Below are 115,343 nucleotides of genomic sequence, written 5' to 3'. Positions count from 1 at the left end.
CCCAGATAGGACGCGATGATATGCTGCGGGAACCGTTCGATCAAATTGGGATAGCACACGGCGAAATCCGCATATTTCTTCTCTGCTGTGGCGCTGATGGAGGAGGTCACTCTCCGCTGGTTGGCGATGTTATTGCGCTCATCCAGCTGCAGCATCATTTTTGCAATGATCGAGGTCTTGTTCAGCAGTTCGTCAATATTTCTTTTAGTTACCAAAAGCACCTCCGTATTCTCCCAGGCGTCGATGTTATAAACACTGGGCTTTCCCATGACCCAGCTTTCACGGTCGCCCATCCACCAATCCTCAACACCCAGTCGCACCATGTGCTCTGCTCCTTTTTCATCAACATAATATTGTCGCATTGCACCTTTAACCACAAAGGCGAAATGCCGGCAATGGTCGCCTGCCTGCAGCAGGTATTGTTTTTTTCGCAGTTTCAAAGGGATGAAAGCCTGTCTGATCAACGTCTTTTCCTCCTCTTTCAGCGGTTCAGAATTGAATTTTTTAAAGTACTCGAATAAAGCCTCGTGCATTAATAAAACAGCGCCCACCCAGCGGTTTTTAGTGAAAATAATATGTATTAAAGATCCCGGGATCTATGGTCAAAGATAGTACAATTCGCGCACCATCTCTGATTATAGAACCTATAAAGATCGTATAGATCTTTCGGTAAATTGTAGACATATATCTACTTTTTTTTTTGGACATATGTCATCTTTCTCTATTTTCCGGTTGACGATCTTCGGTTGGCAAGACAGAGCAAGTTTGAATAATAGCGACTCATGAAATACATACTGGGGTCGCTGGTGACCGGCACTGACCATGTGGAGCTTTCCATTTGAAAAATAAAGAAAGGGGAACAAAATACATGAGCGAAATCAAGACCTTTAATTTTACACCGATAAGTAATGAGCGGCAACAGTTACATACCATTTCGTTTTCCGAACGCTTAAGGAAAGGAAAAGACGGTGTATTGAAACCGCACCGTACACGTTTCTATATTCTGCTGTTCGTAACACGGGGCAGTTCCAGGCATTTAATTGATTTTAAGGTACACGATATCAGGAAAGGAGACTTCTTTATCATAAGACCGGGCCAGGTCCATGCCTTTTTTCCATGCAACGATTCTGACGGCACCATCCTTGCATTTACGGAAGATTTCTTTTTGCATAAGTCCCGTAATAACTTTTTATCAGAAAATTCAAGGTCTTTAAGTGAGCTTTCTTTTGGTTGCCTTTTTCACCTGGCTGATGAAAAACAGGATAAAGCAGGTGGGCTGATCCGGATGATCCAGGATGAGTTGCTGAACCCCTATGATGAATTACAAGAAAGCATTTTGCAAAACCACCTTTCCTCTTTACTCTCATATTTGCTGCGGATAAAGCGGGAGGACAGGCATTTCTCTCCTGAAACGAGTAAAGAGTTGCTTTATGCATTGCAATTTAAAAGCCTGGTAGAGAAATCCTGCGGGAAGCAATCCACCGTTTTACAATATGCCACAGCATTAGGCATAAGTACCCGTAGTCTACAAAAAATATCAGAGGTACATTTTGGGAAATGCCCAAAATCTATAATCCAGGAATGCATATTACTGGAGAGTAAGCGAATGCTCATTGACCCGACCCTTCAAATAAAGGAGATCGCTTACAATTTAGGGTTTAACGAACCAACAAATTTTACCAAGTTCTTCAAAAAGTTCACCAATCTTTCGCCTGAACAGTTCCGTAGATCTGTCTTAAATAGCCTGACCTGTTGGTGAGCAGGTTGTTTTCTTCGCGTTTTTACCACTCATAGACCTTTTTACACCTTTACCAACCTGTTCTATCTATCTACTTTTACTAAGAATTAACGCTTATAAGACCTTTTCCGGATTATTCATGGCTGTACACAGGGAATGAAAATCATCAAGATCTGGTCTTTTAAGCTTCATCATTGGTTCAACGGGTCTAACTTTTTACAAAATCTAAATACTGAAATGAAAACATCAAAAGAAACTATCGAACTTTTTTTAGCGAACACTACTGATCCTGATGTGATCAGGTCGGTCGTTGACCCGAACGCTACTTATATCTCGCTAAATTTCAGTAACCCGGAATTACAGAAAATTATGCCCTGGGCAGGAACCCATCACGAAGGGGCAAAAGGTTTCATCGATACTTTTGCCGGCGTTAATGAGTTTTGGACAATTCAGGCATTTGAAGTACATGATATATTTTCAGAGGATGAAAAAGTAGCCGTATTTGGTAGTTTTACTTACACTTCAAAAACGCTTAACAAACAGGTTACTTCTCCTTTCTCCGTACTTGCCAAGGTAAAAGATGAAAAGATCTATCATTTCATTTTCATGGAAGACACTTTTGCAACAGCCGGCAGTTTTAGAGTTACCCCGGCAGGTACGTTCCATAGTGATCCGAAAGCAACTGCATTCGGATTATAAGCTATAGCGTTAAGATCATGTGATCAGCATCAGATATAATACCTATCCTGCTGCTCACCGTACTGCGGAAAAACAGGTGTTCGAATAAGTTTTACTTATAGAATTCATGCATTTCGTGTGTAATATCTACAAAAGATCGTAGACATATATCTACTTTTTTTTTCGACCTATGTCATCTTTCCTGGCTATACAGTTCCTGAGATTTGGCATGTGGCAACAGCCGCACATTAACCATCTAACTTACATAACCATGTCAAACAATTTAAAAACCGGCCTTGATGCCCTCTTGCGTCCCGAAGACAGTATAGTTGTACTGATCGATCACCAACCATTTCAGTTCGCTAATCTGAACAGCCACGAACCGGCCATGATCATTAACGCGGTGACGGGCTTGTCCAAAGCGGCAAAAGTTTTCAATGTACCGACCATCCTGACCACCGTGATCGAAGAACGTGGCGGGCTGATCATCAAACAGATCCAGGATGTATTTCCGGAACAAAAACCGATCAACCGTACGTTCATCAATACCTGGCAGGACCCGGCCGTTACCGATGTAGTCGCTAAAAGTGGCCGTAAACAACTGATCATCGCTGGTCTTTGGACAGAAGTTTGTGTGGCCATGCCATCGATCCAGGCAGTGGCCGAGGGTTATGATGTGTTCGTTGTGACAGATGCCTGCGGGGCAGTATCTGTGGAAGCACATGATATGGCCGTCCGTCGCATGGTACAACATGGTATCACGCCGATCACTTGGTTAGCTGTGGCTTCAGAATGGCAGCGTGACTGGGCCCGTATCGACACCGCCGGCAAACTGGCTGGGCTGATGGTCGAACATGCGGGTGCTACCGGGGTCGCGTTCAACTGGGAACTACAGTTACTGAACACACCTGTGCCTGCACAATAGTCAGCTTATATGCTGATGACATCCCGGAACCTACCGGGATGTCATGTTCAAAATGCTAACACGAAGAATAACCCTAACTTATAGATCATGAGCAACGAAGTATCCCGGATTATGGAGAGCAACCTTGAACAGGTTTGGAACGAGCGGGATCCGGCCTCCCGGCTGAAAGCCATCGAAAGAATTTACAGCCCCACAGCTACCCTGAATCATGTTGGTGATCAGGTTACAGGTGCCGATGCGATCAATGAAAGCGTATCGACTACACAAAAGATCCTGCCATCCAATTTTATATTCACCAAACTGAAACCGGTGATCATCAATAATGATATCGGCAGGCTGATCTGGGGGGCCGGACCAGCGGGGCAAGCCCCGGTAAGTACCGGTATGGATGTCGCCCGGTTCGAGAACGGTGTGATCACCTCACTTTATGTCTTTCTTGATAGCTAAGGAGGCTTTGTAGTGTCGTAAACATCAAATCATCATCACATTATCTATTTAATACATATTCATATCGACATGTCTAATAAAGAGATCGTTGTCAAAGCAATGAAAGAATTCTTCGTTGACCGTGACCCTCATGCCATTGAAAAATACTGGCAGGAGCATTATATCCAGCATAATCCTGGAATGATAGACGGACACCAGGGATTGAGGGATATACTGAAGAACAGTATAGACCCGGAATTCAAGTGGGAACCTGGGATCTTCGTGGAATCGGGCGACCTGGTGATCGCGCATAGTGAGGTGCACGGCTGGGGGCCGAACCCGCTGATCGTTGTAGATATTTTTCGTTTCGAGGACGGTAAGATCGCCGAACATTGGGATGTTGTTCAGGAAGAAGTGCCTGCATCGAAAACCGCGAGCGGGAATCCAATGACATCGTTCGGAAAAAACAAGGCAGACAATGGACAATAAGCTGACCGGCAAAATGTTCCTGGCAGATCTGGGAGCATTCAAGTCTGAACTGTTTTTCGGTTCGGATGATTCACTGACCTTCAAGATCGTGGAAGGCGGCGGACCGGGCGAACCCGGGCATACTGAAAAGGTACAGGTCACCATTGCCGAGATCAGACCGATGGTGTTTATGGTGTGCTGGAAGGAAGCTACCGGTGCGACGGTCACTCACGTTGAAGACCATAAAAATGGTATCTTGTACAGCAATGCGACCTTGGCTGACGGGAGCTTTTATCCGATGAAGGGCACGATCACACCGATCAGGAACAACAGGTCTTAAGGCTGGCCGGCGGTTTGAGCTTCTTTCTTTGAATGTAAGAAAGAGGCTGTAGATCGGTATCCGGTCCTTTCGGCCCAGGCAAAAGAGTTAATATTGTAAAAGCCGGACCCTTGTTGGTCAGGCGGATCAAAAGACGATAATAAAACAAAAGGATAACGTGGAAATAGGTATAGATAGTTTTGCATCGGCCATGTATGGCAGCAAAGAGCTCGGCAGCCAGGATGCCATGGAGCAGTTGCTTGACAGGATAGTAGCGGCCGATAAGGCCGGGCTGGATGTTTTCGGTATCGGCGAACATCATAAAAAGGAGTTTCTCGACTCCGTACCGTCGATGATATTGGCGGCCGCGGCTGCCCTTACCAATAACATCAGGCTGACAAGCGCGGTAACGGTGTTAAGCACTTCGGACCCGGTACGGGTATTTCAGAGTTTCGCGACCCTGGATATCATTTCCAAAGGTCGTGCGGAGGTCGTGGTCGGCCGGGGATCCGCCGTTGAGGCTTATCCTTTGTTCGGGTTCGACCTGAACGATTATGATGCGCTATTTAAGGAGAAACTGAAACTGCTGCTGCAGATACGCGACGAAGAATTCGTGACCTGGTCGGGCAAATTTCGTCCGGCCATGAAGGAACAACCGGTGTATCCCCGGCCTGTACAGGAAAAACTTCCTGTTTGGGTAGGCGTTGGTGGTACGGCGCAGTCTTTCGTCCGGGCCGGCATGCACGGGCTTCCCCTGATGGTAGCCGTGATCGGCGGCGAGACCGAGCAGTTCCGTCCGCTGGTTGATCTGTACAGAAGATCAGGAGAAGAAGCCGGATTCCGACCTGACCAACTGAAGGTCGGTCTGCATTCGCCCGGGTATGTTGGAGCAGATGATAAAAGCGCTATCGAAGAATATTACCCTGGCTATAAGGAATTATGGACCAAAGCGGGACGTGAGCGCGGATGGCCGCCGGTAACCAGGAGTCAGTTCGACAGCCAGGTCGGGCCAAAAGGCGTACTGGTCGTGGGCGGACCCGATACGGTCGCGGAAAAACTGATACAGCACAGCGAAGCGCTTGGCGGCGTGGATAGGTTCACCTTTCAGATGGATAATGCGGGGCTTACACATGAACAACTGCTCAGTTCCATCGCGCTGATCGGCTCGAAACTCATCCCGCAGATCAGGAAGAAGGGCTAACGTCACCGGCTCGCTAAAAAAGAAACATCTCCAAAATACATCTACCTATGAAAAAGAAAAGCAGTTTTTCTACCCAGGGACAACGGGCAGATATAGGCGACCTTGTCATTTACAGGATACTGGCGAACCGGTATGCTGATGCCGTTGGACCTTTCGTGTTCTTAGACCATATTGTACCGAAGATCCAAACAGCGATTAGCAAAGAAGGCACAGGTGCACACCCGCACCGCGGCATCGCTACTTTAAGTTATATCCTGAACGGCGAGGACGAACATTTCGACAGCGCCGGGAATTATGCCATGGTGCATTCCGGAGGCGTTCAGTGGATGAACGCCGGTAACGGGATCATCCACGATGAAACCCTAAATTATGATTCGAGAACCGATTCCAAGCTGATCCATGCCTTACAGTTCTGGATCAACCTGCCCCCTGAGATCAAGGCGGAGAAACCCGGCTATCTTTCGATCGAAGGTGACGAAGTCCCGGTTAAGCAATTGTCCGGGGGAAAAGGATGGATCAAGGTCATCGCCGGATCCTATGAAGAACTTAGTTCGGTCATACCAAACTATACCGGGCAGTTTCTTTATCATATCCATCTGGAACCAGGGGCTGGTTTTACTGTCGAATTTCCTGAAAAGACCGAGGTCGCAGCTTATCTGCCGACCCATTCCGGGGTTATTAATGACGAGCCGTTCAATTCCGGTGACTTTATCGAGTACGATAGAAGCGCAGGTACGATCGAATTGCATAATGAGAACCAGGAAGCCTGCGACATTATCCTGTTCGGCGGAGAGAGCTATCAGGAGCCCATCTTTGCCGAAGGGCCGTTCGTGATGAATTCCAAACTGGATATTGCCAATGCCTACCGTGACTATTATAACGGGGATTACGGAAAGATAGACTATGACAAACAAAGAGAGGCAGCTCAATAAATGCTCCCGTACGATCGGATGACGCATCGGTTAGGGAGCATGGAAAGAAACATTTATCGCTCAGGACAGATATATAAAAATGCACATTAACATTACGGTAATAAGATCTGATCTTAAATGAACATATTACTTAAGGTTGCCGGTATCATATTATTTATCAGTGGTGTCGTGTTGACATTCAAACCGGATTTGCTGTGGCCTTCGGCAACACAGCCGGTGGGTTACGCGATGATCGAAAAAAGGGTAAAATGGGGAATACTTATCGGCTTGGGAACTTTCCTGATGGTCTTTCAGCAATGGGGCCAATGGAGCCTGACGATCTGGGCGCTGCTGGCACTACTGAACTGCGGGATCATTATTTCCCGCTTACTTGGTTTTCTGCTGGACGGGTTCTTTGCGAAGCAGGTCCTCTGGCTGCTGATCGAGGTGGTGCTGGCAATCGCTTTCAGCTTGCTGTATTGGAGAATAAATAATTAATCTATCAAAACCAGAACGACCGGCAGTTTATATCGGCCTGAAGGCCTTTTAAGACTTTAAAAAGATCAATATGGAAAAGGAATTGAAATTCAATATTGGTGACGGCGTGTCCGCAAGTGAGGGACCAATGAAGGCCATCTACGGAACGGTGGTTTTCTTTGACGAAGGAACAAGTGAGTACCTCGTACGTTTCGGAGAACAGCAGCAGCTATATTTTCCGGAAGAAAAGCTCAGTTTCTGGGAAACTAAGGTTTGATCACAAATGACCTGCCGCAACGAAATATTGCAATGAAAAGACTGATCTACGAAAAACATGGCGATCCGCTCGAAGTGCTGAGGGTAGAAGAGGTAACCATGCCGGTGCCGACGGAAGGCAAGCTATTGGTGCGTCTGGTCAAAAGACCCATCAATCCTTATGAACTGGCGCTCATCACCGGAAGTGGCCAGGGAATGACCAAAGCCCCGGAGATACCCGGCTTTGAGGGCGTTGGTATCGTTGAAGACGCTGGTAGCGGCCTATCAGGTTTCCGGATCGGCCAGCGTGTGATCCCGACACCGGTTGATCTGCCGGGTACGTGGCAGGAGTTCGTGACCGGCAGACCGGACCAGTTCATCGCCGTCCCGGACGATATCTCTGATACCCAGGCCGCATTGATCCTTAATCCACTGACGTGCCTGGTGATCCTCAAAGAGATATTGAACGTGCAGGAAGGGCAATGGATCCTGAATACCGCCGCGTCGACTAATGTTGGCCAATTGCTGATCCGGTTCTCCGGTATCCTTAATTTCAGATCGATCAACATCGTTCGGGACAGTGCCGCCGGCGAACATATCAGGTCTTTGGGCGCCGAACATATCATTAATGCGGACACGGACGACCTGGTGAAAGTTACAGATCACCTCACTAAAGGACGTGGCGTAAATGGCGTTATCGACCCTGTAGGCGGTAAGATCGGTTCCCTCGCTGCCACCACCCTCTGTTTCGGCGGAAAAATGCTATTGTTCTCGGATATGTCGGGCGAACCCCTGCGTGTGCAGCCGATGGAATTCATCAGTAAAAAGCTGACCATCGCCGGATATACCAGTTTGCATTGGTTAAATGAGAACAGTTACGAACGCAAAAATGCCTTTATCCAAGAGATATTCGACCTGATCAGAAAAGGTTCACTTAAACTGTATCCTGATAAAGAGTTCAAACTTGAGGATTTCGCCGCCGCCATACGCAGGTCTAAAGCGTCAGGACGCAACGGCAAAATCATGCTCGTTTAACTATCGGGTACCAGGGGAAAAAGTTATTTAGTGTTACCATTTAAACAGGATTTAACAGGGTGTCAATGATCATGTTTATCCTAAATCTGATCCTATCTTTTACACAGCTCAATTAAAAATATGTCAAAATTCAAATTGCCTTTTTTGCTGACCAGTCTGTTTCTATGCTGTTCAGCATCCGTCCTGAAAGCCCAGGTATTTGAGAAAACACCTGAACTGCATGGTGACACTGTCGTTTTTCCGCTCACCCTCATCGATGTCTATCCTTTCATCTCGGGAACGGTCAACGGTACTGTCGGGAAATTCATGTTCGATACTGGATATCGGACATCTGTTTCACTTAATGACAACTTTATAGAGCTGCCCGGTAAAAAAGCGAAAAGTAGCGGAGTTACAGGTAGCGGCCAGTCTTTCAAAACAAATGTCAATGACACCATTCACGAGATCAAGTTCGGCAACGGCCTCATTTATAGCAAACTGTTGAATATCCCAAGTGCGAATTATGATTTTTTACAGAAGAACATTACGCCGGATTTCATCGGCTTTATCGGTCACGATCTATTTCAGGGTTATCTTTTTAAGCTTGATTATCTCCATAGAAAGGTCACTTTTTACAGATCCACTGCTGAACGTACCCGGGCACGGGATTTTCTAAAGAATGAAAAGGTGCTGGCTGTTATCGATTTTGAGATCAGGAAACTGGCAAACCACCCAATCATCAGGTTAAAAATAGACGGTATCAATGTTTTGGGAGTGTTCGATACAGGTCAGAATGGCCTGTTGCAATTGGATGCCTCTTCTGCTAAACTTCTTAAAAGCCGGGGTTCGGTGATCAGGTCCGGTACGGACAGTTACGGTGACACTTTGCTGAACGTTAAGAATATCTTGATAGACGGCAAGTTAAAGATCAACCTGAACGGACTGGTGCTGACCGAACTGAAGGATACCCAAATTGAACGGGAAAAGTCGGGAATTACCGAGTCTAACCTGATGAACATCGGTTACCGGTTCCTCGCACAGTACAAAACGGTTTGGGACTACGCTCAGAAAAAGATCTACGTTTTGGAATATTGACCGATAGATCCGTTTTGAACAGTAATGGGCACTAATTAGCTTCTCAATACGCCATCCATTTCCAGCCGGAAATCATAACGCAGTCTGTAGGCGTGGTGATTTTGCACGACGAATATCCGTTGGTCTTTATCCTTAATTTTGCCGGCTTTAGGCGACTACTGGCGATTAATTACATCACATGCTTTGCACCATCGGGCGCATTATTGTCAATTTTAAAATATGAGTTTATAGCCAGCTCCGCGAATACTCATTAACTGAATTTCCGGATCATCTTTAAGCATCTTCCTCAAATGCGACATAAATACATCCATACTACGGGCATTATAGAAACTATCGTCATTCCAGATCTTCAGTAAGGGTACCTGCCTTGGCAACAGTTTGTTCCTATATTCCAGTAGTAGTTCCAGCAACGCGGTTTCTTTAAATGATAGGGAGTAATTTCCGCGCGGGGTAACGAGTTGCTGGGTCACGGTGTCCAACTCGCAATTAGCAAATTTCTGTTTTCCTGCAACCGGGATTTCGTTGATGCGGGCATTGCCTGGCCTGGCAAGCAATGCCTCCATTCTGATCAGCAATTCACCCATATTAAATGGTTTCCTAACGTAATCGTTTCCTCCGCTTTTAAAACCTTTGATCACATCCTCGGCCAGTGATTTTGCACTTAAAAAAATGATCGGTATGCCACTATCAAGTTTTCGTATATCTTCAGCCAGGGTGTAGCCATCCTTTAGGGGCATCATGATGTCCAGTAAACAAATGTCCGGTGGTGTGGAAACAAAATAATTCAGGGCCTCTTTTCCATCATTAGCGAGAATCACATCATACCCGCTACTGGTTAAACCGTCACTGATGATCTGCGCAAGGGTGGGTTCGTCTTCCGCGTAAAGTACTTTATATTTCATGATAAGCAGGTAAAGTAATGATAAAATTTGCGCCTTCTCCGGGCTCACTCTGAACGGTCACATCGCCACCATGTTGCCGGATGATCGTTTTAACATAGTGCAGTCCAAGTCCGGAACCTTTAACATTGTGCACGTCCGGATTATCGGTTACCCGGAAAAACCTTTCAAAAATCCGCTTCCGGTAGATCGCGGGTATTCCCGGACCATTATCTTTAAATGATATCACCACCATGTTGTTTTTGATTTCACAACGAATAGTAATAATAGCCTCATACCCCGAATACTTAAGGGCGTTGTCAATCAAGTTATAGAATACATTGGTCAGATGAACCGGATCACCGTCCACAAAACACGGTTCTTGTGAAGGAATATAGTTGATAACCGTTCCTTTGGTGGAATCCCGCATTTGCATCGCATTCACCGTGTTTTCAAGCCCTTGCTGCACATCATATAATTCCGGCCGCAATACGATCTCCCCGTTATCCAACTTATCGAGGTTTAGCACCTTATCGATCATTGCTGTAAGACGCTGTAATTCGGATTGACTGATACTCAAATATTTTTCAAGTTTAACCGGGTCGTTGATTAACTGATAACGCGAAATTGAATCAAGAGCTGCTTCGATGATCGATACTGGCGTTTTAAGTTCATGGGTCATGTTACCTGTGAATGCCAGTCTTGCCTGTGTATATAACCGCTGACTTTTTAAAACACCGAAGAGAAACATGAAAGCAAGGATGGTTAAAAACAGCATAAGCAAAGAGGACAATAGATAATAACGCATACGATAAATGACAAGTCCGTTGATCGACTGCACTATCACTTGGTATTTATGAAAAAAACCATTTAAATTGTAAACATATAACTGGCTGCGATAATCAGCGTCTTTCGCTTTGTTAAAGATGCCTGTATCTTCGGGCTTGCCTGTATCATGATTGAATAGATTGTGGTACATGCGGACATTCAGCTGGTTTTTGGCAAACTCCTGCCTAACCAGGCTGTCCATACGCTTAAGGTCTCGTTTATCTGCTGCCATTACCGTTTCCAGTGTTTCCCCGTCATCAAAGGTCCGGTAAACTTGCCTTCGTGGTGTTCTCACCAGGTCATTGGCGATCTTTAACGTGATTTCAATGATCGTACTGTCTTTCTTTATTTCCGAATTGAAACGCGTACTGACATGTCTCTCCCGCATTCCTGTATAAGCTTGTTTAAACTGTAACCACTCATGTGACAAGAAGAAATTCCGGAAATTCTCACTCTTTTCATGTCCATGAACCACACTCAGGTAATCAGTCATCCTTGCCGCGTCACTCACAGCCTGCTCAAGATCCCTTTTTACCTGGACCTGCTGTGCACGAAACAATTGATGTAACCACGCGGCCTGCAACCCTGCGCTGGCCAGGATTGCAAGGGTGACCATATAGTATGTATACCGTTTTGAAAGCCATTTCATATTGCTAAGGTCAATATTATTAACCATTTAGCAGGCGATTACTATACGATTTAACCTTGTTTAACATTGATTAACCGGCCTTAACCCAGGCTTGGAGTAGGTTTGCGGTATGAAAAAGATCGCACTAATTTTAATTATATTGTTTCCGTCACTTGTTCATGCGCAATTGCGCATGAAAGGAAAAGTTACCGACGCAGAGGGGCACCCACTTGATGCCGCAACAATAACCCTGACCAAGGAGCAAAAACAGGTGGCCTCAGCTTTTGCCGACCTGGGGATTTTTAACCTTTCGGTTGCCCAACCCGGAACGTACACCCTGCATGCAAGCCTGGTTGGCTATTTGCCCGCGCAACTGGATGTCCGCTTACCCACGGATAGCGTAGTTATCAAGTTGCAGGCTGATAGTAAGCAGCTTAAAGAAGTGACAGTTTCTTACCGGCGGCCTTTAATTGAAAGGAAAATTGACAGGGTCAGCTTTAATGTAGAGAATAGTATTTTGGCTTCAGGCGGCAATGCCTGGGAAGCGCTTACCAAAGCGCCGGGAGTACAGGTAAATGCCGGCAACGATATTACAGCTAACCGCAAAAATGTTCAGGTCTACCTCGATGGGAAGCCTTTACAGCTTTCAGGGGATGACCTTTCATCCTACCTGCAAGGCCTGCCTTCAGACCAGGTCGCTCAAATCGAGATCTATTCAAATCCGCCCGCCCGTTTCGACGCGGAGGGCGCATCGGTAATTAATATCATCACCAAAAAGGCTAAAAAGCAAGGGTTCAACATGACCTTGAACAGCGGTATAACGCAAGGGACATATACTGGTTACAATAGCGGTGCTTCATTCAATTACAGGAATGACAAATTGAATTTATTCGGATCCTACGGCTTCACCCGCCGCCACAATTTTCAGGATCATGACGTGGATATTGATTACGGCGATTCTTACTGGAGCAGCCCGAACCGCAATATTTACAATTCCAAGAATCATAACTTTCGTGCCGGGCTTGACTACCAGCTTTCACCAAACCAGATACTCGGTTTCCTGGTGACCGGGAATAAACGAAATGGCACAACAGACGGTAGTTCACTGACGAGTATCACCAACAGGCAAAACCGGTTGGATTCAACCCTGCAGACGAGCAACTTCTCCAAATCAAACGGAAGCCAGTATGCCTACAACCTTAATTATAACCTGAAATTAGATTCTGGAAAACAGAGCTTAAATGTCGACGCTGATTTTTCACCTTATCGAAGTGTTGTGAATACTCTGGCTGACAACATTTCCAGCCTGCCTGATGGAAGTCCGACAGGTACCCCGTTCCATATATACACCCCCAGTCAGCAGAAAATTGACATCTATTCCGGTAAAATCGACTACAACTATAAGTTGGGTAACCGCTGGGAACTAACTTCCGGCTTAAAATACAGCGTCACCAAAAGTCAGAACAATTATGATTATTATGATCGCAGCGGTAATGATTTAATTGCCGTGCCTGGAAATAACAATCATTTCATTTACCGTGAAAACAACGCGGCCGCCTACACAAGCATTTCGGGAACTGTTGGGAAATGGACTTTACAAGCCGGTCTGCGGGGTGAGTGGACGAAAACCAACGGGTATTCCATTACCCTGGATTCTGTAAACACGCGTAACTACTTTAAATTGTTCCCTACTTTATTTGCGCGATATAAAGCGGATGACGATAATGAATGGCAAATTAACTACGCCTACCGAATCCAGCGACCGGAATATAACAGGCTGAATCCGGCTAAACGCTTTACATCTCCATACAATATTTACGTAGGGAACCCGGCTCTGCAACCTGCATTCACGCATAATGTGGAACTAAGTTATACTTATAAGCAACAATATAATATCACCACTTATTATACGGCTACTCATGATGTTTTCACGAATGTCAACGTTCAGGATAACCAAACGAAGATCTATTATGGTACGCATGCGAATCTTGGATTAAGCGTGATTACAGGGCTTCGCGTAACCGTACCGGTTCACCCGGCAAATTGGTGGGAAATGAACGTCATCGCTGATGTATTCCGGCAACAGGAAAAATCAGCCTACTTATCAGGAACCTTCAATTACCACCTGGTTTCTTATTCTACAACGCTGAATCAATCATTTACCATTAAATCGGGTTCAGGTCTGAAAGCCGAGATCAATGGAGTTTTAAACGGTCCGGGTATTCAGGGGATTTATAGCGCGAACCATAACTCGCAGATAGATGCCGGTATAAAAACCAATTTATGGAATGGGATGGGCACCTTGCGATTGGCGGTAAATGATATCTTTAATACGAATAACAATACGATCAGGATAAATTACCAGGATCAGCGCAGTTCATTCTTCCATCACGTAGAAAGCCGTAATGTGACATTAGGCATTTCTTATCGTTTTGGGAAAAACGTAGCGGCTTCCCGCAGCCGCAGCACGGCCAGCGAGGAAGAACGTAAACGTGCACAATAGGTGATGACTGCCAAAATTATCCACTAAAATGGAACGAAAAAGATACATCAAAGTCGTGAATTGTAATTTAAGAATTACTGATCTTTGTTAATGAGTTGAGTAGGTAACGCCATTACGTTTCGCAAAACCGAGGTTTAGCGACTACAAGAGTTTAATTAAAGATTGGAAGGATAATGCAGGATAGGGATAGCCTGTCTATCAACCTCTGCGATGCCTCGATCAGCCGTTCGAACAACTGGAGACTGTAGTACAGCCATTGCGAAATTCGGCTTTTAGTTCAGGTGAATGCGTAGGAATCACGTCAATAACCAGGACTATAAATAAAATTAAGAGCCTTCCATTGCGGAATATTTACGAGGATCTTATTTTGTTGTGAACGGCTGCCGTGGAAAATATGTAAACACGCTGTCCAAAGCCTTTAACGAACTGGGGAGATTCAATTGCTTTTACCCAGATTGTTTGCATAAAATAAGAAAGTCCGGCTTTTAGGGCCGGACTTTCAGATTTTGAATGATCAACTTCAATTTATTTGATAGGTTAAGGACAATCGTAAGGTATTATCAATAGCACTTCTGCTTTTGGTTGATATTAAATACGACAGATCAAACTGTAGTAATTTATATTTCAAACCAAATCCGGTTGTTAAATATTGGGTTTCATATTTACCCGGTGCTGCAAAATACCCGGTTCTGAGTGCTAAAAGTTGGTCATACCAAAACTCAAAACCCGTACCTACCGAAAGATTTAGCGGTGAAAAAGATTTTCCTATAGCCGATGGCAAACTGATTCCCAGATCACTATTTTCCGGGATCAACAGCTTATTAACATCTACCGACCATGAAAACACGCTTTTTTCATTCAGGTTAATGTCGGCGGTAGCGCCAATTTTGAGGTTGGCCGGTAAGAAACTTTTTTGTGCACCATATTGGATTTTTGTGCCCAGGTTAGATATATTGGCACCTATGGCCAACTTACCTTCTTTATTAAAAAGTTGCGCAGCTTTTTTGGCATACAAACCAACATCTACCGATAGTGCATTGCCTGGTTTAACATCAACGCCATTATAGTTTCCGTTGCCTATAGATGAATGCGTATAACGTGCAGTTAACGACATCGCAAAATTTGTTCCCATGTTCCGGATATATGAAAAATCGAATGCAAAGTCACTGGCCCTGTATTGCTGGATCAACTCGCCCTGTTCATTGGTAAAGGGAATGTTTCCTAATGAGAAATATTTAAGCGAGGCTCCTATGGTTTGCCTTTCATCAATTTTTTTATAGCCTGCTAAATATCCTAAGTTAGCATCTTTAACGCCAATATTGCGTAACCAGGGGGTATAGTTGAGGCTAATGGCTGTATTGCTTTCCGCAAAAGCCAGTTTTGAAGGATTATGGAATAATGCATTAGGATCTGTATTTGCTGTGGTGGCCGCACCAACGTCGCCCATAGCAGATGACCTGGAATCAGGGACAATGTTGAGAAATGGTACTGCTGTTCCGCTATTTTGGGCAAACAATTTACTGCCTGCGCATAAAAACAATACGATGATATAAAAGGTGCGTAAAAATGTTTTTTTCATTTTTTATAATTTTAGGGAACACCGTAATACGGTGCTCCCTGTGTTGTGAATTTTATAGCTTAATGATCTTTTTGGTTATGCCTGTTTTTTCATCGATAGACAGGTTATAGAAATATATGCCCGAACTCATGCCCGACATGTCAAACGTGATGGAGTGCTTGCCAATATCCTGCTTACTGTCAACTAAGTTTTTGATCAGTTTACCAGATGCATCAAATACACGCAGTAAAACATGGCCGTTAACCGGTAACAAATAATCAATAGTGGTAAGGGTTTGTACCGGGTTAGGATAGCAGCGCAGGCTTTCGTCATTGTCGGTAACCACCTTCAATACGATCGACGAGCTGACCTTGCCACCTAATTTATCGTCGGCAGTTACACTGATACTGGCATCGCCAACTTTAAAAGGAGTGATCAACAATTGATTTTGCTCGGTATTTACAGTTGCAATAGAACTGTTATCTACAATAGATACATAGGTCAGCGTATCCTTATCAGGGTCGGTAAAGTAATCGTTCAGGTTAAGTGTGCGCACTCCTCCCGATATATTTACCACAATGGTACCGGGCGAGGCTGCCAGCACCGGTGCCGAATTGTTTTTGATGGTTACATTCAGCGTTAGCGTGTCCTTGCCGCCATGCTTGTCATCGGCAATAATGTTTACCGTAACCGGCCCGGTTTTTAAAGGGTTCAGCAGAAACTCATCGCCGGCTGCTGTTACCTGTATGGCGCCCGCATCTGATGTAATAAAACTGTAAGTAAGCGCGTCGCCGTCTGCATCAGTAAAATAATCGGCTTGCTTAGCATGAAAAATATTGCCATTTATAAGTGTGAGCGTTTGTGTTGTTACTGCTAACGGGGGCCTGTTTGTGTTTTGCACATCTACCTTAAATTCGTAAGTGCTTGCGTGTTTATAAGCATCAACCGCTTTAATATTAACAGTATAGTTGCCAGCATCATTATAACCGGGTTTTAAGTTAAGATGAAGCACCGTATCAGCTTTGCTGATCACCCATTGCGGTGCATTTTCAACACTGTAGGTAATGGCATCTTTTTCGGCATCTGTAGCCTTTATAATTACTGTGGTATCAGTGTTTTCCCTAATGGAGATTTGATTACCGGCAGGTATTTTAACGAATACAGGACCTTGATTAAGGTGTAGTGACAAAGCAACTGAATCAGTCCTATGGTCAGGATCGTTACTGTTAATCATTACCTGCGCGTTGTTATCAGGTTTGGGCGCGTAGGCGGCCGTGAATTTTACCGCGATATCGGTTTTTGAACCGGCTGCTATTTTTCCTGTTGCAGCACCCGGCAAGCTCACCCACGAAAGGCTGTTATGCACATCTTTCACCGCTTTTACCATAAAAGAAACACTTTTAAAATCATCAATAGTGCTGAGGTCGATCCAGGAAGCACTGTACTCATCAAAGAAGAAGAAGGTTTGCGGTAAACCGGCAGGAATAGTTGCCACGCCCTGCGGGTATCCTAAACCGATAGGATAATTGACCACTACAAAGAACTTCTCGTTAGGGTAGATCTGTTTAACCGTAGAAAGCTTGAATGTTTCGTAAGCACCTGCGGTATCAGGCGTATTACGCATCACGTAAAAGCGCTCGGAGTGCAGTTTTTTGGCATGCAATGGATCGTTACCCACTAAAATATCTATGGTAACCGGTGCCGAAGCCATCTCACCGGTCGCCATATACACCTTTACTTCCGAAAGATTAAACCCGTCGCTTCCGGCAGTGAACGCCGTAGCAGCTGAAAATGCCGAGCCTTCGCCCGTACCAATTAAATTAGTGGCACTGGTTGCGTTATCATGTTCCAATACGCTTGAGTTAATAGTAGTACCATTAGCCACAGTCTGCGGAAGCGCTCTTACAGCAGCCAATTTTTTGCCGCTAATTTTAGCTTTGGACGTAGTTTTGGTTTTTTTAGATGCTGATACGGCAAAAACATTGCCGGTTAATTTATCCTCGCTGCGCTGGTATTGAATGTTAAGGCCATAGTTCAATGTTGACCGGCCTTTGGTATTATCAATAGTGAATGATTTGGTAATAACAGCTGTTGAATCATTTGCCTGCGCGTGTATAGCCTTTTCATAAACTGACATCAGCGGTGGGTAAACCACGGTGCCAATTACTTTAACAGATGTGGTAGGGGCGACATTGCCGGTTATTTTTAATTCGGTATTATAGGTTGCCGGTGCGGTAACATCTTCAATTATCCTGAACATACCGTTGCCAAAAGGCGGCACATCAATGGAGTTTGCCGGGAATATTTTATTAACTGCCGTCCATACGGTGTCCATCCCGAAGAAAGTAGAATTGATTTTGCCATACTCTAATGAGAGTCCTTTCGTATTGGTGAAAACCATATTTTTGATACTCAGCGTTGCCGAACCGTTATTGCTGATATTAAAATAATTAATACTGGTTGTATTATTGCCGGTAATAATCACGGCACCCATATCAATTGTATCGGCAACGGTTATTTGAGGCGTACCTTTAACTGAGAGTGAAACAGGTATTGACACGCTTTTTGCCGATGGCGTATTGTTTTGCAATACCAGGTTAGTATGAAAGTCGCCGCCGCTCAGCGTAGTAGCATCAAACTTAAGGGCATACGTTTTTGCCTGGCCCTGCGGGATGCTGAACTTGTACGATGGCGTAAATACGATAGCCAACTTATCCTCTATGTACGACTGGAATTTCGAGATCTGGATTCCTTCTGTACCTGTTTCGTTTTCAATACCTACGCCGGGGCGTTTAATCCAGGCCTGGGTAGCAAAATCAGTCCCTACATGGTTATATTGAAATTTTACCGTGCCATTTTTGAAAAGGATGATCTGGAAGGAGATATCGCCACCCGCAAATGCAAAAAGAGAGGTGTAATTTTCGTAGGCGATCACTACACGATCATTAAAAAACTGATAAAATATACCCGACACAGCCGGGTCATTGCGTTGAATGTCTACATAGCCCGACTCAAAGAACGGAGTGAGCAGCGCGTTGGGAGCCCTGGTATTAGGAATTTCCGGCGTAAACACCATATTCGGAATGCTATTGGTGAATGATACCGCGCCTATTGATTTCCCTATATTCAGCTTATTGTATTTTTTGCCATAATACGTAAATTCAAAGGGCAGCTCAATCTCTTTTGATGTTTCGGAAGCAGCGTATGCTACCCTCACACCTGATTTAATAATGTCTATCCATTCAAATTGCGGTCCGTCGGCTTTTTTACTGTCAGACCAGCTATAGGCTATTTTACTGTTGGTATCGTTCTTATCATACAGGCTTAGCCAATGTGCCGATGATGGTACTACATCAAGGGCTGCTTTACCTGCTGTATTATCAATCACAAAATCACGCTCCTTCACTGCACCCGCGGCAATACTTTCTTTTATGGCAGTACGGTCAACTAATATGGCCGGGGCAGGGGTGATGGTAGCTTTTAACACTACAGTTAAAGCTTCGCCGGTGGCGGGAGTAAAAGTCAGCGTATCTGCATAATCACCTGGTTTTTGGGATGAGTCGATATCGATATCAAAAAAAGCGGTGCTTTTTGGCTTCAGTGTAAAGCTTTTTTGTCCTGTGAATTTAAAACTTGTTTTGTTAAGCGACACTGAATTTATTACAATAGCGCTTGATCCATTATTAACCAGCGCTACTGTTTGTGTAGCTGTATCTCCCTGTAAAACGCTGCCAAAATCAACGTCACTTCTGTCAATACTGAGTTTGGCCAAACCGCCGCCTTTTATATTCACATTAATTGTTAAATGTGCAACCGGCGTAAACGGATCATTGGTGAGTATAGATAAATTTTGGGTGTGTTTACCTTCGGTTAAACTGTCTGTTTTAAGTGTCAATTGCAACTCTTTGCTATCGTTGAACAATACCAGGCCATCGGCATTGGTCATGGAGGTAAAGATCTCATCACCGGGACTGGTTATATTAATGGCCGTTTTATCCGTAAGGTTAAGCTGGTTACTGTTATCCTGAATGGCCAATGCATCGGTACGGTCAAAACCTTCGGCCGCAATGAACATCAGATCTTTAAGGCCCGATGCTTCAATGTCATTATATAAATATTGTACATCACCATTATCCCTGATCACGATCTGATAGGTCATCACCTGCGATGCATCTGAGGCGTAAATAGATACAACGTTCTTATATTCTACAATAAACCTGTCTGCTTCTCTTTTAAAGTAAATATGACCGCCTTTTTGCAAATTAGGCAGCAAATAGGTGGCAGCAAAATAGCCGTTCGGCATCCAGTCCTCTTTCACGCCGGGCGTACTGGTATTGCCCAAATTAGCCTGGTCATCGAACGTTATTGCACCGGCAGGGGTAATGTACACCTTGCTTAATTTATGCCCAAAAACGTTGATGGAAAAGCCAAGATCAGCGGGGTAAAAATAAGCGTTAATCGGTTTGAAAACGTCTGTTATATCCTTGCCGCTCGCGCTTATTTCTGTCCAATTATAATCAGTGCCGGTAGTTATTTTATAACTGTAACCGTAAGTGCTAATCTTGCTGAAATCAACCCCTTCCAACTGCTTGTTAGAAAACTTGGGCGCCACATATTTTAGCGGGAAGCTGCCGGCGTTCTTAATTGTGAACGATGCTGAAGCGGTATCGCCTATATTCAATTCAAAATTTCTTTCCGTTGGGTCAATCTTCACGATTGCCGGTTGCGCTGCAACGGCAAATAAATTGATAAGGTGTCTGGTTCCCTGGTTATCTGTAAGCGTAATTACGCTGCTGGCCTCGCCTTTTTTAGTAGGTTTATAGATAATGTTTAACAATGCCTCGCCTCGTGCCGGGATTTGGCCGGGATTGTCTGCTGAAAAATCGGGGTTTGATGAACTCACGTTGGCCACAATGAAATTGCCATAGCCCGAGTTTTCAATGTTGATGGCCGCAATTTCTTCTTTGCCTAAAAACACTGTGCCCAGGTCAATTATATCTGCCGAGTTTAAAACCGCTTTGCGATTACTCACGTTTAAAGTTACCGGTATGCGTAGCTCTTTATGGGCGGCATCGTTACTGCTGGTGATGATCACATTAGAATAACTGCCGTTTGCTAAGGTAGCCGCATTAACATTTACGTTTACACTGGTGCTGGTGCCGGCTTCGTTTTCGCCCGATGCCGGTTCAAGCGTGATAAAATCGCCGGTAGATGCTTCAAAACTTTGCGCGATCACATTCCACCCGAAGCCGTGCGAATTGATATTGCTGGCAAGCGTTGTCCAGGTGTTCCCTAAATCAAAACTCATCAGCAGGTAGTTTTCGGGAGTGGCATTATCATTCAGGTAGCCCATGCCCAAAGGGTATTTGTTACCCGCAGGGGTATGAATTACCACCCAAAATGATTCGCCCGACGCAAACGGTAATTGTTCATCTAACTTGATGGAATAATAGTCCATTTTGGTAGACCACACATGAAATTCCTGTGCGTAAAGCAGATTTTCGCTCACCGGCTTATCGCCTCCTTTGTATACTTCAACAATTACAGGGCCGTGACTGTCATTCACATTTAAGAATGCGGTTACATTGGTTAAATTAAAGCCATCCGGACTGTTAACCAAAAATTTGGTAGCCGAAGAGTTGGTCAATTTTAAATCGTCCTCGCCGATTACATTGGTAGGGAAATCCGAATAAAAAAGTTCCTGGCTCACAAATGCCGAAGCTTTTGGCTGGATAATATTGCGAACCGCTTTAACGCTCGTTTTAATTGTTTTATGCTGATGGGCACCTACACTGTTGATCACAGGATATTTAAGCTTAGCCCTGAAATACTCCAGAGTAGCTCCTTTTTGCCGCTGGAAAGCATTCCAGGTAAGCAAGCCTTTGCCGGTGTTGGTAATGTTAAAATTATCGGTCGTGGTTAATGTTTTATTGGTATTAGCGTCTATTGCAAAATTAAACGAAGCTTTATTCTGCGTGATGACAGGGCCGTCGCTTGTACTTGCCGATACTGCGTTCGACAGATCAGAAAAATTGTTCCACCTATCGGCAGAACGCGTTATGAAGTAATATTTGGTTAGTGGTTTTAATTTAGGTACTATAGCTTCTACATCGGCACCTGCTGCCTCCCAGTTGCGTAGTTCAATAACTGTTGCTTTTGCTATGTTATCAATTGTAATAGGTTCGTTTGAATAGTACAGGTATAATTTAGTCGGGAAGAGGTCATCTGCATCGGCAGGGACTTTCCAGCCCAGTTTAATATTATCCTGAGCGGCACTCAATACCTTCAAATCTTTAACCTGTGCCGGTTTGGCAAATTTGTTGGTTTGCAGGGCCAGCCAGCTATCGGCATAACCTGCACCCAGTTTACCTGCATAATCGGGATTGAGGGCATCAATATTATGAATACCTGTCAATAACTGCGTTTTTAACTTATCGGCCGTAAAACCCTGTCCTCCGAATTTGGATGCGATCAATGCTGCTATACCTGATACATGCGGACAAGCCATTGAAGTGCCCTGCAAATAACCGTAACGGTTGTTGGGCAGGGTACTCAAAGTGCCATCTTCGGCAGCGATTGACTGATCGCCACCCGGCGCGGCAATATCAACCCATGAACCATAGTTTGAATAGTAAGCGCGTGTGTTTTGATTGCTCAGGGACGATACGGCTACAACTTCGTCATAATAACCGGGATACCAATCACCATCGGCATCGGCATTGCCTGCGGCAAAGAGTACAATACCGCCGCGCATCGGGCTGCCCGGTAAACGCCCTGCCTCAGCCACAAAATATTTAATAGCCTCATGAATAATTTGCTCGTCAACACCCGGCGAAGTAAAACCCCAGCTGTTTTGAGAAATTACAGCGCCATTGTTAGCGGCGTAAATGTAGGATAAGGCCACATCTTCTTCTGATGCACCTTCCAGTATTTTAAGCGACATGATCTTTACGCCATCGCCTTTGCCTGTTCCGCCTGCAATACCGGCTATACCTATACCATTGTTGTTGATAGCGGCTATAGTACCTGCAACATGGGTAGCGTGTTCATCCGGATCAATTTTTCCGCTGTTTTTTGAAAAGTTATATCCGTTTATATCATCAATGTAGCCATTCTGGTCATCGTCGACACCCGGTTTACCATTGGCTTCAGCCTCGTTTATCCAGATATTGGCTTTAAGATCTTCATGCTTTATATCCATGCCCACATCATGCACCGACACGATGACATTCGGATTCCCTTTTTCTATTTCCCAGGCTTTAAGCATATTGATGTCGGCACCTGCGAGGCCGCCATGCTGCCCGGTATTGTTAAGGTCCCATTGCTGGTTGAAATACGGGTCGTTAGGAAATGCGGCGGCTTTTAAAGCGCCCGGAAAACTTGCCGGATTAACTACTTTAACCGCGGCGCTTCTGTAACCGTCATTCATGGTTTTTTTATAAATGGGTTGCGCAACAATTACTTCAGTAAGCTTGCTTAAAGCGGCGGCAACCTGCTTTACATCGGCATTGGGATTCACCGTAATTTTATACCATAAGTGCAGGCCGTGCCGTTCCAGTTGCTCTTCATGTTTGGCGTCGTAAGGGAATACGCGTTGCATGGTAATGGCATTAAACGGTTGCACCGCGGCATCTAATGAAGATATGCCTGTACGGAGCACGCCGCTTTTGGCGGTCATTGTCTTTAATTTTGAGGAAAGTTTGTTTACGGATTGGGGAGCGATCTTTACGTTCACCACGCCGGAAAGCACGCCATTTTTGAAAATCGCCTGCTGGGCCATCAGTTGGCTGCCGATGCCCATGAGCAGCAGGATAAAAAAATACTGTTTGATTAAGAGAAGTAAAGTTTTCTTCACAGGAGCTTGATTTAGTCAGTTGATTAGAAATAGTTCGTTTCCGCTAATCTACCTTGCTTAATTGTTTTACCTGCAATCAGCCAGCCCATACTTTAATACTTCAATGCATCTGTTTTGCAGAAAAAGAATACATCAATACTACTTCAAAAGATCATAAAATATTTATTATCAGTGTTTTAAAAATAAAAAATGATATTTAAAACAATTGCAGAAAAATTAACGGTAATTAAATGTTCATCATAAACTCAATTAGGTTCTGATCGCTGCTGAGTTTTAATCTTTTGCGCAGGCGATACCGTTTTACCTCAACACCACGCAGTGTAATGTTTAAAAGAGGAGCAATTTCTTTGGTGGTCAGGTTCATTTTTAGGTAAGCGGCAAGCTTTAAATCGGGTGGGGCAAGGTCGGGATATTCTTTTAACAGCTTTTTAAAAAACTCGTCATGGATCTGGTCGAAACTCTCTTCAAATAACTTGAGGTCATTATCATTGCCTGTATGGTTATTGATCATTTTAATGAGCCTGTTATATTTATTCACGGGGAAACCCGGACCCGCTTCATCCTTGATATCGGCTAAGGCTTTCTTTATTTTATTTAATACCGCTTTTTTTTCAATCAGGTTGATTGATGAATTGGCAAGGTGTTCACTTTTTAGCAATACTTCCTGTGTAAGTTTTTGCTGCTGGGCAATCATCAATTCATGCTGGTTATCTTTTCGCTGCTGCTGTACAAGCTGTTCTGTATGCGCCTCGAGTCTTAGTCGCTGTTGCACTAATCGCCTTCGATGTGTCCTGTATAGTAAGTACAGCAAGCCCGCCAAAAAAATTATGTAAATTATTTTGGCCCACAGGGTAAAATACCATGGCGATAAAATAACAAAGCTTAATGAGGTGATTTTGTCGCTGATGTCTGACCGTATCTGGAAAATATATCTGCCTGCAGGCATGTTATCGAATTGCTTTTGGTAAGCAGCCGACCATCGACTCCATTCTTCATAGCCCGGCATGCCGTTTACACGGTAGCTGTACATTTTACGCGAGTCATATTCGGGCATGCCCCATGATATGCTCAGGTTATTGAGCCGGTAAGGTAATTGAATAATTCCACCTGGTGCTTTAACCTGGGCTATCGGCACAGGATTTCCGCCATTGAGCACATTTACCTCGTTAATGATAGGCGGGCTTACATCGGTAAAAGAAACAGGTTGCTGCGAATTATACATGCTGAAGCCGTCCTCTGTACAAAATAAATATAACGACCGCAGTTTACGGATATGTTCAAAATCATTTAACAGGTAAAAATTTCTTTGGCCAAAACGTTTAATATCGGGTTTCCCATCAGGCATCCATTTGAGGTGCGATATCGAGTTGTCATCATTAATGATCCACCATTCGGGGTCGTAATCGGCAATGATACGTTTGGCGAAAAAGTAGTTACCCAGCTTTTGTTTAAGCTGAATATCAGGTTTGAAATGGCCGGGTGTATCTTCATAAAAAATACCCTTGCTGCATGTTATGCGAATGGTGTTTTTATATCTGAACAGATTAAGTTTGCCTGAAGCAGGCAAGCCTGAATGCTTTCCCAAAACTTGAACACTAACAGTACTTTTAAGGTCATTGCTCAATTTGATTTTAAAGATGCCATAGTACAAATGTTTTACCCATACTGTACCTTGATCGTCTACTACGACGTCCTTGGAAGGAAGCCATTGACGAAGCGGTAGGGTAGCATGCAATTGCCATTTGCCGTTAGCTGCTTTATGATAAATTGTTAAGCCGTTATAGGAACCTTCAATGACATAATCCGGCTTACCCGGGATTTGTCTTATACACCATCCGATGATGACATTGGAGATTTTGCTCACTTCATCATTGTACATTGTGTAGGTTCCAGTTGTGGTACTTAAAAATAAATGGTCATCAATAGTTTCAACGCTCTGTACCGGCCCAGCGAATTGCTTCATTTTTTCATAAACGTTGCTTTCGGGCGAATTAAGCCGGAAGAGGCCATTTGCAGTGGCCAGGTAAAGTTTTTCCCGGTAAAATGCAGCGCTATTTACCACACCGAATTTTCCTTCGCCATCTTTATGGTGTAAAAACGGCGATTGCAGCAGTATCTGACTGATGCCTCCATCAAGGCCAACCCATAAATTACCTTTTTTATCGGTAAGCAGGGCCAGTGCGCTATTGCTTGCCAAGCCCGTACTTTTGCCGAAGTGATATAGGATTTTTCCAAGACCGTCGGTAACAATTACTCCGTTTTGCAGCGTGCTGAACGCAAACCTGTTTTCTGCTATTCGTAAAACGTTAAGCACCGGGTTTCCGGCTAGGAATGATTGGGCCTCAGATGCAAATGGTTTGAAAGTTTTATTGTCATAAATAAATAATTTGCTTGTTGATGAGCATAGCAGTAGCTGGTTAAGTGCATACGGCACCATATCGTCAATACCCTCTTTGCTTATTGATGTACTGCCGGGTACAAGAGACAATTTGTTATTACGAATCTCGAACAGCCCGTCCGTTGACATCGCATAAACGATACCGTTGACTAATTTTATATTTTCAAACGGGTGTTGTGAACTTACCACCTCAACCGTGTTATTCTTAAGATGGTAAATGGTACTGAGCGATTGAAAATAGATTTCGCCATTACCAACCGTAATCACATGCCAGATTTCTTCCTGCTTAAAAGCGCGGTTATGTATACTGTCCGCATAGGAATGATATTTCAGTTTACCGTAGAGCGATTTTTCCCAATAACCAATTTCGGCATAGCCACCTGTATAAATGCGCCCCTGCGGGTCAATAGCCACGGTACGAACTACCTGTCCAAGGGGGAGTTCACTGATTTGCCACTGATTGCCGTTATATGATAATAGCCCCTTTGAATTAGCAAAATACATTATACCCTGCTCATCCTGTGCAATAGCCCAGTTTTGATTATAGGCATTATAATCGGCACGGTCATAATGAATAATTTTGGGCGCACCCAATTGCTCCTGCAATTGAGCAGATGCGGAAACAGGTAATAAAAATAATAAGCACAGTAGCGTGTTGTAAGCGGCGGTGCTTATTGCGTAATTAAAAAAATAATATGTTTTTTTTTTCAACTGTTTAAAAAAAATCAAAAGGGGGGTAAATCTGTTCGACTGTGGTTGTAGTTAAGTTTTCTTTAACTAAACATAGTATTAATTGTTGAGATTTTCGCGAAACCTTTCAATTAATTTATGCCAAAAGGAATAAGAATTTGTTATTGAAAACAACCCATATAGCGATATAATACAATTGGAAATAAGGCATGTTGTACTCGGCATAATAAATTAATATTGAATAAACTTCAATTAATAATTAAGCCAATCTAATGAATTCCGATTTAGAAATGTTTATGACGGTTTCTTCTGTAATTATTAAAATAACGATTTATTTTGCGATCTTTGGATAGATAATAAATGACATAGGTCATCTCCGATTTTATATCTATCTGTTTGGTAAAAAGGCGATTAAGTGTATTTTTGATTTTGTTACCTATTTGTTACTGGTCTTATGTAACTATTTGATTGTCAGTGATATGTTAAGTTTTGTATCGGTAAATGATTGATTTTCAATAGCTTGAATTTGTTGTCGTAAAGGCAGATTATTTCTCATTTGTTCTCATTTTCTGACATCAATCTTCAGTTTAAATGTAACTGTGTTGTAACTCGCGATGTTAAGTTACAATTTTAATTACAAATTCATCTGTCTATAACCTATGGATTTTATAGAAATAATCGTTGTCTCGCATTTGATTGTTTTCGACTTTTACCACAGCTTTGCTTAACTTTTAAACAATGTTTTCTTGTGTGTTCAATAGAAAAGGAGAATACCAATAAAATTGATACTTCCCCTTTTTTATGTCACGCATCGTAACTAACAATTACAATCTTAGCTCTTTTGTTATTTAAATATTATTCCTTTGGAGATAATATAATTACCCTAACGGATTTATCATCGTTGATTTGAAATTTATCAATGCCGACAATCTCATTTTGCGATCTACCATCTTCGAATCGCGTCATTGCATAGCTAACGCTAACAATGTTGTCTGATTGTGATAATTCAAGTCTATTAAGTATGTATTGATCGTCAAAAGCTCTTACGGACAAAATTCATGAGCAAATTAGAGTTTGGTATTAAAGCAGGTGGCAACTATAGCAATTTTACAAGTGCCAATTTCACCACCGACCCTCTTCCGGGTTTTAACGCGGGCTTTATAGTCGCTTATAAATTTACCGATAATTTTTTGGTACAGTAAGAGTTCCTTTATTCGCTTCAGGGTGCTAAAGTTAAAAGCGGAGAACTCGGCACGCAGGATATTAAACTTTCTTATGCTTCGGTACCCATCCTTTTTAAATATCGCACGAACTCCGGGTTTTACTTGGCTGCCGGTGGCCAGGCAGGTTTCAAGATAAAAGAAGACGTTGGAGGTATAACTGATTCGAAATTCGCCAAAAAAGTTGATTTCGGTGCGGTGGGCGGTATTGGCTATCAATCTAAAATAGGATTAGGAATAGATGCGCGGTACTATTATGGTGTACAAAAAGTATCTGAAACACCATCCGCAAGCCTTGGCGAATTTAAAAACAATACTATACAGGCCAGTAGCTTTTACATTTTCTAATTTAGATGGTTTTTGCTTCTGTAAATCCCGGTTCGTTCAACCGGGATTTGTTTTATTGGTATAATTAAAATATTAAAGAATCATAAAAATTATAAGCCTGTACTTCATGACGATTGCGCAAACATCAGATGCGCATAAATGACATCTTAGATTCAAGTCGTTTTAAATTATGGAGAATTTTACCGGTAAGGAATGTTAAACTTGATCGTCGTACCTACACCTAAATCACTGTTCAAATTAATCTCACCACCCTGCTGATGGATCAGTTCACGGCATAGATACAAGCCAAGACCCGTACCGGGCTGCTGACCCCCAGCCTGGTAATAAGGAGAAAATAACTTTAACTGCATGTTTTTTGCGATTCCGGCACCTGTATCGTTTACCTCCACATCAAGCAGTTGTCCTTCGTTTTGAGGCAATAGTTTGGCATGAATATCTACACCACCCTTGTCTGTGTACTTGATTGCGTTACTCAGCAAGTTAAGTAAAACTTGTTTGAGGCGAAAACTATCGCCGTTGACGGTTGTGTCTGTGTTCGCACCTAATTGCAGTGTAATGTTCAGCCCTTTGTTTTCTGCCATAAAACGCATGGCTTCTACCGCTTCTGTGATAGCCTCCGCTGGGTTGAAAGGTCCGCTTTTTCGGGTTTCGGCATAGCCCTGCTCAAGTTTGCTGGCATCCAGTACATTATTTACGGTTTCCAATACCAATCCGGAAGCAAGATTGATAGCGCTAACTTTTTGTTCCTGTTGTGGCGAGAGCGGAGACTTTTTCAGGGTAAATACCGCGCCGTTGATCGCCATTAACTTGTTACGGATCTCATGGCTCATGATAGCCAGGATCTCTGATTTTTGTACCGCCAGTTTAATAGCACGGCTGCTTTCTACACGTAAGCGTCGCTCTGCCCAGCCCGCTCTTCGTACATAAAGCAATAATAAAATGATAAAGATGAGCACTGCCACCAATGCAACACCGGTGAACGTATTGAGGTCACGTGTAGCAGAAGCATAGGCTTTCAAGGTGGCTTCCCTGCTGCGCTCATAGGCAATGTGATCAATGTCTTGTAACTGCCGGGTAATTTGGCGGAGTTCTGTCAACAGATTCAGGTTGGCCAAAACCAAAGCCTGGCCCGATACGGCCATACGACCGTACTCGGAACTAAGCCGGGCAAGCAGCCGTTTGGCATCATCACCGGTGAGGCCGGGTTTAATACTGTTCTGCTGGCGAACGGTGACAACTTTGACTGACTGCGTGGCGCGAAGTGCCTCTCTCAGCCTGTGCAGTATACCGGACTTATTGGTTTCTTTACGCGTAGATACGATCGTATCTACCCTGAATTTAGGCATCTCCCGTAGATCTTTCTGATCAACAGGCCGGTGGATACTTTCAAACGTAGTTACACGCAGAAGGGAATCAAAGTTTTTGCGAAGGCTGAACAGTTGTTGCGACAATTTCAGCTTCTCCTGTAATCCTTTCTCAAGTTGACCGCGACTCTCCGGCAATAACGTATCTCCGCCTTTTTGATAATGAACAAGGATAGCTGTCATCCCCCGAAAGATCGTGTCCAAACGATGCTGATAAGCAGTCAGGTCGGTTGGTTTGCCATCAGCACTGGCTTTTTGAAAACTGTTCTCTGCCAGATCAAGCTCTACCAGCAAGGCGCTGATATCTTGCTGATAAGAAGGGGCCTCCAATTGTTCACTTAGTTTATCCAGCTTAACGCTGATGCTATTACGCAATATGAAAGATCCTGCCGTCACTATTAAAGTGAACGACAGGAATATGATAAACATCCGGTTTAGAATGCCGGTAAAATTGCCTGATTTTGTTGTCATGGATCGCTCGACCTAAAACGCAGGTACAGGTTAAAAGTTTTAAGCGTCCTGCTGTTGCAGTTTTTCTATTTTTTTCCGGGTTTTGTCAATGTCCTTGTTCAGGTCTTTGATCTTTTCCTGGTCTTTCTCCACCTTTTCGGTTGCATCCTCCGCGTCATTGGTTTCATTGGCTGCCTTCTTAGCTGCTTTGGCAGCTTTGCGGGTATCTCCACCATCGCCGCCTACTGCAGATGCAGCTTGTTTACGACTTTTCTCCTGTGCTTTGTTAGAGTCATCCGCGGCTTCCTCTGCTGCCTTTTGTTCATCAGGTAAACGGTTCTGAACTTTGGTTAGTTCCGCTTGCAAGTCATTCAACTTTTCATTCAGCTTACGTACTTGTTTATTGATTTTGGCAGTATCCCTTTTGGTTGAATCGTTCTGATCTGCAGCCGAGCATACGGTATGTAAACCGAACATCAGGGCAATAAATAATATCTTTTTCATAGTTGTTCATTTTAATTTTGATCAAATGAACACTTTGAGAAGGAAGTTGACAAAGCCGTTCGACTGAAACTGTACGCGAACCGACGAAAAGCCGTTACGATCCGTTAAAGCCAATCGCGAAATGCTGCGCGGAATGCGTCCCTGTACTGCTCGGTTACGGGGATAATGGTATTGCCGAAGCGGACAGTGAGGTGCTGAATGGTTTCTATTTTGTCGAGATTGACAATAAAAGACCGGTGAATTCTCATGAACCGATGACCTGCCAGGCGCTCCTCCATCGCTTTGAGTGTAGACAGGGCCGTGATCACCTTATCACCTGTAAATACTTTTACATAGTCTTTAAAACTTTCGAGGTAACTGATATCGCTGATATTTACGCGTACCAGGTCATGTTCCACTTTTAGAAATAAGTAATGTGCAGCGGGTTCTGTTTTAGGTGTAACCATCAGGCCGCGTGCTTTCGCGGCTGCACGGTAAAAGTCTTCGTAAGCAAATGGCTTAACGAGATAGTCTACCGCATCTACCTTATAACCGTCAACCGCGTATTCTCTGGAACCACTGATCAGGATTACACGGGGAGCCGGTAGTCCGGGGGCAGCCTTTAAAGTACCGGCAAAAGTTACGCCATCTATACCGGGTAAATTAATATCAAGTACCAGCAAGTCAATAGCTTCGTGCTCCAGTTTGTAGAGCGCAGCCGGAGCATTATTATAGCTGCCAGCCAGCCGTAGGAAGGGTGTTTGATCAACCATCTCGCAGACATAGGCGTTCACTTCAGGATCGTCGTCTATCACCAGGCAATTAAGCACTTGTTCCATATCAGCTAATGTAAATAATCCCCCTAAGTTTTTCGAAACTTAAGGGGATTAATTTGAATCGCCAGGATGCTATTACAAAATAGTAACGTTAAATGTAAAGGTGGCCTGCGCGCTTTTATTGTTTGCCGTAGTATATACGAACGCCTGTTTGAGTGTGTATTTATCACCGGCCTTCACGTGACCTGGATATTGGCCCAAAGTAAAATTAAAGTTCTTCTCATCGTATTCAGACCAAACCGTTGCACCCGTTCCCCAATTTATCACGTTACCGGAGGCATCAAACCAATGACCAAATCCGTTAGCTGTGGTGGTGGCATTCAATTTTCCGTTGCTTTCAATAGCATAAAATTTAATGCCCGAACCCATCAGGCTGGTCAGTTGATCTGGCTGCAGTAAAAACGCGCTGATCAGTTTTGAAACATCAACACTCACCTGCGCCGAGGCATAATTAATATTATCGTGCGTTATAGATACATCATAAGAGAATGATACATCTTTAGGCGATGCAGCCGTTCCCGGATTTACGTAGCCTAAAAGATTGGTATTGGCAAACTTTACCTTGTATGGCCATTGTTCATCGTTGCTGTTATTATCGTCCCAGGCATGTCGCGAATAGGTTTTAGGTGCTCCCGTGACCACAAACCACAAACGGTCGGAGTTAGCCGGTACGGCAAAAGTTGCTTTACCCTCTTTTGCACTGAACATGTTGCTGTAAACCCGGGTTCCGTCTTTCATCAATGCCACAAAACCATACCGCCAACCAGCGTTGGAAGCATTGGTGACCTGATTAAACCCTGTAGCATTCACCATACCCGCAAAATCGGCACTTACTGTCGCACTTCCGTCGGGTACATTGAGTGGGAGGACGTTAAACCCGGTTGTTTGCGGGCAAAAACTGTAATCGGGCTGAAACCATCCGTCGTTCAGCGCGGTCATCTTATAATCCATTTTCCCGATATAAGATTTGCCATAGCTTCTCAAAACATCCAGATCCCAGGTAACCACTTTGCTGGCCTGATCGTAAACTTCATCATTGAATTTCTCGTTATCAATTCCGGTTAACCTTTGGTAGGCCTGGATTGGATCTTCGGGCTTAACCGATTGCCGCCATATTTTGGCGACGATGTCTATACCGTGTTTCTGCGCCCAAAAGGTATTGAGGATATAACTGGCATAACGATAATCTTCATGGATAACATGTTTATTATAGTTCTTGAAATATCCTGCGAACTGCCAGTTGGTAAATATTTCTGCCGGATAAGCCTGGTAGGCCTGCCATTGCGCGGTTTGTTCCCAGTACCCGTTGCCGCCGGAAGCATCCGGGCCGTATCCATATCTGAAGCCATGTGTCAGGCCCAGGTCGCATGATACCTGATACTGAAAGCTATGGCCTATCTCATGAGCGATTACCGAGCTCACGGGCTGGCAGGTTGAGGGGCTTACCCATAACGCGCCAATGGTATCATCGTATCCCGCGCCTGTTGCCAGCCAGGTATCCTGATGGTAGAGAAATATCATCATTTTGTATTTACCCAAGTTGGAAGTTCCGCTGCTGATGTCGGCGAATTTGAGCTTATTCACGTTCAGGTCGTAAAAGATTTCCGCTTTACTTAAAAGGTCTTCAATGTCTACCCTGTAGGCATCGGGTACTGTACTTGCAGAGGGGAGGTCCTTTCCGTATTCTTTAGACCAAAAGAGAATAAAATGATCTGATTGTTTTGAACGAGCATAGCAGAACTTGCTGGTGTCCGAATCCCAGTTCATATTTTGCATCTCTTTCGGTTTATATATTTTAAGTGCCTCAGGTTCGGGCTTTACAACGGGCGTTTCGGGATCATTTGGTTTGGTTGCTTGTTTTTTGCAGCCGCTAACGGACACTAATACTGTTAGAAACAATATACAGAAAAGTGCTTTTACAGTTGCAGTGATGGAGAGTTTGTACATATTTATTTGGTTTATAATTGTTCAGGAATTTGATAGAGCAGATTAAAAGCGTACTCCAAAGCCATGCTATCTTCGGTAATTGCTTTTTTTAACGCTGCTTTAATACCAAAGCAATTTTCTTAAATAATTGGTTATTACTTTTTACGGAAATTATCTGCTATGCATTAGTTATTACCCTTTTATAGGTTTGGGTACTAATTGGGTAATTAAAAATGGTATCTGCTGCATACGGAATTGTATGCGCAAAAAAGTGGTTAAACAGGGGCGTAATTGCCATTTGTGTGTTTTATCATTTACAATGCTGTACGCAAATATGCAAATGGTACAAAGCTAAATCCCGCCAACCGGCATACATACCGCTACCGAAGATCGTTTACGATAACTTAGTTTTTTTAAAGGGATGATATTGACTGCATTACTGCCTTCTGTTATGTGCAAAAATTGATTCGGTGTGATGTTCTTAAAACGTTGCAGCGTTTGGCTACCGGCCCATTTTATCTCTATTTCAGTTATCATGGATGCTTTACCAATGCCGATTTCCTGCCGCAATGGTGATGACCCGAAACTGCCACCCGAATTAACATCTTTATAAACTGTTCTGTTTATTCCGTTTTCGGTAAATGATATTTTTATATGACTGCCAATGGCCGCTTTGTTTGCTTTTACACCTTCGAGCTTCATACTTATCCAATTATTACCGTATCCGGGGTTTTCATATAATGAACTGGTGTACGAATCGCCTCTGAACGCGCCGCCCATTTCAATAAAAATATCCTGTACGCCGATGTTCCTGAAATCGGCAAATGCCACACCATGGCCTTTTTGCAGGTTACCTGTTCGCGAGGAAAGGGTAACGTCGGCAAATCTTTTTCCGTCGATATTTTTAAATAATTTATTGGGCACTAGCGAGCCGAAGTCTGGGTTCCCCGTACCAAAATACATGTCAGGAAAACCGTCATTGTCAATGTCGCCAAAATTTGATCCCATGCTGTACACAACCTTATCAAGACCTGTCTCTTTCGTTACATCGGTGAAAGTACCATTGTGTTCGTTTCTATATAAAAAAATATTTCCGGCTCCCGCAACAGTTTTGCCCAATGCTTCGGCTGCTGCGTAATAGCCCAATGCTTTATCAAATTGATAATCGCCAATGAGCAGATCGGGCCAGCCATCATTATTATAATCGTAAAACCAGGTTATAAAAGTCCGGTTGGTGTTTTTGTCAATACCTGATGCAACAGTTACATCCTCAAAAACAGGGACGTTACCTACTTTACCGCTGTTTTTTAACAGGTATTTTTTACCGTTGAGGGTAGATATAAAGAGATCATTCCACCCATCATTATTATAATCGGCAGATGTAACCCCTTTTACAAAAGCGGTGACATCACAATGGGCTTCTTTAGCCACATTTGTAAAAGTGCCGTCGTGGTTATTGATGTATAACATCGATACATGCGTACCACCTGCATCCATTCTGCCCGAATTTTCTGTGCCAATGAATACGTCGAGCCAACCATCATTATTCAGGTCGGCCCACACGGCAGCTTGTGTGGGATGAAAAAATAACAGACCGCTGGGTATTGTAACATCGGTAAAAGATCCGTCGCCATTGTTACGTAATAATGAAGCCGGCTGATTACCAAATCCCTGAACACTCCAGGCACCCCGCAAAACAAAAATATCCGCGTTGCCATCATTATTATAGTCTGTTTGTTGGATGTTTAACCCACCGGTCAGTCCTGTTAATCCGCTTTTCTTGGTTTGGTCGCTAAATGTGCCATTTTTGTTGTTTTCATAATAATGCATGGGATCATCAATTCCCAACCCCGATGTAACAATATCCAGGTAGCCGTCATTATTAAAATCATCGGTAATTGTACCACCTGCACGTCCGTTAATATTAATTCCAACGTCGGCAGCCACATCAGCAAAGGGTTTTATTTTAAAACCGGTATCTGTAGCTAACCCGGGGATCAAGTATTCGGCGGGTACATTCGGATACCGGCCAAGCGACATGTAAGCGATATTAAGCAACCAGCGCGATTCAAGATCATCCGGGTGTTTGCGGAGTATGCCTTCGTAAATTGCTATTGCTTTTGACGAACCTGTTTGGAGTTGATGTATTCCGCCATCTTTAATGGGGAATATGCAGGATGAGCCGTTGTGCACACGCCTGCAATTACCACGTTCGCCCAAACGCATGTAAGCTAAGGCCATCGACGGCATGAATTTATTATAATATAAGCTTTGTTGGTCTTTGATCAGATCTTCGTAGATGGCTACGGATTGTTCTTCATTACCCGTTTTAAGTAAAAGTGAAGCTTTTTCTGCAAGCAGTTCAAAATTATGCTCATTCCCCGGTGTTTCAATCATGCTGTTGCATTGGCTTAACTTAGTTTCGGGGCTAAATATGTTCGATACGTTATAATTCTTTTTGGTAAGATCATGCAGTATGCTGATCATCTGTTGATGCGATGATTGCTGACATGAAAACACTACAGAAATAATGAATAATAAAATACCGGTATATAAAAATCTTTTTTCAGGCATGGTTTATTAACAAATGTTCAGGCAGGTTACAGCCTTCGTTCACAATTGAGTATTCAAATTTATATTTCTGAAAATCAGCATTTTAATAATTTTTATCAATAGGTGATATTATTTATGCAGATCAGCGATTTTTCAGGATAGGGGAGTAAATAAGGATTGATTAATTACCTATGTTTAAGGGGGATTTTTGGATTATTCAAGAGCAGCAGATTTAGATCCGCCTAATCGTCTGAGCTGCTCAAAAAGGAAGGGTTTTACTACAACACTGCCAGCCGGTACACAAACTGTAGTAGTTAGCGAAACAGTTAACAATGATTACTATGCCGGCACATTTTATGAAAAAGCATCAAATGGATACACAGTGGTTGCACCCACGGCAGGCACACGATTGTAGAAATTTGCCTGAGAGCGGCGTTGAAACCAAAGTGGGAGATATAACCTACGTTAAATTGGTGAAACATATTATCAGCCTATACAGCAAAATGGTAATAAGAGATATGAAATAGTAAAAGTGGAAACAGGAAACTGAGTGCGATGATAATAATTGTTACCAAGTTCACTACCTGTAAATTCATAATGACAAAAAATGCCTTATACAATTTGTATAAGGCATTTTTTGTTTATTAAGTGATAGAAGCGCGGGTAACGATAATTAACCCTGATTTTCATTTTGAATTTTAGCAGGATAAAAATCTTTATTACAAACCATCAAAAAGTTTATTGGAAAAATAAACTTTAAAGTTTTTAATCCTTCCGGTTTCCATATCCTGCCTGGGCATCATTTTAATACCGGTAATTGTTGTTTTTTGCCCAAGGTCGATAACAACCTGGTGCGGGTGTTTGGTGGCGGCATCCTTCCACTGGCTATGCCAGATACTGGTATATTGTAAGTCAAACAGGTTTTCCGACTTCCCATCTCCCCCTTTTAACTCTTCACTATCAGCATAAACAACCTTCCATAAATCACGCGAAAGGTCTTGGCCCTTTTCATCCAATAATTCAAGTTCTGCCAGTGCAGCAAAAGGATCACCCGCAAAATTATCTATTGCTTCAATTGCAAAGTAACGCCCCGTTTTTGCAGGAAAAGTGAATGATTGCCATATACCGGAATTTTGCATGGTGCCGGAATACAACAGGCTATTCAAATTTTCTCCAAAATGCTGCCCGGCTTTTCGATGGTTACTGCTGATAACTTCTTTTGCAGTAAGGCTATCGAGTATTGGTTTGTTCAATCCCTGCAGGCGTGGAGCAAGCGGTTTATGTAAATCGAGTACAACCACCTCATTTTTCCCCTTCTTTAACCATACTCCCGGTACATACATAGTTTGGGTTGGCCCTATATTCCAGTATCTGCCAAGGCAGTGGCCATTTATCCAGGTAACACCTTTTTTAAAATAACGCATATCCAGGTAAAAATCGCTGGTGTTATTCAGGTTAAAATTGCCTTTGTAAAACGCGGGACCATTCAGATGACGAAGCGATGTGACAGGCCTGTACTTATAAAGCGGGTTACCCTCACCCAAAGGAATTGAATAATGTTTCCATCCTTTTAACAGAGTTTTCTTTGTGCCTTCAAAACTGTAAACCTCACCCTGTAAACCCTTACGGTCGTGTAGATAGTGCCCGAAATTAACCCTACCCATGGCTTCTACTAAAACCCTTAATCTTGTGTTTTTTGATAACGCCGGTATCTCAATTACGTGGTCATTCTTCATACGGTTTAATACACCCACTAACTTATCGTCTATAAACACTTCCGCGTAATCATGTACTTCGGTAAAATCTAATTTCCTTTTTTTACCTGCCGTTAAAGTAGTTTCGTAAACCATCATCCCGTAACCTTGATCAAGATCTTCCATAAATAGTGTGGTATCACTAAATACAGGTTTACCTAATTGTGGCATTATTGGCGCTACAGAAGTAAGCGTAAACGGTGCAACTTTTTGCACGGGGTTGCCTGGTGGTACATCAGGCAGTGTTTCACCGGGTTGCAGGTATTTTTTTAAGGTGTTGCGCAATTCATAATATTTAGCTGTTGCGTCGCCATTTTCGCTTATAGGCGCATCATAATCATAGCTTGAGGTTTCCGGGGCATACGGCTGACAGTTGGCACCTGCCCACATACCAAATGATGTACCTCCATGTATCATATATATACTAAAAGAAGCCTTATTGCTAAGCATCCAATCAATTTCCTTTATCAGGTGTTCGCTTGCACCGGTGTGATGTGGCGCTCCCCAACTGTCAAACCATCCCGGATAATATTCACCGCACATTAACGGGCCATTCGGTTGAACTTCTCGCAACGCTTTAAAACCGGCCTCCGGATTATTACCAAAATTCACCACCGCGAAAAGATCCGGCTGCACGTCATTTTTTAGCTGAACGGTACCATCGCAGGTAAAGAAGGGCACTTCAAAACCTGCACCAATCAAATAATCTTTTATTTTTGAAATGTATCCTTTATCGTTACCATAACTACCGTATTCATTTTCAACCTGCACCATTAGTATAGGGCCACCCTTTGTTATTTGTAAGGGTGCTAAAACACGCCCTACTTCGTTTAAATACTTACGGCATCTGTCTAAATAGTAAGGGTCTTGTGTACGAAGTTTGATATCTTTCTTTTTTAGCAACCACCACGGAAACCCGCCAAACTCCCATTCGGCACACGAATATGGCCCGGGGCGCAATATCACGTATAACCCTTCTTCTTGTGCAATTTTGCAAAATTCGGCAGCGTCTGCCTGCCCGGTCCAGGTAAACTTACCGGGGGCTGTTTCATGATAGTTCCAAAACAAATAAGCACACACTGCATTTAAACCAACGGCCTTAGCCATCTTTAATCTATGCCGCCAATATTCTTTCGGAATGCGGGCAAAATGTAGTTCCCCGCAGCGGATTACATAGGGCTTTCCGTTCAGGATAAATGACTCCTCTCCAATTTTAAAGGGAGCATTTTGCTGGGGCTGACCGATGGCCGGCAAAAAAAACAAGGATGCCAAAAGTAAACAGACAATAATTTTTTTCATGAATTTTTTATGATACGGTAGTACGCCATTATGGAGAAATCGCCAAAAAATGGGCTGTTTTTATTGAAAAACCTGCTCAGATCACAATGGTAGCAAATTAAAAAATAAAAAAAATCCTGAAATTTCACGCAACCGATTGTCTATAAGGGAACAATCGGTTGCGTAATTTCAGGAGTTATCAACCTCTCGCAAACCAGTTGCTTTCTTCTTTAATTCGGGGTAGTTTCGGGCATATAAACTTTGAAACTAACACATTTTATGCGAAAACTACTTTGCCTGCTTATTATATTATTACCCGCCCAGCTCCTGGCCCAACAGTTTAGCGCAGTAGAAGCATTGGTAAAAAGACGCGCCCCATGGTTGAGTAAATATATAGTTTTTGAACCCTTGAAAAATGGTGGACTCGAAACATTTGAGCTTCAAACTTTAAATAATAAACTGGTGATTAGGGCCTCTGGGCCCAATGCGGCAGCTGTGGGTGTGAATTGGTATCTGAAATATTACTGCCATCGCTCCATGTCACATATGGGTGATAATCTTTCGCCGGTATTTCCAATCCCTGTAGTGAAAGAGAAGGTAGCCATAAACGCTGAAGCGAAGTACCGGTATGCCTTAAATTACTGTACCTACAACTATACTATGAGCTTTTACAGCTGGCACGATTGGGAACGCGAGCTTGATTGGATGGCGTTAAATGGTGTGAACATGATGCTGGCGGTTGAAGGAATGGAAGCCGTTTGGCAAAACACGCTAAGGCGAATGGGATATACCGACAGTGAAATTAATAATTTTATTGTTGGCCCTGCTTATACCGCATGGTGGCTAATGGGGAATATTGAAGGTTGGGGAGGGCCTATGCCGCAAACCCAAATAGTAAGCCGGAAAGTGATTCAACAAAAAATGATGAAGAGAATGGCCGAATTGGGTATAGAGCCTGTGTTGCAAGGATTTTACGGTATGGTACCAAGTTCTTTGAAAACAAAACGCAAAGCCCATATCATTGATCAACTTACCTGGGGCGCTTTTAAAAGACCTGATATATTAGACCCCAATGATCCGGAATTTGAACGTATTGCGGCCATATATTACAGCGAAATGAAAAAGGCATACGGAAAAAATATTCATTTTTTTGCAGGTGACCCTTTTCATGAAGGGGGCATTATTGAAGGGGTAGATTTAAAAAAGGCAGGTGCGGCTATTCAGGGTTCAATGAAGAGCCACTTTCCGGGGTCAACCTGGGTGTTGCAAGGCTGGCAGGACAATCCTAAACAACTGATGCTTGATGGGCTGGATAAATCAAACGTATTAGTGCAAGAACTTTTTGGTGAGTTTACTAATAACTGGGAAAAACGTAACGCGTACGATAGCACCTCATTTATATGGTGTACCGTTAACAACTTTGGTGAACGCCCGGGAGTTTATGGTAAATTGCAGCGCTTTGCCGACGAGATTTACAGGATTAGAAACGGTAGTTACAGAAAATATTTTAAAGGCGTAGGTATAATGCCCGAAGGTATCAACAACAATCCGGTGGATTATGATCTGATGCTCGAACTGGGCTGGCGCAGCGAACATTTGGACAGTAAAAGCTGGATCAATGAATATTCGCAATATCGTTACGGTGTAAATAATAGCCATGCGAACGAAGCCTGGCAGATATTTTTACAAACAATTTATCAAAGCCTTCCCGGTTACCAGGAAGGTGCCAGCGAATCTGTTTTTTGTGCAAGGCCCGCCCTTAAAATAAAGTCGGTTTCCAGCTGGGGTACGCTCACCCGAAACTACGATACAGCCCGTTTTGAAACAGGCGTGAAAGAATTTGTCAAGGCTGCACCGGCGCTAATCAATTCAGCTACCTACAAAATTGACCTGATTAACATGGTAAGGCAGGTATTATCAAATAAAGGAACAATTGTTTATAACGACTTAGTGACCGCATTTAACAATAATGATAAGGTCGGGTTTGATAAATCATGCAAAAAGTTTCTTTATATGATTAAGCTAACAGACGAGCTTTTGAACACGGACAGCTATTTTCAACTCAATACTTACATAAAACAAGCTGTAGGCAGTGGTAATACCAGTGAGGAGAAATCAAATAATTTAAAAAATCTATTAATGCAATTGACTTATTGGGGCGAAAACGTGCATAGTGAAGATAATTTGCACGAGTATGCTTATAAGGAATGGGCCGGCCTCATCAATGGCTTTTACCTGCCCAGGTGGGAGCTCTATTTTGACCATTTGCGGGGAAAACTTGAAGGTAAAGATTTACCCGCTCCTGATTTTTTTTACTGGGAACGTAAGTGGGTAGATGAAAATCAAAAGCTAACTCCTGAAAGTAAAACCAGGCCATTACAGGAAATAGTTACCGAGGCTTTGTCTATATAAAACTGACCTCAGCTAATGGTTAAATCTAAAAATGTTTAAGCAAATGCTCGACGTATGGTGATATATTGCCGGTGTTTGTTTTCAGGTTTTATCTATTGGGATAACTCAGCTCATTTATCATATTGAACACGTTGCACTTTTTTAATTTTTATACTCAATGAACCACAAATGAATATAAAATGCACGCTGCTGTTTTTGTTTTACAGTACAATCGTAATAGGTCAGTCTAAAAATGACAAGGCATATGTAGAATTTGCCGATCCAAAGCCGGTTAACGAGCATGAATGGAGTGCCTTTAACGGCGGTGTTGGGGTAAGTTTTGCCTCGGTTGACACCCGTTACGAAAAAAACAATCCACCCTCAGTTTCCACCCTGCAACACTATTGGCGGGCTAAAGCATGGAAGGGTGAAAAGGTGCATACGCAGATTGTTGTTTGGGCCAACCGCAATATTAAAAACTTGAGCCTTAGCTGCAGCAAGCTTACTGATTGTAAAGGGAATAGTATTGCTGCAAAAAATGTAACCGGAAGCTTTATAAGGTATGTTATGGCAGATGGCTTGAATGAAAATGGCGGCGGATGCGGTATTCAGCCCGGGCATGACTCATCTTTAGTTGCAGATGTTATAGATAATATAAGATCACTCCCGTTAAATAAAAATTCAACGCGCCCTGTTTGGTTAAGCATAACAGTGCCACCAAATACTCTGGAAGGTAATTATAAGGGTACCGTAAGTGTTTGGGAAGGAAAAAGCAAGCGGCTTTTAACTTTACATTACAGCATTCAGGTACTTAACCATTCATTGCCTGCCCCCCAAAAGTGGAAGTTTCATTTAGATCTGTGGCAAAGTCCATACGCTATAGCCCGGGTACATAACGTTAAGCCCTGGTCCAAACAACATTATAATGCCATAAGGCCATATATGAGTATGCTGGCTCATGCAGGGCAAAAAGCAATTACCACTACGCTAATCTACGACCCATGGAACAGCCAAACCTATGATGTGTACCATTCAATGGTTAAATGGACTAAGCAGAAAAATGGAACATGGACCTATGACTACACCGTTTTTGATCAATGGGTATCTTTTATGATGTCGTTAGGTATTAATAAGATAATTAACTGCTACAGCATGATTCCGTGGAATAACAAATTCTGTTACCATGACGAAGCTTCGGGTAAAGATACCGCGATCATAGCCAAGCCGGGTTCGTTGGCATATGAAGCCCACTGGAAGCCAATGCTTGTTGATTTTGCCCGCCATCTTAAAAAGAAGGGCTGGTTTAACATAACGGCTATTGCAATGGACGAAAGGCCACTGGAAGATATGCAAAAAGCTATAGCGATCATTAAACATGCTGATGAAGGTTTTAAAGTTTCATTAGCCGGCAATTTTCATCCTGAAATAGAAAAAAGCATATTTGATTATAGCGTGGCTTCCAATCAGGTAGTAGATGAAGCAACGGTAACTTCGCGTAGAAACACCGGATTAAATACCACCTACTATACCTGTTGTACTGAAGGGTACCCTAATACGTTTAGTTTTTCAAATCCGGCAGAAGCGGTGTGGCTGGGATGGCATGCGGCTTATAAAGGCTATGATGGATATTTGAGATGGGCTTACAATAACTGGGCGAAGAATTCATTACAGGATACGCGTTTCGGGCAATGGTCATCCGGCGATGCGTTCATTATTTATCCGGGGTTTCGTTCATCCATCCGTTTTGAACGATTGATAGAAGGGATTCAGGATTTTGAAAAAATTGCTGTTTTAAAAGACGTTTTTACTAAAAATAACCAATATGATAAACTACGTCAATTGGAAAATATATTAAACGGGTTTAACCTTGAAAAACTAAAAATCACTCCCGCTGCCGAACTTATAGGCATATCACAGCGTAAATTGAATAGCTTTTAGTTCGTAGCTCATATTGTCAGCATTGTACTTAAGCGTATTCTAAATTGAATATATGCAGTATCACGGATTTACATGATTTGTAGAATTGCCGGCAGGTTGTTATATTGTTAGCAAAATTGCCGTTGCCGATTAACATTTCCACATCACAAAATGAGTAGCGAAGAGGTGCATCTATTTTCAGACGAAAAGCTTGTCGCTTTAATTCAGGAAAATGACCTCGCCGCGTTTGAATATCTTTACAAAAGATATTGGTCTAAACTATACCTGCAAGCCTACAATATTATCCGTAACCGGCAAATTGCTGAAGATATTACACAAGAAGTGTTGGTAAACCTATGGGTGAAACGGGACAGTCTCAAGGTAATTTCGTTAAACGCGTATTTGTATACCGCTGTCAGGTACCAGGTATTTAACACCATACGTTCCGGCAAATTAAGGGATAGTCGTGTTAAGGAAATAGAAAAGCTTTTTAATAATTGCGATAGCGAAGACGTCCTGTTTGAAAAAGATATCAACCGGTTATTGGAAAAAGGAATAGCCGAATTGCCCGAAAAATGCCGTCAGATCTTTATTCTAAGCCGAAAAGAGCATTTGTCTACCAAAGAAATTGCCGAAAAAATGGGCATTGCGCCCAAAACTGTCGAAAATCAATTAACAATAGCCTTAAACCGCTTGCGCATTGTACTGGGCGACTTTGTATCAATAGCTATTATTGTTCTATGTAAACGGTTTTTGTAAATTTCTGTCTCTAAAAGCCCATTTTTTCGCTCCATTGCTCGTTTTTGTTAGGGTATCTCCTCAAATTTTAAGTTTTTTTCAAAATATTTCAATTTCCCTTTGGGGGTAGTGCCTGTTCCGGGTTACTTACATCTGATTATCAGCCAATGGAAAAGGATACACTACAAAATTTAGTCAATAAATATCTTTCAAATACAGCCACTCCGCAGGAGGAAAAGCGTTTGTTGGATTTTTATGATAAGCTTCAGGCCGACGGACTGGAATGGGATGAGCTTTCAATGGGCGCAGAAGACTCAGTAAGAAGCGACCTTTATCGTAAAATATTAACAGAAATTAAAGAACGCGAAACGGCACCAAAAAGAGTTATTTCTATCAGGCGTTGGTATGTAGCCGCTTCAATCGCTTTGTTATTAATAGTATTATCTGCTCTGCTTGTTCGCTACAATACAACATCTTTTACTGAAAATTATAACTACGCTGCAAATAAAAAGAAGATAACACCGGGAGGCTTCAAAGCGCTTTTAACTTTGGCCGATGGTTCAAAAATTACTTTGGATGACGCCGAAGCGGGCGAATTAGCCAAACAAAAGGGTGTAGTGGTATCTAAAACCGCTAACGGCGAATTGATATATTCGGCCGCGCAAGCATCTTCAGGTTCTGCTGTCACAGGTCAATCAGCCTATAACACCATTCAAACACCAAAAGGCGGGCAATACCAGGTTGTTTTACCCGATGGCTCGAAGGTATGGCTGAATGCAGAATCGTCACTCACTTATCCAACCACTTTTAATGGTGAGGTTCGCAGTGTTAATTTAACCGGAGAAGCCTACTTTGAAGTGGCAAAAAATAAACATATGCCTTTTAAAGTGGTTAGCAACAACCAGGTTGTGGAGGTTTTAGGCACGCATTTTAATATCAGTGCATACCCCGATGAGCCCTCTGCCCGAACAACTTTATTAGAGGGATCTGTAAAGGTACTTTCAAGCAAATCCAATCAATCTAAGCTTCTTAAACCGAGTGAGCAATCCGACATTAATTACGCAAGCAGTGATATATCGATAACACAGGTTAACGCCGAAGATGTAATTGCCTGGAAAAATGGCTATTTCACTTTTAGTGACGAGGATTTGAAAAGTATCATGAACAAGTATGCCCGGTGGTATGATGTTGAGGTGGAATACAGGGGCAACGTGGATAATTTAAAGTTTGATGGCAAGGTGTCGCGTTCCAAAGGTTTGGAGCAGGCATTAAAAGTGATAGACCAAACAGAGAGTGTAAAAATTAAAATAGAAGGAAGGAGGGTTATCGTTATGTATAAATAATTACCAAACATACGGCAACCTAAATAAATAAGCCGGGAGTGGTGGAACACTTCCGGCCAAAAGTTGGGTCCGCCATGCATCAAATTCGTAGTCCGATTACACCTTAAACCCAAACAAGTTCAAATGTATGAAATGTTATGAGATAAATTTATATACAATACCCAGTATAAAAAATAAAGCATTGTTGATCATGAAATTATCGGTCATCTTTTTAATGGCAACAATAATACAGGTAAGTGCAAAGAGTTATGCCCAAAAAATCACTTTATCGGAAAAAGATGTTCCGTTAAAAAAAATCCTGAAAGAGATAGGTAAGCAAAGTGGTTATGATTTTTTTTATAATTCGAAGCTTATTAAAGACGCCAATCCTGTTAGCATAAGTGTTGTTGATACCGAAATAGAGGAAGTATTAAAGTTGGCTTTTTTAGGGCAACCATTAATTTATACTATTGACGATAAAACAATAATCATTAAGTCGAAACCGATTCCTATAAAAGCAGCCGCAACAGCGCCTGTCATTATAAAGCTGTCAGGAGTTGTCACTGATTCAAAAGGGATCTCGTTGCCGGGCGCCAGTGTAAGGATAAAGGGTACAACCCGGGGAGTTGCAACTGACAAAGATGGCAAATTCACTATAGACGCGGAGGTAAACAGCGTTCTGGTAATTTCATTCAGCGGCTTTGTCACTAAGGAAGTTATAGTCAACGAAAATACGCGCTCGTTAACTATCCAGTTGGAAGATGACATCATCGGGATGAATGAGGTTGTAGTGGTAGGTTATGGCAAACAGAAAAAACTGACAATAACAGGCGCTGTTACAACGGTTAATGTGGCTGATGTGATGACACCCAGCCGTTCGTTGTCAAATGCCTTAGCCGGCAAGGTTGCCGGGGTAATATCTATGCAGCGCAGCGGCGAGCCGGGGTACGACAATGCCTCATTTACAATAAGGGGTATTGGTACCTTTACCGGTAATGCGAGCCCCCTGATCATAATCGACGGGGTACAGCGGGATGATGTGAACAGTACTTACGGGGGCGCTTATAATAATATAGACCCCGAGGATATTCAAAGTATTTCATTGTTAAAAGACGCGTCGGCAACTGCGGTTTATGGAGCCAGAGGAGCAAACGGCGTTTTAATAATAACCACCAAAAAAGGTACGGTAGGTAAACCTAAAATTTCGTTTAAAGCTGAAACTTCTATATCGGGCCTAACCAAGACACCCAAAATGCTTGACGCGGTATCATGGATGAGGCTGCATAACGAAGCGACGAGTAATGACGGCACCGCTAATGCTTATTCAGAAGAGGTTATACAAAAAACCGCAAGCGGCCTCGATCCATATCTTTACCCGAACGTTAATTGGCTAAAAGCTGTTTATAAAGACTGGGCCCCGGGTTACAACACCAATTTAAACGTTAGCGGAGGCGCGTCAACGGTAAGGTACTACGTTTCTGCATCTTATTACGAGCAGGATGGTAGTTATAAAGTAACCAAGCAAAACGGTTATAATCCCAACCTTAACTTTAAACGATACGATTTTAGAACCAACCTGGACATTGATGTAACCAAAACCACCTTATTAACCATGAACCTTGATGCCATGCTGGTGAGCAGCCGTTATCCCGGGCTTTCAGCAGGTAGCATCTGGTATAATGCCTATTTAACACCACCTAATGCCTTCCCGATACAATACCCTGATGGCAAATGGGCCGGCCCATATAATAACGGAGGATCAAACCCGGTAAATGATATTCAAAACACCGGGTACAATAAGGAGTTCAGGCCAACTATACAGTCGGTTTTTTCACTCAATCAAAAATTGGATGTTATTACCAGCGGTTTAAGCGCTATGGCAAGGTTTTCATTCGACTCGTACAGTGAAAATGATAACCGCAGGTTCGGCACAAACGACCTTTATTTAGCAACGTCAAGGGATCCAAATGGCAACTTGGTATTTGGCCAGTCGAGGTTTGGTACTCAGTTTTTAGGTTATTCTCAATCTGCATCGGCCGAGAAAACCATGTACCTGGAAACAACTATTAATTACGACAGATCTTTTGGTAAGCATCGTTTTGGCGGTCTGTTCTTACTCAATACACGGTCGAGGGTGCAGAGTTCGGCCGGTGACGTGATCGGTTCTATTTCGTACAACAACCAAAGCTTAGCCGCCAGGTCAACTTACTCGTATGCCGATAAGTATCTGTTTGATTTTAATATTGGTTACACCGGTTCTGAAAACTTTGAGCCGGGTAAAAAATTCGGCTTATTTCCTGCAATATCTGCCGGCTGGGTAATCTCGAAGGAGCCGTTCTTTAAAAACCTTTCTAAAACAATTAACCTGCTTAAAATAAGAGGCTCGCACGGGCTTGTAGGTAACGATCAGATAGGCTATAGCGATAACATAACCCGCTTTCCATATATCAACCAGTACGGTGGCGGTGGTTCGGTGAGTTTCGGCCTTAACGGAACGGTGTTTCCGGGCACCACCGAGACTGTTATTGGTGTAGAAAATCTTACCTGGGAAAAAGCTACCAAAGCTAACCTGGGGCTGGAGATAGGCCTGTTCAATAAGTTGAATATTATAGTTGACGTTTACAAAGAAAGGCGGAAGGATATTTTAGTACGCCGTAGTTCACTATCAGGAATATTAGGAGTAAGCGGAGTTGTGTTTGCCAATTTAGGAGAGATGGACAACCACGGTGTTGATGCCAACGTAGAGTATAACGACAATTTTGGAAAAGTAGCTTTGCGCCTCTATGGTAATTTCACTTATAATAATAACAAGATTGTACAGCGCGACGAACCTAAGCGCTTATATGCCTACCAACAGGCAACCGGGCGCAAGTTTGGCGATAATTTAATGTACATAGCCGAGGGCTTATTTACATCTCAGGAAGATGTTGACAATAGTCCGGGGCAGTTTGGCGCTGTTTTAAAGCCGGGCGATATTAAATATAAAGATGTTAACTCAGATGGTGTAATTAACAGTTATGATCAGGTATATACCGGAAAATCTGATATTCCTACCATTTTATACGGCACAGGTTTTACGGTTGGATATAGCAACTTCGATCTTTCACTTTTCTTCCAGGGTGCATCCAACGTTGTTATAATGGCAAATGGCTCATCCATTACCGGCGCGGGCGCGGGGGGAGCCGGTGTAGTACCCTTTACCGGCATGGGAACCTACCAATCAGGCATGCTTGCCAACCTCGAAAACAGGTGGACGGTTGATAATCCAAGCCAAAATGTAGATTACCCGCGTTTAGGTATCTCCAACCAGAACAGCAATAATTATCAGCCGAGTACGTGGTGGTCAAAAAATGGCAGCTTTGTGCGGTTAAAACAAGCAACACTGGGTTATACCTATAAACCGGCATTTTTTGCCAACGCGGGTATCAACTCGCTATACCTTTATCTCACAGGCCAAAATCTTTTAACCTTCTCCAAATTTAAACTTTGGGATCCTGAGCTTGGATCAAACGGAGCCGGTTACCCGCCTGTCAGACTCGTAGCTTTAGGCTTAAGGCTTTCTTTATAGGTTTAATTGATCAATCAATTTTAAAAGCATTCTGAATGAAAAGTAATAAATTAATTATAGCAGTTGGGATATGGCTCCTGATTGCAGTTTTATCTTCTTGTAAGCCTTTAAATCAAAAGCCCGATAACCTGTTAACATCTGAGTTGATTTGGAGTACCAGGGCCAATGCAGAATCGTACCTGTACAACATATATGGTTATGTGCTGCAAACCGACGGAGGAAATTATAGCGGCATGGGCGCCAGTGATGAATCATCAGTATCTATTCCGGGTACCAATGTAAGGCAAATGGTTGTAGGTAACTGGAGCCCGGTAAACGCATATTTTGACTATTGGGACAATTATTATAAAGGCATCCGGTCATCCTTCATTTTTGAGGAAAATATTGACAAAGTACCTGCCAGCCAGTTGAGTACTATATTAAAAGTGCAATACAAAGCTGAAGCACGTTTTTTACGGGGTTGGTTTTACTGGCAATTGATGAAACAGTATGGGCCGGTAGTAAAATTAACCGGCGCGTTAAGTTTAAATGAGGATTTCAACAAATATCCCCGCGCTACTTTTGATGATTGTAAAGAGTTAGTAAACGAGCTAATGGATGAGGCCGCGGCGAATTTGCCAATACAATGGCCGTCAACCAGTAATTATGGCCGCCCTACAAAAGGGACATGCCTTGCTGTAAAAGCGCAACTCGCGTTATTGGCAGCAAGCCCCTTATGGAATGGCAATCCATCATTTACCTCTTTTAAAAATCAAGATGGTACAGCGCTCGCGCCGGGTAATTATGATGCCAGCAAATGGAAAATAGCGGCAGATGCAGCAAAAGCTGTAATTGATCTTAACGCGTATAAATTATTCACCAATTTGGATAACGGAGGTAGCCAGTTTGACCCATACCTCTCGGTAAGGGATCTTTTCTTAACAAACTGGAACAATGAAATTATATTTTCAAGAAACAGCTGGAGTTATTGGGGATACACCAAATGCGTGTCGCCAGGCCCGGGTGGTTACAATATGTATAATGCCACGCAAAATGTAGTAGATGCATTTTACATGAACAGCGGCAGAACTATTGATGACCCGCTTGCTACTTACCAAAGCACCGGTTTCGCGCAAACTGATGGCAGTAACTATTGGGAACATCATAAAGGACAGTGGAATGCTTACGCAAACCGCGAGCCCCGGTTTTATGCCTACATACAGTATAACGGGCGGCCTGTATTACCAGCGCCTACGGTTGATGACAAAAACTATTTTTCGTCAGATGCTAATATTGACGGAACAGGGCGTGTGGAGTTTTATTACAGCGGCAAATCAGGTGCTAAGGCAAGTGGAGCAAGCAATAACCTTACAGGATACAATGTGCTGAAAAATGTGAGCCCGGCAGATAATATCAGGCAGGATGCGGCTAACTACAGGCCATTTATACTAATGCGTTATGCCGAAATATTGCTGGATTATGTAGAGGCTTTAAATGAATATGACCCATCTAATCCGGACATTGTTACCTACCTCAACCAGGTTAGGGCCAGGGCCGGTTTACCCGGAATAGCAACACTATATCCGCAAGCTGTTGGAAACAAAGAAGCCATGCGTAAATATATATTACAGGAACGGCAGGTGGAGCTGTGTTTTGAGGGCGACAGGTACTTTACTTTGGTAAGGCGACTGTTGTTAGGAGCCAAGGATAACCAAACAATCTATGGCTTGAATGTAAACACCGATGACCAGGGCCAGGGATTTGGGTTCGCCGGTTTTTACAATAAAACCCTGTTTCAAACAAGGGTTTGGAGTGATAAGATGTACCTGTTTCCCATATCTCAATATCAATTAGACCGGGATAACGCGTTGGTTCAAAACCCTGGTTGGTAATGTGCATTTATCAGGCGTAAAAAATGCCTCATTATCTCTATTAACAAATAAGTATTATTACAATGAAGATATTTAAAAACATATTGGCAAGAATGGTACAGCGATACCTGATTGCCAGCCTTCTATTTGCGGTTGCTTTTACCGGTTGCAAAAAGGAAAAAGTCCCGGCACATGATTCTTCCGCACCCATTGGCATCACCGCTTTTATACCGGAAACGGGTAGCGGCGGTACGGAAGTGCTAATTACGGGAGCTAATTTTTCATCTGATACTTCAGAAATTTCAGTTACCCTTAATGGTGCGAAACTTAAAATTATTGGCGCCAATACTACCCAAATAATGGTGGTTATACCGAAAAAAGCAGGCTCCGGGCCAATTAATGTAACCATTGGCAAATCAGAGGCAAGTACGGGGGTATTCACCTATCAGTATACCAGAACGGTTACTACGCTGGCCGGATCGGGCAAAGCCGGTTTTGCTAACGGGCAGGGAACTGATGCCATGTTTGATTTTGGAGGTCAATCCTGGTACAGAAGCGGCGGTATTGTTGTTGACGATAACCTGAATGTTTATGTTGCCGATCCTGGTAATCATTGTATCCGGAAAATTGATACTGCCGGTGTTGTAACTACCTTGGCCGGTAACCCCCAGGTTTCCGGTTATGCAGATGGCAAAGGGACCGATGCGAAATTTGCATTACCCTATGATTTGGGTATAGATAGCCAGGGCAATATTTATTCAGTTGACCCCACAAACTGGGATATACGGAAAATTAGTCCTGATGGTACTGCTACAACATGGGCTTGGGGAAGCCAGTCTCCATGGAGTGTGGCTGTCGATAAACAAAGTGGTTATGTTTATTATTCCGGCTGTACCAGCCCGGGCACCATTTATCAGGTATCGGCACAATGGACTACAAATCAGGTGATAACAGGCCTTAACTACCCGGCCGGAATGGAATTTGACAAGGAGGGCAATTTATATGTATCAGGCCATGGCGACCAGGTGATCAAAAAATTTGCTTCTGGAAGTTGGACTGAGAGCATTATTGCCGGGCAGCAGGGCGTAGTAGGGTATGCCAATGGAGCGCCAACAGAGGCTAAGTTTGCCTATCCGTGGGGGCTTGCTATTGATAATAACAACAACATTTACGTTGCGGGTAACGGTACCGGTGACGGTGGAAGCGGTAACCCCGACCAAAGTATCAGGTATATTGAAGCCAATACATTTAAGGTAAGCACTTTCGCGGGAAGCGGCACAGCAGGATATGCAGATGCTATAGGCGGCTCGGCACTTTTTAGCGCCCCCACAGGTGTTGCCGTTGACAAAAATGGAACCGTTTATGTTTTAGATAAAATGAATAACCGTGTAAGAAAGATAGTTTCAGAATAATGGTTATCAGCATTAGCGCGGCATCCCGTTTTGTGGCCTAACAGCCAAATTAAATAAGTCTATATAGTTAAGTTCGTGATAGGTACTCCGTAGCAGGCATACGTTCTGCTACGGGCAAGTACCGCTGTTTTTAATTCAATTTTTTAATGAAACCGTATATCATTCTTCTTCTGTTTTTTGTTCTCTGTAATTACTCAATGGCCTCGGCCAAAAAAACAAATAATAAAGCAATTCAGCTGGTTGCTAAAGCCCATCATTATTATGTATCAGCTAAAGGAGACGATCGTAATTCGGGCAAGATAAATTCGCCTTTTAAAACGATCAGTTCGGCCTTAAGCAATGCAGGCCCCGGAGACGAAGTAATTGTAAGAGGCGGCACGTACTATGAAAAGGTAGCATTCCCAAGGTCGGGCTTAAAAGATAAAAGGATAACTTTAAGAGCATATCCCGGCGAAAAACCGGTGATAGATGGAAGTAAAACGGTGGTATCAGGCTGGATGGCGCTTGTTACTATCAGTAATGTAAAGTACATTACCATTGTTGGTTTTGATATATGTAATTTAATAAGTACTGAGGTTAGCGATCCTGAAGGAATTTCCATCAACGGCAATTCGCACCATATCACCATTAAAAACTGCAACATCTATAATATAAAAAACAATTTGCCTTTAGATAAATGGCGAAGCGCGCATGCCATACTCGCCGTAGGCAATGGTACAGAAGCCATTACCGACCTTGTTATTACAGGCTGCACCGTTCATGATACGCACACCGGCACAAGCGAAAATGTAACCTTGGCCGGTAATATTGATGGTTTTGTTTTTAACCATAACAAAGTTTACGATACAGAAAACATAGGGGTAATTGTTGCGGGCGGCGATGGTCTGAACCCGAAGGGAGATGTTGTTACCAACTATGCCCGTAACGGAGTGATCAGTGACAATATATTTCACAATAACTCCATGACCAAAACTCCGGAAATATGGGGACCCGACAGGTATGGAGCCATCTCTATTTATGTTTGCGGAGGTGCCGGCACTATCATTGAAAGAAATATTGTGTACGATAGCGACCGGGGTATAGGCTTGGTAAGCGAAAGTAATATATACCCTACGCAAACCTGCATTGTACGAAATAATTTCGTTTACAATTGCTACCGAACAGGAATTTACCTGGGCGATTACCTGGATTATACCAAAGGCGGAACCAGAAATTGTTACGTGGTTAACAATACCCTATACCAAAATAACCGTGTAGCAGGCGCCTTTGGTGAAATAGAAGGCGAGATAAGGCTTACGGAGAATTGCGACAATAACGTTATTAAAAATAATATCATTTACGCCCGCCCTGTAGATGTATTTATTCATAAGTACACCTCAACCGGAAGCAACAACATTATCGACAATAATTTATATTATACCCCGGGCACACCACAATGGATATGGAACAGCGTCAATGATACTCCGGTTACCGATTTCGTTACCTGGCAATCAGTGAGTAACAGCGATTTAAAATCAATTAACGGACGCGATCCTCTTTTTATTGATATAAAGCGCTACAATTTTCATATTAAAAATACCTCTCCGGCAAAAAATTCCGGGCATTTCGATTCCGGCAATATTAATGGCACAACAGACATTGATGGTAAAAGGCGTTTTGCTGGAAAGAAAATAAGTATAGGCGCGCAGCAGTAATTAAGCTTTGTTAGTAGCCATCAGTGGATTTTAAATAATTAAATGAATTAATTTAATCTTATTTATCGTGGAAAAGATACCTACAATGAAAGAAATAGCTAAGCGCTTAAAAATAAGTACTTCTACCGTATCGAGAGCACTAAAGGGGCACCCAAGTATTGGCCTTGTTACTACTATGCGGGTAAACAAAGTTGCGAGCGAATTAAACTATGTATGTGATCAAACGGCTGTTTTTTTTAAACAACGCAAAACTTTTACTATTGGTGTGATCCTTCCTGACCTGTCTGATCCTTTTTATTCTACTGCGTTAAGTGGAATAGAAAAATATGCCAGTGAAAAGAATTATAACATTTTTGTCGGTCAGTCATTTGGCGATCCTGAAAAGGAAAAGCGGATATTGGAGACCATGAGAAATCATCGGTTGGATGGTATCATCGCATCTAAAAGTGGAGCGGCATTGAATTATGATGAGTTTAAACAACTGAAAAATTATAACATTCCTGTGGTGTTTTTCGATCGTTTACCCGCTATTGAAGAATTATGTTATTCAACAGGGAGCTTAGAAGCCGAAATGTTGCAGGCTATTGATTGTTTGGTAGAAGAAGGACACCGCAACATTGCGTTTATTAACGGACCGGCCGGACTGCTATCAAGTAAAGAGCGTTTGGAGGCATACAAAAAAGGCATTAACAAACACAATATAAATATCAGTACAGAGCTTATTGTTTCTTCAGATTTATTCACGGCTCAAAATCATCAAGCTATGCTTCAACTTTTATCGCTGGAGTGTAATAAGCCAACAGCTATAATTGCGTTTGATGATAAAATTGTGCGGGATGCAAGGGCATTCAGAAAAAAATATAATTTGAATACATACCCACAAATAAGATTAATCAGTTTTGAAAACTACCCGGAATGTACATGGGCTAATAATTACATACGTCAATCTGATGAACGGTTTTATTGCAGGCAGGGAACAAAAGCCGTAGAAATGCTATTTCACCTTATTGATAGTTGTAAGTTGGAAATGCCCGTACCCCCAATTTCAATCACGGTGTTTAATTAGAAGCAGAGATGACTAAGATTGAAACGAATGGTGATCGACTAATATATACCGTTCATGGATAAACTACCGGTTAGCAACAAAAGGTTAGCACTGGAAAATTGGGAAGAGCTGACAGGGTATTTATCTTATCCGTTCCTGGATTATTTGCAAGCTACTGAACGTAAACTTCAGATGTTGCTTATGCAAATTTAACATTTTTACTAGGCTAAGCTCCTGATCAATGTGGATAATAAAAACAGGATCATCGGGACGGTTTGCTGAGCGCCGTTGATGAATCGTGCAATTGGAAATTCAAGGGCCGCAGGTTAACCACCTTCAGTGACGAGGAAGAAATGGAATGCGGAGATGCTGAAAATGCACCATGCCTGCTGGCTTCAGCGCTAAGAGCATACGGGGCGATCAATGAATGCGGTAAAAATAACCCGGGATCTTTTATAGTCCACTACGGCAACATGATCAGCGGACAGGATACGGCATCAAGTGCATCTATGGTGGACGCCGTTGTCGAAGCGCTGCAAAAAGAGCTTTTATAGCTTCATAAATATTGACCTGAATTATCATAAGTCTTTCAGAAATCTCATGCAATCCTTATGTGCGATCATGATTATAACGGTCAAAGACTTTTAAATAATCATTTAGGGGATAATTTCTTTAGAGAGCCGACAAATGTTGAATACGCAGAAGCTGTTGCAGGAAAATTGGCAGATTTACTTAATTCGAGTCAGAAATAATTATTGTCGGTCTTTGCTAATATTGCTGAAACCCGATCTTTAGTCACTAATTTGCCGCTGAAATATCATAACTAAATGTTAATAAGAAACTGTTTGGTTTCTGGATGCAAAAATAGATTTTGGACGACCAAATTAACGTATATCCTGCAAATTCAGAATATACGTTTTAAGTGAAACATTTTTTAATAGCAGATCCTATCGACAGTTATGCTTCATTGATAGCTTCGCGTAAAGCTTTGGCTGCTGCTGCAGGATCTTCAGCTCCGTAAATAGCTGCACCTGCAACCGCTACCTGAGCGCCGGCTTTAATAACTGCCGCGATGTTTTTCAGGTTCACACCACCTGCGATCGAAACGGGTACACCAGCTCTCGCTGCTTCGTCGATGAGCACCTGAATAGAATAACCTGCTGTCCACTGCTCGTCTAATCCAGCGTGCAGTTCAACAAACTCAACACCTAATTCAGTTACCTCCCGGGCACGTTTAACACGGTCGGGGTAACCGATAGTGTCAACTACCACACCTTTACCATGCGCTTTGGCCGCTTTAACGGCACCAATGATGGTGGCATTTCCGGCAGCACCCATAACGGTTACCAGGTCAGCGCCCGCTTTAAATGCAATGTCAGCTTCCAGTTCACCTGCATCAGCCGTTTTTAGATCAGCGAAAACTAATTTATCAGGATGTGCCTGCTTCATTGCGGTGATCACGGTAGAACCCATGTTTTTGATCAGTGGGGTACCCAGTTCAATAATGTCTACATACGGTGCAACTTTTGCGGCAAGCGCTAGTGCTTCCTCAGTTGTTAATAAGTCTATTGCTACTTGTAATTTTGCCATTGTATTATTTATTAGTTTAAAAATGATATGATTGATTATTAATTATTCCATGTTCGCGTGACGCTTCCAAAGCTCTTCCGCAGGTGTTCCGTCCAATTTCCATAACTCCGTAAATACCGCATCGCCCAGTAAGAGCACAGCCTGTTCAAAAAGACTCCCGGCATATTGTATTGATTTAGTACCGTTATGATCTTCTTTTTCTGCCGCTGGTATCAGGATGTGTACATCTGCTAACCCGGCCAGTGTAGAGGATGCTTTAGTGGTCATTGCCATGACACGCGCACCAACCTGTTTTGCTTTTTCGGCGGCTTTAACGATCGTTCCCGTTGTTCCTGATCCTGAGGCCGCCCATAACAGATCCCCTTTTTGAATAGCCGGGGTGGTTGTTTCGCCGACAAAGAAAACGCGCAACCCCAGGTGCATCAGGCGCATCGCAACCGAACGCATGGCAAAGCCGGAACGGCCCGAAGCGATCAGGAAGATGGCCGACGCCTCATTGATATTCCTGATCAGGTCTCCGAAATTATGGTAGTCGATCGCCTCTGCCAGCAGCGTATTCTCCTGTATGATCTTTAACAAATGTGCTTTTACAGCAGCACCGGTGTCTTTATTAGATTGGTTTGTTGATTCCATTTCAATCATTTAATTCTTCGGCAAAAGTATCATCTGTGCTAACGGAAATCGTTACACAAACAGCCAGATTGGGTGGATTATCTGGAAATTAGATCAAGTTAAAGTCATTAATTTTGAGTCCTATAGACATCATTTCCGAATAGTCCACCTTAATTATCTGATTGTCCACCAGCTTTATTTTGTAGTACTTACCTTTACATAATGACGAATGATATGAAGGAAAGCCGCCTGGAGAGTGCGATGATCTACATCAGGAATTTACATAATTGCCCACCAAGCTATTTGAATGATCCGGGAAGAAAAGACTTCTTTGAGATTGTATGGTTGAAAAATGAAGACCCGTTGCATGCTTTAAAAACCAATGATTTTGAGGTTAAAGGTGACTGGATCTACCTGATCCCGCCTTACCGTGTACATCAGCTGAATAAAGCGGGTAAAAACGGGGAATTAATATCTTTTAAAAGAGAGATACTGGAGGAAGAAGATAAGGAGTTTTTACTGGACATTTTCAAGATCTTTAATGTGCAGGGTGAGTTTTCCTGCCTCAGATTGGATAAAGCTGCGGCAGATGACCTGGGTGGCATTTATAATTTATTGATCGGCGAATACCAAAAATCATCGGGGGACCTGATGATACTGAAAACTTTGCTGAAAGTGTTTTTGTTGAAACTGATAAAGGTTAAAGAAGAGGAGTTCACTACGCATGATATCCACCAGAAAAGGGTTTATGAGTTTCTGATGTTGCTGGAAGGGAATTATTTGCAGGTTAGAAATATCGACTTTTATGCAGGCAAACTGGACATTAGCTCCAAGCGGTTAAACCAGATCCTTAAAGAAAAATTGAATAAAACCGGTACACAGATCATTCATGACCGTATCATACTGGAGGCCAAAAGACTGATCATACACAGCGAGCACACGATCAAAGAAATAGCCTTTGAGCTTGGCTTTTCTGACCGTCCTTATTTTAGCCGTTTTTTTAAGAAGCAAACAGGTCAAACACCGGATGAATTTCAGAAACAGGCTCAAAATCATTTGAAGCTGAAATCGAATACCTTAATTTAACAGTAAAATAAAAAATCGTGGATAATCAAAACTTGCCGGAGACTTCCCTATTAAAGTTTTTTGAATGATACTTTCCGCTTAACATGGCGGAACGCAAGGAGGTCGTATCGCGGTTTACAGAACACATTGTCAAGCGACGTGGTTTTATCTTACAGCAAGCGGATATTGCCAAGTATTTCACTTTTGTAGTTTCAGGTTGTTTTAGACATTATGTGATCGATGATTCAGGGAAAAGGCAATTATTTGGACAACCCAATCAGCTTGAGAGAACCCATTTAATAATGCTATCTTGGTAACAAGATACTTATATATATATGTACTTAGAACACACTGTCCCGAAAACTAATGGTAAGCTTATTTTTATTCACAAGGAATTGACTTTGGGGCAGGTGTTTAAAGACAAAACCGCGAAAGAACAATTGCTGACCATAGCACTCAATACGGGCGAAAGTCAGAAAGTCACCATCAACGAGTTGAGTTATGACTTTCCATCCGGGTGCATTGTGCCTCTCGTATCCTTGCAAACCTTCAAATTTGAAAAGCCGGAACATATCACCGCCTGGCAATATAACCGGGACTTTTATTGTTTGGTGGATGCATACTACGAGATCAGTTGTATCGGTTTATTATTCTTTGGGTTCAGCGGAAATATCTTCCTTAGGTTGGATGAGACGCACCGCAATAAACTGGATCACCTGAAAAGGATGTTCATTGAGGAATTTGAAACCAAAGACACTATCCAGAGTGATATGCTCCAAATGCTGTTAAAACAATTGGTGATTATTACGACAAGGCTCGCCAAAGAGCAGTACATTAACGAAAAGATCTACCAGGATGATAAGTTCGATCTCATCAGACAGTATAATGTACTGGTCGATAAACATTACAAAAAAGAGCACCAGGTGCAGTATTATGCGGAGCTGTTAAACAAATCGCCTAAAACACTGACCAATTTATTTGCACAGTATAATTACAGGTCGCCATCCTTGATAATTCATGACAGGATCACCAGTGAGGCAAAGCGGTTGTTTTATTACACCGACAAGTCGGCTAAGGAAATTGCCTACGAGCTGGGTTTTGCTGAAGCTGCGCACTTTAGCAGGTTCTTTAAAAACGCCACCAATCAAAGCACTACTGATTTCAGGAAGAACCAGGTGATTACAGGAGAATCACCGTCATGAATGATCACGCTGTTTATTTAAAACGCTGCCTGGAACTTGCTCAACTGGCAAAGGCAGAAGGTGAAAACGCGGTAGGAAGTGTGCTGGTGTTGAACGGCAAAATCATTGGTGAGGGTTACGAAAAAAGCCATCAGCAAAAAGATGTTACCCGCCATGCCGAAGTCGTAGCTATTCTCGACGCGGTTACCAAACATGGTGATTGCAGAGGCGCAACAATCTATTCAAATATAGAACCTTGTATTTTATGTTCCTACGTTATCCGGCATCATCAGATTGCTGCCGTCATTTTCAGCAACTATTGCGGGGAATTAGGCGGAACCAATCCACAGTTTAATATTCTAACCACAAACGATTTTAGCTCCTGGATTAAAGCCCCCGAAATTATCATCATCCCCTAAAATACTTTAATCAAGGTAAAAACGCCAACTCTTCGGGCGGTATATCCATTTTTTGAGGCCTCATTCCAAGGCACCTTTGTATTGTCAATAAAGACATAAACACTTTAACAACAATACAATGAAAACTCAAATCAAAAAATCAGGCAAAAAAGCAATCGCGTTGGTTGCAGGCATTATTTTAACCGCAGCAACAACAAATGTCAATGCTCAAATCAAGGATTACACTACAGACGAGCATTTAAGCCCTGTAGTACGTTCATTCTTGGGGGCTATTCATGATGGCCCAGGCATAGAAACTCTATCAAAGGAAAATGCCCGCAGAGTGCTTGAAGGCGCACAAGCCAGTGTTACCTATGATTATTCAGGCATAACTGAATCAGAAAAAACAATTACCGAGGACGGTGTAACCGTTAAAATATTTATCATGCGCCCTAAAGGTGTTACGGGAATATTACCCGCGTTCATCTTTGTCCATGGCGGTGGCTGGATATTAGGCGATTATCCAACACATAAACGCATGGTTAGAGATTTGGTATTGGGATCAGGCGCGGCAGGAGTATTCGTAGAATATACCCGCACACCGGAAGCGGCCTATCCAGTGGCCGTTAATGAAGTATATGCTGCTACCAAATGGGTGTCAGAACATGGTGCAGAAATTAAACTTGACAGTAAAAGGTTAGCCATCATCGGCAACAGTGCCGGTGGTAATATGGCTGCCGTAGTTTCCATCTTAGCTAAAGAACGTAAAGGCCCTGAACTTAAAACTGTTATTTTAATGTGGCCAACTACCAATACTGATTTCACCACAGAATCATTCAAATCATTTGGTGCCGACAGGTTTTTAACCACCAAGTTCATGGATTACTTGTATGACTTATACGTTCCTGATCGTAGCAAACGAAATGATATTTACGTATCTCCATTATTGGCTACCATTGACCAGTTGAAAGGGTTGCCGCCAACCTTAATACAAGTTGCTGAAAATGATGTATTACGCGACGAAGGTGAAGCATATGGCCGCAAATTATTAGATGCCGGAGTTATCGCAACCACCGTAAGGTACAACGGCATGATTCACGATTTCGGATTGCTGAATCCGCTTTCAGAATTGCCACAAACCAAAGCATTGTTTATCCAGGCATCAGCCCAACTGAAAACGTTCCTTAAATAATCAGTCATCCGTTACCTGTTATCCAAGAATTGGATAGCAGGTTTTTTACCCTTAATTCTAATCAAATGAAAATTACAAGATTATCTTGGGCTGGCCTGATGCTGGAAAGCGCAACTACCACCCTCTATATAGATGCGCTGCAAAACGTGGCTAATATGAGACCATTTTTAGGCGAACCAAAGTTTCCAATATTATCGGTTCCCTTTACCAAAACATTAACCGCTCATGCTTTGGTTACACACATTCATCAGGATCACTTTGACCAGCCGCTATTACGCGAACTGATAGGCAGCAAAGGAAATATTTATGGGCCCGAAACTGTAAAAGCTTTAGGGGCAAATAGCGGCTTAGAAGTTCAGGCTGTTAAATTGAATGAAACATTTATGGTAGGCGATTTCCAGGTAACCGCTGTTCCAGCGGTAGACTGGATCGGCGATGAACAGGTTTCTTATGTGATAAGCAATGGCCAGCACACTATTTTGCACGGTGGCGATACCAACTGGCATGGCTACTGGTGGAAAATTGCGCAGCAATACGGACCATTTGATACCACCTTTTTGCCGGTTAATGGTGTGGTAGGCGCAGTCCCTGGTATCATGCCAACTGCTGAAATGTTTGGTACGATGACTCCGGCACAAGCCGTAACTGCTACCCGTATACTCGGTGCAAAAATATTGGTACCAATGCACTATGCACAATTCCATAATGCACCAGCTTATACACAATATCCTGATCTGGATTATGCCTTAAATCAAGCCGGTTCGGCTCAGGAGATCAATATACGCCGTTTACAGGATGGGGAAACCGTTATACTTTAGTATTCTGTACCATAAATATAAATGATGAATACCTTAAGCGTTATAAATTCTTAGCGAAATGAACATTCGATTCAGGTCACATAGGTAAGGCCTATCTTTATGAATCTCAATAAGCAACCCTCGGTTGTTCTTTGAAATAGGGTCGGCTAATTATATTAAAGAAAAGCCTGTTAAATTTTTTTAACAGGCTTTTGTAATGTCAAAAATTGAAAAATAATGCCTGCTATTGTCTGGTTATCCACACCCCGGGTAACAGGATAGTATCAAAAATGACCTAATTTAGGTCGGGTAATTTGTTTCTGATTTGGTGCTAAAATATCATAACTTACTGATAATCGGTTGAAAATTGCTTTCTGTATCGGGGCAAGTGATTCGTGTTAAGTTATTTATAACTACTTATTTATTATTCGATAAAAGCTATTATTGATTCGCAAACTGAAAAATGGCAGATTCAGATGTGTTGCCATTAACATCGTGCGTAACAACTTTCCAATAGTAGGTGGTATTTTGTTCTAAACTAACGCTAAGATAATTATTAAAAACGTTCGACTGGTATAAAGGCGGAGAAGGTGTTTTACCAAAGTACAGATCATAGCCGGTAATGTTATTATTTACTGCACTACCATCCCAGCGCATAACATAAGAGGTGTTGTTTAGTAATTGCCCCAATAATGGTTCTTTCAGTTCGGCCGGGAACGGAGCATAATAGTATGTGGCCTCGCCGCTATTGTAAAATTTCCATATGGCACTGTTTGTTATGTGTTTATCTCCACTTTTGGTATTAAATATAGTTGTAACATTCCATCTGTAAGGTGTGCCGCGTTTAAGCCTGCTGGTTATGCTGTTTATTACCGTTTCGTGTTCAACAGTATCATGAGTAAGCAGGTCTTCTATAACAACGTTATAACTAATGGCATCTGTCACTTTGCCCCAATTAAAAGTGACATCACTTAAGTTGCTCGAAACAACCGTACCGCTAACACATATTTCATTTTGCGCGGGCGTTATCAGTGCGGCTATACCGTATACCGGCTCTGGTTCAGGCTCCGGATCTGGTACTGACGCGTTTTTTTTAGCGCAGCCTAAAAGCAATATAATAGCTACAAAAATACCGGTAAACTTTTTTTTCATTTTGTTATTTTAATGATAGTTTTTTTATTGTCGAGTATTACGGTGAGGGCGTATACACCGGTGTAAATGTCGGCTACGTCAATAGTAATTGTGCCTTTACGATTAACGAAGTTGCCGCTGTAAACAAGTCGGCCGGTTGCCATATCGTTTATTTTAATCGCGGCCTTACTAATTATTCGGCTGCCAATATTAATGTTCAATGTATTTGTAAAAGGGCTCGGGTAAGCTAATACTGCGCTTGTAACTGCAATGTTTTTTTCAACAGAACCCTGGCAAGCCAGATCTGTTGTCACCATTAGGCGGTTATCGCCCTCGGTTAGCGGTAAAGTAATGCTGTTTGCTGAAGTGCTATATTTTTCACCATTTACTTCAATATGGTACACATCACCTCCGGATAGTTGAAGGGTTGCACTATTGTTAGCGCGGTCAACAGTGGCAAACATGCTCAGGTTGGCAGGCTGTTTCACGGTAAGTGTGTAACATTGCTGGTAAGCAGGCTGGCCATCAACTGTAATGCAAACCGTATAGGTGCCTGCCGGCAGGTTGGTTATACTGGTTGTTTTTGTAAATGATACTGTTTTGCTGAGTGTACCGGTTATAGTAGCTGTATAATTGTACAGGGCGTTAGCAGTTATGTTGATTGCACCATTAGCGGCCCCGTTACAGGCGTTGTTAATAACCAGAACGTTGAAATTATTTGCCGGTAAAATAAATACCGTTTGCACTGCAACCGGCAATGAGGTTAATTTGGCAGCACTTTCGAACCAGGCCGTTACGCTATAATTGCCAGATTCGCGTGCAGTGTAAGTATCAGCGGTCGCACCGTTTATTGGCGCGCCATCTTTATTCCATTGATAATGGATCAGGTTATCTGAATTGCTTACGTCAAGCTTCACCGAACCTCCGGTATTAAACACTAACGGCGTGGTGTTAACAATTTTCGGAACCTCCACATACACAAATTGAGTAAGTGAAACTCCTGTAGATTTAGGGGTGGTTATCGTAATATAACCTTTGGCGCCCTCAGCTACCTCGGCGGTTATTGTAGTAGCTGAATTGACAGTGAATGATTGTACGGGCACTCCGCCTACGGTTACTGAAGTAGCTCCCGTAAATTCATCACCTTTAATGGCTACAATGGTGCCTTTTCCACCCCCCTCCGGCGTAAATGATGTTATTTGTGGGGCGTCAATGAGGTTGCGCAATATCCAACCACCGCTGGATACAATGTCCGGGTGTTGGTCGCCATCTAAATCAATCACATTCATTGGCCATTGGCCATCAGCAGCTACTGCAATTGGGGGGCCAAAAGCCATTTTTCCGTTTAATGAAGTATTCTGATACAGGCTTAATTTGTTAACGCCACCTGCTATCAAATCAACCCTGCCATCACCATTAAGGTCGCCTATGCCAAGGTGAGGGGAAGTAAATCCTGTATATTTAAACACCTGGGTAAATTGAACATGGCCCGGCGTACTGTTGTTTTTCAATATAACTATTCCATCGCCCGTGCCTACAATTAGTTCGGGCTTATTATCGCCGTCAAAATCAACAACAGCGATGTCGCTTATCGGGTCATTAAAATTTAAGGTAATAGGGTAGGCGTAAGCTGTATCTCCTTTTGTGCTATTGTTAAGAACAATAAAAAGATCTTTATCATGCAGAGAAAATATATCCGGTTTTGTATCGCCGTCTGCATCAGCTATACGCATCTCATTAAATCCATTCATGCCCTTTTGGATGTATTCCTTATTACCGTCCTGATCCAGATCATACAATACAAGACTACTTACATCGCCCCAGTAACTTTCTGAATTGAACCACCCCGCCACATTGGGAATGAAATCGGCAAATTCCTCATTTTCGTCTTTCCTTAGCCGTATTTTTGTAAACGCGAATACATTTTTTGGTCTACTTCCAGAATTACCATCGGCTTGCGAAAGCACATCCAGTTCACCATCATTGTTCCAGTCGGCAACAGTAGCGTCAATCCATCTGCCCCATTCTGTTCTAAGACTCACAGTTAAGTGTGAAGTTTTAAATTTGAAAAGCCCCGGCTCACTTTTATTAAACTTTACAGCAACTACATGCCTGGTATTGTTACCTACGGCAAATATCATTTCGGGCTTTCCATCACTGTCAATGTCGCCAAGCCTTACTGTAGATGACTCGCCTTCGGCAGAAAAATTAAATTTTGACCCGAAAGATTTTTCTGTAATAGGACCACCATTTTTGAAAGTAGGTGTAAAGTTTGCGGCAGAGTAACAAGTTGAGTTACCGGTTATCAATGTAATTTGACCGTAAAGGGCACCTGTAGGTATTGTAACTGTAACAGAATTAGATGTTGCAGACGTAACTTGTGCACGTACCGAGCCAAAGTATACGAAGTTTTGCGAACTCGTATTGTTGAAGTTTCCGCCTTTTATAGTGATACTTTCACCGGGATTGCCGGACGTGGCAGATATGGAAGATATGTAAGGTTTTTTATTATAAGTAAACCCATTAAAAGTGTAACTGCCCGATGTTGTAGTTAACTTAATTACACCTTTGCTGCCTTCGCCCAATATTACACGTACTGCGCCATCGCCATGTGTGTCTTGCATTTCTCTTACAGGCTGCCCGTCAACTGTTACAGAAAGTATATAATCATAATACATACCGGTACCGTAAATAGTAACTGGTGTGCCGAAACCACCGGTAGTGGGGTTTACCGAGGTAATTACCGGCAAAATTTTATATCCTTTGTATTGGGCGGCGCCATTAGGCGAATAAAGAATAATATCGCCCGAAAGAACATTAGGTACCTCCATTTCAATTTGTGTAGGTGAAACAAGGGTATAAGTAGCCTCTTCAAGCCCGGCAAATTTCATGCTGGTTACATCATTGAAATTTTTTCCTTTGATAACTATCTTGCTTCCTACTGTGGCTGCCGCCGGTTCAATTGAGGTAATAACAGGAGCCGGCAAAAAAACAAAGCCATCCGCGCTTACGCTGCTGCCATGTTTAGTAGTAATGGTTACTTTGCCTGATGAACCTGCGCCCACCTGTGCTGAAATAACATATGAAGATACCGTAAATGATGTAGCCGGAACTCCACCAAAGCTCACGCCTGTAACATCATCAAGTTTGTAACCAGTAATTTTAACCATGGTACCCCGTGGAGCGCTTTTGGGTAAAAAATCGTCGATTATGGGTTGTTTGCTAAATGTAGTATACTGTGTTGCTGTATCAGAAAATTGCTTATTTGATACTATTAATTGCAATGTATCATTTGGGCCGTAAATAAATGGTATATAGCCGGCGTTATAGTTGGTGCTAAATGTTTTGCCGTTCTTTAGCCACTTGTAAGTATAGCCCGATTTACTGTAATTGGTAAGTTTTAAAGAACCGCCCGATTCCACCGCGCTCTGATCCATCGTAAACACTGCTTTAGGTATAGGCAAACCGCCGCCGTTAGTACTCAACTGTAAAAAGCCGTGCCCACCACCGGCCCATAGATAATTGCCTAATAATTGCATATCTATTAATGGGTAGCCCAGGTAAGTATACTTATTATCGCGAGGCAGTTTTTCCCACACTTTACCTGTATTAGTGGTTTTATAAACATCAAAATTATTGCTTAGCGCATAACCTGTAGAATCGTTGATAAGCACTATTTTTTCGGCTATAAAAGGTGTTACTTGTTCGTCATTTTGTTTTAGCCAATTACTGCCGCTGTTGCCGGTTTTCCAAAATGTTCCGTTTGATGTACTTAACAAACCCTCTTTGTCATTTAAAAAATAAACGTATTTTAAGTTTTTTTCGGGCAGGGCAGGGGCAACCCAGCTAATACCTCCGTTGGTAGTTATATAAAAAACATTACTATTTCCATAGCCACTAAATGCAATTGCTTTATTATCATCAAATGCCTGCACGCCTGTAAAATGAGCTTCGTTATGTGTTTTAACCACCTGCCAGGTAAGACCGCCATCCGTGGTTCTTATGATCTGGTCATAATCGGAAGCGTAACCAACTAACGCATTAGAAGGAAAAGCCATATCAGTTACTTCCGAGCCCGGCACAAAACGGTGTTGCGAATAATAAACCACCTTAAATGTATCGCCACCATTAGCTGAATACAATATTACCGGTACAAGGCCGTAATCGCCGTATACGATTATCTTATTTTTATTGAAGGCCTTAACACCCGATATTCCAAAACCAAATGTGAGATTTACGTTATTTCCGTTAAAATCTACATTACTTAATGTTATCTTCTTTTGTGTAAAAGTTCGCCCGCTATCTGTAGTAAAACCAATGAACCGGCTAAACGCCATGTATCCTTCGGCTGCACTGTACATGCTGATTTTACGTAGATGATTATTTTCGTCGCTTTCAAGATGTATGCTCCTTAACTGTGCAAAACTTATTGCAGGCATTACAGTAAATAGCGTAATAAATAGTATTACCGTAAGGTATTTATTTATAAAGGCACTAAGATTTGCAGGCGGGGTAATAGGGGTGGGCATAGAGAAATATGATAAGGCTGTTTAGCAGCATCATAAAACAATAATTTATGACGTGTACGAAAATAAATAATATCAGCTACTTAGGGAAATATTATTTAACGAACATGTCATTTTAAACCATCAGGCCGGAAAAAACTACGAAAGATGTCTCCTATGCGTGCTTGACGCGAACAGAGGGCAATTCAGCCTGGTGCTTGGAGTGCTTATTTGATGTAAAAAACCATATTTCGAATGCCGCGAATAGGAACAGAAACAGCTCTCGGCAAATACCGGAACAATTATACGATCATTTCCTGATCACCAGATCTTCCCTGGCTGCCCATAGGGCGATATCCTGTTTCGTTAGCGCCGCTGCCATCAGGTCCGGAAATTTATCCGGCGTGCAGGCAAATACCGGTACACCCAGATCGGCCAGAAACTGCGCGTTATTGTGATCATAAGATGGCGCGCCATCGTCATTCAAAGCCAGTAACACAACCAATTGTACACCCGAGGCCACAATCTCTGTCATACGCCGGCGCATATCTTTTACGTTACCGCCTTCGTAAAGATCGGTGATCAGTACCATTACGGTATCAGATGGCCGGGTAACAATTTGCTGGCAGTAGGTGAGGGCGGCATTAATATCAGTACCACCACCCAACTGTACGCCGAATAATAGCTCCACCGGGTCGGTTAGTTCATCGGTCAGATCGGCCACGGCGGTATCAAACACCACCATTTTGGTTTTTACTGCCGGGATAGAAGCCATTACGCTACCGAAAATACCGGAATACACCACTGATGAACCCATGGAGCCGCTTTGATCAAGGCAAAGGATCACATCTTTTAATGATGACCTTTTACGGCCGTAGCCAATACGGGTTTCGGGGATAATCGTATTATACTCCGGCAGATAATGTTTCAGGTTTTTGCGGATGGTGGCGTTCCAGTTAATTTCATTATGGCGCGGCCGCATATTGCGGATACTTTTGTTCAGGCTGCCTACGATAGCCTGTCGCGTGGGTTCGGCCAATTTTTTTGTCAGTTCATCTACTACTTTGCGCACTACCTGCCGGGCCGTATCTTTGGTTTTGTTTGGGATTACGCGGCTCAGCGTCATGAGGGTGGCTACCAGGTGTACATCGGGCTCTACGGTTTCCAGCATTTCTTTTTCAAAAAGCATTTGCGTGAGGTTAAGGCGCTTAAGGGCATCCTGCTGCATTACCTGCACTACGCTCGACGGAAAAAATTCACGGATATCGCCCAACCAACGACTTACATTTGGGGATGACGCACCCAAGCCTCCACCACGTTCGCTATCATACAGCGCTTCCAATGTGCGGTCAACCTTCAGGTCAGTTTCATCAAGCTGATATTGCGTACCATCCTGTTGATTGCCGCCCAAAATGAGGCGCCACTTACGCAGGTGTTGTGCTGTTGTTTCCATTTCAGGTGTTTTTTATGTTTAGTCCCAGGAGCTCAATCATTACAGGCAAGCCTTTTTTGCCGCGTTCTGCATCAAAACCTGTTTCAGTAATGGCATACGGGGATTTGCCGTCTGCGCCGCCTGATTTTGCTTTCTCGCCAATCTTGCGTCTTTCGGGCGGCGAAAAATGCGCGAAAGTACGGCGCAGTAAAGGAAGTACCTGGATAAATATCTCTTTTTCGAGGCTGCTTATCCAGTTATCTACCACCAGCCAAAGGTCTTCATCCAGCAACAGCAGGGTGCCGCTGCCCCTTAAAAAACCTTCCAGCCAGGCGGCAGCCGTCATAGGCGCGCTGGCCTGCGACATGGCGTAGCTGAAATACTGCATCAATTCTTCGCTGGTTACTATGCGTGCATCGTTCAGCAAACGGGTGCTGTAGCCGCCGATAACAGGCGTGGTATTTTTATTTCGGGCAATAATCAGCAGTGTTTGTTGCCACTCCTGCATCATATCCTGCTGCTGTAAAAGGCTTACACCATCATTCAATTGCTGGAACAAGCCAAGCAATTCTGCCGCCGCTTCTTCATCAATGCCCACACAGGCGCTGGGTAAGCTTACGCATACACGCGTGAAAATGCTGCCAATGATACCCAGCACCATGTCCATATCGGTTTTCCGTACGTTGCCATAGCGGGCCACACCTATCAAACCCGGAATAGATTGCATCAGCGCTAATACATCTGCCGATGCCGCCGCGACATTATTCAGTCGTTGTATTAACGCTTCAATGGCATCAGGCAGTTCGGCGGGGATACTTCGTTCAAGCAGCTCGCTGATAATTTTTAGTTCTGTAGCCTCGCGCAGTTGGCTAAGCACGCTGCCCGTTGCTGCCTCCGCAACCGTATTGCCAAGGTTGCCGCGTTCAATGATATCTACCGAAAAGCCCGGATCCCATTGCAGCCGCCATTGTTCTTTAAACGTGCCTTTACCCGATACCTGTTGCTGCTTGCCCCAGTTAATGCCCAACAATTGTAAACGGTGAAGTAATACGCTGCGTTGCAAGTCGGTATCGTTACGCAGATCCAGCGTGTAATCTTTAAAATCAGCAGTGGGGGGTAAACGCAGTTTCTTTTGTTGTTTTTCAATATCCAGTTGCAGCGGCGGTTTCGGAATATCGGCAGGTACTTCGCCAATGCGGTGCCCAACTATTAATTCCTCCTGTACAAGTTGCAGCAAAATGCGCTCACCATTGCAAAATACACTGAGTACAGCCTCATTCATTTCCTCCAGCCCGGCCTTGGGTAACCCACGCATTGATGCCAGGGCTTCTGAAAGCCTTACTGCTTCAATAATATGCGCGGTGGAAGTGTCCATTTCCTTTTTACGGAATAACCGGGCTACGTCAGTTAACCACAGGGTACCATCATCGGCAGGATTGTGCCAAATATGACTGTACCAGCCCGGCGAGTTAATGCCTGCGCCGTAACCGCTGTAAAAGCTTAACCGGTTGAATGTCCAGGGGATCCAGGTACATTCTGTTTTTGTTTTTGGCAGGCCTTTCAGTAACTCGTTATCTTCTTTCTGACTAACTTTTGCCTTTAAAGCCGGCACATGCCATGCGCCGCAGATGACGGCGATAGTATGGAACATTTCCTTTTCGGCCTGGCGGATGGTTTTGCGCATGTAGGCCTCACGCATATTTTCCAACCGCTGGTCACGCTTCGGGAAACTTTCGCGCAGTGCCTGCATGGCTTCGGCTACCGCGTCAAATACCTCATTGTTATCTGTGCGGTATTCAAAAGCATGTTCCCACCATTTCTCACTATCGTTAAAACCGGCCGCGTCTGATAGATAGCTGATCGGGTTCCTGTGTAATTGTTCGTAGGCCTGCGCGTCCTGGTTAATATGTTCCGGCTCCATATCCGGCACTTCTTTTGCCTCTTCGCGCTGCGTTTTTTCAATCAGCATTTGATTGCCGGCCGGCAGATCCATAAAACGTACATGAATGTTTTGCGCCCTGGCATATTTAATAGCCTGCCACTCGGGCGAGAAACCAGCAAAAGGGTAAAATACCGAGCGCTGAGGATCGTCCGGCTGGTAACAAAGCAGCGCCACAGGCGGAACAAGCCCGGCATTGCCCACCCAATTTAAAAGGGCATCGGCCTCCGGCGGTCCTTCCACCAGTACAATGTCGGGTTTTACGGCTTCCAAAAATGCCTTCACATTTCTGGCCGAACCGGGGCCATGGTGCCTGATGCCTAAAAGATGTACGGCCATAGCAGTTTATTATAAATCGCGGCAGGCGCGGTAAATGTCACTCCAATCATTACGTGGTTTTACCACGGTTTCCAAATATTCCTGCCAGATTAGTTTATCCTGCACCGGGTCTTTTACCACCGAGCCAATGATACTGGCAGCAAGATCTGACGCTGTTAACTTTCCATCACCAAAATAACCGGCCATGGCCATGCCGCTGTTAACTACAGAAATTGCTTCGGCAGTACTTAAGGTGCCGCTGGGTACCTTGATCTTGGTTTTACCATCCAGTGTAACACCGCTTCGTAACTCACGGAAAATGGTAACAATGCGGCGGATCTCCTGCAATGCAGGTGGTTCAGCAGGCAACTCCATTACCTTTTCAAAACTTTCCACACGGCGGCGCACAATGTCTATCTCGTCATCAATTGAATCAGGGAGCGGCAGTATCACCGTATTGAAACGTCTTTTCAACGCGCTCGATAATTCATTGACACCCTTATCCCGATTATTTGCCGTAGCGATGATGTTAAAACCTTTTACGGCTTGCACCTCTATATTCAACTCAGGAACCGGCAAGGTTTTTTCAGATAAAATAGTGATCAGCGTATCCTGTACATCTGAGCCGATACGGGTAAGTTCTTCCAGTCGTACTATCTTTCCGTCTTTCATACCCCTCATTACCGGTGTTTCAACAAGCGCTTCTTCAGAAGGACCCTGCGCAATCAGTTTGGCGTAATTCCAGCCGTAACGCACGGCTTCCTCACCGGTACCGGCAGTACCCTGAATAATGAGGGTAGAATCACCGCTGATGGCTGCCGAAAGATGCTCGCTTACCCAGCTTTTAGCAGTACCGGGTAAGCCGTACAGCAGCAGCGCGCGATCGGTTGTGAGCGTGGCCACCGCAATTTCCATCAAACCGCGGTTACCAATGTATTTGGGCGTTACCTCAAATCCATTTTTTAATTTACCGCCCATCAAATAGCTTACCACCCCCTGCGGCGTGAGCACCCAGTTGGCCGGGCGCTTGCCGGTATCCTGCTTTTTTAGTTCTTCCAGTTCATGCGCGAAAACCTGTTCGGCGTGCTGACGTAATATGTGTGACATTTGGTTGGTATTATACGTTAAAAACTTGTCGTGTTTGTTGTTTGAGGGCTAACAAGCCTGCCAGGTACTGGCGGTGCTTTTCCCAGGATCCATGCAGGCTGGCATTGGCCGGAGCAATGCTATCTAGTTTGTTAAGCACGCCGGTGTTGATCAGTTGTACGGCTGATTTAAAAAAGCCGCGGTTATATTGATAAGGATTGTCGGCCATGAAATGTAATGCCGCAAGGGTAAAACCCGGCTGCCATTCCTGTTCCGCGCTTAAAGCATGTTGAATGATGGCCATGGGATCTTGTTTGAAAAAACGCAACAGATATTGTTCCTGTTCCGCCGGGTTCAGTTGGGTAAATAAACCGTGATAAAACTGTGGTTGTTCCAAAAGTAGCTTTATCCAGGCTGTAGCATTAAACCGGATAACGGCCTGCGTTAATGCCGGCAGTAAGGCTTTGGCATATTTTTCAAAATACTCCACCACTTGCGCAGGCGCTGCATCAAACTGTTTTTCCCAAAAAGAAGGCGGAACGGATCTTGTTAATTGATAGATGATATACGTGTCGTCGCTAAGGCCACTTTTCGCCCCGGCCAACTTTTCGATGCCGCTTTTGAAAATGCTTTCGTCCAGATTAGACGGTAACTGTTGCTGAACAGATGTTTTATTGACTAAGCCCAGCAAGCCCTTCTCTTTTTTTATAGTGACCGCTTGTTGCAGTACTTCTTCATATTTTTTCAGTATAGATGAGCCCGGGATAGACTTAAGCAGATCAAGCACAGCCTCTTTTACCTTAACACTTTTTTCGGTTTGTAAACTTTCCAACCATTCCAGATCGGCAGGGCCAAGGTTTGTTTTAAGCAGGTTAAGGAAGTCTGTTTTAGTGGCTGCGTTTTCTTTCTCCCAGGTATCTTTTACTAATTGAAGTGCTTCATTGGGCGCTGTACTTCTTATCGTTTGCAGTACTTTTATCCGGTCGGCAGGTTTGCCATTTTGCCAGAGTTCTTCTGTAGCAGCCGGTTTGTAAAAATCCCATTCGGGGTTTAAACTACTTAGCCATTGCCCACGCTTACCGCCACAGGCAACAACCAGCGATTGTAGTTCATCGTTCTTCTGTGCTTTGTCCAGTAAAGCCGGCAAAAACTCGGGTAAAAGTAGGTGTCCCTTGCCGGCACATTGAAGCAGCCAGAATTGAAGCAGCCACTCGTTATCTTCTTCCAGTATTTGCTTTAATATTGTTGCAGCGGGGGCAGTGCAGTAGGGTTGTGTTTCCGTTTCGGCTTTTGGCAGCGTTACTTCGGGTTTATTTAAGGGCATGTAACCACACTGCCGGTAATTATACAGCACCGTAGCTTTAGCTAAAAAAATATCGTCCTTGTCCGCGTTTTCCCGGCTGTCTATCATGACATTGATCCCGGCAATTTCTTCCGGTATTTCTGCCCGTGAAGTAATGGCCTTATCTGTCCCCAGCATAGCGGCGTTTATAATATCATTCCAGGCCTTCATCAAATGCTTTTATATAGTTGTTGCTGCCATACGCCAATCGGCCTGTATTCACCTTCCCGCCCAATCACCGCCATGGTAAGCGGTTCACCGCCGCTTAGCGTTACCAACGGCCACAGCTGTGTAAAGTTACCCGGCAGTCGGCATAAATTTCCTTGCCCATCCTGTAACCACCACCTATGCTGGTATTGTACCAGTTTTATACCTGCTACAACGGCCGGCATTTCATTACGAAAGGGTAGGTGGCTGTTTAAAACCGTTTCCTGTTCTGTTACCTGTTGCCAGCCAGCCAGTACCTGAAAATCATGCTTTGGTGGTGTTATCAGTTTATAGGTTTTTATCAGTGCCCTGTAAGGCACTGCCGAAGGGAAAAACACCAGTTCGGCTTCTAAATATATCCCCGGCGAAAGTGTTATCTGAGCGGATTGCCCGCGCGCAATAAATTGCAGAAATAGCGCGAACCTGCCGGTTTTTAGGCCGTAAAGCCAATTGCGCTCTACGGTGATCTGCTGCTCATCGGTAGCTTCCTTACCCAGCACCAGCCAGGTGTCGGTCACCCCGGCCTGTTGCTTTAATTCCTCCTGGTTAATTGTAAAACCGATGGCAGACCGGATATCCTGTTGTAATGCTTCATTAAGATCAGGCAAACGTTGATAGGCCTGCGCAACTGTGTACAATTGCAGTAGCTTGTCCATAAACTTGCTTTGCCAGCCGTCCTCCCAAAAGTTAGTTTCGCCCAGCGCCCGTACCATAGCCGCCAGGCCACCGGCCTGGGCATCGATCATACGGCGCGCCATGCCATCCCAATAGACGGCATTCTTTTCAGGCATACTTAAAATACCATTGCGAACAATGTCTTTGAGCCAAATCATTAGCTCGGCAATGCCATCGCTTACCTTTTGTTCGCGCGCTTGTTGGCGTTTGTTCTGGGCATCGGGGTCTGTTGGTTTATCAGCCTGTTCGGCTTTCTTTTCTGCTTTTTCTGTTTTCTCGCCTCGTTTACCAATCCAGTCGCTAACCCAGCCAGGCATTTCTGCTTCGGCAAATAAAGCTGTTTTCCGGCTGTATAATAGTAATAAACCCAGACCATGTTTACATGGAAACTTACGGCTTGGACAGGAGCATTTGAAAGCTATATTAGTCAAATCCACCTGGGTTTGGTAGGGTTTACTGCCGCTGCCCTGGCATTCGCCCCAAAGCGCCTGCGGACTGATGGCAAGCGTTACCCATTTGCCGGGCACAGCCAAAGCGCTCCCCGCCTTTTTAGAGGCTTCATCCGGCGCTAAAGAAAATATCTGGTCTTCAGTAAATTGCAAAACAGGTGCTTTTGTGATAAATTATTTTAAAGGCGAGCTAAAATAACATAAAACCATTCAGCTTTTTATAAAAATAATGACTTTGTTTACACCATTTTCAGTCGCTTCAAAAAGGAATGTGTTTGAAGATTTACTGTTCTTAAAGCAATTAAAAAACTTAGTAAATCAGGGCAGCAAATGGTACCATTATTTCTTCAACTCCACTAAAAATTGCGACGGCGTTTTACCATATTCTTTTTTGAATGCCTTTGTAAAATACGATTGTGTTTGGATACCTACACGTAGTATTACTTCAGATATGGATACATCTTCGTGGGTCATGATATGGCGGGCCTTATTGAGCCTCACCGTGCGTATAAATTCGATGATGGATTGCCCTGTAAGCCTTTTTATCATTTCATATAATTTGGTACGGCTCATGTTTAACTGCTCGCACAAATAGTCGACATCCAGGGTAGGGTTGGTTAGTGATGACTCTGTAATGGCGATGAGCTGATCTATAAACTGGCGGTCTTTATCATCATGTACCGCTTGTTTAATTTCGGTTTGATAATCTCCGGTATGTATATCTTTCAATGTTTCCTGGCGTTCAAAGATATTCCGGATGGTGAGCAGTAACAGGTGAATACTCACCGGCTTGGAAAAATAAAAATCAGCGCCCGACCCTATACCTTCCAACTGTGCTTCTAAGGCATCCTTGGCACTTAGTAACATAAAAGGAATATGCCGCGTTTGTTCATTGTTTTTTACCCTTTTACAAAACTCAACGCCATTCATACGTGGCATCATCACATCACTGATGATCAGGTTAGGGTTTTTGTTCAATGTCATGGACAGGCCTTCCTCACCATCTTCAGCGGTAATAATATGATATTGGCCGCTTAAGGCATCTTTCAAAAAATCGCGGAGTTCATCATTATCTTCTACCAGTAAAATGTATTTTGATGATACCGGCTGTGTGGCTTTGGCAGTCGGGGCAGCAGCTACCTCTTCTATATAACGGTAATCATCATCGGTATACAAACTCTCCGGAACAAAAGGCTTATTACGTGCCCAATGTTCGGCAGTGGTATAATCGTCATTATCAACCGGCAGCGAAATAATTATTTCTGTGCCTTTAAAACGCTCGCTGTAAACATTGATATAGCCTTTATGCAGCAGTGTAAGCGTTTTTACAAAGGCTAAACCAATACCCGAACCAAGGTGCGATGAGGTAATACGGTAATATCGCTGAAATAAGCTCGGCATCGAATCGGCCGAAATCCCTATGCCCGTATCCGTTACCGAGATGTACATGTACCGCTTAGCTTTATAGTCGTTATCTATTATCAACTCGTTTTGATACGATGGTGTAAAATCATCTTTGCTGAAATAGAGAGCTACGTTTACGTTACCACCATCATTGGTGTATTTTATAGCGTTATTGATAAGATTGAGCAGTATTTTTTCGAGTATCTGCCTGTCAAAAAAGATCTCCGTGGAGGGCTCGGAACTGCTATCGACGGTGAAGCTGATGTTTTTTTGGTGAGCCCAAAAGCCGAACTCTTCGGTTATTTCGGTTAAGAACATATTGATATTACCTGGTGCCACCTTTAATTTTAACGCACCCGATTCCGCTTTTCTAAAATCCATCAGCTCATTAATGAGGTGCATCAGCCTCTTGGCATTACGGTAGATAATTTGATATGCCTGTGTATTTTCAGGGTGACTGATGCTGTTGACCAATTTTTCAACCGGCCCCAATATTAAGGTAAGCGGTGTTCTGAACTCGTGCGATATATTGGTAAAAAACTGGAGCTGCAACTGGTGTAGTTCTTCTTTTTTCGCTTCTTCAAGCCTTCTGATCTGTTGGTTATGTCTAAATAAAATAACCGTATAAGTACTGCCGGCAATAAATAATGAAGCCAGTAGCTTAAACCACCAGGTAAGCCACCATGGCGGGGTGATGATTATTTTTATACTTGTGCCGGTATTGTTCCAAACACCATCATTATTAGCCGCTTTTACCGTGAAGGTGTAATCACCGGGGTCGAGGTTGGTGTAAGTTGCCTGGTTATCAGAAGTGTAAACTTTGTTTTTATCAAAGCCTGTTAATTTATAAGCGTAACGGTTATTTTGCGGGGCAAGGTAGTTGAGCGCGGCAAAGGTGAATGAAAGGCTGGATTGCTGATAATTTAATTTAACCGACTGAGTAAAGCTGATATCTTTTTCCAATGGCGATTCTGGTTGGCCGGGCGCCATTTCTTTATTAAATATCCGGAAACCGGTTATATAAACAGGCGGAATGTAAGGATTGCTTTTTATTTCATCGGGCTTAAAAATATTAAAGCCGTTAATGCCGCCAAAAAACAGTTCGCCGTTATGGGTTTTCATAGCGGCATTAGCTTCAAACTCCATGGCCTGTAACCCATCGCCGGTATTAAAGCTGTTGATCTGTTTATTATCCGGATTAAGCTTTATTAATCCGTTTGATGTGGAGATCCACAAATTGCCTTTATCATCTTCTGCAATGCCTTTTATAAAATAATGATCGAGCCCGGCCTTGGTGCTGAATAAACTGAAAATGTTCTTTTGTTTATTAAACAGGTACAGGCCCGATTGCCCAATCCATAACCTTTTTTTACTATCGGTAAATATTACCCTTATATCGGGCTTGCGAGCCTCGGTGTTAAAATAATGGCTAAAACGACGGCTGCTGTAGTTGTAACAATTAAGGCCGCCGTCGTCAGTGCCTATCCACAGGTTGTTATCGGCATCCTCGTTTATAGATACAATATTGTTGCCTTGTAAACTTGTTTTACCTTCAGAGTCGGTAATTACACGCGTAAATTTCCTTGTTTCCGGGTCAAGCTTGTTTAACCCGCCAAAATAGGTGCCTACCCAAATTTGATTGTATTTATCCTGGTAAACATTTTGTACAAAGCTGGATGATATCGATGACGGATCGGCATCTTTATGTGTAAAATGTTCGAAGGTGCCCATCGCGGAGTTAAACAGGTTTACGCCACCTCCCCAGGTTGCTACCCATAAGCGATGCTGTCTGTCCTCGGTAATATCAAGTACCGCATCTGATGCCAGGCTTATAGCATTGCTGATATTGTTGCGGTAGCTTTTAAAAGTTTGCGTACGCTTATTAAAAATGTTTAGGCCGCCGCCATCGGTACCTATCCATATCTGGCCGGTATGATCTTCTTCAAAGCATTTTACATCGTTATAGCTTAAGCTGTTGCCGCTTGCTTCCTGCCGGTATAAGCCGAATTTTTTGGCGTTGGGAGTGTAAAGGTTGATACCCCCGCGGTGGGTGCCTATCCAGAAACTGCCTTGCCTGTCCTCAAAAATTGAGGATATGGTACGTTGTGATAACCCGGCGCTGATACCGGGCCGGTAAGTGTATTTAAAAAACGAATCTGTTTGGTCGTCGTAAATATTAAGTCCGCCGTTGATGGTGCCTGCCCAAACGCGACCGGCCTTGTCGGCAAGTAAGCTCAATATCAAATCGCTTCCAAGCGTTTTAGCATCGGCATCATTATGCCTGAATGTTTTTAAGTAGTTCTTAAACGGATCAAAACAAATGAGCCCGCTGTTTTCGGTAGCCAGCCATAAACGCCCTTTGCTGTCTTGCTGAATTAGCTTAATAGCCGTATGGATTATGTTAACCGGTTTGGCCTTTTTTTCAGAAAGATCATAATTCATCAGCCCGTTATTAACAGCTACCCATAACCTGCCATTCCTATCTTCAAAAATATAATTAACAGGCCCTTCAAAACCGGGAGCAAGGTTGAACTTATTTGTTTTTCTATCCAACATATTCAGCCCGGCATTGGTGCATACCCAAAGCATGCCATGGCTGTCTTCCATAATACAATTAATGGTATTGCCGTTAATGCTGTTTTTACCTGATGGCTGGCTTACATAAGCAGTGAAAGTTTTTGAAGGGGCATCATACCGGTTAAGGCCGTTGGTGGTACCTATCCACAGGGTTTGCCTTTTATCTTCGTAGATAAATTTTATGTAATTATCGCTGATGCTTTTTGAGTTACCCGTGGTATGCCTGAAAACGGTGATCTGCCGGCCATCGTAAAGGTTTAAGCCATCGCGGGTACCAATCCATATAAAGCCACGATGATCCTGGGTAATGGCTTCGATGGTGCTGTTTGATAAACCCTGGTCGTTGGTAATGTGGCTAAAGGCCATTGTTCCCGGTTGGGCGATGGCGGTTTTTGGCAGTATGACATTGCCTATTACACACGCCAAAATCAACCTGTAAAAAACGCGAACACCGGTAACCAATTTCATCAGTAAACTATATTGAAGCAGGGCATTTATAATTGCCCGAAACATTTATTTTATAACTGTACACCAATATTAACGGTTTTTAGTTAATGTAGCCCAATATGCCGCAAATAATGTTGATTAAGCAATAAATAAGCTGATTTGAACCATTTATAAGCTGATTTGAACAACAGCAAATGTGCTTAATCATCTATTATTGCAGTTCGATTTTCTATCGAGCCATACCAATTAAACCAATTCAATGAAACAAATTTATTTAAGAACAACTCTTATGCTGTTGCTTGTTTTTGCTGTGCAGATGGTGCATGCACAAACGGCAAGCATCAGCGGACAGGTACTTGATGAAAAGGGGCTGCCTCTGCCGGGCGCTTCTGTAACCTCAGGCGAGCGCTCAACCGCTACCGACGCTAACGGAAATTTTAAACTCATCAATGTAAAGGCAGGCGAGCAAGCCGTAACGGTAAAGTTTATAGGCTACGTTGACCTGCAAAAAACGGTTACCGTAACAACAGGTGATGTGAAACTGAACTTCAACCTTAAAACAGCTTCAACAGGGCTTAATGAGGTGGTGATCATCGGTTACGGTTCGCAACAAAAAAAGAACCTTACGGGTGCCATTTCTACAGTTACCTCTAAAGATTTTCAAAAGGGCAGTATCACTACACCCGAGCAACTCATTGCGGGCAAAGTGCCGGGTGTGAGCATTACATCTAACGGTGGCGCGCCGGGTTCTGGTAGTGTTATCCGTATCAGGGGAGGAGCTTCACTTTCTGCCAGTAACGATCCGCTTATAGTGGTTGATGGTGTGCCTTTGAGCAATAATGCCATTTCGGGCGCAAGCAACCCGTTGAGTTTGATCAACCCTAACGATATAGAAACCTTTACTGTACTTAAAGATGCATCGGCTACCGCCATTTACGGTTCAAGGGCATCTAACGGTGTTATTTTGATCACCACAAAAAAGGGTAAATCAGGCGCGCCAACAGTAAACTTCAGTACACAGCTATCTACCTATAAAGTTGGTAAAAAGCTGGATGTACTATCGGCAGATGAGTTCAGGAACTACGTAAATACTAATGGTACAGCCGCGCAAAAAGCCGTGATGGGTACGGCTAATACCAACTGGCAAAACGAAATATATCAAACCTCCTTAGGTTCTGACAACAACATCAGCGTATCCGGCTCATATAAAAACATACCTTACCGGGTATCTGCCGGTTACCTTAACCAGGTAGGTGTTTTAATTACCGATAAATTGCAACGTACTACGGGTGCTATTAGCCTTAATCCGAAGCTGTTTGATAATCACCTTAAAATTGATATTAACCTGAAGGGCGCATTAACAGATACGCGTTTTGCCAATCAGGCGGCAATAGGCGCTGCCGTTTCGTTTGACCCTACGCAGCCCGTTTATGCTAAAAATACCTTCGGTAATTATTTTGAATGGGTAAACACCAGCAGCGATGGTACCGTAGTACCTAACCCTAACGCGCCAAGAAACCCGGTGGGTTTGCTGGCACAGCGTACTGATAAAAGCCAGGTTAAACGCAGCTACGGTAACGCGCAGTTTGATTACAGCATGCACTTTTTACCAGAACTACATGCCAACCTTAATTTAGGCTACGATGTATCAAACGGTAAAGGGGCCACTGATGTACCTGCTTTGGCCGCGCAAAACTTTGCGGTACAAGGGTTGGATAACCAATACCAGCAAAATGTAAATAACAAAGTGGTTGAGTTTTACCTTAACTACACTAAAGACCTAAAAAGCATTAACAGTAATATTAACGCTACAGCCGGTTATGGTTACTATGATTTTTTAACCAAGATATTTTATTACCCAAGCTATAACGCCAATGGCGCCGTAGTGGCCGGTTCTGAACCTGCCTTTCCGTTTGATAAGCCACAAAACACCTTGCTATCTTACTACGGCCGTGTAATATATACATTGGCCGACAGGTACATCCTGGCAGGTTCGGTACGTACCGATGGTTCATCAAGGTTCGCGCCGGAGAACAGGTGGGGCGTGTTTCCGTCGGTCGCGTTCACCTGGCGTATAAACCAGGAGGCTTTCCTGAAAGAATCAACCTCATTAAGCGATCTTAAATTGCGGTTAAGCTATGGTGTAACCGGTCAGCAGGATGGTATACCTTACTACTCTTATTTGCCTACTTACTCGTTAAGTGTGGCGGCTGCCAAATACCAACTGGGCGATACCTTTTATGGCATGTACGCGCCTGCCGCCTATGATAAATCTATCAAATGGGAGCAAACCGCAACATACAACGCCGGTATTGATTTCGGTTTTCTGAACAACCGCATCAGTGGTTCGGTAGATGTGTATTTTAAAAAGACCAAAGATTTGCTGAACACCATTCCTATCCCGTTGGGCTCAAACTTTAGCAATACCATTACCACCAACGTAGGTAATATTGAAAATAAGGGGATTGAGTTAAGCATTAACGCTATACCGGTGCAGCATAAAGATTTTAAATGGGATGCAGGATTTAACTTTACCTACAATGATAACAAGATAACCAACCTAACCAATGTAGAAAACCCTACTTATCCGGGTGCTTTAACAGGCGGTATTTCGGGTGGTACAGGTAATACCGTGCAAATTAACTCAGTTGGCTACAACACCTACTCGTATTACCTGTACAAACAGGTGTATGACAATAACGGTAAACCTAAAGAAGGTATTTATGAAGACTTAAACGGCGATAACGTGATCAATGAGAAAGATCTTTACCGCTTTAAATCTGCCGTGCCAAAAGTAATTATGGGTTTCAGCACGCAGGTTACTTACAAAAAATGGTCGCTGTCAACCGTGTTAAGGGCCAATTTGGGTAATTATGTTTACAATAACAATAAAGCCAATATTGGTGTAACACGTAACATACTTAACCCGGCCGGTTATTTGGGTAATGCCAGTTCGGAAATCTTTAAATCAGGCTTTGATAATAACCAGTACCTGAGCGATTACTATGTAGAGAATGCTTCTTTCCTGCGGATGGATAACCTTGGCTTAGGGTATAACGCGGGTAAAATATTCGGGCCGCAAAGCAAAATAGGTTTGCGCGTAAATGCCAACTGCCAAAACGTATTTGTGGTAACTAAATACACGGGTCTTGATCCGGAAATAAGCAGCGGTATTGATAATAACTTTTATCCCCGCCCGCGAACTTTTGTATTAGGCCTTAACCTTGATTTTTAAATAAATACATGAAAACATTAAAAAATATAACAGGGTTGCTGCTACTGATACTTTTCATCAGCAGTTGTAAAAAAGACCTTGACCGTGTGCCAACCAATGCAATAACCGCCGATGTTGCCTACGCTACACCCGCCGGTTATAAGCAGGTATTGGCAAAAATATATGGCAGCTTTGCGCTTACCGGTAATGGCGGGCCCGACGCTACAGTGGGTGATGTGGCCGGCATTGACCAGGGCTCATCAGATTTTTTGCGCCTGTTTTGGAATTTGCAGGAACTCACTACCGATGAAGCCGCTATAGTTTGGAATGACCCGGGTTTGCAGGACTTTCACGTAATGAACTGGACATCGACCAACGTAATGATACGCGGTCTTTACAGCCGCAGTATGTATCACATTACGGCCTGCAACGAGTTCATCCGCGAATCAACCGATGCTAAAATAAGCGGTCGTAATATCACCGGTGCCGAAGCGGAGAACATTCGCCATTATAATGCCGAGGCTCGTTTTTTAAGGGCCTTTCAATATTGGGTATTGCTTGATCTGTTTGGCAACCCGCCTTTCGTTACCGAGAACGACCCTATAGGTAAATTTATCCCGCCGCAAATAAAACGGGCCGATCTGTTTGCTTACATCGAAACCGAACTGAAAGCTATCGAACCCTTACTGGTAACTTCAAAACAAAACGAATATGGCCGTGCTGATCAGGCAGCCGCGCAGGCTTTGCTGGCACGTTTATATTTAAACGCCGAAGTTTACCTGGGTGCTGGCAAAGGTCGCTATACAGATGCCGCAAACTATGCTCAAAAGGTAATTGGCTCGGGTTATTCACTGCATAGCAACTACCGTAATCTGTTTTTGGGCGATAACAACCTGAATAATCCCGAAACCATTTTTTCTATCAATTATGATGGTGTTAACTCGCAAACTTATGGGGGTACTACCTATCTTATCAACGCGTCTATCAATGCCGCGCTCGATCCTAAATTGTTTGGTGTGCCTAACGGGGGATGGGGCGGTATGCGCTCTACCAAAAACCTGCCGTTGCTTTTTGCCGATTATAGTGGCAATACCGATAAGCGTGCCATGTTTGCAGGCGATAAAATTGAAATGGACGACATCACCGTTTACACCGATGGTTTAGCGGTTACCAAGTTCAAAAATATTACTTCAACAGGTGCAACACCGGCATCAGCCAACGGGGTTTATACATCAACAGATTTCCCATTGTTCCGCCTGGCAGAGATGTACCTTATTTATGCCGAAGCGGTAAAACGCGGCGGCGATGGTACCGAGAGCACGGCTATATCATACCTTAATTTGCTGCGTGCCCGTGCTTATGGTAATGCAAACGGCAATATCAGCTCTTACACGGTAAACGATGTGCTGGATGAACGCGGCCGCGAATTATACTGGGAAGGTTTCAGGCGCAGCGACCTCATCAGGTACGGCAGGTTTACCGGCGACAATTACCTGTGGCCATGGAAAGGTGGCGCGAAAACCGGTAAAGGGGTAGAAGCCTACAGGGCCTTATTCCCATTACCATCAACAGATATTATTGCTAACCCTAACCTGGTGCAAAACACAGGTTATTAATCGTAATAAAAATGAAAATCGATATAAAAAAGATAATATGGAGTGCCGTTGCGGTACTCTTTGTTCTACAGGGTTGTAAAAAGGATGCTACTGAAGTTACATCTAACATCGGTACCCCGGCAACACTAAAAGCCAGCGGCACAACTGTTGAATTGAGCGAGGAAAAAGCAGCTGAAGACGCGGTAACCTTTAGCTGGGATAAAGCTAATTATGGCTACAATGCCGCGATACAGTACACCCTGCAAATGGATAAAAAGGGGAACAACTTTGCCTCACCTAAAGATTACGCCATTGATGCTTCGGCAGCGCTTGTACAGAAATTGACGGTAGGCGATCTTAACAACGCTTTAGTACTGATGGGCTTTACACCCGGCGTAGCCGGTGAGTTGGAGGTAAGGGTAAAGTCGGAATTGCGCACTAACATTGATACGTTGTATTCAAACGTGTTAAGTTTCGCGGTTAAGCCTTACGCGGTTATCGTTAATTATCCTTCGTTGTATGTGCCTGCCGCTTACCAGGGCTGGTCGCCGGCTACGGCCGAAAAGTTAGCATCTGTAAAGGATGACAAATACTACGAGGGCTATGTGTATTTTGGCGATGCAGCCAACCTGATATTCAAATACACCAGTGATGTAAACTGGACTACCACTTACGGATGGGCAAGCAGTACCAATACTGATAGCTGGGCAGGGGGCACCTTTAGCAGCTCGGCCAGTGGTAACTTGTTTGTTCCGTCAACCGGGTATTATTTATTGACTGCCAATACAAATACCAATGCCTGGTCGGCAACTAAAACGAGTTTCAGTATTGTAGGCGATGCCACACCGGGCGGCTGGGATGTTGATACCGATATGAGTTTTAATGTAGCTGATAAAGAATGGAGAGTAACAGCTGCTTTAGTGGCAGGTAAATCAGTAAAATTCAGGGCTAATCACGATTGGGCCATTAATTACGGCGACAACGCACCTGCCAATGGTTTCCTGAAATTGAACGGGGCCGATATTAAAGTTGCCGCATCCGGCAATTATACTATTATTTTAAAATTGGGTATTCCGGGGAACTATAGCTATACCATCACCAAAAACTAACTGATAATGAAGAAGATATTTATATATACGGCCGTTATATGCGCTGCCTTAACAAGCAGTTGCACTAAAGATATTACGGCCCCTGATTTTCCGGATGTACCATTGAATGCAAACTTTGCAAAGGGTGCCGATGTAAGTTGGGTAACTGAAATGGAAGCTGCCGGAGTAAAGTTTAAAAACAATGCCGGTACCGAGCAAGATCTGTTGCAGATAATGAAAGATAAAGGCATGAACTCCATACGCCTGCGTGTATGGGTTAACCCGGCAAGCGGCTGGTGTAATACTGCCGATATGGTAGCCAAAGCGGTGCGTGCCAAAGAAATGGGTTTCCGTATCATGCTGGATATTCACTATAGCGATGTATGGGCCGATCCCGCTAATCAAACCAAGCCGGCTGCCTGGGCGTCACTGGATTTTGCTACGTTGAAAACTACCGTGCATGATTATACCGTAACCGTTATGAACGCCTTGAAGGCTAAAAGCATTACGCCTGAATGGGTACAGGTGGGTAATGAAACCAACGACGGTATGTTATGGGAAGATGGCAAAGCTTCGGTAAACATGAAAAACTACGCCGAATTGGTGCAGGCAGGTTATACGGCTGTAAAAGCGGTAAGCAGTACGAGTAAAGTAATTGTGCACGTGTCAAACGGGTACGATAATACCTTATTCAGGTGGATGTTTGATGGCTTAAAAGCCAATGGCGCCAATTGGGATATTATAGGCATGTCTTTATACCCAACATCTGCAACCTGGCAAACGCTTAATGTACAGTGCCTGGCTAACATGAATGATATGGTAACACGTTATGGCAGCGAGGTAATGCTGTGTGAAGTAGGTATGCCCGCTACAGAAGCCGCTGCATCCAAAGCTTTTTTAACGGATATTATAGCAAAAACCAACAGTGTGGCTGGCGCCAAGGGTTTAGGTGTGTTCTATTGGGAGCCACAGGCTTTTAACGATTGGCAAGGCTATAAATTAGGCGCGTTTGATACCGATGGAAAACCAACCATCGCGCTGGATGCTTTTTTAGTGAAATAACAAACTATATCAATGAAGATAACTGTTTTAATATTAGTCGTTTTGTTTTCCGTTCCGTGTTTTACTTATGCTCAGCAAGGTAGAAATGCAAATGAAATTTATGTTGACGGCAAAGGCTTCATCAGGCTAAGCAAAGACAAGAGTGAAGGCAGCTATTTCGGTGTTAATTATACATTGCCATTTGCCTATGGCTACCGTTCGCACAAAACGCAAAACATCAATATTGAGCAGGCTATTGACCGCGATGTTTACCATTTGGCCCGTTTAGGCATCAATGCTTTCAGGGTACACGTTTGGGATACCGAGATCACCGATTCGTTGGGTAATTTAAAACAGAATGAACACCTGCGTTTATTTGATTACCTGTTATCAAAACTGGAGCAGCGCGGTATCCGCATCATTATCACGCCAATTGCTTTCTGGGGTAACGGCTACCCGGATAAGGATGAACATACCGGCAGTTTCAGCGATATATATGGTAAGGATGCCGCCGTGGTGAACGAAAAAGCCTTTAAAGCGCAGGAACGTTATTTGCAACAGTTTTTTAAACACGTTAATCCGTATACTAAAAAAACGTACACGGCAGATGCCTTTGTAATTGCTACCGAAATAAATAACGAGCCGCACCACAGCGGGCCAAAAGAACGCGCGACAGAATACATTAACCGCATGATGGCCGCTATAAAAAGTACGGGATGGAACAAACCTGTATTTTATAATATCAGCGAATCGCCCTGGTATGCTGATGCCGTGGCTAAATCAAAAGTGAACGGTTTCAGTTTTCAATGGTACCCAACAGGGCTGGTATCGGGACACGAACAAAAGGGGAATTTGCTGCCGCAGGTAGATAATTATGTAATTCCGTTTGATACCATTCCACAGTTTAAAAATAAGGCCCGCATGGTGTATGAGTTTGACGCGGGCGATGTAATGCAGCCATATATGTACCCGGCCATGGCACGCAGCTTTAAAAAGACAGGCTTTCAATGGGCTACACAATTCGCTTACGATCCGCTGGGTACGGCCTTTGCCAACACAGAGTATCAAACCCATTACCTTAATTTAATTTATACCCCATCAAAGGCGATAAGTTTACTGATAGCGGGTAAAGCTTTTAGGACAATCCCGGCATTTAAATCTTACGGTACTTACCCTGCCGATACCATTTTCGGAGCGTTCCGGGTAAGCTATAAACAACAGCTTAGCGAAATGAATACCAAAGCGGAATTTTATTATTCTAACAATACATCTACAATCCCGGTGAACGTTTCTGCATTACAGCATATAGCAGGTGTGGGTTCCTCGCCGGTAGTGAAGTACGACGGTAAAGGCGCGTATTTCCTGGATAAGCTGCCAAATGGTAGCTGGCGATTGGAGGTGATGCCTGATGCCGTTAAAATAAGCGATCCGTTTGAGCAAACATCTTTAGATAAAAAGGTTACCGGCATTGTTAATGCCAGCCATCAGATAATTATCAACCTGTCGGGTTTGGGTAGCTCTTTTAAGGTGGCGGCACTAAATAAAGGGAACAGCTATCATACCAATGCATCGGCAAACAGCTTTACTATATCACCGGGGACATACATGTTGCAAAAGGGCAATCTAAAACCTGTTGATAGCAAATTAATGATCGGTTATATCGGTTTGGCCGAATACGAAGCGCCCGATGTGAAGGGTGAAGATAACGTTACGCCGACGAATAATAGCAATAAAGCTCAGGATGTGTCGGCGGATGGCAGCCTCAGTTTATATAATGCCGCTGCCGACCGTAAAACGGTTACTGTTTACTCGCCCGATTGGAAAGGCGACAGCTACGAATATGTAAAAGGTGCCAATGGAAATACCTTATTAAAAATTACACATAAGCCATCTTCCACTAACCTCAACGGCGGGCTGGAACTTTTTGTAAAAGATAAGCTAACGGTACAAAACCCCGGTCAGTTTAAAAGCATCAGCATAAAAGCGGAATCGACTAATGTTATGCCTGCCAAAATCATCCTTATTGATGCTGATGCCAATGCCTACAGCGCCAGGGTTGAGCTTAACAATGGTAGTATTACAGTGCCGTTGAATACTTTCAGCCGTGATAAATATGTGTTATTGCCGCGCCCTTATCCCGGTTTTCAGGCATTAACATTTGGCTATGAGGGTAAGCAGTCGCTTGAGCTTAAGAATATTGAAAAAGTACAGCTTATACTTAGTGGCGATGCCAAAAAAGAGTATTCGATTGCTGTTGAAGATATCCGCTTAAATAAATAATTAAACATTGATGAACTATTTACTGCGCAGTTTAACCTGCATCATTACACTGCTTTTTTCGTTATCATGCTTTGCGCAGCAAAACCGGAAACGTGAACTATTTAACAACGACTGGAAGTTTCATTTGGGCCATGCAGCCGATGCTACTAAAGATTTCAATTACGGTATAGCCAATATTTTTGCTAAAACCGGCAAGGCCGAAAAGACCGCTATAGCTGTCGATTTTGCTGATTCGGCCTGGCGTAAAGTTCAGTTACCGCATGATTGGGCTGTAGAATTACCCTTTGCTTATAAGGATAACGACGATCTGAAGGATCATGGTTATAAAGCGATAGGAGGCTTGTTCCCGGAAAATAGCATAGGATGGTACCGTAAAAAGTTTAAAATTGCCGCGGCCGATTCGGGTAAACGTTTCAGTATTACGTTTGATGGTGTTTTTAGGGATGCCAAAGTTTGGCTGAACGGGTTTTATATTGCTGCCAACCAAAGCGGCTATGTAAGTTTTACAGCCGATATTACCGATTACGTTAACTTCAACAAAGAAAATGTATTGGTTGTGAGAGCTGATGCCACGCAATCAGAGGGGTGGTTTTACGAAGGTGCCGGTATATACCGTAACGTTTGGCTTAACACTTACAATAACGTACATATAGCCGATGATGCTTTTGTATACACACAGGTAAATGGTGCTAAAGCCACCATAAATATTGAAGCTAGTATAAAAAACGAAGGTCTTAAGCCTGCAAAAGCCGGTTTTTATGCGCTGATAAAAAACAGGGAAGGTAAAACTATCGCTCAAACATCAGCACAACAAATAGATGTACTTAATGGCGAAGCCGTTGCGGTAAAGCAGCAGGTAGAGCTCAATAATCCTATGCTATGGTCTATAGAGCAACCTTATTTGTACCATATTGTGCCGGTTGTTACGATAAATAATGCAGTTGCCGATGAAAAAGATATTCGCTTTGGTGTTCGCACTGTAGATATCAGGCCGAATGGCGTGTTCCTTAATGGTAAGCACATCAAAATAAAAGGTACCAATAATCACCAGGATCATGCCGGTTTAGGAAGCGCATTGCCCGATTATTTACAATATTACCGTGTTGGTTTATTAAAGCAAATGGGGGCTAACGCGTATCGTGCAAGTCATCATGCGCCCACTCCCGAATTGCTTGATGCCTGCGATAGTTTAGGGATGCTGGTACTTGATGAGCAGCGTTTGCTGAACAGCAGTGCCGAATATATGGATCAGTTTGAGCGTTTGCTAAAAAGGGACAGGAACCATGCCAGCGTATTTTTATGGTCGATAGGGAATGAGGAAGGTTACGCGCAAACCAATGGTTACGGTAAGCGGATCGCGCAAACCTTGCTTGCCAAACAAAAACAACTCGACCCTACACGAACCGGCACTTATGCTGCTGATTTGGCCAATGTATTTACCGGAGTAAATGAAGTTATCCCGGTACGGGGTTTCAATTACAGGCAATTTGCTGTTGAAGCTTACCATAAAGACCATCCGCAGCAACCTATTATAGGTACCGAAATGGGAAGCACCGTTACTACAAGGGGCATTTATTTAAAGGATACCGTGAACGCCTACCTGCCCGATCAGGATATTACCGCGCCATGGTGGGCCAGCAAGGCCGAAGAATGGTGGCCTTTAGCAGCCGAAAACGATTATTGGCTGGGCGGTTTCATCTGGACCGGCTTTGATTATCGCGGTGAACCAACGCCTTATAAATGGCCCAACATCAGTTCGCATTTCGGGATGATGGACGTGTGTGGCTTTCCAAAGAATATTTATTACTACTATCAATCGTGGTGGAAGGGCGAAGATGTACTGCACATTTCACCGCACTGGAACTGGAAGGGTAAAGAAGGACAAAAGATCAACGTATGGGTGAACTCCAATGCAGATAATGTGGAGCTTTACCTGAACGGTAAAAGCCTTGGTAAAAAGGTGATGAAACGTAATAGCCATCTGGAATGGGATGTGCCTTACCAGGCCGGTACACTAAAGGCAGTTGCCTACAGGGGCGGCAAAAAGATAACAAGCGAGGTAAAAACAACGGCAGCCCCATACCAGCTAAAATTATCGCCATCAAAAAAAGTGCTGACGGCTGACGGAAGGGATGCGGTAGTAGTTAATGTAAGTGTGTTAGATAAAAATGGACTTGAAGTGCCGGATGCGATGAGCCTGGTTAAATTTAACTTAACCGGCGACGCGAAAATTATAGGCGTTGGCAACGGCGACCCAAGCAGCCACGAAGATGATAAATGTGCCGATGGCAACTGGAAACGGAAACTATTTAATGGCCACTGCCAGTTAATTATTCAGGCTGGTAAAACAACAGGGAATATTAGCATAGATGCGCAATCCGAGGGTTTACTGAATGCTAAGGGTAGCTTTTTTGTAAAGTAAAAGGGGGGATAGATTGCTGTGAGGGTCAGTAAGTAGTCATCTTGTTACAGTCGCAGCTATTTTGGATTCCAAGTTCAACTCACAAAATGGAGTTGCCTGTGTTATCGTATGAGAAGTTTCGCACGGTTTTTGCTATGCGAGACGGAACAATTACAGGCATGGCTCAAAATAAACATTTGTTGATTATTGAAGACGATACTGATATGATGGAGATCATGACAGCGATATTGGAAAAGGATGGATATAAGGTTAGCGGTATTGCGGGAGCGGATGATATTGTCCGTACCGTACTGGAACAGCAACCGGACCTGGTGATCACTGATTATATACTTGAAGTGATCAATGGTGGTGAGTATTGCAGCCAGTTGAAGTGCAACCCGTTGACCCGGCAAATTCCGGTGGTGATTGTCTCGGGTTATCCGAATGTGCTTACTTCTTTAGGAAATTACGGTGCAGATGAGGTAATTTATAAACCTTTTGATAATGCCGATTTTTCTGCCAGGGTGGCCGCTTTGCTGGAGTGAGATTAATATGATCTGACAGTTGTACCATGGGTTGGAGGTGACTGCAGCTGTATGTTTTCGTCGGTATCGGCTCATCCGTCTGTTTTAAATATAACGGATCATAGTTGTACATTGCCATCATAAATCCCGAATAAATTCGTGTAATGATATTCAGTTTTTCAGCAACAGCCGATTTTGATTTTCTTACGCAGTTCGCACGCCATGTAGGTGTGCCTGTAGATAATGATACAATGTTGATACCCGAAGCTTTGGGGCAAGGGTATATCCGCAGACTTGCTTTTGGGACAGACTTTAAGATCACGTTGCATCATTATACGCTTAAAGAAGACCTTATTATTAAACGGAATTGTTTCGAAGGTGGCAATGACCTGATCACTATCTTTTTTTACAGCAATGAGCAGTCGCTGGAAATCGCTTTTGACAACAACCCAAATGTGTTGTTTTCGCAACGGGATGATTCGGCCGTTCAGGTAACCTCTAACGATCTTAGCTCAACTATCCGTTTTCCTGCAAAGCACAAAATTAGTTACGTGGTGATCGGGGTGATGGTACCCCGGTTAAAATCGATGTTAACGTTACGCAAGCCCAATACCATACTGCAAACCATTACCAGCAGCGGTAACTCTTTTCTGTTTTTTGAAAGTATGACTGCAGAAACAAAACTGCTACTTAAAAACATGGCAAGCCTGAATATGGACGACAGCTTAAGCCATTTTTATATGCAGATCAAAGTGCAGGAGTTGCTCTATGTGCTTTTTCACCAGCTCTCCAAGCGTGAAAGCACCACGCATCAAAATATCAATAGCGCCGACGCGGAAAGATTGCTGCATATCCGTAACGAGATTCTCGGCGACCTTAGCGTGCCCCCTGTGTTGGGTGAACTGGCACACATCGCAGCCATGAGCGAAACCAAACTAAAGCAGCTTTTTAAGCAAACCTTTGGTAGCAGCATCTATAATTATTTTCAGCAGGCGAGGATGGAGGAAGCGGCATTTCTTTTAAAGCAGGGCAGGCGTTCTGTGGCCGAGGTAGGATATGAACTGGGTTTTACTAATCTCAGCCACTTTAGCAGGCTCTTTGAAAAGCATTACGGCCTAAAACCGAAACGCTTTTCTTCTTCCTCTTAGTTGTTTTAACTATAATCTCCATTTATAGCCTGTCGTATAGGACTATTTTTGTGCCTTTTTGCGCTATTATAGCACCCGCTATACCCGCAACTTTGCTATGTACAAATAAGATACACAGCAATGAAAAAATTACTTACGCCATATGCCAAAGGCAAGCTACAATTAAAGAACCATGTAGTAATGGCACCCATGACCCGTAGCAGGGCCTTGAATAATATCCCTAACAACCTGATGGCCGCTTATTACAAACAGCGTTCCGGCGCCGGTCTCATCGTTACCGAAGGTACATCACCAAGTCCGGAGGGCTTAGGGTACCCACGTATTCCCGGTATTTTTTCTGATGAGCAGGTGGAAGGCTGGAAAGCGGTGACGCAGGCGGTGCACGAAGGCGGATCAAAGATCTTTTTGCAACTGATGCATACCGGCAGGGTAGCTCATGTAGCCAATTTACCGGAAGGTTATCAGCCCGTAGGTTTATCTGATATTAAAGCAGCCGGAGAAATATTTACAGATAGTGCAGGCTTGCAGGAACATTCGGTGCCTGTAACACTGGATGCACAAGGTATACAAAGCGTAATAAAAGATTTTGTTAAAGCCGCGGAAAATGCCGTTAAAGCAGGGTTCGACGGCGTGGAGTTGCACGGCGCAAATGGTTACCTGCTCGAACAATCCTTAAATCCCCATATCAATAACCGGTCTGATAATTATGGCGGAAGCATAGAAAACCGCAGCCGGTTAACAGTAGAAATAGCGGAAAAAATTGCCGGTGCCATTGGCGCAGATAAGGTTGGGCTGCGTATTTCGCCATTTTCTACATTGAGCGATATGCCCGCTTATGATGAAGCTGAGGTGCATCAAACTTACGTTCACCTTGCCGGCGAATTGAACCGCTTAGGTATCGCTTATCTGCATATTTCCAACAGTCCGGCTATTCCGGAGAAAACACACCGGGGAATACGTAACACCTTCTCGAATACCCTGATTTACTGTAACGGATTGACCGCAGAAACGGCAGAAGCGAAGTTGCAGGAAGGGCAGGCGGACCTGGTGGCTTTTGGCAGGAGCTTTTTGGCTAACCCGGATTTTATCGAACGGCTGGAAAAAAACGAATCACTTAACGAAGTCGATTACATGACCTTGTATACCCCAGGTGGACATGGCTACACCGATTACCCCGTACTGGACTGATCATTTACCATAAAACAGATAACAAAACGAAGCCGTCAGTTTAAGGCAGTTTCATCAACACTTAAAAACATCAAAAATGAAAATTACAACAACCGGCTCATTAGGTAATGTAGCCAAACCCTTAGTAAAAAAACTGGTTGCCGCAGGGCACCAGGTAACCGTTATTACTACCAAAGCAGATCGCCTGGCCGAAATTGAAGCTTTAGGCGCTAAACCCGCTGTAGGTTCAATCAGCGATGTTAATTTCTTAACCGAAACGTTTAAAAACGCGGATGCGGTTTACACCATGATGCCACCATCTATGGGTGCGACTAACCTGATCCAAAACATAGCAGATGCCGGGCATGCTTATGCAGAGGCTATCCGTACCGTAGGCGTGCCCCGTGTGGTGTTGCTTAGCAGCGTGGGTGCCGATGCTGAAAAAGGAATCGGGCCGGTACAGGGCACGCACCGTGTAGAGCAGATCTTCCGTGAGCTGAACGATGTAAATGTTACCGTTTTACGGTCAGGGTTTTTCTATGTCAACTTTTTCAGGGATATTCCGCTCATAAAAAACATTAACCTGTTTGGCAGTAATTATAGTGGTGATGAGCGTTTGGCGCTAACTCATCACGAAGATCTTTCGACCGCTATAGCTAATGAATTGCAAGCCGGGGGCAACGGTTTCGAGGTAAAATATGTGGTTAGCGATATCTCGACCGGAAATGATATCGCGGCCTTGTTTGGTCCGCTGATCGACAAGCCTGATTTAACCTGGACAAACATCCCCGATGAGCAACTAAAACAAGGTATGCTGTCGGCAGGGCTGCCCCCGGAATTAGCCGGCCTGATAACCGAACTTGGGCAAGGTGTAAAAGCAGGTTTGATCACACGTGATTTTTTCGCTTCCGGCGCTCTGGTGACAGGCCAGGTGAAGCTTGCGCAATTCGCGGAAGAATTTAAAGCACGATACGAGCAGGCCTAAAGAATATAATCGGAACCGCAATGCTATAGGCGGTTCCGATTATCTATTTATTAAAAAGCCTTACCGTCTTCACATAACGTTTTTGATAGTAGGCATTCAAAGGTGTTTCTACAACCCCTTTGTTATGATGCCCCGAAGTGGAATGGATAAACACAGTAGAATCTGCATTATTCAGCACAACAATGCCCATGTGGCCAACGTCTTTATCTCGCTCGTCGGTACCGGTAAATAATATCAGGTCGCCGGGTAGGGCATCCCTGATATTTACTTCGTGCTTAACGTTTGTGAAATCATATGACCGCCTGGGAACTATTATACCGAAATTATTAAAAACATAAGTGATGAAACCCGAACAGTCCAAGCCTTTAGCAGGATCTGTAGATGCGTATTTATAAGGTGTGCCCTTGAGCTTTTGTGCAAACGCTACCAGTTGTAAAGGCTGCAAAGCTCCTGTAGCTACTTTGGTAAAATGACCGGCACTATCGGGTATGGCCGCAGGCAGCGTATCGCGCGTTTCGGATAGTCGCATTTTCTGATTAGGATCTTTCCGCTCGCTACAACCAACGATGACGATCAATGTACAAATAAATATGGGCAGCAAGCAACGCATTGAAAAAGAACAAGGTAGGCGGATTTTAGTTTGCGTTAAAACAATTAACTAATTGTGGTGCTTATTAGCTAAGTATAAGAACAATACCGGCTATGATGAAAAAAAGCATCCTGCTCTTATTGTCGGCGCTAATGTTACAACAGGCGCACGCACAGGACATGCTGTCCACTTATATCGAAAACAACACTTCCTTTACCAACGCTTACATGTATGGGCACATTAATAAGCTGGTCGCCAAAAATTATTACCTCAAAGAAAATGACGGCGTTCCGGGTAATTATCATCTTACTTACCGGCCAAACGCGAAGGTAAAACAACAGGTAGTGGAAAGCCTTACAACCCGGATGAAGATTCCCGAAGCCCGGCAAGCCTTTATGCAATATGATTTTGATGCCGCGTTTAATACAATTACAAAGGGCTAAGATTTAAAGAACAACGATGCCGGGGATATTATGACCGCCTACCAGGTATTGAGCTGGATGGCCGCTAACCAATATGTCGGCTTACCGGATAAGGCCGCTGTAGCAGTGGTACGTAAAAAAACTGCTGCCGCTTTAGCTGCGCTGCCTGCTGTAAACCACGATGTTGTGGCCAGGGCCAAAATGTCCGAAGAGATGAAGATCTTAATCGTTATCCTGCAGTCGAGGCGGATAGAATCGCAAAAGAAGCATCAGGAGCAAACTTTTGCCACGGAGGTTAACGCTGAATATTTGAATCGCTATGGCCAGGATCTGCAAAAATTAAAACTGGATAGCAGAGGAATTCATCCGTAATGAAAAGTTTTTGTGTTGTCCTGTGATCCAGTGATTTCGCGAGCACCGATGGCATCAGTAACACTTATTGGCAGCTAAAGGAGGAGGGGGCTTTAGTTTTTTGGAACAATAATTGAATCATTCAGGCATATAATCCATACATCATGGCAAAAAAAACTAAGAAGGACCCCTGCTGGTCTGGTTACCACAAAGAAGGTACTAAAAAGAAGGACGGTAAGACAGTGCCCAATTGTGTGAAAGCGTCTGATAAAAAGGATTGATGGTGGATAGAGAACAGCTCAGGGAATGGGTTAGACAGCAGCATGCGGGTCAGTTGATCAAATATACCAACAAACCATATTTTGAACACCTTGAATTTGTAGCGGAAAAAGCAGGAAATAAAACCTTGCTCGGTTATGAAATAGGTTTGTGCCACGATCTGTTTGAAGAAACAAAGATCAGCGCGGGGCAGTTAATGATTGTGCTGGCCGGCTTTGGATATGGGGAGGCAGAAGTGGTTCATATCACCGATAGTGTTACAGAGCTTACAGACAAATTCACAAAAAAGACATATCCTGATCTAAGCAAGGCAGAACGAAAGCGGAAGGAAGCGGAGCGGCTGGGCCATATTAGCCCCGATGCGCAGACGGTTAAATACGCCGATCTGATCTATAATATCAATTGGGCGCTCCTGTATGAAAGTACCGAAAAAAAAGAAAAGTATCTCCGGAAAAAGCGAGCGCTTTTAAATACCATGACCAAGGGCGACCCCTCGTTGAGAGCTGAGGCTTTGGTACTGCTCGGCCATGCTATTACTGCCAATACAGATGTTCGGGTTTTTCCACACAAATAAAATTACATAGCAATTATTAGCCACTTGTTTTAAAGGCTTTTGTGTTGATGTTTATGATAATTTGGTTGGTTAGAATCTGGGGGAGAAAGAAGAATAAAGGGCGATTTTAATGCCCTATATTCAATGCTGAAATTTATCTGCGCTGCCTGTTTTGATTGAAGGCTATCATATACCGGTATTCGGGTTTGGGTGCGAAACGATCGGTTGGAACAGGTGCCTCTTCAATTTTTTGTTTGAGCCTGGTTTTAACCAATTGGAAGGTAGCGGCCAATAAATCAGTTTCCATTACGGAAACAATGATCGGGTAATACTGCTTTTCAAGTGTTTTTTTCTCGTTCGCGGTAACCATCTTCACTTCCCAGTGTTCATCTGCCTTAAAGCCATTTTCCACAGAAGCATTACCTAACTCATAGATATATTCTGTGGCTTTGTATTGCGCTGTTTGTTTGTTGTTATCCATAATTATCTTTCTATGAAATTGAATAGGTATGCGCTTAAATATGGCCTTTTTTAACCTTAACGGCGGTAAGCCCTTTTTGCCCCTGTTCAACTTCAAAGTTAACTTTGTCGTTCAGGTTGATCTCTTCAGTCATCGCGTTAATATGAACAAAAACACTTTCCTGCGTTTTTACATCTCTTATAAAGCCATATCCTTTTGAATCATTGAAATGATTCAGGATGCCATTTCTTACCGTTTCAACTTCGATGTCTTCCTGTTTAGGCGTACCTATCTGGATATCTTCGGCTAAAACATTTTGCCTGTTGCCCAGTTCCTGGCGTACAGAAGTAATATTGCCGTTGGCATCAACATAAGCCATCATGTCTTCCAAGCCTTTTCCTTTAACCGCTTGAGATTTACGGTCGTTGGCTTTTTCTTGCTTATCTTTTTGTTTCTTGAGCTTTTTCTTTTCACGCTCTTTTTTAGTGAATGTCTCTGTGGATCTACCCATATATTAGTTTAAGTGTAACATCAAACGTTAATTGTTAAATTTGATGCGGAAATAATTTATAAAAAAAGCATCTTCCCTGAAAGGAAGATGCCCCAAATGACTATATAGTGTATTAAGCTATTTTTACATTAATTGCGTTCGGTCCTTTACGGCCTTCTTCAACGTCATAACTAACTTCATTATTCTCGCGAATATTGTCAATCAGACCGGTAACATGAACAAAGATCTCGCTTCCACCATTACTTGGTGTGATAAATCCGAAACCTTTTGCTTCATTAAAAAATTTTACTGTTCCTTGTTGCATTATAATAATATTAATAAGCTTGCAAGGTACGGTTAATTATTTGATATTCTTTCACTTTGGTAAAAATATTTAACATTTATTTAAATAGGTAATTGTCGGGCATGCCATTAATAAGCAGCACATTTGCATAAATGTGGGTAGGGGCTGCTTTTATTGGTTGTTTTATTAATGTTGACTTTTCAACATTAAAGGACAATGTAAATCAACTAAAATATTACATAGTTACTCACTCTTCGCTCTCTCTTTCTGCGGCTTTGCCGTAAATAGGGCTTGGAAGAAATTCCCCCAATATAAAATCCTTCTTTTCGCTTGCGGAGTGAGTCGATATAGCGCTGTAATATTTACTCTCTCAAGCGAGTATTTTATTGATCAATCCTTAAGTTGACGGCTATGACCTTAAGTGGGGATCATATATAGTTTTCCGCAGTTAGATAATTATTTAGCAGAATTTACCAGCGGGATAACCTTTTCGCCGATGAGTTGGATTGAACGCATCAGTTGCTCATGTGTCAGCCCGGCATTGTCCATCTGGAAGGTGAACCGGTCTACACCGCCCAACGCTTCACTATGGTGCAGTAGCTTTTCTGCTACGTGTTCAGGTCCGCCCACAACCAGCACTCCCTCAGGGCCTACGAGCTGGTCGAATTGCTGCCGGGTTACAGGTGGCCAGCCACGCTCGCGTCCCAGCCTGGTCCAAAGTTCGGCATAGCCGGGGTAATATTCAGCAACGGCTTTTTCATTATCATCGCTTACAAAACCCGGCGAATGGAGGCCCACTTTTAGTTGGTCTGCTGTAAAACCCGCGCGCTCACCGGCTTCCCGGTACAAATCAACCAGTGGCTTGAAACGGCGTGTGTTTCCGCCAATAATGGCAACCATTAAAGGTAAACCCAATGTGCCGGCCCGCGCGAACGATTCCGGCGTGCCACCCACACCCAGCCAGATGGGCATTTTTTCCTGTACCGGCCTTGGGTAAACCGGTTGGTTATCCAGCGCTGCACGGAACTTACCGCGCCAGGTAACAAATTCCTCATCACGAATCTTTAACAACAGATCCAGCTTTTCCCTGAACAAAGCATCATAATCATTCAGATCAAAACCGAACAGGGGATAAGCTTCTACAGAAGAACCCCGGCCAACTACCATTTCGGCCCGGCCTTTAGAGATGAGATCGAGTGTGGCGAAGCTTTGAAACACCCGAACCGGATCGGCCGCGCTGAGTACCGTAACGGCGCTGGTTAGCCTGATGTTTTTAGTTTGTGCAGCGGCCGCAGCCAAAATTACCGCGGTTGACGAATCGAGGAAAGACTTTTTATGGTGTTCACCAATACCAAAAACGTGCAGCCCGACCTTATCAGCCAAAGCGATGCGTTCCAGTAACTGTTCCATCGCCGCCACGGGCGTAAGCGCATTTGAACCATAGAGGGCAGATGCAAAACTATCTATACCGATTTCCATGTGTGCAAGTTCAGGCAGAAAACGATAACATTCAAGCAGCGAAATGTAAACTTTTCAAAATTAATTGTGAATGCCCGGTGAATCGCTCAGTCTGCCTGATTAGTGTGCATCCGGTATTTCCACCTTGCCGGCTTTTACGGCAGCCCTTTTCTTAATGGTGAGTATAACCAGCGGAATGCAACAGGCGTTCAGGATAGCCAACAAGAAGAACGCGTCCATATAACTCAGTAAAAAAGTTTGACGAACAACAATATTTTCCAACGCCCCAAGGGATTGCTGCAAGGCACGCAAATAGGTTGCCCCATGTGCCATCAAGTTACTGATAAATGATTGCTGGCGCTGAATGGTTAAAGGATCGCTTGCCGTTACATGTACTATCAGTGCTGTACGGTTTGCAGCTTCGCGATGCGCGATGTAGGTATTGATTAGAGCGATACCGAAAGAGCCGCCCATTTGCCGCATCATATTGTTGAGCGCGGCTCCCTGCGGAATCTCGGCAGGTTTGAGTTCAGATACGGCCAGCGCGGTAAGCGGAACGATCAGCAAGGCAGCACCCAATCCGCGAAATATTAAAGGAATAAAAAAGTAAGCGCCCCCGGTTTGCAAGTTTGATTTTGACATCATATAACCGAAGATTGCCGACATGCCAAAACCCAAAATGATCAGATATTGCGGGCGCACGCCACTTTGCAGCATCTTGCCCAAAAAAGGTGAGATCATAGCCGCCATCAGCGTGCCCGGCAAAAGCATTGTACCTGTTTGAAAGGCCGAGTAGCCGATAATGCGCTGTGCGTACAACGGAAATACGAATACCGCGCTAAATAAGCCAAAACCCAGTACAAACGTCATGATAGCGGAAATAGACAATGTGGCGCTTTTTAGTACCCGTAGATTGATCACCGGGTTGGGCGTTTTTAATTGCCACCAAACCAAGAGGCTTAAAGCCAGTACAGAAACAATAGTTAATACAATGATATAATTGGCCGCGAACCAGTCATCCGTTTGCCCGCGCTCCAGCACGATCTGCAAGGTGCCAACACCCACTGCCAAAAGAAATATTCCCAGCCAGTCAATAGATCTGCCATCGTCTGATCTTTTTGTTGGCTTGAGGTAGATGTAAGATAGGAGTGCAGCCAACAGTCCGATAGGGATGTTAACGTAAAAAATCCATTGCCAGGATAAATTATCAACAATGTAACCACCCATTACCGGCCCTATTGACGGGCCAATAATAATACCCAGGCTGAAGATGCCGCTCGCGGTAGCGCGTTCTTTTGGGGGGAAGGTTTCAAACAAGATAGATTGGGAAGTGGATAATAAAGCGCCGCCGCCAATGCCCTGTAAAAAACGGAAGGCCACCAGTTCCCATAAATTATGCGAAAAACCGCAAAAGGCAGATGCCAGCGTAAACAATAAGATAGAACCGATATAATACTGCTTGCGCCCTATTTTATCAGCCAAAAAACTGGTCATCGGGATGATGATCACATTAGCGATGGCATAAGAGGTAATAACCCAGGCAGTATCTTCCAGTGAAGCGCCGAGGTTGCCGCTCATGGTATTGATTGATACGTTAACAATGGTGGTATCGATCAGTTCGATGATCGTTGAAGTAATAATGGTGACCACAATGATCCATTTTCGAAAGCCGGTTTCCATACCGCAAATGTAGGCTCGTTCAGATACCGGTCACTTATACTATTCAAGCGGAAATTTATAAAAATCAAACATGAAACTTACGAATAATCAGATAAATGTAATTTGTGTTATAATAATCAAATACCTTAACTTTGCCTAATGCAGCATCTGGAAACATTAGAGGAGTTTTATAAGCGGCACCCGGTGCCTAATCAGGCTATTTTTTCGGAGGACAATACCGGGCAGGGGCATTTCAATGTTTTTCTGCGGAAGCCATGCAAAACCCGGACCCCGTTTAGCAGGCGCGATTTTTACAAGATCGCTTTGGTGATTGGCAAAGGTAAAATGATCTACGCGGATAATGAGGTAATCATTGACCGCCCGGCTTTAGTTTTTTCCAGCCCCTCTGTTACATCTGCCTGGGAATCAGGAGGCGGGCCGCAGGAAGGTTGTTTTTGCCTCTTTACCCAGGCATTTATTGAACAGCAGGAACACCAGAGCCCATTGCAGGATTATGTCCTTTTTAAGACAGGCAGCAGCCATATTGTTTTTTTAAGCGAAATGCAGCTGACATTTGTTTCGGCACTAATGAAAAAGATGATGGAAGAAATGAATTCCGATTATCCGGGTAAGTACGATCTGCTGCGCAATTACCTGCATATCCTGATGCATGAGGCGCTAAAAAAAGCCCCTGTAAGCGCGGATAGTAAAAGTAACAGCGCTTCCGAGCGGATAACCGCCTTATTCCTTGATCTGCTGGAAAGACAGTTCCCTATCGATTCGCCCGAGCAATCCTTAAAATTGACGGCGGCGCACCATTATGCCCAGGCTTTGGCGGTACATACCAATCACCTTAATCGCGCGGTTAAAGAAGCTACCGGCCGAACGACAACCAGCCATATTACCGAACGTGTATTGAAAGAAGCAAACGCGCTGCTTAAACACACTGACTGGAGCATATCGCAGATAGCAGGCGGCCTCGGTTTTGATGAACCCGCCTATTTTACTACTTTTTTTAAGAAACATAATGGTTCAACTCCTGTGCAGGCACGGGTGGGTGATAGCTGAAACGGAGTTAAAAACGGCAAAGCGAATGCTGCTGAACATCTATAAAAACATCTGTGTGGAATTGTACATGAATAACGTTATTTTCACTGCATAAAATATCAATCAAATGAAAAGACTAATTGCACCTGTTGCCATTGCGCTAATGTTATTATCCTGCTCCAGTATAAAGAAACAAAAATCGGATGGCTGGATCAGCCTATTTGACGGAAAAACGCTGAATGGCTGGAAAAAGAACCAAAACCCGCAAACATTTAGCGTAGAAAACGGTGCAATAAAAGTTGCAGGCCCCATCTCGCATTTATTTTATGCCGGTTCGGTAAACGATGCCAATTTCAAAAACTTTGAATTTAAAGCACAGGTGATGACCAAGCCGAATGCCAATTCCGGAATTTATTTTCATACCGCTTTTCAGCAGGAAGGCTTTCCGGATAAAGGATATGAGGTACAGGTGAATAATTCGCATAGCGACTGGCGACGAACCGGAAGTTTATACGGCGTTAAGGACGTAAAGGAAACCTATGTGAAAGACAATGAATGGTACGAAGAGTACATTATGGTTCAGGGGAAGAATGTAACCATCAAAATTAACGGCAAAACCGTAGTGGAGTACACCGAACCCGAAAATGTAGGTAAAGAAAATGCAGGTGGCCGTGCAATATCAAGTGGTACTTTCGCATTACAGGGCCATGACCCGGGCAGCGTGGTATATTATAAAGATATTATGGTAAAGCCTCTGCCGAATTAATAATCAATTACCTTATTAGAGTATAAACATGACAGGTGTTGGAAAAACCACTTGTCAACGCGAACGTAGCGAGAGATCTTCTTCACCATGCATGTTTACTATTGCTTGACGAAGAAGATTTTTCGCTATCGCTCAAAAGCGTAGTTTCTCCTCGTTCGAAAGGACAATAATTTGATTTTCCCAACACTGACCTGCGCCGGGTTATGCAATGAGAATGCGGAGTTATGCCACGAGGTCAATAATGTCCCTGATTTTCTTTGAACTCAGAGTTGGCCCGATATTCAATTAAACACAGTTATGCCATAATAGAATAATTATAATATTGGCTATTATCAATTTTAATTTAATATCAATTTTTTGTAAATTACGCCAGCATGTCAGTTTATACCCCGCCTTCTGATCTGGAATTACTTGCCCGCTTGGGGGAGGATGATCGCGGTGCATTCAGTGAACTTTATAACCGTTACTGGCGATCGATGTATCAATCGGCATGGAATGTGCTTCGCGATCAGGAAGCGTGCATGGAGGTTACCCAGGAGGTTTTTGTATGGTTATGGGATCATAGAAAAGGACTGAAAATCAACTCATTGTCATCGTATTTAAAGGCGGCTGTTAAATATAAAGTTACCGATCTTTTACGTGCCAACAAAGTACGGGAAGCTTATTTTGTTAATTTGGACGAATTGGATGCAGCAAACTTATCTTTTGATGAAGATCCTCTCGAAATCAAGGAACTGAAATTGGTAATTGCAGAAATGAGCGCAAAATTACCCCCGCGCGCACGAATGATTTTCGAATTAAGCAGAAATGAGCAGCTTTCCAACCGAGAAATTGCTCAAAAATTAGGCATTTCTGAAAAGACAGTAGAAAATCAAATTACTATTGCATTAAAAAAGCTCAGATTAGCTCTTGGGAGTTTTTCTGCATGGCTTTTTTTTCTATAAAACACATCCATCCTCAATCTTTTCTAATTTTTTTAAATATTTCTAAAATTCTTTTGGGGGGTAGCTGCTCTTTTTTCGCCTTACAGTTGAAAGCGGTTTAAGATCCGTAGAAAAAGGAAATGACAAAAGAAGATTTCTTAGCAATTGTTGAACGTGTAAGGGACGGCAGTGCCAGTCATCAGGACATCCGTCTGTATAACGCCTGGTTCAGTAAATTTCAATCAGTAAACGAGTGGGATGCTGAACAAGGAGATGCCGAGACGGTTAAGAACTTAATTGAGCGCAGGATCAACGATAAAATTACCACACGTGTTACCGGAAACTCCACCAGGCCACTATGGACAAAGTTTACGGTAGCTGCTTCAATTATTCTGTGCATATCTTTTGGTGGTTATTATTTAATGCAAAAGCAGCAATTTGGCCAATTTAATTACAAAAATGATGTGGCTCCCGGCCATAGCCAGGCAACGTTAACTTTAGCAAACGGGCAAAAAATATTATTAACAAAAGGATTGCATAAACAGCTGGCACAAGGAAATACCACCATACAGATCAACAACGGAATTACTTACGCAAATGGTATAAGTAATAAAGCAGCAGCAGCCTACAATACCTTGTCTACAGCAATTGGCGAACAATCGCCCTTTCCATTGATTTTGCCGGATGGTACTAAGGTTTGGTTAAATGCCCAATCATCAATAACTTTTCCTACTGCATTTTCAGGTACTGAAAGAATTGTAAAAATTACCGGTGAAGCTTTATTTGAAGTAACGCATGATGCCCGGCATCCTTTTAAAGTACAAACTCAAAAGCAAACCATTGAAGATATCGGTACCATATTCAATGTAAATGCCTATACCGATGAAAAAGAAACAAGAACCACCCTTGTTGAAGGTAAGGTTAAGGTGAATAATATCCTGCTGAACCCTGGTCAGCAAAGCGACGGCCTTCATCTAAAAACCGTTAATACCAATAGGTATGTAGCCTGGAAAAACAACGACTTTTATTTCGAGAACGATAATATCGAAACCGTTATGAAAGAACTTTCCCGATGGTATAACATCGAGGTTAAGTACGAAGGCAATGTAACCACCGAAAATTTTACCGCGCAAATCAGCCGTGGTAAAAACATCAGCTCCATATTACAAATATTAGAAAACACAAAAGGCGTGCACTTTAAAATTGAAGGGAGGAGGGTTACGGTTGTAAAATAATCTCTACAAAAAAAGAGCATAAAAAAAGTCATCTGGCGGTAACCGGATGACTTCGGAAAAGATTGCTCAAACAATTAATTAACTATTTAAGAATCGCGTTAGCCCCCTGTCTTCGAAAACTCAAAGGCGAAACGCACAACCCTGACTTAGCAAATGTACAAAATTTACTCAGAACACTTTGTGTTGCCGCCTGGCTATGCAAAAAAAATCATTTTGTTCATGAAATTAACCTCCCTGATGCTGTTCCTGGCCTTTATGCAGGTAAGCGCGAGCTCGCTTGCGCAAAAGGTTACCTTGTCCGAACGAAACACGTCACTATCTAACATATTTGAGCAGGTTCGTAAGCAAACCGGTTACGATTTCGCATACACCACCGCCACTATTGAAGCTGCTAAACTGGTAACTATCAATGTGAAAAATATGGAGGTTGGTGATGCGCTTAAAGTAATTTTCAATGGTCAACCGCTCGATTATAAAATAGATAACAAATCTGTAAGCGTAACAAAAAAAGAGCCCTCCATTTTGGCAACCCTCCAGCATAAAACAGCTAAACTACTTAACCTTGATGCTGATATCAGGGGTAAAGTTATAGATAGCCTTGGGCGGCCATTGATTGGTGCCAATGTGCGTTTTAGCACAAGCGGCATGATTTACAGCGCTATTACTGACGAAAACGGGGAGTTTAATTTTGTGGGTGTACCGCCCAATAGCTACCTTTTAACCGCTACCTATCTGGGGTATAACAAGCTTGAAATGCTTGTGAATGTTGAGGGTGAAAATATCTTCCTCAATCTGGTTATGGAAACATTGCCTTCCGCGCTCGATCAAATACAGGTTATTGCCTATGGTACAGAGTCAAAGCGGTTCAGTGTTGGCTCTGTATTTACTGTGAATGCCGATGCTATAGGAAAACAACCGGTAACCAATCCTTTACTGGCATTACAGGGGCAGGTACCGGGGCTTTCTGTTACTGCCATGAATGGTGTACCAGGTTCTACTACTTTGGTGCAGATGCGCGGTCAAAATTCATTAGCTACCGACAGGCTTTCCTTTAAACCTTATGATCAGCCTTATTTTATTGTAGATGGCGTGCCTTTTTCTCCGCAAAATCTTAACATCAGTCAGTTGTCCAATCTGGCAAACGGGCAGTCTTTTAGCGGAGGACTCGATCAGGCTACCGGTATAGGTGCTTTCAATAATATCAATCCAGGCGACATAGAAAGCATTACCATACTTAAGGATGCTGACGCGACCGCTATATATGGTACAAAGGGCGCTCATGGCGTTATTTTGATAACCACCAAAAAAGGAAAAGCAGGTAAAACAGTTGTCGACCTGAATGTAAACTCCCAGGTTAACGCCGTTGCCAGGCCGATACGCTTATTAAATACGCAGCAATATCTTCAACTCAGGAGAGATGCTTTTGCCCAGGATTCTATAACGCCTAATAACGATCCAAACGATTATTCCGGTGGCTTCGCGCCTGATCTTACCATTTATGATCAAAATAAATACACTAACTGGCAAAAGATCATCCAGGGAAACAGCACGCATAACACCGACATACATGCCAGCGTATCAGGCGGAAGTGCTGGTACCACGTTCATGGTTTCCGGTGGTTATACACGGTCAAATTATAATTACCCGGGTAACTTTGGCGATAAGCGATATACCTTACACAGTGCTTTAACTACAAGCTCGGCAAACAGAAAACTAAACGTCACACTCGTTACCGATTATACCTATGAGCAAAATAATTCTGCTGCCGGATATGGAAACAGCGTGTTATTAGCGCCTAATACACCCGATTTAACAGATGAAAACGGAAAACTGGTATGGAATTATAAGGGTGTGCCTTTCTATACTAACTTTTATGCCGGTTTATTACAAAAATCTGATCTTCAAAGTTTCAATTTCAATAGTTCTTTAAACCTTAATTACGAAATTTTAAAGGGGTTAAAAATTGGCACTACTGTGGGTTACAATCGTAATACAGGTAACGAACATTCTATCAACCCATCAACCGCACAAAATCCAACTTATATCAATATCAGCGCGGCATTTGCCAATAACTCCGCTCAAAATATTAATATTGAACCACAAATAAATTACAATAAAACAATTGGCAAAGGCGAGCTTATTGCCTTACTGGGTGGCACTTATCAAAAAACTACCACTTATGCTTTTCAAACCCAGGCCTACGGTTACTCTAACGATGCTTTTCTTAATTCAATTAACGGCGCCAGTTCACAAACGCCTTTTGATGTGTCGGGCCTCACCAAATATGTGGCCTTGTTTGGGCGTTTGAAATACATTCACGACCAAAAGTACATCATAGAATTTAGTGGCAGGAGAGATGGTTCCAGCAATTTTGGCCCTGGCAACCAGTTCGGTACGTTTGGATCGGTAGGGGCAGGTTGGATATTTTCGGAAGAAAGTCTGTTTAAAGAAGCACTTTCGTTCATTAGTTACGGTAAGCTCTCAGGCAGTTACGGAACAACGGGCAGCGATGCATCTGTAGGTTATAAATTTCAGGCACTATACAGCGCGTTTCCATACGGCAATACAACGCCTTTCCAGGGCATCAAACAAAACATACCTGTTAACTTATATAACCCCGATTTTAGATGGGCTACTAAAAAAGCGTTAAACATAGCTCTTGATCTTGGCTTTTTCGAAAATCGCTTCTCTGTAAATGCTACTTACTACCGCGATCGTGAAGGCAATCAACTGGTTGAATATCCATTGGCCGCGCAAGCCGGTTTTGCTACAGTGTATGAAAATCAGCCGGCGCTGGTTCAAAATAAGGGATGGGAGTTTACATTTTCATCCACCAATATAAAAGGTAAAAATTTCATCTGGACAAGCAATTTTAACATCACCTTCAACCGTAATAAACTGATTGCCTTCCCTAACCTGGAGTCGTCGTCTTATACCAACCAATACGTAATAGGCCAGCCTACTACCGTAGTATTTGGTTATCGGTATAAGGGAGTGAATCCAACCACCGGCTTATTTGAATTTTACAAAGCCGATGGATCTGCATCGTCTTCGCCCGATTACAGGCCGGTAGCTCAAGGCGGCGATATGGTGATCATCGGTAACAGGGAAACCAAATTTATGGGTGGCTTTGGTAATAATTTTACCTATAAACATTTTAGCCTGTATGTTTTCTGCCAGTTTTCAAGCAGCCTGCAACCTAATGCAATCGCGGCGCTTTATGGCAACCCACCGGGGATGGCGAGCAACCTGCCTACTTATGTGCTTGGCAAGTATTGGACAGGGCCGGGCGATACCCAGGCTACCTTGCAAAGGCTGTCAAGCAGTTACAATTCGCAATACCTTAATAGCGCTTATAAGTTTTCGCAATCATCCGGGGGCTATACCACTGATACTTACCTAAGGGTTAAAACCGCCGCGCTGTCCTATAAATTGCCGGATGCCTGGCTTGAACAAGTAAAGGTTAAGAATGCCAGTATTTTCATCAACGCGCAAAACTTGTTCACCATTACTAACTACAAATTTGGTGATCCTGAACAGCCCGGTAATTTCACCAGTTTCCCTTTACAGCGTATTGTAGCGTTTGGTTTAAATCTCAAATTTTAATCAATGATCATCATGAAAAAGATATTTTCTAATAAAAATAAAATACTGTCAGGTGGTTTATTAATTGCCCTAAGTACCCTTGTATCCTGCAAAAAGTTAATTGAAATACCGCTTAATCCGCCAACGCAAATTACCCGCGACCAGGTATTTGCAGATAGCGCCACAACTATTTCGGCCGTTGCAGGTGTTTATTCGTATACACCTGGCGGGCATGGGCTGCCTTATACCGATGGCTACTTTACTGCATCTACTTCACTTTCTGGCCATGAAGTAGCCTACACTAATAGTTATGGGGATAACGCGCAATTTTACAGTTATACACTTACCCCTATAAATGAAGAGATAACACAATTATGGACAGCACCTTACTCGGAGATATACCAAATCAATGACATACTTGCAGGAGTAACGGATAATAGTAACCTATCCGCTTCATTCGTAAAACAAATTACAGGTGAAATGAAAGTGGTAAGAGCTTTATGCTATTTTAATATGGTTAACATATTTGGCGGGGTGCCCCTGGTTACCACAACCGATTATAAGGTAAATGCCCAGTTGCCCAGGGCATCGACAGCAGCTGTATACACTCAAATTTTAACAGATCTGCACGATGCCGTTAAAGCTTTGCCGGTTACTTATCCATCGGCGGGCCACGCGCGTCCAAATCTTTATACCGCGATAGCATTGCAGGCAAAAGTTAATTTATACCGGAGCCAATGGCAGGCCGCTTATAATGAAGCCGATTCGGTGATAAATTCAGGTTTGTATGATATCACCACCACCCCTATAAGCGATGTGTTTTTGGTAGGAAGCGCCGAGGGGATTTGGCAGGTGCCCATTCAAAATCTATACGGGGGATCAGGCGATGCAAACCAATTTTTTCCTTACTCCACTGATGCAATACCTAACTACATAGTGACAGATTCCTTGCTAAACCAGTTTGAAGCAGGGGATATGCGCCTCACAAACTGGCTGGGTGTGAATGTTGTAAATGGGCAGAACGTATATTACCCCGCTAAATACAAAGATTTACAACCTACCAGCCCAGCAACGGAGTGTATGTTGCTAAGGTTTGCCGAAATGTACCTGATTCGTGCTGAAGCTGCCGCCCAATTGGGCAATTTGAACCAAGCGGTAAATGACGTGAACACTATACGTGCCCGGGCTGGGTTGGGCATCAGCACGGTTAACCCAACATCACAAACCGCTGTACTGGCCGCCGTGAGAAAGGAAAGGCGAACGGAATTATGTTTTGAATTTGGTAACAGGTGGTTTGATTTAAACAGAACCAGCACTGATACCAAATATCCTGCAAACGGGCAAGCCCCGGCGGTACTGGCCAACTGGCAGGTTAATTATGCACTATATCCGTTGCCGCAAGCACAGTTGCAACTCAACTCACATCTTGTTCAAAATCCGGGCTATCATTAAGCAGTAAAACCCAATCATAAACACTTTAAAATCACCATCCGGGATATAATTTATACCCCGGACAGGGTATCCCATTTTTAAAAAATCAATATGGAAAATTCAATTTTAAGTATTAAAAACCTATCGCACCGCTACAGTACCAGCTGGGCCATACGCGACATCAACCTGGAGATAAACCGCACCGGTATTTTAGGATTGCTTGGCTCAAACGGCGCAGGCAAATCTACCACCATGAACATCATGTGCGGTGTATTAAACCAAACCGAGGGCACCGTGCTGATTAATGGTGTTGATATACGCGAACAACCCGAACTGGCCAAACGACAGATTGGGTTCCTGCCGCAAAACCCGCCCTTGTATCTCGATTTTACTGTAGATGAGTACCTCATTTATTCGGCCGAACTGCGTAAAATGGATGCCATGGCTATAAAGCCCGCTCTGGAAGAAGCAAAAGACCGCTGCGGCATATCGCACTTTAGTAACCGGTTGATCAAAAACTTGTCGGGCGGTTACCGCCAGCGGGTAGGCATAGCGCAGTCTATTATTCACAAACCCAAGCTGGTGGTAATGGATGAGCCCACCAACGGGCTCGACCCCAACCAGATTACCGAGGTACGTACCCTGATTAAGGAAATTGCTGTTGAACACGCGGTTATTTTTTCATCACACGTACTGTCGGAAGTGCAGATGCTGTGTAAAGAGATCAAAATGATAGCCGATGGTAAGATCGTTTTTTCTGATACCATGGATGCCTTTAACAATTATGTGGAACCCCATAGTGCCTTAATGCACATGGAAAACCCGCCTCCGGCAGCCGAGCTGTTGAAAATACCCGGTGTAGACAGGGTGGATTTTGTTACCGAACGCCAGGCACGCGTTTATTTTATCGGCGACCGGGAAATTACCGAAAGGCTGGTAGCAGAAAGTGTACATAACGGCTGGCGCTTAAGAGAGATCAATCTGGACAAAACGGCTCTTGATGAGATTTTTAAACAATTATCTACCAAAACAACGCAATCTTAAATCATCCCGATAATGAAATTAACGTTTAAAATAGCTAAAGCAGAGCTTCGTAACCTGTTTTACTCGCCTATAGCCTGGTTTTTAACCATCGCTTTTATGGTACAATGCGCTATCTCCTATACCAAATTGATAAACAATTATGCCAGCCAGCAGGAAATGGGAGGCATGGGTTTAAACTACATGAAACAGTTAACCTATAATGTGTTTACCAGTCCGTACGGTTTGTTTAATGGTATCATGCAAAACCTGTATTTATACATCCCCTTGTTAACCATGGGTCTCATCAGCCGCGAAATTAACGGGGGGACTATCAGCCTGCTGTATTCATCTCCCGTAAAAATAAAAGAGATTGTTTTTGGCAAATACCTCGCCATGATGGCCTATAGTGTCATATTGTTATTAGTAATAGGCATTTTTATGATGGCAGGTGTTATTGATATCAAGTCGGCAGATTATGGGATGCTTTTGGCAGCCGGGCTGGGCTTTTATTTATTGCTATGTGCTTATTCGGCCATTGGTCTGTTTATGTCGAGCTTAACCAGTTACCAGATAGTTGCGGCGGTAAGCACGTTTGTAATGATCGGTATTCTTAGTTATATCGGCACCCTGTGGCAGAGTATAGATTTTGTTCGCGATCTAACTTATTTCCTGTCGCTGTCGGGGCGTACCAGTCACATGCTTGGGGGCTTGATCACTACTAAGGATGTGATCTATTTTGTAATTATTGTATATATCTTTCTGGGCCTCACCATTTATAAGTTACAATCGGGGCGCGAAACAAAGCCCTGGTATATTTCCGCAAGCCGCTATGTGGCTATAGTAGTTTCGGCTTTAATTGTTGGGTACGTAACTTCTCTGCCAAGCCTTATCGGTTACTGGGATACTACGGCAAATAAAGACAATACATTAACGCCAAAAGCACAGCAGATAATTAAGGAATTGGGTGATGGTAAACTGGAGGTTACAGCATACAATAACTTTTTGGATAACTACTCATGGTTTGGATTACCCGAACAACGCAATGAATATTTAGGCAGATGGGAGCCATACCTGCGTTTTAAGCCCGATATAGAATTTCATTTTGTGAACTATTATGATATGCCTTTTGCTTTAGGATATGATTTGTTTCAGTCGTACAAAGGCAAAACCATCAAGCAAATTGCTGAGCAAAGGGCAAAAGGATCAGATTTGAGCATGGATATGTTCAAAACACCGGAACAGATTAAAAAGGAAATTGATTTGAAACCGGAGTTGAACCGATTTGTGATGAAGCTGACCTACAAAGGCAAAACCACTTTTCTGCGGATATTTAATGACCAGATTGTGTGGCCCATGGAAGCTGAAGTGTCTGCTGCTTTTAAAAGATTACTGGAAGCTAAAATGCCAAGGATTGCTTTTGTAACCAGCGACGGCGAACGCAAAACCAACAAGAAAGGCGACAGGGAATATAAAACGGTAACCAGTGAAAAAACGTTCCGTTATGCGCTCATCAACCAGGGTTTTGATGTTGATACGATTTCATTAGCTACACAGGAAATCCCGGATAACATTAAAGCTTTGGTAATTGCTGATCCACAGAATGAATTAAGCGCGCAGGCCATCCAAAAAATAAAGGCTTACATTGCTAAAGGAGGAAACTTGCTGATAGCCGGAGAGCCCGGCCGCCAACAAATGCTTAACCCATTACTTAAAACATTAGGGGTACAACTGGCCAATGGTATGCTGATACAGCAAAGTGAAGATTACGCGCCTGCATTAGTACTGCCTAAGCTAACTAAAGCTGCCATCAGTTTTGCCAAGTTATTGGATAAACCTTCGGTAGATACATTGCCAATTTCTGCCAATGGCGCGGCAGCATTATCCTACCGCGATACCAGCGGCTTTCAGATGCAGCCATTGCTGATTACCAAAGCCGGATTTGTTAGCAACACCATGAGAAGAAACCCTGATTTGGATATTGTTAATACCAAAGAGGAGGCTAACTCATCGCAGGGCGGAGGTGTACAAATCATAGGCGGCGGTGGTTTTGCTATGGCAATGCCGATGCCGGCAGATGGCTCAAAACCGGGTGCAAAAAAATCGAAACTGTCTTCAACCGTAAAAAATCTATCGAAAGAAACCTTTACTACCGCATTGGCCTTAACGCGCCAAATTAACGGCAGGCAACAGCGCATCTTTATTAGCGGTGACGCAGATTTCTTAAGTAATTTAGAGTTAGGGAGATATGAGCCTATGGTGTCTAATTTTAATTTCAGCACCGCCTTGTTCAGTTGGTTGAACTATGGTCAATACCCTGTAGATGCCTCGCGCCCGGATTCCGAAGATAATCGTGTAACGGTAAGCACCGACCATGTTTCTTTTTTAAAGATCGTGTACATCTACGTGATCCCCGGTATTATCCTGGTATTCGCGGCCATCTTTTTAATCCGTCGTAAAAGGAAATAAGTATGTTATTCACAACAGACAAGCAAACGCAGGAAGACCTGAACATTTACGGCAAACAGGGAACGGATTCAATCCTTTCCCTGTTTAACCGTACAGCAACGGTAAATGGATCTAAATTGCTGGAAGATATGTTCCGTTACCCGCTTTCGGATGCGGAATCCATCAATGCGCGCAGCGAGAAGATCAGTTACCTGAAAACCATGAAAGTGGTGTTTCCCTTCAGTTCAGAACTTTTTGATCAGGCCGAGCAATATTTGACGAATGTAGACGAAAGAACAAAGCTCCCGGCAGAAAAACCGTCACTGGAAAAAATGCTCACGAGCCTGGTAGCATCTAATGCGGATTATAAGCAGATCGTTAATGGGATCAGCGCATTGATAGAGATCATTCAATTGTTGAACAACCTGTTGAATGTTGTTTTGCTGTTACCCGGCAGTCCGTTTCAAAATGATGCGGAAACTACCGGCACCCAAAAGCTATTAAGTACAGAACCCATCAGTTCATTGCTTCAGGACGGCTCAAAAAATAAGTTACCGCATGAGAAGCTGGCCGCTTACGATCTAACGCTACGATTTCGCCACCGGGACACGGTTCAGCAACTACTGCGGTATATTTACCAGTTTGATGTATACATCACCGTAGCCAAAGTAGCTACTGAACGCAACTATATTTTCCCGAAGGCGCTGCCAAAAGAGGATCACCTTATCAATATAGAGGCTTTTTATCACCCGCAATTAAAGAACGCGGTAGCCAATACCATACATATCACACCCGACAGCAACGTGGTTTTTTTAACAGGGGCCAATATGGCCGGCAAATCCACATTTATGAAATCGCTTGGTATAGCTATGTATTTGGCACACATGGGTTTCCCGGTAGCTGCCGCAGCAATGGAATTCTCGGTGCTCGACGGAATATATACCACCATCAACTTGCCGGATAATTTGGGGATAGGGGCGAGCCACTTTTATGCAGAGGTATTACGGATAAAAAAGATTGCCAAAGAGTTGAGCGCAGGCAGAAACATTTTTGTGATTTTTGATGAGCTGTTCAGGGGTACCAATGTAAAGGATGCTTATGAAGCTACTATAGCCATCACCAGCGCCTTTGCAAAAAAACGCAGCAGCATGTTTGTGATCTCTACCCATATTATAGAAGCAGGCGATGTGCTGAAGCAACACAGCAATATCAGCTTTAAGTACCTGCCTACCAAAATGAAGGGAACTACTCCTGTGTACACCTACACGTTAGAAAGCGGTATAACCGATGACCGGCACGGGATGATCATCATCAACAATGAAGGCATTTTGGATATGTTGAAGAACAGAAAGGAGGCAAATACCAAATGAGTTTTATAGCCGATAAACAAACGCTTGAAGACATGAACCTGCTGGGCATGTACAATCAGCATTCCATTTTTAACCTGTTTAACAAAGTAAAAACAGCGGGTGGAGAAAAGTTGCTCCAAGAGATGTTTCAAACCCCGATGACAGATCCGGAACTGATCAATAAACGCAG

The 115,343-nt window shown here is 43.3% G+C and carries 81 protein-coding genes and 2 pseudogenes (2 of these 83 cut by a window edge); 55 read left to right on the top strand and 28 right to left on the bottom strand.

From position 1 onward, the window contains the following. Nucleotides 1-533, bottom strand: partial view of a Crp/Fnr family transcriptional regulator gene (locus AC07NA_RS15325; RefSeq protein WP_494898459.1) — the 5' portion only. The gene continues 52 nt to the left of window position 1, outside the view; only the first 533 of its 585 coding nucleotides appear in the window; it begins with the start codon at nucleotides 531-533; the stop codon falls past the left edge of the window. 335 nt (nucleotides 534-868) lie between these two features. Between AC07NA_RS15325 and AC07NA_RS15320 the strand changes: the two genes are divergently transcribed. The 12 genes from AC07NA_RS15320 to AC07NA_RS15265 all read left to right on the top strand — a co-directional run bounded on the left by AC07NA_RS15320 (nucleotide 869) and on the right by AC07NA_RS15265 (nucleotide 9,507). Further along, nucleotides 869-1,759 (top strand): AraC family transcriptional regulator, encoded by an 891-nt coding sequence (locus tag AC07NA_RS15320; RefSeq protein WP_494898458.1) that lies wholly within the window; start codon nucleotides 869-871, stop codon nucleotides 1,757-1,759. A 216-nt stretch (nucleotides 1,760-1,975) separates the two neighbouring features. Next, a complete protein-coding gene (locus AC07NA_RS15315) occupies nucleotides 1,976-2,437 on the top strand; it encodes a nuclear transport factor 2 family protein (protein WP_494898457.1) in 462 nt (153 codons plus the stop codon). Between the two features lie 250 nt (nucleotides 2,438-2,687). Then, entirely contained in the window at nucleotides 2,688-3,341 is a 654-nt protein-coding gene (locus AC07NA_RS15310) for a hydrolase (RefSeq protein WP_494898456.1), read from the top strand. Between the two features lie 87 nt (nucleotides 3,342-3,428). Next, on the top strand, nucleotides 3,429-3,788 hold the full coding sequence (locus AC07NA_RS15305) for a nuclear transport factor 2 family protein (protein WP_494898455.1): 360 nt from the start codon (nucleotides 3,429-3,431) through the stop codon (nucleotides 3,786-3,788). Nucleotides 3,789-3,857: 69 nt separating this feature from the next. Then, nucleotides 3,858-4,256 (top strand): nuclear transport factor 2 family protein, encoded by a 399-nt coding sequence (locus tag AC07NA_RS15300; RefSeq protein ID WP_494898454.1) that lies wholly within the window; start codon nucleotides 3,858-3,860, stop codon nucleotides 4,254-4,256. Continuing rightward, complete coding sequence (locus AC07NA_RS15295) at nucleotides 4,246-4,575, top strand: MoaF-related domain-containing protein (RefSeq protein WP_494898453.1); 330 nt, start codon at nucleotides 4,246-4,248, stop codon at nucleotides 4,573-4,575. The genes AC07NA_RS15300 and AC07NA_RS15295 overlap by 11 nt, the downstream gene beginning before the upstream one ends. A 157-nt stretch (nucleotides 4,576-4,732) precedes the next feature. Then, nucleotides 4,733-5,755: an Atu2307/SP_0267 family LLM class monooxygenase gene (locus AC07NA_RS15290; protein ID WP_494898451.1), complete on the top strand. Its 1,023-nt coding sequence runs from the start codon at nucleotides 4,733-4,735 to the stop codon at nucleotides 5,753-5,755. Between the two features lie 47 nt (nucleotides 5,756-5,802). Further along, nucleotides 5,803-6,687 (top strand): pirin family protein, encoded by an 885-nt coding sequence (locus AC07NA_RS15285; protein WP_494898450.1) that lies wholly within the window; start codon nucleotides 5,803-5,805, stop codon nucleotides 6,685-6,687. A 117-nt stretch (nucleotides 6,688-6,804) separates the two neighbouring features. Next, the gene (locus AC07NA_RS15280; RefSeq protein ID WP_494898449.1) at nucleotides 6,805-7,164 is read left to right on the top strand and encodes a DUF4345 family protein; all 360 of its coding nucleotides are present in this window, start codon (nucleotides 6,805-6,807) and stop codon (nucleotides 7,162-7,164) included. A gap of 70 nt (nucleotides 7,165-7,234) precedes the next feature. Then, a complete protein-coding gene (locus AC07NA_RS15275) occupies nucleotides 7,235-7,420 on the top strand; it encodes a hypothetical protein (RefSeq protein ID WP_494898448.1) in 186 nt (61 codons plus the stop codon). Between the two features lie 32 nt (nucleotides 7,421-7,452). Further along, on the top strand, nucleotides 7,453-8,433 hold the full coding sequence (locus AC07NA_RS15270) for a zinc-dependent alcohol dehydrogenase family protein (RefSeq protein ID WP_494898447.1): 981 nt from the start codon (nucleotides 7,453-7,455) through the stop codon (nucleotides 8,431-8,433). Between the two features lie 120 nt (nucleotides 8,434-8,553). After that, nucleotides 8,554-9,507: a hypothetical protein gene (locus AC07NA_RS15265; protein ID WP_494898446.1), complete on the top strand. Its 954-nt coding sequence runs from the start codon at nucleotides 8,554-8,556 to the stop codon at nucleotides 9,505-9,507. Nucleotides 9,508-9,719: 212 nt separating this feature from the next. Here AC07NA_RS15265 and AC07NA_RS15260 read toward each other — a convergent pair whose 3' ends face one another. Both AC07NA_RS15260 and AC07NA_RS15255 read right to left on the bottom strand, forming a co-directional pair. After that, the gene (locus AC07NA_RS15260) at nucleotides 9,720-10,409 is read right to left on the bottom strand and encodes a response regulator transcription factor (protein ID WP_494898445.1); all 690 of its coding nucleotides are present in this window, start codon (nucleotides 10,407-10,409) and stop codon (nucleotides 9,720-9,722) included. Next, on the bottom strand, nucleotides 10,399-11,889 hold the full coding sequence (locus AC07NA_RS15255; RefSeq protein WP_494898444.1) for a sensor histidine kinase: 1,491 nt from the start codon (nucleotides 11,887-11,889) through the stop codon (nucleotides 10,399-10,401). The genes AC07NA_RS15260 and AC07NA_RS15255 overlap by 11 nt, the downstream gene beginning before the upstream one ends. An 82-nt stretch (nucleotides 11,890-11,971) precedes the next feature. Here AC07NA_RS15255 and AC07NA_RS15250 point away from each other — a divergent pair, with 82 nt between their 5' ends. Then, nucleotides 11,972-14,344 carry a TonB-dependent receptor gene (locus AC07NA_RS15250; protein ID WP_494898443.1) on the top strand — a complete coding sequence of 791 codons (2,373 nt, stop codon included), beginning with the start codon at nucleotides 11,972-11,974 and terminating at the stop codon, nucleotides 14,342-14,344. 520 nt (nucleotides 14,345-14,864) lie between these two features. On the opposite strand, the gene porV is transcribed toward AC07NA_RS15250, so the two are convergent. From porV to AC07NA_RS15235, 3 genes are all read right to left on the bottom strand, one after another. Further along, nucleotides 14,865-15,923 carry a type IX secretion system outer membrane channel protein PorV gene (gene porV, locus AC07NA_RS15245; RefSeq protein ID WP_494898442.1) on the bottom strand — a complete coding sequence of 353 codons (1,059 nt, stop codon included), beginning with the start codon at nucleotides 15,921-15,923 and terminating at the stop codon, nucleotides 14,865-14,867. Nucleotides 15,924-15,975: 52 nt separating this feature from the next. Beyond that, a complete protein-coding gene (locus AC07NA_RS15240; RefSeq protein ID WP_494898441.1) occupies nucleotides 15,976-23,703 on the bottom strand; it encodes a S8 family serine peptidase in 7,728 nt (2,575 codons plus the stop codon). 280 nt (nucleotides 23,704-23,983) lie between these two features. Beyond that, complete coding sequence (locus AC07NA_RS15235; protein WP_494898440.1) at nucleotides 23,984-26,866, bottom strand: two-component regulator propeller domain-containing protein; 2,883 nt, start codon at nucleotides 26,864-26,866, stop codon at nucleotides 23,984-23,986. Nucleotides 26,867-27,903: 1,037 nt separating this feature from the next. Here AC07NA_RS15235 and AC07NA_RS15230 point away from each other — a divergent pair. Together AC07NA_RS15230 and AC07NA_RS15225 are read left to right on the top strand one after the other, a co-directional pair. Further along, complete coding sequence (locus AC07NA_RS15230) at nucleotides 27,904-28,047, top strand: hypothetical protein (protein WP_494898439.1); 144 nt, start codon at nucleotides 27,904-27,906, stop codon at nucleotides 28,045-28,047. A gap of 18 nt (nucleotides 28,048-28,065) precedes the next feature. After that, a pseudogene (locus tag AC07NA_RS15225) lies at nucleotides 28,066-28,413 on the top strand (outer membrane beta-barrel protein); the annotation flags it as partial. A 179-nt stretch (nucleotides 28,414-28,592) separates the two neighbouring features. Here the strand turns inward: AC07NA_RS15225 and AC07NA_RS15220 are convergent. The 5 genes from AC07NA_RS15220 to AC07NA_RS15200 form a co-directional block, all read right to left on the bottom strand. Beyond that, nucleotides 28,593-30,248: a sensor histidine kinase gene (locus AC07NA_RS15220; protein WP_494898438.1), complete on the bottom strand. Its 1,656-nt coding sequence runs from the start codon at nucleotides 30,246-30,248 to the stop codon at nucleotides 28,593-28,595. Nucleotides 30,249-30,287: 39 nt separating this feature from the next. Further along, a complete protein-coding gene (locus AC07NA_RS15215) occupies nucleotides 30,288-30,731 on the bottom strand; it encodes a hypothetical protein (RefSeq protein ID WP_494898437.1) in 444 nt (147 codons plus the stop codon). A gap of 104 nt (nucleotides 30,732-30,835) precedes the next feature. Beyond that, nucleotides 30,836-31,549: a LytR/AlgR family response regulator transcription factor gene (locus AC07NA_RS15210; protein ID WP_494898436.1), complete on the bottom strand. Its 714-nt coding sequence runs from the start codon at nucleotides 31,547-31,549 to the stop codon at nucleotides 30,836-30,838. 72 nt (nucleotides 31,550-31,621) lie between these two features. Then, nucleotides 31,622-33,493 (bottom strand): DUF4859 domain-containing protein, encoded by a 1,872-nt coding sequence (locus AC07NA_RS15205; protein WP_494898435.1) that lies wholly within the window; start codon nucleotides 33,491-33,493, stop codon nucleotides 31,622-31,624. Nucleotides 33,494-33,823: 330 nt separating this feature from the next. Next, entirely contained in the window at nucleotides 33,824-36,046 is a 2,223-nt protein-coding gene (locus AC07NA_RS15200; RefSeq protein WP_494898434.1) for a CRTAC1 family protein, read from the bottom strand. A gap of 187 nt (nucleotides 36,047-36,233) precedes the next feature. Between AC07NA_RS15200 and AC07NA_RS15195 the strand changes: the two are divergent. Continuing rightward, nucleotides 36,234-36,575, top strand: a pseudogene (locus tag AC07NA_RS15195) (DUF6515 family protein). 169 nt (nucleotides 36,576-36,744) lie between these two features. Here AC07NA_RS15195 and AC07NA_RS15190 read toward each other — a convergent pair. Continuing rightward, the gene (locus AC07NA_RS15190) at nucleotides 36,745-39,078 is read right to left on the bottom strand and encodes a beta-galactosidase (RefSeq protein WP_494898433.1); all 2,334 of its coding nucleotides are present in this window, start codon (nucleotides 39,076-39,078) and stop codon (nucleotides 36,745-36,747) included. Between the two features lie 258 nt (nucleotides 39,079-39,336). Here AC07NA_RS15190 and AC07NA_RS15185 point away from each other — a divergent pair, with 258 nt between their 5' ends. The 11 genes from AC07NA_RS15185 to AC07NA_RS15135 all read left to right on the top strand — a co-directional run bounded on the left by AC07NA_RS15185 (nucleotide 39,337) and on the right by AC07NA_RS15135 (nucleotide 55,548). Continuing rightward, the gene (locus tag AC07NA_RS15185) at nucleotides 39,337-41,469 is read left to right on the top strand and encodes an alpha-N-acetylglucosaminidase (RefSeq protein ID WP_494898431.1); all 2,133 of its coding nucleotides are present in this window, start codon (nucleotides 39,337-39,339) and stop codon (nucleotides 41,467-41,469) included. Between the two features lie 168 nt (nucleotides 41,470-41,637). Further along, nucleotides 41,638-43,386 carry a DUF4091 domain-containing protein gene (locus AC07NA_RS15180; protein ID WP_494898429.1) on the top strand — a complete coding sequence of 583 codons (1,749 nt, stop codon included), beginning with the start codon at nucleotides 41,638-41,640 and terminating at the stop codon, nucleotides 43,384-43,386. A 150-nt stretch (nucleotides 43,387-43,536) separates the two neighbouring features. Beyond that, nucleotides 43,537-44,124, top strand: coding sequence for an RNA polymerase sigma-70 factor (locus tag AC07NA_RS15175; protein WP_494898428.1), 588 nt, complete (start codon nucleotides 43,537-43,539; stop codon nucleotides 44,122-44,124). Nucleotides 44,125-44,270: 146 nt separating this feature from the next. Further along, on the top strand, nucleotides 44,271-45,446 hold the full coding sequence (locus AC07NA_RS15170; RefSeq protein ID WP_494898427.1) for a FecR family protein: 1,176 nt from the start codon (nucleotides 44,271-44,273) through the stop codon (nucleotides 45,444-45,446). A gap of 214 nt (nucleotides 45,447-45,660) precedes the next feature. Further along, nucleotides 45,661-48,993 (top strand): TonB-dependent receptor, encoded by a 3,333-nt coding sequence (locus AC07NA_RS15165; RefSeq protein WP_494898426.1) that lies wholly within the window; start codon nucleotides 45,661-45,663, stop codon nucleotides 48,991-48,993. 35 nt (nucleotides 48,994-49,028) lie between these two features. Beyond that, nucleotides 49,029-50,864, top strand: coding sequence for a RagB/SusD family nutrient uptake outer membrane protein (locus AC07NA_RS15160; RefSeq protein WP_494898425.1), 1,836 nt, complete (start codon nucleotides 49,029-49,031; stop codon nucleotides 50,862-50,864). Between the two features lie 62 nt (nucleotides 50,865-50,926). Further along, a complete protein-coding gene (locus AC07NA_RS15155) occupies nucleotides 50,927-52,255 on the top strand; it encodes an IPT/TIG domain-containing protein (protein WP_494898424.1) in 1,329 nt (442 codons plus the stop codon). Nucleotides 52,256-52,452: 197 nt separating this feature from the next. Beyond that, nucleotides 52,453-53,949 (top strand): right-handed parallel beta-helix repeat-containing protein, encoded by a 1,497-nt coding sequence (locus AC07NA_RS15150; RefSeq protein ID WP_494898423.1) that lies wholly within the window; start codon nucleotides 52,453-52,455, stop codon nucleotides 53,947-53,949. A gap of 67 nt (nucleotides 53,950-54,016) precedes the next feature. Next, a complete protein-coding gene (locus AC07NA_RS15145; RefSeq protein ID WP_494898422.1) occupies nucleotides 54,017-55,015 on the top strand; it encodes a LacI family DNA-binding transcriptional regulator in 999 nt (332 codons plus the stop codon). A 54-nt stretch (nucleotides 55,016-55,069) separates the two neighbouring features. After that, nucleotides 55,070-55,207, top strand: coding sequence for a hypothetical protein (locus AC07NA_RS15140; RefSeq protein WP_494898421.1), 138 nt, complete (start codon nucleotides 55,070-55,072; stop codon nucleotides 55,205-55,207). A 62-nt stretch (nucleotides 55,208-55,269) separates the two neighbouring features. Then, on the top strand, nucleotides 55,270-55,548 hold the full coding sequence (locus AC07NA_RS15135) for a type 1 glutamine amidotransferase family protein (RefSeq protein ID WP_494898420.1): 279 nt from the start codon (nucleotides 55,270-55,272) through the stop codon (nucleotides 55,546-55,548). Between the two features lie 403 nt (nucleotides 55,549-55,951). Here AC07NA_RS15135 and hxlA read toward each other — a convergent pair whose 3' ends face one another. Together hxlA and hxlB are read right to left on the bottom strand one after the other, a co-directional pair. Next, nucleotides 55,952-56,584, bottom strand: coding sequence for a 3-hexulose-6-phosphate synthase (hxlA, locus tag AC07NA_RS15130; protein ID WP_494898419.1), 633 nt, complete (start codon nucleotides 56,582-56,584; stop codon nucleotides 55,952-55,954). 42 nt (nucleotides 56,585-56,626) lie between these two features. Further along, nucleotides 56,627-57,217, bottom strand: a complete 591-nt coding sequence (gene hxlB / locus AC07NA_RS15125; RefSeq protein ID WP_494898418.1) for a 6-phospho-3-hexuloisomerase — start codon at nucleotides 57,215-57,217, stop codon at nucleotides 56,627-56,629. Between the two features lie 201 nt (nucleotides 57,218-57,418). On the opposite strand from hxlB, the gene AC07NA_RS15120 reads away from it, so the two are divergent. The 5 genes from AC07NA_RS15120 to AC07NA_RS15100 all read left to right on the top strand — a co-directional run bounded on the left by AC07NA_RS15120 (nucleotide 57,419) and on the right by AC07NA_RS15100 (nucleotide 61,850). After that, complete coding sequence (locus AC07NA_RS15120) at nucleotides 57,419-58,282, top strand: AraC family transcriptional regulator (RefSeq protein WP_494898416.1); 864 nt, start codon at nucleotides 57,419-57,421, stop codon at nucleotides 58,280-58,282. Nucleotides 58,283-58,596: 314 nt separating this feature from the next. Further along, a complete protein-coding gene (locus AC07NA_RS15115) occupies nucleotides 58,597-59,463 on the top strand; it encodes an AraC family transcriptional regulator (protein ID WP_494898414.1) in 867 nt (288 codons plus the stop codon). Beyond that, nucleotides 59,460-59,861 (top strand): nucleoside deaminase, encoded by a 402-nt coding sequence (locus tag AC07NA_RS15110; protein ID WP_494898412.1) that lies wholly within the window; start codon nucleotides 59,460-59,462, stop codon nucleotides 59,859-59,861. The genes AC07NA_RS15115 and AC07NA_RS15110 overlap by 4 nt, the downstream gene beginning before the upstream one ends. 118 nt (nucleotides 59,862-59,979) lie before the next feature. After that, entirely contained in the window at nucleotides 59,980-61,032 is a 1,053-nt protein-coding gene (locus AC07NA_RS15105; protein ID WP_494898411.1) for an alpha/beta hydrolase, read from the top strand. Between the two features lie 65 nt (nucleotides 61,033-61,097). Next, entirely contained in the window at nucleotides 61,098-61,850 is a 753-nt protein-coding gene (locus tag AC07NA_RS15100) for an MBL fold metallo-hydrolase (RefSeq protein WP_494898409.1), read from the top strand. A 420-nt stretch (nucleotides 61,851-62,270) separates the two neighbouring features. Here AC07NA_RS15100 and AC07NA_RS15095 read toward each other — a convergent pair whose 3' ends face one another. The 8 genes from AC07NA_RS15095 to AC07NA_RS15060 form a co-directional block, all read right to left on the bottom strand. After that, entirely contained in the window at nucleotides 62,271-62,981 is a 711-nt protein-coding gene (locus tag AC07NA_RS15095) for a hypothetical protein (RefSeq protein ID WP_494898407.1), read from the bottom strand. Then, nucleotides 62,978-67,489, bottom strand: a complete 4,512-nt coding sequence (locus tag AC07NA_RS15090; RefSeq protein WP_494898405.1) for an IPT/TIG domain-containing protein — start codon at nucleotides 67,487-67,489, stop codon at nucleotides 62,978-62,980. Before AC07NA_RS15090 ends, AC07NA_RS15095 begins: the two co-directional genes overlap by 4 nt. Before the next feature lie 286 nt (nucleotides 67,490-67,775). After that, nucleotides 67,776-68,918: a VWA domain-containing protein gene (locus AC07NA_RS15085; RefSeq protein WP_494898404.1), complete on the bottom strand. Its 1,143-nt coding sequence runs from the start codon at nucleotides 68,916-68,918 to the stop codon at nucleotides 67,776-67,778. A 1-nt stretch (nucleotide 68,919) separates the two neighbouring features. Then, nucleotides 68,920-71,175, bottom strand: coding sequence for a DUF5682 family protein (locus tag AC07NA_RS15080; RefSeq protein WP_494898402.1), 2,256 nt, complete (start codon nucleotides 71,173-71,175; stop codon nucleotides 68,920-68,922). A gap of 9 nt (nucleotides 71,176-71,184) precedes the next feature. Next, entirely contained in the window at nucleotides 71,185-72,261 is a 1,077-nt protein-coding gene (locus AC07NA_RS15075; RefSeq protein WP_494898400.1) for an ATP-binding protein, read from the bottom strand. A gap of 10 nt (nucleotides 72,262-72,271) precedes the next feature. Then, nucleotides 72,272-73,753, bottom strand: coding sequence for a DUF5691 domain-containing protein (locus AC07NA_RS15070; RefSeq protein WP_494898399.1), 1,482 nt, complete (start codon nucleotides 73,751-73,753; stop codon nucleotides 72,272-72,274). After that, nucleotides 73,753-75,066, bottom strand: a complete 1,314-nt coding sequence (locus AC07NA_RS15065; protein WP_494898398.1) for an SWIM zinc finger family protein — start codon at nucleotides 75,064-75,066, stop codon at nucleotides 73,753-73,755. Before AC07NA_RS15065 ends, AC07NA_RS15070 begins: the two co-directional genes overlap by 1 nt. Nucleotides 75,067-75,252: 186 nt before the next feature. Then, nucleotides 75,253-79,362, bottom strand: a complete 4,110-nt coding sequence (locus AC07NA_RS15060) for a hybrid sensor histidine kinase/response regulator transcription factor (protein ID WP_494898397.1) — start codon at nucleotides 79,360-79,362, stop codon at nucleotides 75,253-75,255. Between the two features lie 238 nt (nucleotides 79,363-79,600). Between AC07NA_RS15060 and AC07NA_RS15055 the strand changes: the two genes are divergently transcribed. The 10 genes from AC07NA_RS15055 to AC07NA_RS15010 all read left to right on the top strand — a co-directional run bounded on the left by AC07NA_RS15055 (nucleotide 79,601) and on the right by AC07NA_RS15010 (nucleotide 94,784). Beyond that, nucleotides 79,601-82,576 (top strand): SusC/RagA family TonB-linked outer membrane protein, encoded by a 2,976-nt coding sequence (locus AC07NA_RS15055; protein ID WP_494898395.1) that lies wholly within the window; start codon nucleotides 79,601-79,603, stop codon nucleotides 82,574-82,576. Between the two features lie 8 nt (nucleotides 82,577-82,584). Then, a complete protein-coding gene (locus tag AC07NA_RS15050) occupies nucleotides 82,585-84,171 on the top strand; it encodes a RagB/SusD family nutrient uptake outer membrane protein (protein ID WP_494898394.1) in 1,587 nt (528 codons plus the stop codon). Between the two features lie 11 nt (nucleotides 84,172-84,182). Continuing rightward, on the top strand, nucleotides 84,183-85,259 hold the full coding sequence (locus AC07NA_RS15045; RefSeq protein ID WP_494898393.1) for a SusE domain-containing protein: 1,077 nt from the start codon (nucleotides 84,183-84,185) through the stop codon (nucleotides 85,257-85,259). A gap of 6 nt (nucleotides 85,260-85,265) precedes the next feature. Next, on the top strand, nucleotides 85,266-86,300 hold the full coding sequence (locus AC07NA_RS15040) for a glycoside hydrolase family 53 protein (RefSeq protein WP_494898392.1): 1,035 nt from the start codon (nucleotides 85,266-85,268) through the stop codon (nucleotides 86,298-86,300). 12 nt (nucleotides 86,301-86,312) lie between these two features. Then, nucleotides 86,313-88,559, top strand: a complete 2,247-nt coding sequence (locus AC07NA_RS15035; RefSeq protein WP_494898391.1) for a cellulase family glycosylhydrolase — start codon at nucleotides 86,313-86,315, stop codon at nucleotides 88,557-88,559. A gap of 10 nt (nucleotides 88,560-88,569) precedes the next feature. Next, nucleotides 88,570-90,981: a beta-galactosidase GalA gene (gene galA, locus AC07NA_RS15030; RefSeq protein WP_494898390.1), complete on the top strand. Its 2,412-nt coding sequence runs from the start codon at nucleotides 88,570-88,572 to the stop codon at nucleotides 90,979-90,981. 158 nt (nucleotides 90,982-91,139) lie between these two features. Further along, nucleotides 91,140-91,505: a response regulator gene (locus AC07NA_RS15025; RefSeq protein ID WP_494898388.1), complete on the top strand. Its 366-nt coding sequence runs from the start codon at nucleotides 91,140-91,142 to the stop codon at nucleotides 91,503-91,505. Between the two features lie 143 nt (nucleotides 91,506-91,648). Beyond that, on the top strand, nucleotides 91,649-92,632 hold the full coding sequence (locus tag AC07NA_RS15020) for a helix-turn-helix domain-containing protein (protein WP_494898387.1): 984 nt from the start codon (nucleotides 91,649-91,651) through the stop codon (nucleotides 92,630-92,632). A gap of 120 nt (nucleotides 92,633-92,752) precedes the next feature. Then, nucleotides 92,753-93,820: an alkene reductase gene (locus AC07NA_RS15015; protein WP_494898386.1), complete on the top strand. Its 1,068-nt coding sequence runs from the start codon at nucleotides 92,753-92,755 to the stop codon at nucleotides 93,818-93,820. 76 nt (nucleotides 93,821-93,896) lie between these two features. Continuing rightward, nucleotides 93,897-94,784, top strand: coding sequence for an NAD(P)H-binding protein (locus tag AC07NA_RS15010; protein WP_494898385.1), 888 nt, complete (start codon nucleotides 93,897-93,899; stop codon nucleotides 94,782-94,784). Nucleotides 94,785-94,827: 43 nt separating this feature from the next. Here the strand turns inward: AC07NA_RS15010 and AC07NA_RS15005 are convergent, their stop codons facing one another. Beyond that, a complete protein-coding gene (locus tag AC07NA_RS15005; RefSeq protein ID WP_494898384.1) occupies nucleotides 94,828-95,313 on the bottom strand; it encodes a C40 family peptidase in 486 nt (161 codons plus the stop codon). A 173-nt stretch (nucleotides 95,314-95,486) separates the two neighbouring features. On the opposite strand from AC07NA_RS15005, the gene AC07NA_RS15000 reads away from it, so the two are divergent. From AC07NA_RS15000 to AC07NA_RS14990, 3 genes are all read left to right on the top strand, one after another. Continuing rightward, nucleotides 95,487-95,816, top strand: coding sequence for a hypothetical protein (locus AC07NA_RS15000; protein ID WP_494898383.1), 330 nt, complete (start codon nucleotides 95,487-95,489; stop codon nucleotides 95,814-95,816). Between the two features lie 30 nt (nucleotides 95,817-95,846). Further along, a complete protein-coding gene (locus tag AC07NA_RS14995; protein WP_494898382.1) occupies nucleotides 95,847-96,167 on the top strand; it encodes a hypothetical protein in 321 nt (106 codons plus the stop codon). Between the two features lie 259 nt (nucleotides 96,168-96,426). Beyond that, nucleotides 96,427-96,999 carry a hypothetical protein gene (locus tag AC07NA_RS14990; RefSeq protein WP_494898381.1) on the top strand — a complete coding sequence of 191 codons (573 nt, stop codon included), beginning with the start codon at nucleotides 96,427-96,429 and terminating at the stop codon, nucleotides 96,997-96,999. A 133-nt stretch (nucleotides 97,000-97,132) separates the two neighbouring features. Here AC07NA_RS14990 and AC07NA_RS14985 read toward each other — a convergent pair whose 3' ends face one another. From AC07NA_RS14985 to AC07NA_RS14965, 5 genes are all read right to left on the bottom strand, one after another. Further along, the gene (locus AC07NA_RS14985) at nucleotides 97,133-97,459 is read right to left on the bottom strand and encodes a hypothetical protein (RefSeq protein WP_494898379.1); all 327 of its coding nucleotides are present in this window, start codon (nucleotides 97,457-97,459) and stop codon (nucleotides 97,133-97,135) included. A gap of 34 nt (nucleotides 97,460-97,493) precedes the next feature. After that, nucleotides 97,494-97,949 (bottom strand): cold-shock protein, encoded by a 456-nt coding sequence (locus tag AC07NA_RS14980; protein ID WP_345211336.1) that lies wholly within the window; start codon nucleotides 97,947-97,949, stop codon nucleotides 97,494-97,496. Between the two features lie 112 nt (nucleotides 97,950-98,061). After that, the gene (locus AC07NA_RS14975) at nucleotides 98,062-98,253 is read right to left on the bottom strand and encodes a cold-shock protein (RefSeq protein WP_345211335.1); all 192 of its coding nucleotides are present in this window, start codon (nucleotides 98,251-98,253) and stop codon (nucleotides 98,062-98,064) included. A 435-nt stretch (nucleotides 98,254-98,688) separates the two neighbouring features. Then, nucleotides 98,689-99,711, bottom strand: a complete 1,023-nt coding sequence (locus AC07NA_RS14970; RefSeq protein WP_494898377.1) for an LLM class flavin-dependent oxidoreductase — start codon at nucleotides 99,709-99,711, stop codon at nucleotides 98,689-98,691. A 99-nt stretch (nucleotides 99,712-99,810) separates the two neighbouring features. After that, the gene (locus AC07NA_RS14965) at nucleotides 99,811-101,370 is read right to left on the bottom strand and encodes a DHA2 family efflux MFS transporter permease subunit (RefSeq protein ID WP_494898376.1); all 1,560 of its coding nucleotides are present in this window, start codon (nucleotides 101,368-101,370) and stop codon (nucleotides 99,811-99,813) included. Between the two features lie 138 nt (nucleotides 101,371-101,508). Between AC07NA_RS14965 and AC07NA_RS14960 the strand changes: the two genes are divergently transcribed. From AC07NA_RS14960 to AC07NA_RS14915, 10 genes are all read left to right on the top strand, one after another. Beyond that, on the top strand, nucleotides 101,509-102,417 hold the full coding sequence (locus tag AC07NA_RS14960; RefSeq protein WP_494898375.1) for a helix-turn-helix domain-containing protein: 909 nt from the start codon (nucleotides 101,509-101,511) through the stop codon (nucleotides 102,415-102,417). Between the two features lie 106 nt (nucleotides 102,418-102,523). Further along, complete coding sequence (locus tag AC07NA_RS14955) at nucleotides 102,524-103,162, top strand: 3-keto-disaccharide hydrolase (RefSeq protein ID WP_494898374.1); 639 nt, start codon at nucleotides 102,524-102,526, stop codon at nucleotides 103,160-103,162. A 374-nt stretch (nucleotides 103,163-103,536) separates the two neighbouring features. Continuing rightward, nucleotides 103,537-104,106, top strand: coding sequence for an RNA polymerase sigma-70 factor (locus AC07NA_RS14950; RefSeq protein ID WP_494898372.1), 570 nt, complete (start codon nucleotides 103,537-103,539; stop codon nucleotides 104,104-104,106). A gap of 119 nt (nucleotides 104,107-104,225) precedes the next feature. Continuing rightward, complete coding sequence (locus AC07NA_RS14945; RefSeq protein WP_494898371.1) at nucleotides 104,226-105,320, top strand: FecR family protein; 1,095 nt, start codon at nucleotides 104,226-104,228, stop codon at nucleotides 105,318-105,320. 219 nt (nucleotides 105,321-105,539) lie between these two features. Then, nucleotides 105,540-108,926, top strand: coding sequence for a SusC/RagA family TonB-linked outer membrane protein (locus AC07NA_RS14940; protein ID WP_494898370.1), 3,387 nt, complete (start codon nucleotides 105,540-105,542; stop codon nucleotides 108,924-108,926). A 12-nt stretch (nucleotides 108,927-108,938) separates the two neighbouring features. Next, nucleotides 108,939-110,357: a RagB/SusD family nutrient uptake outer membrane protein gene (locus AC07NA_RS14935; protein ID WP_494898369.1), complete on the top strand. Its 1,419-nt coding sequence runs from the start codon at nucleotides 108,939-108,941 to the stop codon at nucleotides 110,355-110,357. A 90-nt stretch (nucleotides 110,358-110,447) separates the two neighbouring features. Then, nucleotides 110,448-111,380, top strand: a complete 933-nt coding sequence (locus tag AC07NA_RS14930) for an ABC transporter ATP-binding protein (RefSeq protein WP_494898368.1) — start codon at nucleotides 110,448-110,450, stop codon at nucleotides 111,378-111,380. A gap of 12 nt (nucleotides 111,381-111,392) precedes the next feature. Next, nucleotides 111,393-113,825, top strand: coding sequence for a Gldg family protein (locus AC07NA_RS14925; protein ID WP_494898367.1), 2,433 nt, complete (start codon nucleotides 111,393-111,395; stop codon nucleotides 113,823-113,825). A 2-nt stretch (nucleotides 113,826-113,827) separates the two neighbouring features. Then, nucleotides 113,828-115,174 (top strand): MutS-related protein, encoded by a 1,347-nt coding sequence (locus AC07NA_RS14920; RefSeq protein WP_494898366.1) that lies wholly within the window; start codon nucleotides 113,828-113,830, stop codon nucleotides 115,172-115,174. Beyond that, a protein-coding gene (locus AC07NA_RS14915; protein WP_494898365.1) for a MutS-related protein crosses the window boundary here: on the top strand, nucleotides 115,171-115,343 show its beginning. It continues 1,153 nt past the right edge of the window; only the first 173 of its 1,326 coding nucleotides appear in the window; its start codon is at nucleotides 115,171-115,173; the stop codon falls past the right edge of the window. The genes AC07NA_RS14920 and AC07NA_RS14915 overlap by 4 nt, the downstream gene beginning before the upstream one ends.

The sequence above is a fragment of the Mucilaginibacter sp. GW821-FHT07G05 genome (assembly GCF_059418565.1).
This window is presented reverse-complemented; position numbering and strand designations above follow the sequence as displayed.

Excerpts from the sequence above, each read along its gene's own strand:
- AC07NA_RS15320 (WP_494898458.1), top strand. The coding sequence starts at position 869 with ATGAGCGAAATCAAGACCTTTAATTTTACACCGATAAGTAATGAGCGG.
- AC07NA_RS15315 (WP_494898457.1), top strand. The coding sequence starts at position 1,976 with ATGAAAACATCAAAAGAAACTATCGAACTTTTTTTAGCGAACACTACT.
- AC07NA_RS15310 (WP_494898456.1), top strand. The coding sequence starts at position 2,688 with ATGTCAAACAATTTAAAAACCGGCCTTGATGCCCTCTTGCGTCCCGAA.
- AC07NA_RS15305 (WP_494898455.1), top strand. The coding sequence starts at position 3,429 with ATGAGCAACGAAGTATCCCGGATTATGGAGAGCAACCTTGAACAGGTT.
- AC07NA_RS15300 (WP_494898454.1), top strand. The coding sequence starts at position 3,858 with ATGTCTAATAAAGAGATCGTTGTCAAAGCAATGAAAGAATTCTTCGTT.
- AC07NA_RS15295 (WP_494898453.1), top strand. The coding sequence starts at position 4,246 with ATGGACAATAAGCTGACCGGCAAAATGTTCCTGGCAGATCTGGGAGCA.
- AC07NA_RS15285 (WP_494898450.1), top strand. The coding sequence starts at position 5,803 with ATGAAAAAGAAAAGCAGTTTTTCTACCCAGGGACAACGGGCAGATATA.
- AC07NA_RS15280 (WP_494898449.1), top strand. The coding sequence starts at position 6,805 with ATGAACATATTACTTAAGGTTGCCGGTATCATATTATTTATCAGTGGT.
- AC07NA_RS15275 (WP_494898448.1), top strand. The coding sequence starts at position 7,235 with ATGGAAAAGGAATTGAAATTCAATATTGGTGACGGCGTGTCCGCAAGT.
- AC07NA_RS15270 (WP_494898447.1), top strand. The coding sequence starts at position 7,453 with ATGAAAAGACTGATCTACGAAAAACATGGCGATCCGCTCGAAGTGCTG.
- AC07NA_RS15265 (WP_494898446.1), top strand. The coding sequence starts at position 8,554 with ATGTCAAAATTCAAATTGCCTTTTTTGCTGACCAGTCTGTTTCTATGC.
- AC07NA_RS15260 (WP_494898445.1), bottom strand. The coding sequence starts at position 10,409 with ATGAAATATAAAGTACTTTACGCGGAAGACGAACCCACCCTTGCGCAG.
- AC07NA_RS15255 (WP_494898444.1), bottom strand. The coding sequence starts at position 11,889 with ATGGTTAATAATATTGACCTTAGCAATATGAAATGGCTTTCAAAACGG.
- AC07NA_RS15250 (WP_494898443.1), top strand. The coding sequence starts at position 11,972 with ATGAAAAAGATCGCACTAATTTTAATTATATTGTTTCCGTCACTTGTT.
- porV (WP_494898442.1), bottom strand. The coding sequence starts at position 15,923 with ATGAAAAAAACATTTTTACGCACCTTTTATATCATCGTATTGTTTTTA.
- AC07NA_RS15240 (WP_494898441.1), bottom strand. The coding sequence starts at position 23,703 with ATGGGCATCGGCAGCCAACTGATGGCCCAGCAGGCGATTTTCAAAAAT.
- AC07NA_RS15230 (WP_494898439.1), top strand. The coding sequence starts at position 27,904 with ATGAGCAAATTAGAGTTTGGTATTAAAGCAGGTGGCAACTATAGCAAT.
- AC07NA_RS15220 (WP_494898438.1), bottom strand. The coding sequence starts at position 30,248 with ATGACAACAAAATCAGGCAATTTTACCGGCATTCTAAACCGGATGTTT.
- AC07NA_RS15215 (WP_494898437.1), bottom strand. The coding sequence starts at position 30,731 with ATGAAAAAGATATTATTTATTGCCCTGATGTTCGGTTTACATACCGTA.
- AC07NA_RS15210 (WP_494898436.1), bottom strand. The coding sequence starts at position 31,549 with ATGGAACAAGTGCTTAATTGCCTGGTGATAGACGACGATCCTGAAGTG.
- AC07NA_RS15205 (WP_494898435.1), bottom strand. The coding sequence starts at position 33,493 with ATGTACAAACTCTCCATCACTGCAACTGTAAAAGCACTTTTCTGTATA.
- AC07NA_RS15200 (WP_494898434.1), bottom strand. The coding sequence starts at position 36,046 with ATGCCTGAAAAAAGATTTTTATATACCGGTATTTTATTATTCATTATT.
- AC07NA_RS15190 (WP_494898433.1), bottom strand. The coding sequence starts at position 39,078 with ATGAAAAAAATTATTGTCTGTTTACTTTTGGCATCCTTGTTTTTTTTG.
- AC07NA_RS15185 (WP_494898431.1), top strand. The coding sequence starts at position 39,337 with ATGCGAAAACTACTTTGCCTGCTTATTATATTATTACCCGCCCAGCTC.
- AC07NA_RS15180 (WP_494898429.1), top strand. The coding sequence starts at position 41,638 with ATGAATATAAAATGCACGCTGCTGTTTTTGTTTTACAGTACAATCGTA.
- AC07NA_RS15175 (WP_494898428.1), top strand. The coding sequence starts at position 43,537 with ATGAGTAGCGAAGAGGTGCATCTATTTTCAGACGAAAAGCTTGTCGCT.
- AC07NA_RS15170 (WP_494898427.1), top strand. The coding sequence starts at position 44,271 with ATGGAAAAGGATACACTACAAAATTTAGTCAATAAATATCTTTCAAAT.
- AC07NA_RS15165 (WP_494898426.1), top strand. The coding sequence starts at position 45,661 with ATGGCAACAATAATACAGGTAAGTGCAAAGAGTTATGCCCAAAAAATC.
- AC07NA_RS15160 (WP_494898425.1), top strand. The coding sequence starts at position 49,029 with ATGAAAAGTAATAAATTAATTATAGCAGTTGGGATATGGCTCCTGATT.
- AC07NA_RS15155 (WP_494898424.1), top strand. The coding sequence starts at position 50,927 with ATGAAGATATTTAAAAACATATTGGCAAGAATGGTACAGCGATACCTG.
- AC07NA_RS15150 (WP_494898423.1), top strand. The coding sequence starts at position 52,453 with ATGGCCTCGGCCAAAAAAACAAATAATAAAGCAATTCAGCTGGTTGCT.
- AC07NA_RS15140 (WP_494898421.1), top strand. The coding sequence starts at position 55,070 with ATGGATAAACTACCGGTTAGCAACAAAAGGTTAGCACTGGAAAATTGG.
- hxlA (WP_494898419.1), bottom strand. The coding sequence starts at position 56,584 with ATGGCAAAATTACAAGTAGCAATAGACTTATTAACAACTGAGGAAGCA.
- hxlB (WP_494898418.1), bottom strand. The coding sequence starts at position 57,217 with ATGGAATCAACAAACCAATCTAATAAAGACACCGGTGCTGCTGTAAAA.
- AC07NA_RS15120 (WP_494898416.1), top strand. The coding sequence starts at position 57,419 with ATGACGAATGATATGAAGGAAAGCCGCCTGGAGAGTGCGATGATCTAC.
- AC07NA_RS15115 (WP_494898414.1), top strand. The coding sequence starts at position 58,597 with ATGTACTTAGAACACACTGTCCCGAAAACTAATGGTAAGCTTATTTTT.
- AC07NA_RS15110 (WP_494898412.1), top strand. The coding sequence starts at position 59,460 with ATGAATGATCACGCTGTTTATTTAAAACGCTGCCTGGAACTTGCTCAA.
- AC07NA_RS15105 (WP_494898411.1), top strand. The coding sequence starts at position 59,980 with ATGAAAACTCAAATCAAAAAATCAGGCAAAAAAGCAATCGCGTTGGTT.
- AC07NA_RS15100 (WP_494898409.1), top strand. The coding sequence starts at position 61,098 with ATGAAAATTACAAGATTATCTTGGGCTGGCCTGATGCTGGAAAGCGCA.
- AC07NA_RS15095 (WP_494898407.1), bottom strand. The coding sequence starts at position 62,981 with ATGAAAAAAAAGTTTACCGGTATTTTTGTAGCTATTATATTGCTTTTA.
- AC07NA_RS15090 (WP_494898405.1), bottom strand. The coding sequence starts at position 67,489 with ATGCCCACCCCTATTACCCCGCCTGCAAATCTTAGTGCCTTTATAAAT.
- AC07NA_RS15085 (WP_494898404.1), bottom strand. The coding sequence starts at position 68,918 with ATGGAAACAACAGCACAACACCTGCGTAAGTGGCGCCTCATTTTGGGC.
- AC07NA_RS15080 (WP_494898402.1), bottom strand. The coding sequence starts at position 71,175 with ATGGCCGTACATCTTTTAGGCATCAGGCACCATGGCCCCGGTTCGGCC.
- AC07NA_RS15075 (WP_494898400.1), bottom strand. The coding sequence starts at position 72,261 with ATGTCACACATATTACGTCAGCACGCCGAACAGGTTTTCGCGCATGAA.
- AC07NA_RS15070 (WP_494898399.1), bottom strand. The coding sequence starts at position 73,753 with ATGAAGGCCTGGAATGATATTATAAACGCCGCTATGCTGGGGACAGAT.
- AC07NA_RS15060 (WP_494898397.1), bottom strand. The coding sequence starts at position 79,362 with ATGAAATTGGTTACCGGTGTTCGCGTTTTTTACAGGTTGATTTTGGCG.
- AC07NA_RS15055 (WP_494898395.1), top strand. The coding sequence starts at position 79,601 with ATGAAACAAATTTATTTAAGAACAACTCTTATGCTGTTGCTTGTTTTT.
- AC07NA_RS15050 (WP_494898394.1), top strand. The coding sequence starts at position 82,585 with ATGAAAACATTAAAAAATATAACAGGGTTGCTGCTACTGATACTTTTC.
- AC07NA_RS15045 (WP_494898393.1), top strand. The coding sequence starts at position 84,183 with ATGAAAATCGATATAAAAAAGATAATATGGAGTGCCGTTGCGGTACTC.
- AC07NA_RS15040 (WP_494898392.1), top strand. The coding sequence starts at position 85,266 with ATGAAGAAGATATTTATATATACGGCCGTTATATGCGCTGCCTTAACA.
- AC07NA_RS15035 (WP_494898391.1), top strand. The coding sequence starts at position 86,313 with ATGAAGATAACTGTTTTAATATTAGTCGTTTTGTTTTCCGTTCCGTGT.
- galA (WP_494898390.1), top strand. The coding sequence starts at position 88,570 with ATGAACTATTTACTGCGCAGTTTAACCTGCATCATTACACTGCTTTTT.
- AC07NA_RS15025 (WP_494898388.1), top strand. The coding sequence starts at position 91,140 with ATGGCTCAAAATAAACATTTGTTGATTATTGAAGACGATACTGATATG.
- AC07NA_RS15020 (WP_494898387.1), top strand. The coding sequence starts at position 91,649 with ATGATATTCAGTTTTTCAGCAACAGCCGATTTTGATTTTCTTACGCAG.
- AC07NA_RS15015 (WP_494898386.1), top strand. The coding sequence starts at position 92,753 with ATGAAAAAATTACTTACGCCATATGCCAAAGGCAAGCTACAATTAAAG.
- AC07NA_RS15010 (WP_494898385.1), top strand. The coding sequence starts at position 93,897 with ATGAAAATTACAACAACCGGCTCATTAGGTAATGTAGCCAAACCCTTA.
- AC07NA_RS15005 (WP_494898384.1), bottom strand. The coding sequence starts at position 95,313 with ATGCGACTATCCGAAACGCGCGATACGCTGCCTGCGGCCATACCCGAT.
- AC07NA_RS15000 (WP_494898383.1), top strand. The coding sequence starts at position 95,487 with ATGATGAAAAAAAGCATCCTGCTCTTATTGTCGGCGCTAATGTTACAA.
- AC07NA_RS14995 (WP_494898382.1), top strand. The coding sequence starts at position 95,847 with ATGACCGCCTACCAGGTATTGAGCTGGATGGCCGCTAACCAATATGTC.
- AC07NA_RS14990 (WP_494898381.1), top strand. The coding sequence starts at position 96,427 with ATGGTGGATAGAGAACAGCTCAGGGAATGGGTTAGACAGCAGCATGCG.
- AC07NA_RS14985 (WP_494898379.1), bottom strand. The coding sequence starts at position 97,459 with ATGGATAACAACAAACAAACAGCGCAATACAAAGCCACAGAATATATC.
- AC07NA_RS14980 (WP_345211336.1), bottom strand. The coding sequence starts at position 97,949 with ATGGGTAGATCCACAGAGACATTCACTAAAAAAGAGCGTGAAAAGAAA.
- AC07NA_RS14975 (WP_345211335.1), bottom strand. The coding sequence starts at position 98,253 with ATGCAACAAGGAACAGTAAAATTTTTTAATGAAGCAAAAGGTTTCGGA.
- AC07NA_RS14970 (WP_494898377.1), bottom strand. The coding sequence starts at position 99,711 with ATGGAAATCGGTATAGATAGTTTTGCATCTGCCCTCTATGGTTCAAAT.
- AC07NA_RS14965 (WP_494898376.1), bottom strand. The coding sequence starts at position 101,370 with ATGGAAACCGGCTTTCGAAAATGGATCATTGTGGTCACCATTATTACT.
- AC07NA_RS14960 (WP_494898375.1), top strand. The coding sequence starts at position 101,509 with ATGCAGCATCTGGAAACATTAGAGGAGTTTTATAAGCGGCACCCGGTG.
- AC07NA_RS14955 (WP_494898374.1), top strand. The coding sequence starts at position 102,524 with ATGAAAAGACTAATTGCACCTGTTGCCATTGCGCTAATGTTATTATCC.
- AC07NA_RS14950 (WP_494898372.1), top strand. The coding sequence starts at position 103,537 with ATGTCAGTTTATACCCCGCCTTCTGATCTGGAATTACTTGCCCGCTTG.
- AC07NA_RS14945 (WP_494898371.1), top strand. The coding sequence starts at position 104,226 with ATGACAAAAGAAGATTTCTTAGCAATTGTTGAACGTGTAAGGGACGGC.
- AC07NA_RS14940 (WP_494898370.1), top strand. The coding sequence starts at position 105,540 with ATGAAATTAACCTCCCTGATGCTGTTCCTGGCCTTTATGCAGGTAAGC.
- AC07NA_RS14935 (WP_494898369.1), top strand. The coding sequence starts at position 108,939 with ATGAAAAAGATATTTTCTAATAAAAATAAAATACTGTCAGGTGGTTTA.
- AC07NA_RS14930 (WP_494898368.1), top strand. The coding sequence starts at position 110,448 with ATGGAAAATTCAATTTTAAGTATTAAAAACCTATCGCACCGCTACAGT.
- AC07NA_RS14925 (WP_494898367.1), top strand. The coding sequence starts at position 111,393 with ATGAAATTAACGTTTAAAATAGCTAAAGCAGAGCTTCGTAACCTGTTT.
- AC07NA_RS14920 (WP_494898366.1), top strand. The coding sequence starts at position 113,828 with ATGTTATTCACAACAGACAAGCAAACGCAGGAAGACCTGAACATTTAC.